Origin of the sequence: Actinoplanes sp. NPDC051475 (genome assembly GCF_040689425.1) — a bacterium.
Lineage (GTDB): Bacteria > Actinomycetota > Actinomycetes > Mycobacteriales > Micromonosporaceae > Actinoplanes.
In genome coordinates, this window is sequence record NZ_JBFAZZ010000002.1 from 513,695 (window position 1) to 629,037 (window position 115,343).

The 115,343-nt window shown below is 67.1% G+C and carries 89 protein-coding genes, 2 tRNA genes and 5 pseudogenes (2 of these 96 running past the window's edge); 40 read left to right on the plus strand and 56 right to left on the minus strand.

Features of this window, described 5'->3' with window-relative positions:
* Positions 1-1,811, plus strand: the 3' portion of a protein-coding gene (locus AB0368_RS06820) for a site-specific integrase (protein WP_366152808.1). The gene continues 649 nt to the left of window position 1, outside the view; only the last 1,811 of its 2,460 coding nucleotides appear in the window; the start codon falls outside the window, past its left edge; its stop codon occupies positions 1,809-1,811.
* 20 nt (positions 1,812-1,831) lie between these two features.
* Here the strand turns inward: AB0368_RS06820 and AB0368_RS06825 are convergent, their stop codons facing one another.
* Complete coding sequence (locus AB0368_RS06825; protein WP_366152809.1) at positions 1,832-2,122, minus strand: hypothetical protein; 291 nt, start codon at positions 2,120-2,122, stop codon at positions 1,832-1,834.
* A gap of 285 nt (positions 2,123-2,407) precedes the next feature.
* Here AB0368_RS06825 and AB0368_RS06830 point away from each other — a divergent pair, with 285 nt between their 5' ends.
* The 3 genes from AB0368_RS06830 (at position 2,408) to AB0368_RS06840 (ending at position 4,363) form a co-directional block, all read left to right on the plus strand.
* Complete coding sequence (locus AB0368_RS06830) at positions 2,408-3,064, plus strand: hypothetical protein (protein ID WP_366152810.1); 657 nt, start codon at positions 2,408-2,410, stop codon at positions 3,062-3,064.
* A complete protein-coding gene (gene dcm, locus AB0368_RS06835; RefSeq protein ID WP_366152811.1) occupies positions 3,061-3,618 on the plus strand; it encodes a DNA (cytosine-5-)-methyltransferase in 558 nt (185 codons plus the stop codon). Before AB0368_RS06830 ends, dcm begins: the two co-directional genes overlap by 4 nt.
* Positions 3,619-3,769: 151 nt before the next feature.
* The gene (locus AB0368_RS06840; RefSeq protein ID WP_366152812.1) at positions 3,770-4,363 is read left to right on the plus strand and encodes a hypothetical protein; all 594 of its coding nucleotides are present in this window, start codon (positions 3,770-3,772) and stop codon (positions 4,361-4,363) included.
* On the opposite strand, the gene AB0368_RS06845 is transcribed toward AB0368_RS06840, so the two are convergent.
* From AB0368_RS06845 to AB0368_RS06855, 3 genes are read right to left on the minus strand one after another with little or no spacing between them, the layout of a single operon-like run.
* Positions 4,328-4,519: a hypothetical protein gene (locus tag AB0368_RS06845; RefSeq protein ID WP_366152813.1), complete on the minus strand. Its 192-nt coding sequence runs from the start codon at positions 4,517-4,519 to the stop codon at positions 4,328-4,330. The two genes, AB0368_RS06840 and AB0368_RS06845, sit on opposite strands and share 36 nt — an antisense overlap.
* A gap of 52 nt (positions 4,520-4,571) precedes the next feature.
* Positions 4,572-5,069, minus strand: coding sequence for a hypothetical protein (locus tag AB0368_RS06850; protein ID WP_366152814.1), 498 nt, complete (start codon positions 5,067-5,069; stop codon positions 4,572-4,574).
* A gap of 54 nt (positions 5,070-5,123) precedes the next feature.
* Positions 5,124-6,308, minus strand: a complete 1,185-nt coding sequence (locus AB0368_RS06855; protein ID WP_366152815.1) for an IS110 family transposase — start codon at positions 6,306-6,308, stop codon at positions 5,124-5,126.
* 337 nt (positions 6,309-6,645) lie between these two features.
* On the opposite strand from AB0368_RS06855, the gene AB0368_RS06860 reads away from it, so the two are divergent.
* The 5 genes from AB0368_RS06860 (at position 6,646) to AB0368_RS06880 (ending at position 11,470) form a co-directional block, all read left to right on the plus strand.
* Positions 6,646-7,200 carry a DNA methyltransferase gene (locus tag AB0368_RS06860; protein ID WP_366152816.1) on the plus strand — a complete coding sequence of 185 codons (555 nt, stop codon included), beginning with the start codon at positions 6,646-6,648 and terminating at the stop codon, positions 7,198-7,200.
* A gap of 297 nt (positions 7,201-7,497) precedes the next feature.
* Positions 7,498-8,064 (plus strand): helix-turn-helix domain-containing protein, encoded by a 567-nt coding sequence (locus AB0368_RS06865; RefSeq protein ID WP_366152817.1) that lies wholly within the window; start codon positions 7,498-7,500, stop codon positions 8,062-8,064.
* A 128-nt stretch (positions 8,065-8,192) separates the two neighbouring features.
* On the plus strand, positions 8,193-9,431 hold the full coding sequence (locus tag AB0368_RS06870; protein WP_366152818.1) for a hypothetical protein: 1,239 nt from the start codon (positions 8,193-8,195) through the stop codon (positions 9,429-9,431).
* A gap of 199 nt (positions 9,432-9,630) precedes the next feature.
* Positions 9,631-9,909: a DNA-binding protein gene (locus AB0368_RS06875; RefSeq protein WP_366152819.1), complete on the plus strand. Its 279-nt coding sequence runs from the start codon at positions 9,631-9,633 to the stop codon at positions 9,907-9,909.
* Positions 9,910-10,003: 94 nt separating this feature from the next.
* Entirely contained in the window at positions 10,004-11,470 is a 1,467-nt protein-coding gene (locus AB0368_RS06880; protein WP_366152820.1) for a site-specific integrase, read from the plus strand.
* Between the two features lie 83 nt (positions 11,471-11,553).
* Here the strand turns inward: AB0368_RS06880 and AB0368_RS06885 are convergent.
* The 8 genes from AB0368_RS06885 to AB0368_RS06920 all read right to left on the minus strand — a co-directional run bounded on the left by AB0368_RS06885 (position 11,554) and on the right by AB0368_RS06920 (position 18,168).
* Positions 11,554-11,625, minus strand: a tRNA-Lys gene (locus tag AB0368_RS06885).
* 107 nt (positions 11,626-11,732) lie between these two features.
* Positions 11,733-13,079 (minus strand): DNA polymerase IV, encoded by a 1,347-nt coding sequence (locus AB0368_RS06890; protein WP_366152821.1) that lies wholly within the window; start codon positions 13,077-13,079, stop codon positions 11,733-11,735.
* A gap of 354 nt (positions 13,080-13,433) precedes the next feature.
* Positions 13,434-13,766: a hypothetical protein gene (locus AB0368_RS06895; RefSeq protein WP_366152822.1), complete on the minus strand. Its 333-nt coding sequence runs from the start codon at positions 13,764-13,766 to the stop codon at positions 13,434-13,436.
* Between the two features lie 28 nt (positions 13,767-13,794).
* A complete protein-coding gene (locus tag AB0368_RS06900) occupies positions 13,795-14,109 on the minus strand; it encodes a DUF6507 family protein (protein ID WP_366152823.1) in 315 nt (104 codons plus the stop codon).
* Positions 14,110-15,573, minus strand: coding sequence for an FAD-dependent monooxygenase (locus AB0368_RS06905; protein WP_366152824.1), 1,464 nt, complete (start codon positions 15,571-15,573; stop codon positions 14,110-14,112). It lies immediately after the preceding gene.
* A 16-nt stretch (positions 15,574-15,589) separates the two neighbouring features.
* Positions 15,590-16,825 (minus strand): MAB_1171c family putative transporter, encoded by a 1,236-nt coding sequence (locus AB0368_RS06910; RefSeq protein WP_366152825.1) that lies wholly within the window; start codon positions 16,823-16,825, stop codon positions 15,590-15,592.
* On the minus strand, positions 16,822-17,415 hold the full coding sequence (locus AB0368_RS06915; RefSeq protein ID WP_366152826.1) for a hypothetical protein: 594 nt from the start codon (positions 17,413-17,415) through the stop codon (positions 16,822-16,824). Before AB0368_RS06915 ends, AB0368_RS06910 begins: the two co-directional genes overlap by 4 nt.
* A complete protein-coding gene (locus AB0368_RS06920; protein WP_366152827.1) occupies positions 17,416-18,168 on the minus strand; it encodes a helix-turn-helix transcriptional regulator in 753 nt (250 codons plus the stop codon).
* Between the two features lie 718 nt (positions 18,169-18,886).
* On the opposite strand from AB0368_RS06920, the gene AB0368_RS06925 reads away from it, so the two are divergent.
* The gene (locus AB0368_RS06925; protein ID WP_366152828.1) at positions 18,887-19,510 is read left to right on the plus strand and encodes a LuxR C-terminal-related transcriptional regulator; all 624 of its coding nucleotides are present in this window, start codon (positions 18,887-18,889) and stop codon (positions 19,508-19,510) included.
* A gap of 17 nt (positions 19,511-19,527) precedes the next feature.
* On the opposite strand, the gene AB0368_RS06930 is transcribed toward AB0368_RS06925, so the two are convergent.
* A complete protein-coding gene (locus AB0368_RS06930) occupies positions 19,528-20,280 on the minus strand; it encodes a 4'-phosphopantetheinyl transferase superfamily protein (RefSeq protein WP_366152829.1) in 753 nt (250 codons plus the stop codon).
* Entirely contained in the window at positions 20,277-21,614 is a 1,338-nt protein-coding gene (locus tag AB0368_RS06935) for an MATE family efflux transporter (protein WP_366152830.1), read from the minus strand. The genes AB0368_RS06930 and AB0368_RS06935 overlap by 4 nt, the downstream gene beginning before the upstream one ends.
* Before the next feature lie 208 nt (positions 21,615-21,822).
* Here AB0368_RS06935 and AB0368_RS06940 point away from each other — a divergent pair, with 208 nt between their 5' ends.
* Together AB0368_RS06940 and AB0368_RS06945 are read left to right on the plus strand one after the other, a co-directional pair.
* Positions 21,823-23,136, plus strand: a complete 1,314-nt coding sequence (locus tag AB0368_RS06940; RefSeq protein WP_366152831.1) for a glycosyltransferase family 2 protein — start codon at positions 21,823-21,825, stop codon at positions 23,134-23,136.
* Positions 23,133-24,872, plus strand: a complete 1,740-nt coding sequence (locus tag AB0368_RS06945; protein WP_366152832.1) for a condensation domain-containing protein — start codon at positions 23,133-23,135, stop codon at positions 24,870-24,872. Before AB0368_RS06940 ends, AB0368_RS06945 begins: the two co-directional genes overlap by 4 nt.
* Before the next feature lie 125 nt (positions 24,873-24,997).
* Here the strand turns inward: AB0368_RS06945 and AB0368_RS06950 are convergent, their stop codons facing one another.
* The 11 genes from AB0368_RS06950 to AB0368_RS07000 form a co-directional block, all read right to left on the minus strand.
* Entirely contained in the window at positions 24,998-26,149 is a 1,152-nt protein-coding gene (locus AB0368_RS06950) for an acyl-CoA dehydrogenase family protein (protein WP_366152833.1), read from the minus strand.
* Positions 26,150-26,153: 4 nt separating this feature from the next.
* Positions 26,154-26,639: a hypothetical protein gene (locus tag AB0368_RS06955; RefSeq protein ID WP_366152834.1), complete on the minus strand. Its 486-nt coding sequence runs from the start codon at positions 26,637-26,639 to the stop codon at positions 26,154-26,156.
* Between the two features lie 119 nt (positions 26,640-26,758).
* A complete protein-coding gene (locus AB0368_RS06960) occupies positions 26,759-27,658 on the minus strand; it encodes a hypothetical protein (RefSeq protein WP_366152835.1) in 900 nt (299 codons plus the stop codon).
* A 3-nt stretch (positions 27,659-27,661) separates the two neighbouring features.
* Positions 27,662-27,955, minus strand: coding sequence for an acyl carrier protein (locus tag AB0368_RS06965; RefSeq protein WP_366152836.1), 294 nt, complete (start codon positions 27,953-27,955; stop codon positions 27,662-27,664).
* A gap of 50 nt (positions 27,956-28,005) precedes the next feature.
* A complete protein-coding gene (locus AB0368_RS06970; protein WP_366152837.1) occupies positions 28,006-29,277 on the minus strand; it encodes a type III PLP-dependent enzyme in 1,272 nt (423 codons plus the stop codon).
* The gene (locus AB0368_RS06975) at positions 29,274-30,647 is read right to left on the minus strand and encodes a hypothetical protein (RefSeq protein WP_366152838.1); all 1,374 of its coding nucleotides are present in this window, start codon (positions 30,645-30,647) and stop codon (positions 29,274-29,276) included. Before AB0368_RS06975 ends, AB0368_RS06970 begins: the two co-directional genes overlap by 4 nt.
* A 20-nt stretch (positions 30,648-30,667) precedes the next feature.
* The gene (locus tag AB0368_RS06980) at positions 30,668-31,600 is read right to left on the minus strand and encodes a 3-oxoacyl-[acyl-carrier-protein] synthase III C-terminal domain-containing protein (protein WP_366152839.1); all 933 of its coding nucleotides are present in this window, start codon (positions 31,598-31,600) and stop codon (positions 30,668-30,670) included.
* Positions 31,597-31,863 carry an acyl carrier protein gene (locus AB0368_RS06985; protein ID WP_366152840.1) on the minus strand — a complete coding sequence of 89 codons (267 nt, stop codon included), beginning with the start codon at positions 31,861-31,863 and terminating at the stop codon, positions 31,597-31,599. The genes AB0368_RS06980 and AB0368_RS06985 overlap by 4 nt, the downstream gene beginning before the upstream one ends.
* A gap of 40 nt (positions 31,864-31,903) precedes the next feature.
* A complete protein-coding gene (locus AB0368_RS06990) occupies positions 31,904-33,577 on the minus strand; it encodes an acyl-CoA dehydrogenase (protein ID WP_366152841.1) in 1,674 nt (557 codons plus the stop codon).
* Positions 33,574-35,352, minus strand: coding sequence for an acyl-CoA dehydrogenase family protein (locus AB0368_RS06995; protein ID WP_366152842.1), 1,779 nt, complete (start codon positions 35,350-35,352; stop codon positions 33,574-33,576). The genes AB0368_RS06990 and AB0368_RS06995 overlap by 4 nt, the downstream gene beginning before the upstream one ends.
* A complete protein-coding gene (locus tag AB0368_RS07000) occupies positions 35,349-37,190 on the minus strand; it encodes a fatty acyl-AMP ligase (RefSeq protein WP_366152843.1) in 1,842 nt (613 codons plus the stop codon). The genes AB0368_RS06995 and AB0368_RS07000 overlap by 4 nt, the downstream gene beginning before the upstream one ends.
* Positions 37,191-37,963: 773 nt before the next feature.
* Here AB0368_RS07000 and AB0368_RS07005 point away from each other — a divergent pair.
* Positions 37,964-38,362, plus strand: coding sequence for a peptidase inhibitor family I36 protein (locus tag AB0368_RS07005; protein WP_366152844.1), 399 nt, complete (start codon positions 37,964-37,966; stop codon positions 38,360-38,362).
* A 382-nt stretch (positions 38,363-38,744) separates the two neighbouring features.
* Here the strand turns inward: AB0368_RS07005 and AB0368_RS07010 are convergent, their stop codons facing one another.
* From AB0368_RS07010 to AB0368_RS07020, 3 genes are read right to left on the minus strand one after another with little or no spacing between them, the layout of a single operon-like run.
* On the minus strand, positions 38,745-39,434 hold the full coding sequence (locus tag AB0368_RS07010; protein WP_366152845.1) for a hypothetical protein: 690 nt from the start codon (positions 39,432-39,434) through the stop codon (positions 38,745-38,747).
* A complete protein-coding gene (locus AB0368_RS07015; RefSeq protein WP_366152846.1) occupies positions 39,431-40,576 on the minus strand; it encodes a hypothetical protein in 1,146 nt (381 codons plus the stop codon). Before AB0368_RS07015 ends, AB0368_RS07010 begins: the two co-directional genes overlap by 4 nt.
* Positions 40,573-41,670 carry a polysaccharide deacetylase family protein gene (locus AB0368_RS07020; protein ID WP_366152847.1) on the minus strand — a complete coding sequence of 366 codons (1,098 nt, stop codon included), beginning with the start codon at positions 41,668-41,670 and terminating at the stop codon, positions 40,573-40,575. The genes AB0368_RS07015 and AB0368_RS07020 overlap by 4 nt, the downstream gene beginning before the upstream one ends.
* A 167-nt stretch (positions 41,671-41,837) precedes the next feature.
* Here AB0368_RS07020 and AB0368_RS07025 point away from each other — a divergent pair, with 167 nt between their 5' ends.
* The 6 genes from AB0368_RS07025 to AB0368_RS07050 all read left to right on the plus strand — a co-directional run bounded on the left by AB0368_RS07025 (position 41,838) and on the right by AB0368_RS07050 (position 50,945).
* On the plus strand, positions 41,838-42,608 hold the full coding sequence (locus AB0368_RS07025) for an inositol monophosphatase (RefSeq protein ID WP_366152848.1): 771 nt from the start codon (positions 41,838-41,840) through the stop codon (positions 42,606-42,608).
* A 277-nt stretch (positions 42,609-42,885) separates the two neighbouring features.
* Positions 42,886-44,019: a radical SAM protein gene (locus tag AB0368_RS07030; protein WP_366152849.1), complete on the plus strand. Its 1,134-nt coding sequence runs from the start codon at positions 42,886-42,888 to the stop codon at positions 44,017-44,019.
* Between the two features lie 41 nt (positions 44,020-44,060).
* Complete coding sequence (locus AB0368_RS07035) at positions 44,061-45,590, plus strand: FAD-dependent oxidoreductase (RefSeq protein WP_366152850.1); 1,530 nt, start codon at positions 44,061-44,063, stop codon at positions 45,588-45,590.
* Between the two features lie 17 nt (positions 45,591-45,607).
* On the plus strand, positions 45,608-46,822 hold the full coding sequence (locus AB0368_RS07040; protein ID WP_366152851.1) for a sugar efflux transporter: 1,215 nt from the start codon (positions 45,608-45,610) through the stop codon (positions 46,820-46,822).
* On the plus strand, positions 46,819-48,423 hold the full coding sequence (locus tag AB0368_RS07045) for a PIG-L family deacetylase (RefSeq protein WP_366152852.1): 1,605 nt from the start codon (positions 46,819-46,821) through the stop codon (positions 48,421-48,423). Before AB0368_RS07040 ends, AB0368_RS07045 begins: the two co-directional genes overlap by 4 nt.
* Positions 48,420-50,945, plus strand: a complete 2,526-nt coding sequence (locus AB0368_RS07050) for a glycoside hydrolase family 3 N-terminal domain-containing protein (RefSeq protein ID WP_366152853.1) — start codon at positions 48,420-48,422, stop codon at positions 50,943-50,945. Before AB0368_RS07045 ends, AB0368_RS07050 begins: the two co-directional genes overlap by 4 nt.
* A gap of 117 nt (positions 50,946-51,062) precedes the next feature.
* Here the strand turns inward: AB0368_RS07050 and AB0368_RS07055 are convergent, their stop codons facing one another.
* Complete coding sequence (locus AB0368_RS07055; RefSeq protein WP_366152854.1) at positions 51,063-51,194, minus strand: DUF952 domain-containing protein; 132 nt, start codon at positions 51,192-51,194, stop codon at positions 51,063-51,065.
* Between the two features lie 23 nt (positions 51,195-51,217).
* Here AB0368_RS07055 and AB0368_RS07060 point away from each other — a divergent pair, with 23 nt between their 5' ends.
* Positions 51,218-51,364, plus strand: a complete 147-nt coding sequence (locus tag AB0368_RS07060) for a hypothetical protein (protein WP_366152855.1) — start codon at positions 51,218-51,220, stop codon at positions 51,362-51,364.
* 405 nt (positions 51,365-51,769) lie between these two features.
* Here the strand turns inward: AB0368_RS07060 and mycP are convergent, their stop codons facing one another.
* The 3 genes from mycP to AB0368_RS07075 are packed head-to-tail and all read right to left on the minus strand — an operon-like array spanning position 51,770 to position 54,796.
* Positions 51,770-52,909 (minus strand): type VII secretion-associated serine protease mycosin, encoded by a 1,140-nt coding sequence (gene mycP, locus AB0368_RS07065; protein WP_366152856.1) that lies wholly within the window; start codon positions 52,907-52,909, stop codon positions 51,770-51,772.
* Positions 52,906-54,357: a hypothetical protein gene (locus tag AB0368_RS07070; protein WP_366152857.1), complete on the minus strand. Its 1,452-nt coding sequence runs from the start codon at positions 54,355-54,357 to the stop codon at positions 52,906-52,908. Before AB0368_RS07070 ends, mycP begins: the two co-directional genes overlap by 4 nt.
* 28 nt (positions 54,358-54,385) lie before the next feature.
* Positions 54,386-54,796 carry a hypothetical protein gene (locus AB0368_RS07075; protein WP_366152858.1) on the minus strand — a complete coding sequence of 137 codons (411 nt, stop codon included), beginning with the start codon at positions 54,794-54,796 and terminating at the stop codon, positions 54,386-54,388.
* 645 nt (positions 54,797-55,441) lie between these two features.
* Here AB0368_RS07075 and AB0368_RS07080 point away from each other — a divergent pair.
* The 4 genes from AB0368_RS07080 (at position 55,442) to AB0368_RS07095 (ending at position 58,069) form a co-directional block, all read left to right on the plus strand.
* On the plus strand, positions 55,442-56,053 hold the full coding sequence (locus AB0368_RS07080; protein WP_366152859.1) for a hypothetical protein: 612 nt from the start codon (positions 55,442-55,444) through the stop codon (positions 56,051-56,053).
* 78 nt (positions 56,054-56,131) lie between these two features.
* A complete protein-coding gene (locus AB0368_RS07085) occupies positions 56,132-56,857 on the plus strand; it encodes a hypothetical protein (protein ID WP_366152860.1) in 726 nt (241 codons plus the stop codon).
* 25 nt (positions 56,858-56,882) lie between these two features.
* On the plus strand, positions 56,883-57,293 hold the full coding sequence (locus tag AB0368_RS07090) for a hypothetical protein (protein ID WP_366152861.1): 411 nt from the start codon (positions 56,883-56,885) through the stop codon (positions 57,291-57,293).
* The gene (locus tag AB0368_RS07095; RefSeq protein WP_366152862.1) at positions 57,290-58,069 is read left to right on the plus strand and encodes a hypothetical protein; all 780 of its coding nucleotides are present in this window, start codon (positions 57,290-57,292) and stop codon (positions 58,067-58,069) included. The genes AB0368_RS07090 and AB0368_RS07095 overlap by 4 nt, the downstream gene beginning before the upstream one ends.
* A gap of 465 nt (positions 58,070-58,534) precedes the next feature.
* Here the strand turns inward: AB0368_RS07095 and AB0368_RS07100 are convergent, their stop codons facing one another.
* The 3 genes from AB0368_RS07100 to AB0368_RS07110 form a co-directional block, all read right to left on the minus strand.
* The gene (locus AB0368_RS07100; protein WP_366152863.1) at positions 58,535-58,939 is read right to left on the minus strand and encodes a VOC family protein; all 405 of its coding nucleotides are present in this window, start codon (positions 58,937-58,939) and stop codon (positions 58,535-58,537) included.
* Positions 58,940-59,253: 314 nt separating this feature from the next.
* Complete coding sequence (locus AB0368_RS07105; RefSeq protein WP_366152864.1) at positions 59,254-60,240, minus strand: serine hydrolase; 987 nt, start codon at positions 60,238-60,240, stop codon at positions 59,254-59,256.
* A 303-nt stretch (positions 60,241-60,543) separates the two neighbouring features.
* Complete coding sequence (locus tag AB0368_RS07110) at positions 60,544-61,596, minus strand: site-specific integrase (protein ID WP_366152865.1); 1,053 nt, start codon at positions 61,594-61,596, stop codon at positions 60,544-60,546.
* Positions 61,597-61,718: 122 nt separating this feature from the next.
* On the opposite strand from AB0368_RS07110, the gene AB0368_RS07115 reads away from it, so the two are divergent.
* The gene (locus AB0368_RS07115) at positions 61,719-62,063 is read left to right on the plus strand and encodes a cupin domain-containing protein (protein WP_366152866.1); all 345 of its coding nucleotides are present in this window, start codon (positions 61,719-61,721) and stop codon (positions 62,061-62,063) included.
* Here AB0368_RS07115 and AB0368_RS07120 read toward each other — a convergent pair.
* The 11 genes and pseudogenes from AB0368_RS07120 to AB0368_RS07170 all read right to left on the minus strand — a co-directional run.
* Positions 62,038-62,421: pseudogene (locus AB0368_RS07120) on the minus strand (transposase); the annotation flags it as partial. The gene AB0368_RS07115 and the pseudogene AB0368_RS07120 overlap by 26 nt on opposite strands.
* Positions 62,422-62,442: 21 nt before the next feature.
* Positions 62,443-63,687 carry an IS110 family transposase gene (locus AB0368_RS07125; RefSeq protein WP_366152928.1) on the minus strand — a complete coding sequence of 415 codons (1,245 nt, stop codon included), beginning with the start codon at positions 63,685-63,687 and terminating at the stop codon, positions 62,443-62,445.
* Positions 63,688-64,059: 372 nt separating this feature from the next.
* Positions 64,060-64,881: pseudogene (locus tag AB0368_RS07130) on the minus strand (IS110 family transposase); the annotation flags it as partial.
* 272 nt (positions 64,882-65,153) lie between these two features.
* Entirely contained in the window at positions 65,154-65,789 is a 636-nt protein-coding gene (locus AB0368_RS07135) for a class I SAM-dependent methyltransferase family protein (protein WP_366152867.1), read from the minus strand.
* Between the two features lie 19 nt (positions 65,790-65,808).
* Positions 65,809-67,047 (minus strand): IS110 family transposase, encoded by a 1,239-nt coding sequence (locus AB0368_RS07140; RefSeq protein ID WP_366152868.1) that lies wholly within the window; start codon positions 67,045-67,047, stop codon positions 65,809-65,811.
* A gap of 1,287 nt (positions 67,048-68,334) precedes the next feature.
* Positions 68,335-68,760, minus strand: coding sequence for a hypothetical protein (locus AB0368_RS07145; RefSeq protein ID WP_366152869.1), 426 nt, complete (start codon positions 68,758-68,760; stop codon positions 68,335-68,337).
* Between the two features lie 404 nt (positions 68,761-69,164).
* On the minus strand, positions 69,165-69,596 hold the full coding sequence (locus AB0368_RS07150; protein ID WP_366152870.1) for a hypothetical protein: 432 nt from the start codon (positions 69,594-69,596) through the stop codon (positions 69,165-69,167).
* A gap of 111 nt (positions 69,597-69,707) precedes the next feature.
* A complete protein-coding gene (locus tag AB0368_RS07155) occupies positions 69,708-70,133 on the minus strand; it encodes a hypothetical protein (RefSeq protein ID WP_366152871.1) in 426 nt (141 codons plus the stop codon).
* A gap of 47 nt (positions 70,134-70,180) precedes the next feature.
* Entirely contained in the window at positions 70,181-76,951 is a 6,771-nt protein-coding gene (locus tag AB0368_RS07160; protein WP_366152872.1) for a polymorphic toxin-type HINT domain-containing protein, read from the minus strand.
* Positions 76,948-80,586, minus strand: a complete 3,639-nt coding sequence (locus AB0368_RS07165) for a LamG domain-containing protein (RefSeq protein ID WP_366152873.1) — start codon at positions 80,584-80,586, stop codon at positions 76,948-76,950. The genes AB0368_RS07160 and AB0368_RS07165 overlap by 4 nt, the downstream gene beginning before the upstream one ends.
* A gap of 1,056 nt (positions 80,587-81,642) precedes the next feature.
* Positions 81,643-82,212 (minus strand): hypothetical protein, encoded by a 570-nt coding sequence (locus AB0368_RS07170; RefSeq protein WP_366152874.1) that lies wholly within the window; start codon positions 82,210-82,212, stop codon positions 81,643-81,645.
* Positions 82,213-83,593: 1,381 nt separating this feature from the next.
* Between AB0368_RS07170 and AB0368_RS07175 the strand changes: the two genes are divergently transcribed.
* The 3 genes from AB0368_RS07175 to AB0368_RS07185 all read left to right on the plus strand — a co-directional run bounded on the left by AB0368_RS07175 (position 83,594) and on the right by AB0368_RS07185 (position 87,070).
* Positions 83,594-84,829 carry an IS110 family transposase gene (locus tag AB0368_RS07175; protein ID WP_366152875.1) on the plus strand — a complete coding sequence of 412 codons (1,236 nt, stop codon included), beginning with the start codon at positions 83,594-83,596 and terminating at the stop codon, positions 84,827-84,829.
* Between the two features lie 166 nt (positions 84,830-84,995).
* Positions 84,996-85,499, plus strand: coding sequence for an ATP-binding protein (locus AB0368_RS07180; RefSeq protein WP_366152876.1), 504 nt, complete (start codon positions 84,996-84,998; stop codon positions 85,497-85,499).
* A gap of 440 nt (positions 85,500-85,939) precedes the next feature.
* Positions 85,940-87,070 (plus strand): hypothetical protein, encoded by a 1,131-nt coding sequence (locus tag AB0368_RS07185; protein WP_366152877.1) that lies wholly within the window; start codon positions 85,940-85,942, stop codon positions 87,068-87,070.
* A 323-nt stretch (positions 87,071-87,393) separates the two neighbouring features.
* Here the strand turns inward: AB0368_RS07185 and AB0368_RS07190 are convergent, their stop codons facing one another.
* Positions 87,394-88,311 (minus strand): transposase family protein, encoded by a 918-nt coding sequence (locus AB0368_RS07190; protein WP_366152929.1) that lies wholly within the window; start codon positions 88,309-88,311, stop codon positions 87,394-87,396.
* Between the two features lie 316 nt (positions 88,312-88,627).
* On the opposite strand from AB0368_RS07190, the gene AB0368_RS07195 reads away from it, so the two are divergent.
* Together AB0368_RS07195 and AB0368_RS07200 are read left to right on the plus strand one after the other, a co-directional pair.
* Positions 88,628-89,041 (plus strand): DUF1707 domain-containing protein, encoded by a 414-nt coding sequence (locus AB0368_RS07195; RefSeq protein ID WP_366152930.1) that lies wholly within the window; start codon positions 88,628-88,630, stop codon positions 89,039-89,041.
* A gap of 131 nt (positions 89,042-89,172) precedes the next feature.
* Positions 89,173-89,523: a hypothetical protein gene (locus AB0368_RS07200; RefSeq protein ID WP_366152878.1), complete on the plus strand. Its 351-nt coding sequence runs from the start codon at positions 89,173-89,175 to the stop codon at positions 89,521-89,523.
* Positions 89,524-89,706: 183 nt separating this feature from the next.
* On the opposite strand, the gene AB0368_RS07205 is transcribed toward AB0368_RS07200, so the two are convergent.
* The 3 genes from AB0368_RS07205 to AB0368_RS07215 form a co-directional block, all read right to left on the minus strand.
* Entirely contained in the window at positions 89,707-90,282 is a 576-nt protein-coding gene (locus tag AB0368_RS07205; RefSeq protein WP_366152879.1) for a hypothetical protein, read from the minus strand.
* Between the two features lie 352 nt (positions 90,283-90,634).
* Positions 90,635-91,318, minus strand: a complete 684-nt coding sequence (locus tag AB0368_RS07210) for a hypothetical protein (protein WP_366152880.1) — start codon at positions 91,316-91,318, stop codon at positions 90,635-90,637.
* Positions 91,319-92,292: 974 nt separating this feature from the next.
* The gene (locus tag AB0368_RS07215; protein ID WP_366152881.1) at positions 92,293-93,360 is read right to left on the minus strand and encodes a hypothetical protein; all 1,068 of its coding nucleotides are present in this window, start codon (positions 93,358-93,360) and stop codon (positions 92,293-92,295) included.
* A gap of 889 nt (positions 93,361-94,249) precedes the next feature.
* Between AB0368_RS07215 and AB0368_RS07220 the strand changes: the two genes are divergently transcribed.
* The 4 genes from AB0368_RS07220 to AB0368_RS07235 all read left to right on the plus strand — a co-directional run bounded on the left by AB0368_RS07220 (position 94,250) and on the right by AB0368_RS07235 (position 96,673).
* Entirely contained in the window at positions 94,250-94,579 is a 330-nt protein-coding gene (locus AB0368_RS07220; RefSeq protein ID WP_366152882.1) for a hypothetical protein, read from the plus strand.
* A gap of 174 nt (positions 94,580-94,753) precedes the next feature.
* Positions 94,754-95,053, plus strand: a complete 300-nt coding sequence (locus AB0368_RS07225; RefSeq protein ID WP_366152883.1) for a hypothetical protein — start codon at positions 94,754-94,756, stop codon at positions 95,051-95,053.
* Positions 95,054-95,325: 272 nt separating this feature from the next.
* A complete protein-coding gene (locus tag AB0368_RS07230; protein WP_366152884.1) occupies positions 95,326-95,904 on the plus strand; it encodes a suppressor of fused domain protein in 579 nt (192 codons plus the stop codon).
* Between the two features lie 310 nt (positions 95,905-96,214).
* Positions 96,215-96,673, plus strand: a complete 459-nt coding sequence (locus tag AB0368_RS07235) for an Lsr2 family protein (RefSeq protein ID WP_366152885.1) — start codon at positions 96,215-96,217, stop codon at positions 96,671-96,673.
* Positions 96,674-96,946: 273 nt separating this feature from the next.
* Here AB0368_RS07235 and AB0368_RS07240 read toward each other — a convergent pair.
* A pseudogene (locus AB0368_RS07240) lies at positions 96,947-97,123 on the minus strand (DNA-binding protein); the annotation flags it as partial.
* A gap of 228 nt (positions 97,124-97,351) precedes the next feature.
* Between AB0368_RS07240 and AB0368_RS07245 the strand changes: the two are divergent.
* Both AB0368_RS07245 and AB0368_RS07250 read left to right on the plus strand, forming a co-directional pair.
* Positions 97,352-97,798 carry a hypothetical protein gene (locus tag AB0368_RS07245; RefSeq protein ID WP_366152886.1) on the plus strand — a complete coding sequence of 149 codons (447 nt, stop codon included), beginning with the start codon at positions 97,352-97,354 and terminating at the stop codon, positions 97,796-97,798.
* Positions 97,799-97,872: 74 nt separating this feature from the next.
* The gene (locus AB0368_RS07250) at positions 97,873-98,655 is read left to right on the plus strand and encodes a hypothetical protein (RefSeq protein ID WP_366152887.1); all 783 of its coding nucleotides are present in this window, start codon (positions 97,873-97,875) and stop codon (positions 98,653-98,655) included.
* A 76-nt stretch (positions 98,656-98,731) separates the two neighbouring features.
* Here AB0368_RS07250 and AB0368_RS07255 read toward each other — a convergent pair whose 3' ends face one another.
* A complete protein-coding gene (locus tag AB0368_RS07255) occupies positions 98,732-99,094 on the minus strand; it encodes a hypothetical protein (protein WP_366152888.1) in 363 nt (120 codons plus the stop codon).
* Positions 99,095-99,708: 614 nt separating this feature from the next.
* Positions 99,709-106,377 carry an RHS repeat-associated core domain-containing protein gene (locus tag AB0368_RS07260; RefSeq protein ID WP_366152889.1) on the minus strand — a complete coding sequence of 2,223 codons (6,669 nt, stop codon included), beginning with the start codon at positions 106,375-106,377 and terminating at the stop codon, positions 99,709-99,711.
* Positions 106,378-107,268: 891 nt separating this feature from the next.
* Between AB0368_RS07260 and AB0368_RS07265 the strand changes: the two genes are divergently transcribed.
* Together AB0368_RS07265 and AB0368_RS07270 are read left to right on the plus strand one after the other, a co-directional pair.
* Positions 107,269-111,822, plus strand: coding sequence for a hypothetical protein (locus tag AB0368_RS07265; protein WP_366152890.1), 4,554 nt, complete (start codon positions 107,269-107,271; stop codon positions 111,820-111,822).
* A 217-nt stretch (positions 111,823-112,039) separates the two neighbouring features.
* Positions 112,040-112,564 (plus strand): hypothetical protein, encoded by a 525-nt coding sequence (locus AB0368_RS07270; protein WP_366152891.1) that lies wholly within the window; start codon positions 112,040-112,042, stop codon positions 112,562-112,564.
* A 61-nt stretch (positions 112,565-112,625) separates the two neighbouring features.
* On the opposite strand, the gene AB0368_RS07275 is transcribed toward AB0368_RS07270, so the two are convergent.
* Together AB0368_RS07275 and AB0368_RS07280 are read right to left on the minus strand one after the other, a co-directional pair.
* The gene (locus AB0368_RS07275) at positions 112,626-113,099 is read right to left on the minus strand and encodes a hypothetical protein (protein WP_366152892.1); all 474 of its coding nucleotides are present in this window, start codon (positions 113,097-113,099) and stop codon (positions 112,626-112,628) included.
* A 776-nt stretch (positions 113,100-113,875) separates the two neighbouring features.
* Positions 113,876-114,355: pseudogene (locus AB0368_RS07280) on the minus strand (IS5 family transposase); the annotation flags it as partial.
* A 200-nt stretch (positions 114,356-114,555) separates the two neighbouring features.
* Here AB0368_RS07280 and AB0368_RS07285 point away from each other — a divergent pair.
* Positions 114,556-114,641, plus strand: a tRNA-Ser gene (locus tag AB0368_RS07285).
* On the opposite strand, the gene AB0368_RS07290 is transcribed toward AB0368_RS07285, so the two are convergent.
* On the minus strand, positions 114,593-115,225 hold the full coding sequence (locus AB0368_RS07290) for a tyrosine-type recombinase/integrase (RefSeq protein WP_366152931.1): 633 nt from the start codon (positions 115,223-115,225) through the stop codon (positions 114,593-114,595). The two genes, AB0368_RS07285 and AB0368_RS07290, sit on opposite strands and share 49 nt — an antisense overlap.
* 56 nt (positions 115,226-115,281) lie before the next feature.
* Between AB0368_RS07290 and AB0368_RS07295 the strand changes: the two are divergent.
* Positions 115,282-115,343: pseudogene (locus AB0368_RS07295) on the plus strand (IS30 family transposase) (its annotated part continues 89 nt past the right edge of the window); the annotation flags it as partial.

Consider the following 115,343-nt stretch of genomic DNA (forward strand, 5'->3'; position numbering starts at 1 on the left):
ACGAAACCCGCCAAGTGCTCACCGTGCTGCGCGAAGGCAAGAAGGACGCCAACCTGTTCTGGGGCATCGGCCTATGGAACGTCCTGCACGCCATGGGCCATTTCGCGACCAGCACGCCAGCCACCATGCGCGCCGCGATGTTGCGCGGGCAACTGAGCACCACTGAACTGGTCGACCGTTACCCCATCGCGCACCAGGGCGTGCGGCAACTGCTGATCGACTACATCACCCGCCGCCGCGCCGAGACCGACTACGCCACCATCAACAACCTCGCCCGGTCGCTGGCCCACCACTTCTGGGCAAAGATGGAACGACTCAACCCAGGCCAGGCCGACCTGCGCATCGATCCGCAGGTCTACGCCATCTGGCGCGAACAGCTACGCACCCGCGACGACGGCCAGCCCCGCACCAACGTCGATGACATCACCATCGCGATACGCAGCTTCTACCTCGACTTGCACACCTGGGCTGCGGAGGAACCCGAGCGGTGGGCCGTGTGGGTCGCGCCGTGCCCCATCTCGCCGACCGAGTTCCGCGGCGGCGGCAAACGCCGCCGCCGGATCGAAGAACGCTCCGCCGACCGCACCCGCCTGCGGCAACCACTACTGCCGGTACTCGTCGCTCACGTCGAGGACCAGCACCAGCACGCCAAGACCTTGCTCGAACACACGGCCGCCGTCAGCGAAGGCGAGACGTTCTCGCTCGCCGGCCGCGTCTACCGCCGGTACGTCTCGGCTGCCGATCACAAGCGAGCCCGGCACGAAGCCCGACCGATCCGGGCGATCGACGAGGCTACCGGCAAGATCGTCCACGTCAGCACCCTCGAGGAGGCGGCGTTCTGGCAGTGGGTGATCATCGAGACCCTGCGGCACTCCGGCGTTCGCATCGAGGAGCTCGTCGAGCTGTCTCACCTGAGCATCCGCCAATACCAGCGCGCCAACGGCGAGGTCATCGCCCTGCTGGTGATCGCCCCGTCAAAGACCGACCGGGAACGCGTCATCCCGATGTCAGCCGAACTGTTCCACGTCATCGCTCAGGTCGTCCGCCGACACACCCGCGACGGGCGGCCGATCGCCCGGCTAAGTCGCTTCGACGCCCACGACAAACTCTGGAGCACTCCGCTGCCGTTCCTGTTCCAGCGTCAACGCGGCACCAGCCGGCACGTCATCACTCCCGCCACGATCGGTCTCATGCTGCGGCGCCTGTGTGAAACCGTCGCCGAACACCATCCCGCTTTCCGCGGCTTGAACATCACGCCGCACGACTTCCGGCGCATCTTCGCCACCGAACTGGTCAACAGCGGACTGCCGATCCACATCGGCGCCGCCCTGCTCGGGCACCTCAACATCCAGACCACCCGCGGCTACGTCGCCGTGTTCGATGACGACGTCGTACGCCACTACCAGCACTATCTTCAGCAGCGCCGGACCCACCGGCCCGCCGACGAGTACCGCGACGCCACCGACACCGAATGGACCGAGTTCGAGGAACACTTCGACAAGCGCCGCGTTGAACTCGGCTCCTGCGCCCGCCCCTACGGCACTCCCTGTCAGCACGAACACGCCTGCATCCGATGCCCCATGCTCAACATCAACCCAAAGATGCTCGACCGGCTCGCCGAACTGGAAGAGGACCTTGAACAACGGCGAGCTCGCGCGCAAGCCGAAGGCTGGCTCGGCGAGCTCGAAGGCATCGAGCTGACTCTGCGCTTCCTGGCCGACAAACGCCAGCAAGCGACCCGCCTGCAGAAGCAAATCCCCGGAACAGTCGCTCTCGGCATGCCGGCCATCAATCCCGACGCACGCTCATGACCGCTTCTACGAGGCGTCCATCACATCTCGAACGTGTGCCGCCCGGGATGCTTCTGGGGAAGCAGGCAGTCATCCCCGGTGAGCTGATCAGCACGGTCGCAAGTTTGCAGGCAACTCAGCCGCCGGTTCATCGCGTTCCAGCGAATCCACCACCAACGGTCACCGCCATCGGACGCGACGACGAATGCGGCATGCACGTCCTCGTGGCCAGCAGCCAGCTCGCAAGCGACGGCATCCTGCGAGGCCGGCTCGACGAGACCATCCAGAGCACCAAGAACCACCAACTCAGACGCCGTAAGAACGGTCGTCACGGCGCACCTCGGCCACAGCCAAGCCGCAGACGAACCGCTCTCAGCTATCACCACCGGGCCCACCCGCTGTCCATGACCGAAAGATAACCGCACGGCCGGGCCAGCAGCTACGGAGCTGGTGCGGCCGTCAGCTTCATCGCCGTAGAGCGTCACGCAACCGAGTTCAACACGGACTCCCGCCCCACGGGCACACCACCCAATCCCGACTACTACCACAAATCTGATTCCCGAGCGCCGCGCACCTCACAAGGTGCGCGGCGCTTCTGCATCCACAGGAGCCTGCTCTTGACCGCAAGTCAGACGACACAACCGATCAAAACGACGAAAGACCACCGCTTCCCCCGTTCTCTCCAGGATCAAGTGCAGATAAGTACGAGCGAATACAAAATTCGGCCGATCAAAAAGGAGGTGCGGCGCTGGCTCGGCTACCCGAACAGGGAACGGATTCCGGCCGGGGAATTCGCGCAGATGACGATCGGGATCAGCCTCGACGAAATCGGCCGGGCCCGCGATTCTGACGTCGCCTACATGCGCAACGTTTTCCCGCTCCTCGACCTGAAATGGCGCAGAGAAGACTGTCTGCGCTTTCTCGCCGACAACGGGTGGGAATCCACTCCCCGAAGTAGTTGCGTTGGGTGCCCCTATCGCAGCGACGACGAATGGATCCGTATTCAGCGGAGTCCGCAGGTGTGGGCGGACGCGGTCGCGTTCGACGCCGCGATCCGGCACGGCTCGGCGCGGGCGAACGCGGGCGGGCACCCGTTGCGCGGGCAGTTCTTCCTGCATTGCCAGCGGGTCCCGCTGAATCAGGTGGTCCTGCGTCCTCGCACCCCGACCGCCGAACAGCGGCCGGGGTGCGGGCCGTGGACATGCCCGCACAGCGAACCTGCCGTACCCGCTTCGGCGGGTACGGCGGGCGGGCCGGACGAGGGGGTGGCGTGAGCAGTGGCCACCCCCAAGGCCCGCGGATCGGGTCGCTCTGCACCGGATACGGGGGGCTCGACCTCGCCGTCGAAGCGGTCCTCGGCGGCCGGCTCGTCTGGTACGCCGAGGTCGATCGGCACGCCCAAACGGTCCTCCGCGAGCGGTGGCCGGACGTCGTCAACCTCGGCGACATCCGCAATCTCGACTGGAAAGGGGTCGAGCCCGTCGACGTCCTCACCGCGGGCTTCCCATGCCAAGACATATCGAACGCGGGAAAGCGCGCCGGCATCCGCGGTAAGCAGTCCGGGCTGTGGAGTGCCGTCGCCGACGCCGTTCGCGCGCTATTACCGGCGCTGGTGCTCCTGGAGAACGTGGCCGCGCTCCGCGGCCGCGGCCTCGACGTCGTCCTCGCCGATCTGGCCCAGATCGGGTACGACACGCGGTGGGTTTGCCTTCGCGCATCCGACGTCGGTGCTGCCCATCGCCGCGACAGGCTGTTTCTGCTCGCGGCTCGAGCAGGCGACTTCGGAATCGGCGGGGATGCCGGTGTTGCCGACGCCGTGCGCTCGTGACGGCAAAGGTCCGGGTCTGCCGTACGGATTGCCGGACCTGATCGAGCCGGGCGGTAGCCGCAACCCGCTGCTACCGACTCCGACGGCGGTGGCGTACGGGTCGAACAAGTCGACGTCGGCGGGTGCGACCCGTCGGCCCGGATTGTCCGGCTTGGGGCAGCTGTTGCCGACGCCGACGGTGGCCGACAGCCGCAGCGCGGCCAACGCCACCGCCGGACGCAGCAACCCGACGGCGGCGCACGCCGGTCACACCCTGCCCGACGCCGCCCGGCTGCTGCCGACCCCCCGCGCCACGGACGGCAGCAAGGGCAGCCCAGGTCAACGGGGCAGTCACGGGGATCCCACTCTGCCGTCGGCGGCAGTGCGGATGCTGCCGACGCCGCGCGCCTCCGACGGGCACGGCGTCTGCCGGCACGGCGACGGCGGCCCGGACCTGGTCACCGCGGTCGCCGGGCTGGGTGAGCCCGACGAAGTCCGCTGGGGCGGCTACGCCCTGGCCGTCGCTCGGTGGGAGCTGCTGCTCGGCCGGGCGGTGCCGGAGCCGACCCAGCCGGGCAAGCACGGCCGGCCGGTGTTGGCACCGCCGTTCGTCGAGTGGCATCTCAATGACGAAGTCAAGGACGGCACCACAGACGGGGTTGGTTGGGTGAGTTCGTTCGTCAGAACGAGATGCTGGCGTGCAGGGCGTGAGATCTTCAGTCGCTGTGCGTCAGCGGCGATCCGTGAGCGCCGCCTCAAGGCGTAGGCCGATGCCGGCGAAGACGAGCATCCCAGCGAAGAGGTAGCCCTTAGCCGGGGTGCTATCGGTCGCCAGCCCCACAATGGTGATCAATAGGCCAACGAGCAGGGCAATGTTGCCGAGAATTCGGGCGGTGTCGACTCTTCGCTCCCGTGCGTCCACGAACAGCACCGTACGGATCGGAACCGACCGGAGCGACATCGGGGTCGATCGATCACGCCAAGCGCGCCGAAGCCCCGCTCGTTCCGACGATCCGTCGGGCCTCCGCGAGGATCTGGTCGTTGACGTCCTGTTCGGTCATGTCGGTGTACTCAAGCGTGTCATACACGTCGTCGAGTTCGACCAGGCGTTCGGCGAGTGCCACCCTGTCGTGGCCGATGGTGGAGTGCGCCCACGCCACCAGGTCCAGGGCAGGCATGAGCCCGGTCACGACCCGCGAAGCCATGACCCTGACCGCCGCTTCCTGCCCCGCGTGGCTGCCTCGCGGGTGGTAGCTGAGCCCCGCGTCCGTCAGCGCGGCTTCGAGCAGTTCGGGCACTTCCTCATCCGCATGCCGAACGTGAACGCCGGCGAGCATAGCCAGGTTGAGCCCGTCGAAGCCGGCGATCAGGAGGTCGCAAGCGACGTCGACGAGTTCGGCCGCGGTGACGTGGCCGACGCTCCACAACGCGGCAGCGTTGTGCATCCGGGTCAGGACTTCGTCGCGTTCCACGCGTTCATCCTGGATTACCAGGCGATGAAGCGCCCCTGGTTTATCCAGGCGAGGTCAGGCCGCACGTGCTGGCGCGGCCAGCTGGAAGCACCGACTGTCGCGCAGCAGTGCCCACAGCACGTCGACGCGTCTGCGGGCCAGGGCTATCAACGCTTGCCGCGGCTTGCGGCCTTCGGCTCTCTTGCGGTCGAAGTACTCGCGGTTCGGGCCATCGAATTTGAGGCTGGTCAGGGCCGACATGTAGAAGACCCGGCGCAGGGTGCGGCTGTAGTGCTTGGGGCGGCACATAATTCCGACTTTGCGGCCGGACTCCCGCGGCACCGGCGCCAGCCCGGCGAAGGCGGCGAGGTGATCGGCGTCGCGGAAGTTGCGGGTGTCGCCGACGGCCGCCAGGAACTCGGCACCAAGCACCGGCCCCATTCCGGGCATGCTCAAGATGATCTTCGCCTGCGGGTGTTGACCGAACAGTTCGGCGATCTCGGTGTCGAGTTCCTGGATCCGGCGGTGCAAGTCCAGCAGGTAGTCGGCCATCTGCTGGACCAACCGGGCGGTAGCTCTCTGCCCAGGCAGCTCGACGGTCTGAGCGGCGGCCGCCGCGCAAGCCTTGTCGGCCAGGACCGTGGCTCGCCGGGCGCGGCGCTCCTTGAGCCGAGCGGTGATCTCCTCGTGTCCTGCATGCCGGATCGCCTCGGGCGTCTGATACAGGCTCAGCAGGATCAGCGGGCCCCGCTTGGCGAAGTTGAACACCTTCTCCAAGGCCGGAAACGTGCCGGTCAGGTAGTCACGCAGGCGCGTGATGGTGCGCGTCCAATCGGTCGTCAGATCGGCCCGGTGCGCAGTGAGGACGGCCAGCTCGGCGATCAGTTCCGGCTTGAGCGTCAACGCGGACAGGTCCCGGCGCATCCGGGCTGTCTCGGCGATGATCCAGGCGTCCTTGGCGTCGGTCTTGCCCTCGCCGCGAAAGGCGCCCGACATGCGGTGCACCGTCCGGCCGGGCACGTACACCAGACGCTGCTCCGCAGACAGCAGCAGCGCGATGACCAGCGCAGCCGGGCTGCCCGCAAGGTCGATCGCCCAGCTCACGTCCAGGGCGGTGTCGCGTCCCTTGGCAATCAGGTTCTCGATCGCCGCCTGGTCGTTGACCACCCGCTGCGACCAGATCACCCGCCCATGATCGTCGACGGCCGTCGCGTGATGCGCAGCCTTACCGGCGTCGATCCCGATCCAGGCCCGTTCCAAATCTTCCTCCCCACAGCGACATCAAGGTTCCCCACGGAGCACCCTGCCTGCACAGCCTTAGATAGCGACGACTCGCGGCTCTCAATCAGCGACCAGGGTGTCCAGAAGGAGCCGGGCGGCCATACCACTCAGGCCACCGGACGGCGTCATGGGCCAAGCCACACCCGGCCCCTCTGGGTCGCCCGAATGATCTCACCCGGACATCGAAGATCCTAAGGTTGATGGGCTTGCCGGTCGGCTGGGTCACTGACCTGGACCTTCCGAGGACGGCGGCTTTGCGGGTCTTGGGCAACGGAGTGTTGTGGCAACAGGCCGCCGTCGCGTTGCGGCTGCTGCTGTGCCCGCACCGCTGGGGCAGCAGGTGAGCCCGGACGTGCTGGACGCGTTGCGGTACCGGGCGGTCGGGCCGGTCGAGCTGTACCTCGGCGACGCCCGCCAGGCCCTCGCCGCCATGCCAGCGGACAGCATCGACTGCGTGGCCACCTCACCGCCGTTCTGGGCGTTACGTGACTACGGCACCGGCGCATGGACCGGCGGCGACCCGGAATGCACGCACCACCACGGGCGCGGCCAGCGCTCGCCCGGTGTCGTGTGCCGGCGCTGCCCGGCGGTCTGGGTCGACCCGCAGTACGGCCCGGAGAACACGGTCGAGAAGTACGTCACCCGGCTCGTCACCGTCTTCGACGAAGTGCGCCGGGTGCTGAAACCGTCCGGGACGGTCTGGCTGAACCTCGGGGACCGCTACACCAGCGGTCCCCCCCACGCCCACCCGCTCGGCGCCGCACACGGCGACGCCATCGGAGTCGACATCAGCGCCGATTTCCACGACGAGGCGCTCACCCGACTCGGCTCGCATCTACTCGCCGCTGCCAGCGGCGGGCCAGCGAGCTGAACCTACGGACGGTGCCGGTCACCTTCGCCCAAGCCAGGGGCGCCCTCGGTGACTGGCACCGTCCCCGTCCGGACGCAGGTGCATACCTATCCCGGCTGCTCGGCTCGCGGGCCGCGACCAACCTACTCGAGGCAACACCCAGGGCGCCTGACCGCTGCCCGCCGGGGCACTGCGGTGCTCCCATGCCGGGCAACCGCGAACTGCGGCAGACCTGGACCTGCCTGCTCGCGCCACGTTCATCCGTCACGCCCGTGGCGGGGCCTTTCACATCCCTCAACCGAAAAGGAATCACCAATCATGGACACCTCCACCCCCCATACGACCGGTAGCGACACGACCGGGTCGCGCCGGTTGACGAGATACCGGATCGCCCACGCCGCCACCGCGGTGGTCCTGCTCGCCGCAGGCGTCGTCGCGGCGACCATGGTGCCAGACGAGATCTGGGTCAAGGCCGCCGTGGCCGTGATACTCCTGGACCTGCTCTACGCCGTCGCGCGCATCGCCAGGCGGCACTACACCGCCCGGGGCGGGGCGCACCGCGCGCCGTCCAGCACCGCCCACCCCGCGCCGGCCACACCCGCACCGTCCGGCGTCCCCGCAGCGGGACCGGCGCCGACCGCACCGGGCTGGACCGCTGAGCGCATTCAGGCGCTCGGCACGACCACCAGCCTCGGCACCGCCGCGGACATCTTCGGCATCTCCGCGGCCACCGCCTACGGGCTCGCCCGGCAAGGCGCCTTCCCGGTGCCGGTCATTCGCGTCGGCAACAGATACCGAGTCCCGGTCGCCCCGATCCTCGCCGTCCTCGGCCTGGATCCGTCGCCGGCAGACCGGGCCGCCACGACCACACCGCCTGCGCAGTAACCCTGCCCGAGCGCCCGACCGCGGGAGAACCCTGCGGCCGGGCTTGCCCTGTCACACCCCTTCACCACTTCACAGCCCTTCACCACTCCGCGCCCTGGAGCGCGGACGAACCCCTCATCGGAGACATCGTGTTCACGCCCAAATTCATCCGAATCGGTATCGCCCTGGCCGGCCTCAGCGCCGGGAGCGTCCTCGCCGCTCCCGCAGCCGCCGCGCCGCCCGTACCGCCGCCCGCCGTACCCGCCACCGCCGTTCCTGGCGTGCTGCCCACCGTCGTACCCGGCACGCCGGGAACGGCCACGACCCCGTCGACGGCGGCGTCCGCGGCCGGTGGCCTCACCGCCGTGACGGTGCCGACCAGTGCGGCCCGGCGCGCGTCGGGTCTGCCCTGGTCCGACGGCGGGTACTTCGCCCACGACAGCGCCCAGGCCGACGCGTTCGCCGCCTGGCGCGGACGGCCCGTCGACAACATCGTGGCGTTCACCCACCGGCAGACCTGGCCCGCCCTGCTCGAGCCTTGGTGGACGACGTCGCTGCCTGCCGGCTTCGACGCGAGCCGCGACGACTTCATCCTGTCCGTGCCGTTGTGGACCGACGACGGCGATGCGGGCAGCGACGCCCAGTGGACGCAGCTCGCCACCGCGACCACCGCGGTCGACCCCGACGCCTTCATGAGGGTCGGTTGGGAGATGAACTGCTGTTTCTCCCTGGCCACCGACCAGGACGCCTGGCGCACCCAGTTCACCCGCGCCGCCACCCTGCTCAAGGCGGCGGCACCCGAGCTGCAGATCGTGTTCAACCCCAACGAGGGCGCCTCCAGCAACAACACCGTCACCGACCCGAGCGTGCTGTTCGTCGACGGGCTCATCGACATCGTCGCGATCGACGCCTACGACTGGTACCCCGCCTACACCGACGAGGCGAGCTGGGCGCAGCACCGCGACAAGCAGTTCGGCTGGAACCACTGGTACGACTTCGCCCGCTCCAAGAACCTGCCGTTCGCAGTGGCCGAGTTCGGTGTCTCCGCCGCCTCAACCGATACCGGCGGCGACAATCCGGCCTACTTCCAGCACGCATACGGCTGGCTTATGGAGAAGGCCACCACCACGCCAGGCTCGATCGCCTTCGTGTCCATCTTCAACGAGCCGGCCGAGTACTGCCTGTGCCAGCTGTACCCGACCACCGCGAACCCCGCCGCCGGCGAGCGCTACCGCGACCTACTCGCCGAGCTGGCCGGCGCCGCACCAGCACCGCCCGAGGGCACGGTGACCGGCCCGGACGACACCACCCCGGCACCACCAGCAGAACCGGATAGCGGACTGTCCGCGGGTGACCTGCCGGCATCCGCGGGAACGCCGACCGGCTGACCCGCGCCGCAACGTCGGACTGCAGCACCACCCTGCGCAGCCGGTCGACGAAGCCGGATCCCGACAAACGACCACCCGGTTCGGCGCCGCGCCGGTCTGCAGCAAGGCACCCCCACAGAACCGTTCATCCGTTCGGCCCCGATCGCGCGTCCTCCGTGCGGTCGGGGTCGCCGCTTCCTTGCTCAGGAGCCCTTCCGCAATGACACCCCACCCTGATGACCACGACGCTGCAGACCTCTCCGAGACCCTGTGGTCGCCCGCCCGCATCCGGGCACTCGGCGCCGTCACCGACGTGCCCACCGCCGCGTCGATCTTCCGCATCGGCCGGTCCACCGCCTACGAACTCATCCAACTCGACACCTTCCCCGCACCCGTCATCCGGGCCGGCGACCGCGTTCGGATCCCCGTCGCCGGGATCCTCGCCGCCCTGCAGATCCCCCTGGAAGCCCACGCCGAAGAACCCCCGCCGCCGACTTGATCAATCCGGTCGATCGAAGCGTTGATCAACCCATGAAATCCGCAGCCACCAATGGCTGCACGCACCCGCGCACACCCCGCTCTGGAGGCACCACATGGCGGAAGGCTCCGTCACCAAGTTCTGCACCTGCCGCGACAAAGACACCGGCAAACGACTCAACGGACGCTGCCCGAAACTGCGCCGCCCCAGCGGCGCCTGGCACCCCACCCACGGCCGCTGGAGCTACCAACTGGAACTCCCGCGCGCCGTAGGTGAACCGCGACGGCAGCTACGCCGCTACCGCTTCGACAACCGCGACGAAGCCGTCGCCGAACGCGAGCACGCACTGGCCCTGCTCGCCCTGGCAGGCGGCAACAACGACCTCGCCGTAGAGATCGGCGACCTGCTGCACCAGGTCAAACCCACCGCCCCGCTACCCGAGCGCGACATGATCGCCCGCCGCGTCAAGGCCGGAGTGCCGGCAAGTACCGCCAAGCTCCTCGGCGACTACCTGCCGGAATGGCTCACCGGACGGCAGATCGAACCCGGCACCCGACGCTCCTACGACAGCCACATCCGCAACCACCTCAACCCGCACCTCGGCCACATCCCTCTCGAAAAGCTGCGCGTCGGGCACATCCAGGCCATGTTCGCCGCGATCGCCGACCGCAGCACCGCCATCGAGGTCGCCCGCAGCAGCGACGACCCCGCCGTGCGGGCCAGCGTCAAAGGCGAGCGCATCACCGGGGCGGCGACGATGCACCGCATCCGCGCTACCCTGCGCAAAGCCCTCAACGACGCGATCGGCAAACACCGGCTCATCGAGTTCAACCCCGCCATGCACGTCGAACTGCCCTCCGGCAAACGGCCCAAAGCTCGCGTGTGGACGGCTGCGGCGGTCAAGCACTGGCGGGCTACCGGCGAGCGGCCCAGCCCCGTCATGGTGTGGACCCCCGAGCAAGCCGGACAGTTCCTCGACTACGCCGAAGCCCACGACCTCGTCCTCTATCACCTCTACGCGCTGATCCTGCACCGCGGCCTACGCCGTGGTGAAGCCATCGGACTACGCGATATCGACCTCGACCTCGACGACGCCGCGATCCACCTCGTGCAGCAGATCACCACCGACGGATACACACCGGTCACCAAGAGCCTCAAGAGCGACTCCAGCGAACGCACCGTCACCCTCGACGACTCCACCGTCGCGAACTTCCGCAGCTACCTGGCCATGCGGGCGCGGTGGCAGCTCGTCTCGGGACACACCTGGGTCACCACCGGACTGATGTTCGTCCAACCCGGCGGCCAGCCCTGGCACCCCGACACCGTCACCAAACGCTTCGACGACCTCGTCGAGAAGTCCGGGCTCCCGCCGATCCGCCTGCACGACCTGCGCCACTGCGCCGCGACATACCTGAAGGCCTCCGGCGCCGACATCAAGGACATCCAGGAGACCCTCGGGCACTCCACCCACAACTTGACCGCCGACACCTACACCTCGGTGCTGCACGAACTGGAAACCGAACGCGAGAAGGCCAACGCCGCCGTAGCCCTGGTCCCGCGCAGTGGCCGTAAGGCCGCCTAGGTCGCTCCATCGCGGTCGAAACGGAGCAACCTGCATAGATAGAAGCCGATAGCCAAAACGGTGTTTTCGCAGGTCAGACTAGGTGGGCCGCCGGGGACTCGAACCCCGAACCTAAGGATTAAAAGTCCTCAGCTCTGCCATTGAGCTAGCGGCCCGCGACGGCCAGGGTACCTGGGCGAAGCACGTAATCCTAAGCGATACCCGCCTGCGTAGGGGGCCTGCGTCGCATCGACGCGCTCAAGCCATCGGACGGCCGAGGGATCTACGCCAGCGGCGTTGTCCAGTCCGGCGGGTCGGCGGGATGCAGGTGCGCGTCGTCGATGGCGAAGGTCCGTACCGGTCCGGGTGGGGTGGTAGGACCTTCGAAGCGGACGCTGACACGGCCCAGACCGCTTCCCCACACCCAGCCAGGACCGTACTGATCGTGGTGGACGTCCTGGCCGGGACGCCACGACAGCGGGGTGGTCGCTGGCGGGAGGGCTGCGGCATCTGCTGGCGCCGGAGAAAGACCGGATTCAATTGCGGCGTCGGTGGTGGTGTCGGTGAACAGGTCGTCCTGGACGAAGTCGGCGAGGGTGGCCACGCTGACGCCGAGCAGCCGGATCCCGGTCGCAGTGTCGACGTCGGCGAGCAGCTTCCGCGCGAGCTGGGCGATCAGCCGCGGGTCGTCGGTCGGCTGGGCCCGGGTGCTCGAGCGGGTGATGGTGGTGAAGTCGTAGTGCCGCACCTTCAGCGTCACCGTGCGCCCGGACAAACCGGCCGTGCGTAGCCGGCCGCCGACCCGGGCGGCCAGCAGGTCGATCTCGGTACCGAGGCGGGCCCGGTCGGTGACGTCGATGTCGAAGGTGTCCTCCGCCGATACGGACTTCGCGTCGCGTTCCGCGACGAGCATGCGGTTGTCGTCGGCGCGAGCGAGGCGGAACAGTCCGTTGCCGTGGGCTTGGCCGAACCAGTCCACCAGATCCGCAAGCGATGCCTGCGCCAGGTCCCCGATGGTGTGGATCCCGGAGCGGCGGAGCCGGTCTTGCGTGGCGGGTCCGACGCCGGGCAGCCGGCCGACGGGTAGCGGATGCAGGACCGCTTGTTCGTCGCCGGGTGCGACGATGGTGAGCCCATTGGGCTTGTTCAGGTCGGAGCCGATCTTCGCCACCAGCTTCGACGTGCCTGCCCCGATGGAGGCGGTGACTCCGCCGGTGGCAGCGGCGATGGCGTCCTTGACCTGCCCCATCAGCGCGGTCAGGGCGGCGATGGACGGGTCGTGGCCTCCGGCGGCGAGGTCGATGTAGGCCTCGTCGATGGAGACCTGCTCTACCAGCGGGGACACCGCGCCTAGGAGCGCCATGACGACGTTGCTGGTCTTGCGGTACGCCGCGCCGCGCGGCGAGAGGAACGCCGTGCCGGGTGGGCAGCACCGGCGGGCCTGCGCGACTGGCATCGCCGAGCGCGCTCCGAACACGCGGGCCTCGTATGAGGCGGTCGCTACCACGCCGCGTCCCCCGACGCCGCCGACGATGACGGGCTTGCCTCGCAGCGAGACTTTGTCGCGCTGTTCCACGGCGGCGAACATGGCATCGAGATCCACGTGGGCGATGCTCGCCTCGCGCCGCACCGATGCCTCCCGCCACCTCGAACGTCGTTGCTGCTCAGCGTAGGTGGCAGGTATGACAACGCCAGGTTGAGCAGCGCCGATCGGTAACGCGGTCGTGGTGCAGTTTGCTGTTTCGGCCGGTACCGGCGTCGTGTTCGCTTGACGATCACCAGATGTGCGCAGCTACGGGGGTTGCCGCCGTACCAGCTTGTGGGCAGCGCCCGACGCGGCAGTGGATCGCTGCAACGAAGTGAGTACTGGTCAGCCCAGCAGCATCGAGGTGTCCTACTCCACGCCGCGCGTCGCGCATGTGTCACAAGGCCTTGTGCTAGAAGGCGTTGAGTGCACCCGGTACGTCACGCAGCGTCGCCCTGACTATTTCCGCATGAACGAGCCGGCCTCACCGCGCAGCTGCGTGAGCCGGTTCGCGATCGGCCGCACGGTGGCCGCGTACTGCACCAGCGCCGCATCGACCTCCTCGATGTCACCGGCGACCGCGTCAGCGCCGGTCTTCACCTGACCGGTCATCCCGAACAACTGCGCGGCCTCGGGCGCGTCGTAGAACGCCGACAACCCCTGCCAGGTGCTGTGCACGTTCTGCCCCGCTGTACGGAACGTGCCACCGGCCGTCTTCAACGCGCCGGCGTGGGTCTCGACCGCGCCCAGATCACCGCTGAACTGCGCAATCGCCTCCGCCTTGATGACCACGTGCTTCCCCCGATTTGGTAGCGGCCCTTCAGCGGCCGCGGGAGTCGTTTCCCGACGGCGCTGCGACCGCGTTGGCCTGCGCCGTGCGAGCCATCTCCAGATCACCGTCGATGTACGCCTTCGTCGCCTTGACCGCACCGGTCAGCGCCCGGCTCGTGCGCTCCACCACCGCCTTCATCGCGGGCGCCTTGTGCTCGGCGAAACCCACGAGGGCACCCGCGACGATCTCGCTGCCGCACGCCTTGGCGGCGCCCTCCCCGACGCCGTCTACCCAGCACTCTGCACAGACGCGACTACCTACGAGCGAGCCGCTGTTTGACAGAGGAGCAATCCACAGTCCCACTCAGCGGGGTAACTGTCCGCGAGGTTCATGTCTGTCCGCCTCTGGAGATGGGTAGTCGTTGCCCTGGAAGCATCGCAGCTCGGCCGCAGTGATCGGCGGTTGGGTCGATGCATCGCGTGGGACAACACGGGGTGCCCGTGCTGCACCCAGTAGCACGCGGGGGCTCGCGAGACGAGTGGGCGGGGTACTCAAGGTGATGGCGTCGAAGAAGGCGGCAGCTATATGTTCCTTCTCCATGGCCGCACGGATGACCCGGTTGACGTAGGCCAAGCGGGCCCGATCGCCGCGGCCAGGTACGATGTTGCCAGCATGCGGATAGAAAATGTCCACGCTGGTGGCCAGGTCCCAGGCATGTTGAAGGGCGCGGCCTACCAGGCGCTGCAACCGTCGGCCACTGCCCTGATCGGCACCTCGTGACTGTAGGCCTTTGCGCAGGGCAAGGCATTGGTAAGCGGCTACCGCCATACCGTGGCCGTAGATCGGGTTATAGCTGGCTAGCGCGTCGCCGATCATCACGAGACCATCCGGCCACTGCGGCAGTCGCTCCACGTACAAGCGCCTGTTGGCGGTGCTGTGCGAAGAGTGGATCGGCGTTATCGGGCGTGCCGTGGCGATCAGGTCGGCGACGATCGGGTGAGCTACGCCGTGGCGGGCGTACTGGGCGAATCCGGTCTCATCGGTGGGCGGTTGTGCGCCCCGTGTCCCGGCGAGGGTCACCAGCCAGCGGCCGTGCTCGACCGGCACCAGCAGCGCCGCCCGAGCCGGCCCTCTGGTCGGGACGTCCGGCTGCACAGTCACCAGGGGAAAGTTTGTGGTCGCCCCAGCCGGGGCTCGGAACAGGCGGGTGGAGTACGCCAGGCCGGAGTCGATGACGTCCTCGCGGACAGTGTCGATGCCCGGCAGGCTGAGCTCGGTGAGCCAGTTTCTGCTGCGTGAGCCGCGGCCGGTGGCGTCAATGACGATGTCGGCGTCGAGGTCCTCGGTGGTGTCGCTGGCCTGGTCGTGCACTCGTATGCCAGTGATCCGTTTGGCGTCACCGCGCAGCCCGACGACTTTGGTGTGGTCCCGGATGGTGACCTGCTGGTGTTGCCTGAGCTGCTCGCGCAGGCGCCAGTCCATCAGGTCCCGGGTGCAGGTGATGGCGTACTGAGCTTCATGGGTCCGGGGAAACCAACCGTGAGCGCTCAAAAAGACGATGTCAGCGGGCAGGCCGAGGCGATGGGCGCCAGCGTCGAGCAGGCCGGCGATGGCGCCGGGCAGGAGCTGGTCGATGGCCCGTGCGCCGCCGGACCACAGCACGTGCGCATGACGTGCCTGGGGTAGACCGGTGCGGTGTGTCGGTCGTTCCGGGAGGCGGTCTTGTTCAACGATGGTGATCGCGTCCGCAACGTGGACTAGTGCTGAGGCGGCGAGGACGCCAGCCATGCCGGCGCCGAGCACTACCGCGTGGGTCAGCCGTGGCACGTCTACTCCCCTACGCTTAGCTGTTGGTAGCCGGCGTGGCCACCGACTGCGATGAAGGTCGCCGGTGGGCCAACGTCGCAGCGACGATGTTCGAGTCGAAGGCTGCTGCGATGTGCAGCCACTGCGCGAGTTCGCCGTCGACGTCGGTGCCGTCGATGACCTCGTCGTCACCGGCTCCATCCCCGCCAGGTCGGTGCCCGGGGGAATCGTTAGCCAGGGCCGCTTTGAGTTGGGCAGCTTCCGCGGTGGCGCGCAGCTGCTCGCCGGCCAGGCCGGCTTCGTGGCCGAGGCGCCGAGCCGTCTCAGCCACAGCGGGGTCGAACAGCGGGGTGAGCGTCCACCGGAAGTCGCTAAGTTCGGTGAGCTGACGGCGCACCCGGTGGTAGGGGTCGAACCGCTTGCCGGACGCCACGAAAACCAGTGCGGGATCCACACGGTGCAGGACCTGATGCATCGGCCGCAGGGTCCAGAAAGCTCGCCATCGTCGCAGCCAATGGGGCAGCTGGGACAAGCGCGGTCCCCAGATCGGCAGGACCACCGCGGACAGGACTGCCGCCATGGCCGGAGGTCCGACGAAGAGGGGGAGCATCACGTTGACGGTGTCCAACCAGTGCAGCCCGACCCAGTTGATGACGACGGCAAGGGTCTTTTCCACGAACATGAGAACGGCACCGAAGGTACCGATGCCGTACAGGCGCAGGCCGCGGCGCAGCCACGGACGGTCGGCGTAGTCACTGGAGCGAGCCCAGGACAGGCACGCGAAGGAAAGGATTCCTAGCCCGGAACCGGCTGATACATTGTAGATCATCAGCATTGCGGCGATGGTCGGCTGGCGCGCATAGTAGGTCTCGAAGTCCGTCACTCGTTCGACTGCGACGTCCGAGATGCTGAACAGCCCGATCATGAAGGCGATCGTCGCGGCGTACCCTGCAATGATCGCGAGGACCTTCGGTCGAGCAGATGCTGGTTCGTACCGCCAGAACACCGCCAATGTCAGCGTGGATGCGGCGAATGACACTCCGAGGCAATACACCAGCAGTGCAGTGAAGTTGCTGAATCCGGTTGCGTCATTGAGCAGGTGGATGTTCGTGGGAGCTGCAGCCCACCAGGAGATGGAGGCAGTGAAGATCGACGCGCACAACGCCCATATTTGAGGAGCCTGCCAGCGCTGGCGCAAGTATCGGAACTTGAATCCAACCGCGATCATCCCTCCTGCGGCGGTGAGGATGTAGACGATGTCGCGAGCTGTCATGGTGACTCCGGACGAGAGTGGTCTTCGAAGGCATCGGCTACCCGCCGCACCTGCTCGGGCAGGTTGAACGGCAGACTGGGGGCGCCCGCTCGGGAGGCGGTGTCGGTGAGATGCGCGAGGATGCTGTCGGCGAGTTCCTCGGCGTCACGTTCCTCATCGGCAGCAAGATCAGTGCGGCCGGCGATGAGGGCGATCATCGGGTCGGGTAGATGCGGCAGGAAACGGCGTAGGCCCTCACGAGTGTTCAACTCAACCGGGCGGTGCCCCAGTAACACGTGGGCGAGTTCGTGCAGCATGATGGTGAAGCGGTGGTACCACGACCGCGACTTAGCGCAATAGATGATGTAGCGGCCATCGGCGCACCGCGCTGTACCGCCGGTCAGGCCTGGGCTACGCATGGCGATGAAGCGGACGTCCACCTCAGCCTCAAGCAGCTCCGCCATAAGTGCGGCGACTCGACGGCAGGCATCGCGGTAGCCACCGTCCAGTGGCTGCTGCAACCTGCTGATGGTCCAGTCGCGCAGCTCGCGGTGTTGCGGGGTGAGGCCGCTCATCTCGTCGGTATCCTCCTGCCAGGTCGCGATTCGCACTCACTCACCTGTCGCCCAATCCGTTGGTGGTTTCGGTGCCCGGAAGACCCAGTCGGTGTCGCCGCGGACCGCGTCCGTGAATGCCCGTACTACTTGTTCACGCAGCTCGGGCCGCCACGTTGGCGCCTGGTCGGCGAGCCGAGTCACGAACTCGAGGACGCCGGCGCTGCGGAGGGCGGCGAAGTCGCCGAGCTCAGCATCGATGAGGGCGGCGAGTACGTCGTCGAGGAAGTACGCCGCCTGCGTCTGGCCCTCGCGGTTGAGACCGAAATGGTCAGCCAGAGCGAGGACGTGTTTGAGGCGGGGGTTGGGCAACGTGCCGGCTGACGGTGTCATCAGTTCACGCAAGTAGCTGGCGGAAATCGATCCGTACGTGGCTTTGGCGGTGATCGCCTTCGCAACCTCTTCCGGACTCCACGGACCGCGACCAGGGGGATAGACCATGGAGAACAGGCTGACCAGTCTCGCTGAGAAGCTGCGCCGCGGTTGCTCATCGCCCTGGCGTTCATGACGGCCCCCGACGAACGCTGCTGGGCAGACATCCAGCGCCGCGGCGAGATGTTCGAGCACCTCAAGAGTCGGGTTGTCACGGTCGCCGTTGCGCAGCAGCGAGAGGTACCCGGGCGTGATATTGCCACCCCGCTGGGCCACCAGGCGAGACAGCTCCGTGTTGCTGTACCGGTGGCCCCGCGGTGGATGCTCGCACAACTGATCAAGGTTGGCGCTGAACGACCAGTGCTGGTCTCGACCCATGGCCAACCCTCCTGCAGCCCGCGGAGCTGTTACTGGCGTGGAACAACTGTCGGGTTTTCGCTTCGCCAGTTGAATCATGTGGCTTCGGGCTCTATAGTCATCGATGAGCCTGACTTGACTGTTGTTGCGTCACCCCGACTACCGCGCTACAGCAGTATATAGATGGCAGTCGGAATCCGATAGCGGCACCGCGCGCAAGGGAGTCAAGGGCCAACAACCAACGGGGAGGTGCGGGGAGCCGATGAGAAGCCACGGGCCAGAGGGGACTTCCCTCAGCGGCCATCCAAAGTTCAATCAACCACTGGACCGAAGCAGCTCACCTCGGTGCAATCAAACCGGGACGCGCGCCAGTTCCCCGGGCGCAGAGCCTTCTGACACGACCCGAAGTGGGAACCCACACCTGCCCTTCAGACACGGACGCTCCTTCTGTCTGGGCGCACCGCCGGCCTGCATGGAAAGGTGCCCTAGCACTGAGCGCGCCACTGACGCGGCACGACGGGATCTAGCTCGCCGTGGGCCGCGCGCAACTGCGCTGGCGGCGCGCTCACGTGGGGCTTAGCGTCTGCCCTCGTGTCATGCCGGATACCGAACTGCGGTCGAAGACCCAGTGTGGGTCCATACCTTCCTCCAGACCCAGTTCTTCCCCACACTCACCCACTCGGAGGTACCTTTTATCATGTCCACACCAGATTCCGCCCGACATGATTTAGCAGGGGGAATGCAGCCCTACAGTGTTCTGGTAAATCTGGCGAACGAGATTCTGGCGCACGGCATTATGGCGGTTTTGGAGACCTTGCCTATCGTTGGACGCTTCGACCGGTCCCGGGCCGGCTCGCCACCTGCCGAAGCGAGCTTCGACGTCGTGATCACAACCGTGGAGGACATGGACTGCGTCGAGTGGCCGCCGCCTGACCAGGCCCCGACTCCGAAGATCTTACTGCTGATCGACGAGGACGCCGGGGATTGGCCGGATCAGCCAGCCGACGGATATCTGCCCCGCCGCGACTTGACTAGAGCACTGCTGAACCGGGCACTCGAGCAGTTCCGGTTCGACGAAGTGCACCCTCCCGGTCGGCTTGGCCGCAGCCTGCTCACCCCGTCGCCGGTACCGATCGCGGACCGGCAGCGACCGCCCACCGTCAGACTCACCGCTCGCGAGCAGCAGACGCTGCAGTTGCTCAGCGAGGGGTGCAGTAACAAGCAGATCGCCACCCGGCTTAACATCTCCGTGCACGGCGCCAAACGGCTGGTCGGCAACGTCCTGCTCAAGCTGGCGGTGGAAAACCGTACCGCCGCGGTGGTCTCTGCAATGCGGTGGGGTCTGTTGCCGTCGGCATCTTAACTAACAGTCGACCGCTGCTATGTTCGACCGTCGTCCTGAGTATCGTCGGCGGAACCGTTGAGCACCCGTATCTGGAAATCGTCCGTTCCGGTCAGGGCCACCGCAGCCATCCAATCGGGCTGGACCTCGACGTCGCGTACGCATCGGTCCGGGCCAGCGGACGGGCTCGGACCGGTACGGATGACCGGCGGCGATCCTGTCACCGGAAGGTGCAGCATGTCGAGCAGCCGCTCGCCGGTAACCTTGGCGCAGGCTTCCTTTCGAGTCCACAGACGAGTGGCTTCGTGCGCCGCTGCGGATAAACCGACGTGCCGCACGGCTTGTCGCTCCGCTGGCCGGAACCATCGTTCCACTACCAGTTGGTGGCGGCCGTCCTCGGTCACTCGCTCGAGGTCCACGCCGACGTCTCGGTGGCCGGTGCCCAGAACGGCTACCGCTGCCATCGACCCGCAATGGCTGACGTTGAACGTCGGCATCCCATGGCCGTCCAGGTACGGCTTGCCCCATGGACCGATCCGCCAGGGTAGGTCTGTCGGCGGCAGCTGGGTGTAGCGGGCCAGAATGACGCGCGCGCCGGTGCGCGTGGCGGTGAAATGGCGTCTCTGCTGACCGGTCATGCGTGCGGCTCGCTCGCGTTCCCCTTCGTCGACATATCTGGACTCGCTGGCCTGGAACTGCCGGTCCAGGGTGATGACCCACAGATCGACAGTGTCGGGCGCGGAATCTCGTTCCGGGACGTCACGGGCTGTGCCGCCGATGACACTCTTCACTGGCGCTCCCTCGTTCCGGCGCGAGCGAGGTGGCGTACTGCAACTACGGCGACCAGGGTGGCGAGGACACCGCCGACGTTTCCGATCGACAGCGCCCAGTAGAAGTCCGCCGGGCCGCCGTCCCCGCGCGTTACGAGGTAACCGATAACGGAGAGAGCAGCGAAGAACACGACGTTCAGGCACAGTCCCAGTAGGCCTTTGCCGATCTGCTCGAGCACTGTGAACGCTGCCAGGGTCATGCCCATGAACAGATAGCTGGGTCCGACGATCCGGAGGTACCTGGCGGCTTCGGCGGCGGCGGCGGTGTCGTTGGTCAGCAATCCGGCCATGCCGGGCGTGAGCAGCCACACCGCGGCAGACAACGGTATGTACACCCAGAGAACTACTCGGAGCCCGGCCCACAACGACGGCAGGAGCCGGCTTCGCTCACCCGCCCCTAGCCGTTGGTTGATCATGATTGCGGAGGCCGCCCCGATGGCGAGTGCGGGTTGGATCAACACGGCCTGCAGGGTGACGGCGAGCGAGAAACCGGAAACCCTGCTTTCGCCGAAAGGCCCCATGATCCACAACTGTGCGGTACTGAAGCCGAAAAGTGCGACGAAGGTACCTGCAACCGGCAGCCCCACTCGCCGCAGGTAGACGAGGGCTTCTCGGTTCACCGTGCCGCGCCGCGGCGACTTGATCAGGCCTGACCTTCTGAGTTGCCACGCCGCGATCGTCAAGGCCACCGCGGTAGCCATCGCCATACTCACCGGCACGGACCACACACCCAGGCCGGTGCCGTAGGCGAGGGCGGCTACGGCGCTCAGCTCGACCAAGGCGCCGCCCAGGGTGATGACGGCCGCCGCCCCGGAGCGACCACTGCCGCGCAGTAGCGCCGCCGGCGCGATGGGGAGCATGAGCAGCGCTGACGCTGCAGAGGTCCACCGGACGAAACCGATGAACAGCTCGCGGGCGTGTGGTGCGACATGCAAGAGGTCGGCCAGAGCGGGCGCCGTCACTACGACGACAACGGTCAGTGCCGCGCCGAAGGCGAAGCTCAGGGCGATGGACGTCCACATCAGGCCGGACAGGTCGTCTGTTCGTCGTGCACCGACAGCTCGGGCGACCGCGGTCTGCGTGCTGGCGTCGAAGGCAACGATCAGCGCGACGAACAGCTGGGAGAGCGGGATATACAGCGACCGTACGTACAGGGCGTCGGAGCTGAGCCAGCCGAGGATCGCGAATACCAGCAGTGGGAGAAGCACAGCGCCCACCATCGCGGCCCCGATGGGTGCGCCCAGCCGGAGGATCCCGGCGCTATCCGTGCGCGGTGCGGTCACCGTCGAACTCAAGGCACTCTCCCCGTCGATTCCAGTTCTTGCCAGCCGGACTTCTCACCCTATCGACGTAGAGCGATATTTACCACCGATTCGCAGTGCCCTTTCGGGTAGGGCCGGAATCAGGTGAACGATGGGCCTCCCCGAATGACTACTGCAATGGCCGTGAGCTGCGGACAGGATATGGACCATCAAGTCATCGAGCAAGAACGATGGAGAAGCCATGTTACTGTCCATCCTGATCCCGGTCTACAACCAGTCGCACTGCGTGGACTGGACCCTGGAGGCGTTGACCCGGCAGACCGTTGCGACGGACACGTTCGAGGTGGTCGTGATCGACGACGCCTCGACCGATGACACTATCGCCGCAGCCACCGTCTATGCGGATCGACTCGACCTCCGGGTCGTCCGCAATGCCCGGAACCTCGGTCGCTCGGCCACGCGCAACCGCGCGGTCGAGGAGTCCCGGAGTGAACATCTGCTTTTCCTGGACGGCGATTCCTGTGCCGCACCGACGCTGGTCGAAAGGCATCTGGGCTTCCGCAGGGAACGGCCGCACGACGTGCTGCTCGGCAAGCGGGTCGACGTCGGCTGGTGGACGTTACGCAACATCGGCAGGGGTGAGTCGCCGGCTTACCAGAGCTTCGAGGAGGACCCGCGGGATCTCTTCCGGATCGAGGACGGTGCCCTCGACATCCTCGACCGCACGCCATGGCTCTTCGCCTACACGCACAACCTGTCGATTTCTCGCGCCGTCTTCGACAAGGTCGGAGGATTCGATGAGTCATTCAAGAAGTGGGGCTTCGAGGACAACGACTTCATGTACAACATATTCAGGTCTTTCGATCGTCAATCCGGCCACTTCCACTACGACCCGAAGGCGCTGTGTTATCACATGCCGCATCTGCGCAACCGTTCAGCGGAATGGGACGGCAGCCGCGATGCGATTTCATACCTGAAGGACAAGTACCGGCACTTCGACATGGAATTGATGGTGCACCCGCCCGAGCAGCGCTATCACGCACACGTTTTGCCGTACTACGAGAGGTGTCTGAAGTACATACAGGCCGCGGCCGGCAGAGTGAAGGCGACAACCGTGGCCGACGTCTTGCCCGCCGCGGCGGGGCAGCGGCTTTGGATCGGCTTCGACGTCAGTGGGGTGAGCCGTCCGAACGGCAGCGACCACTACTTCGACCACGCCCTGCCTGCAGTCGGCGACAACCATCACCTGTTCGGCAGCTTCACGCCGTTCGCCGACGATTCCCTGACCGCGGTGGTGAACGTCGACCTTTGGAGCATGTTGGGCCCGGTCGAGCTGTCCGGGGCGTTGATGGAAGGCTTACGGGTGGCACCGGAGATCTACCTGGCCCGGTCGAAGCGGCTCGGCGACCTCCCCGGACAGCGCATCGGCCTGCTCAGCGATCCGCACTACGTGATCGATCTGATCGCCGGTGTCAGCGATGCCACTGTCCTTTTTCAGAACGACGACCTCGTCATCATCCGTTGCACCCGGCGAAACGCGACGGTGTCGGCATGACCGTGGTCATCGCCCCGCCGGTCGAGGGACTGACCAACATCGAAGGAGTGCTCGACTGCTTCGCGTTGCCCTTCGCCTTCACCGGTGAGCGGTCCCGCAGCGGACCGCTCACCTGGGGGCAGGAGCATATGTACGAAGAACTGGGATACGTCTATCCGAACAGCTCCATGATGAACCAGTGTGTGGGCGTCGAGATCAGGCCGGACGTCACTGCCGAGGCCGTGCGCAAAGCGCTGCGCGACGTGGTCGAGCGGTTCGAATCACTGCGCACCGTCTACCCCCTCAGCCCTGACGGCCCGGTGCAGCAGGTGGTCGGTGACGGTGAATACGTCATGCAGGTGGCTGATGTCGCGCCTGACCGGATCATCCCGGCCTCGCGCGCGATCCTCGAACGAATGATGGCGCGCGCCTACGAGCTGGACACCGAGCTGCCGGTGCGCGCGACCCTGGTTCGATCCGGTGGACAACCGCGATGGCTGATTCTCGTCATCTGCCACATCGCGGTGGACCACGCCGTACTGATGCAGTTGCCCGGGGAGTTCAGCGCGGTGGCGGTCGACCGCGGCCTTCCGACCGGAACCACAACCCGCCGGCAGCCGCTGGACCAGGCGGAGATCGAAAGATCGCCGGCCGGCCGCCGCACCGGCGAACGCGCCATCCGGCACGCGGAGTCACTGCTGCGCGCCATGCCACAGACGATGCTGCCGCGGGCGCTGCGCGTCTACGAGGAGCCCCGCTACCGTTATCTGGTCTTCGAGTCATACGCTCTGGTCATGGCTGTGCCGGTGCTGTCCGCTCGGCACCGGACCGGGGCGACCGCAGTGCTCTACGCGGGCCTGGCCGCCGTCTCGGCGTACGCGAACGGCCTCGACCGTGCGGTGCTCAACCTGACAGCGATGAACCGCTTCGACGAGGCGACGCGTGGGGCGGTCGGCACGTACCACCAAGAGGTGTTCGCCGTCGTCGAGCTGGGCGATGTGCCGATGGCTGAGGCGATCCGGCGATCGGGGTCGGCGGTTCTGCGTTCGCTCAGGCATGGCCGCTTCCCGGTGGCTGAGCGGGCCGCGCTACACCGCCGGATTGAGCGGGAACGCGGTATGCGGCTGGACACTTCGTGCACGGTCAATCATCGGCCGGGACACCGGATTGGTGCCGTCGTGCCTGCTGAGGTGACAGCTGGGCTTCTCGCCGAAGCCGCGGCGAAGACGCGGTGGCGTTGGATCGACGGGGACAACAGCAGCGGGGCGACGTTCTTCTTGCACGTCGACGAGACTCCAGTGTCGTTGAAGATGCGATTCGTGGTCGATACCTCGCTGATCTCGCCAGAGGAGGCGCTAGTCTGGCTGCAATCGATGGAGCGAATCCTGGTCCGTGAGGTGCACACCGAGACGACGCTCGGCGAGTTGGGCGCGCTCACGGGTCTGTGGTCTCCGGAGCGTGACCATCACTGGCTGACCGTGGACTCGTCGTGGGTGGATCTGCGCGCCGTGTCGGAGCTGGTGCGGCGGGTTGCCGCCACGGAGGACGCCGACGTGTTCGAATCCGGCGGCTCGCTGGTCGCCTACCTGCCCCGGCGGACCACCACCGTTGCACCGGAGGATTTCCGGGTGGACTGCTTGGCCGCGCTGTCCGGTCACCGGAATGCGATGGTGCCCCATCGGGTCGTCCTGACGGACGGGTTGCCTGCTTCCCGGGATCTGCTCGGCTGGCGGCAACTGGAGGTAGCCGGCGGCTGATCCGCACGCGGGCGGTCCGACTGTCCGATGCCGGCGATCCGTCTGGGCACGCGAGCCTGCTGAAGCAGCGAGACAGGCCGGGCCATCTCGACCCGGCCTGTCTCGCGATGGTGTTGCGGCAGCCTCTACGTTCCAACTGTCTCGCGGACGAGGCCCTGGAAGACGTTGAGCCGATGGATGTTGGTGGTGCCCTCCATGAACTCCACGCCACGGGCGTCGCGATCGAGTTTATCGAGCAGCGGGTGATCCCACCGGGCCCCTGGGCCGAAGAAGCTCAACGCCTGCTGCGTCACCTCCTCGGCGAGCCGCGCGGCCCGGCCCTTGGCGGCCGAGGCAAGGTAGGCGCCCTCGGGCGAGGAGTCGACCGCGATCGCAGCGCGCCATACGACTTCACGTGCAGCGGCGATACGTGCCGCGATCCGCCCGATCTGCTCCGCCTCGGCCGGGCTCAGCATCGTCCGGTTCTGCTGCACGTACTCGAGAGCCGCTCGGGCGACGCCCACAGCGAGCGCGGCGACGCCCGGACGGAAGTTGTTCAGCGCCTGGAGCGCGCCCCACATGCCACGCCGGGTACGGCTCAAACCCCGTCCCAGCACGTCATCCTCCCGGATCACGACATCGTCGAGCCGGATGTCACAGATCTGGTTCGCTCGTAGTCCGATGGTCGGGATCGGAGTGGCGGCGAAGCCCGGCTGATTCGTCTCGACGACCACTGCGGTTACGCCAAGGGGCCCCGGAGCGGTCCGTGCGAAGACCACTCCGATCTCGGCGCGCGCGGCGTTCCCTACGTATCGCTTTGCGCCGTTCAGTAGGAGCCTGCCGTCGACCCGGTCAAGCGACGTCGTCATCGCGCCCGCGTCGGACCCACGATCGGGCTCCGTAAGACCGAAGAACGTCCAGGTAGGCCGCCGGAACAGCCGCTCGTAGAAGCGTTCGCGTTGGTCGTCGTCGCCGAGGGCCAGTAGCAGACCCCCGGACAGGGACGGGCCGGGTGCGGCCAGCAGCAGGCCAGGGTCGCCGACCGCCATCTCCTCGATGAACACCACCCGCTCGAGGGTCGTCATCCCTGAGAAGTGGTGACCGTCGATGAGGATCGGCGCCGACAGGTACTTCTCCGGTACCGGACTGGTCGCGAGGTAGGCCATCGCAGCAAGGTGGAGCAGATCTTTGATCGCGTCCGGCTCACGATCGGCATGTAACGCATGGGCCCGCAGTTCGGCGGCCCAGTCGGCCGCGAGCGCTTGGCCTGCTTTCAGCCGTCCATCCAAATTGATCATGAAGTCAGCTCCTGACAGTAGGCCGGTCCAGGTAGGCGTCCGCCAACAGAGCAGAGGCATGGGCGGTGACTCCCGGACCGTCCAGGCGGAAGCCGGACGCCCCGAGCAGCCGGAGAAGTTCTCGGTCGGTTTCGGTGATCGTCTCGTGGACGTGCCGCAACGTCGCTTGCGACAGTGCGCCGGGCACGGCACCCGACAAGACGGTTTCCGCTTCGATCTGCCGGCCCAAGGCGTCGGCGAGGGACCCCTTAACCATCTGTTGGAGCAGCAACGGCGTACCGCCGACCGTCCGGGCGCTCAAGTACCGCTGTGCTTGTTCCCGCAACCGTCGGCTCGCACCGAGCCGGACGTGAGCCAATCCCAGCCGCCACGGATCGTCCGGTTCGCCGGCCGATGCGACGACGCCCCAGCACAGCGCGCCGTCGGGGGTCTCCAACCGGACGGTCCCCGTCGCCGGCGTCCCAACCCGGTCCAGGATGCCGGGCGTCACCAGGACATGACAACCCGGACCTCCTGGAAGGAGCTCAGGGCACGCTACGGCGTGCAGTTCGTCGAGGGCGGCGGGCAGCCCGCGCTGGAGCGCGACCTGGCCGACGACGTGTGCGTCTCTCATGAGTCACCCCTTCGGAGGTCGGTCACATCGAGAAGTGCGATGGACAGCAGACTCGGCCCCGGCGCGAAGTCGATCAGTGCCGCGTACGGCAGGCCAAAGCGTCGTTCGGCAAGCTGACCCCAAACGCCGGTGGACGGCATACCCGGCTCGGCAGTCACCACCTGCGCCGCCCCGGTGAACAGAGCGGGGTCGATGCCCGGCCCGACGACAACCAGGGTTTCGGACAGCGGCGTCGGCACCCTCTGCCAGAGTTGCGACGCGGCCGAGGCGACGTGATCCGGCACCACCGGCAGGACGCAGGCCGGCAGCGCCCGGTCATCCGGGTCGACCGGTTCCACGACGAACGCAGCCATTGCGTCAGTCGCCGGAACCTGTTCGGACGGGGCGTCGAAGGCGAAGCTGGTCTGGTCCGCCAGCACCACCAGCGCTCGGCGAAGTCCGGCGCTCGTCACGTAGGCGTGCGCCATGCGCAGCGCCGTGAACCCTGCCGCGGAACCTTGATCGGATACAGCCACCGGCGTCGGCGCGAGCGGTAGCCGCCAGTTCAGCCAGCAGGCGACCGACCGCCGAAAATCGGCGTCCGGCGTCTGCCGGGCGAGGACCACGAGGTCGACTTCGTCCACGTCGTGCCCGAGGTCCGGCAGCATGGCCTCGGCCATCTCGCACAACGTGTTCCGGCGGGCGGATCCGAAATCGAAATCGGAACGGAATTCGAGGCCGTAGAGGGCCCCCAGGTCCTTCTGGTGCTCCTCCAAGGGCGGATCCATCGGGTCCGGCAGGTAGGGCAAGCCCGCGCCGAACCGCCGATACGTGCCCTGCACCACGCGCCATGGCGTCATCCGCGATCCGGCGGCCCGGGCGACCGCCGAGAATGGCGGGGATACGGCGGTCAGCAACGCTCACGCTCCCCTCATCTGTGCCAGCACGTACGAGGTCAGCGAGCCGATCGTCTCGAAGTGATGCTGCTCAAGGCTGTCGGTGTCGAACTCCAGCGACAACTCCTCCTCGATCGTCATCAACAGTTCCAGCACACTGGTGGAATCGAGCCCGAGATCGTCGAAGAGCCGGGTGTCGCCGTTGGCGCTGGGCAGTTCGCGCTTCAGCACAGCGGCGAGGGCCGCGATGATGCGAGTCATGATCTTCTGGTCGTCCGCCTCGGCGCTGGGCTGGAGCGCAATGATTTCCTGGGACACGGGGGTGCTCCTCGTTGATTCGAATGCGAGAAAGGGAGTTGATCGAGCGATCAGTCCTGGAAGACGGGAAGGTGCTGCTTGTTCATGAGGTCGTCCGGTCGGTCCCGGTCACGAACCAGGTACGGCTGACCGCGATGGACGACGACCTCGGCCGGATGACCGTGGCTCAGAAACAGTACGGGCGAAGCGCTCGGGCCATAGGCGCCCGAGCGGTGGACACCGAGCAGGTCGCCTGGGCGCAGCGGCGGCAACGCGGCGCCCTTCGCCACCACGTCGTTGGGAGTGCACAGCGGGCCGGCGACGGTCCAGGGCTCGGCGACGTCGGCGCTGCTCCGGCTGATCAGGGAGATCGGGAAGTTCCGCTTCACGAACGACCCGATGCCGACGGCTGCCATGTGATGGTGCGTACCGCCGTCGGTGACCGCGAAGTGCGAACCCATCGATTCTTTGACGGTCCGGACGCGCATTACATAGGTTCCGCACATCGCCGTCAGGAATCGGCCGAGCTCCATGATCATCCGGGTGCCCGGATGCCGCTCGGCGAAGGAGGTGACGACCGGGCCGACCAGCTCACCCAGGCGGTCCAGATTCAGATCCCGCTCGTTCTCGAAGTAGGCGACACCGAGGCCTCCACCGACGTCCACCATGTCGAGGGCGAACCCGAGCCGGTCGGCCAGCCGGTCGGCCAGCTCTAGAATCCGTGCGGTGTTCTCGGCGATCACCTCTTCGTTCAGAATGCGGGTGCCCATGTAGGCATGCACACCCATGATGCGCAGCGATCCGAACCGCTTCGCCAGGTCCGGATCGGCCAGCAGCTGAGCTTCGTCGATACCGAATTGACGCGGCTTTCCGCCCATCGTCAGCCCGGAGCCCTTCACCGTGAACTCCGGATTGACCCGTAGCGCAACCGGCGCGGTCCGGCCCATGGCCGCGGCGATCTCGTCGAGCGCCTCCAGCTCGCCGTACGACTCGCAGACGACCGCGTACACGCCGATCTCGAGGCAGGCGGTGAGCTCCTCGGGCGACTTGCCGGGGCCGAGGAAGATGATGTCCTCCGGACGTACTCCGGCACGCAGGGCGGTGCGAATTTCGACGAGCGACGAAACCTCTGCCCGGGCACCGCGGGCGGCGAGTAGGGCGCAGATGGCGACATTCGGGTTGGACTTGAGCGAGAAGAAGAACTCCAGCACCTGAGGCAGCCGCTGCCGCAGGGCGTCGTACCCCTCGGTGAGGGTGTCGCCGTCATACACGAACAGCGGCGTCCCGTACCGCTCAGCGAGATCTGTGACCGGGACGCCCTGGAACATCTTCGACTGTGTCATGCCGTTACCTCTCGGGTGAGGGCGTGGAGGCGACCGTCGATGCGGCCGTCCAGCGAGTGCATGGTGTCCTCGTCGGGTGCCACAACGACGCCGTAGAGCCGGCCGTCGAAGGGTGCGTCGCCGCTTGCCGCGGCGTTGACCGTGGCGAAGCCGTTGACCAGCAGGCCCTCGCCGCCGGGTCGCCACCAGAGCTCGCCGAGGAGGTGCCGAAGCTCGCCGTAGGAGACCGGGCGGTCGAGCTTCAGCGGGTACTCCCGTGCCAGCGCGACCCTCGCACCGGCGAGCAGCCGGTCCTGCACCGACGCCAGATAGGTGGACATGTTGTTACGGGCGTTGATCTCCACCACCGGGTGGACAGCTCCCGCGGGGGTGGTCATCGCGTCCACCCCGACGATGCCGAACCATCCGTCGGCGGCCAGCGCACCGCCGATGACCTCCGCCGCCCTCGTCAGCTCGTCGTGCTGCTCCGCGTTCAGGCCGGAGGGCATCACGTGCCCCTTGTGCACACCGCCTTGGGTAAGCGCACGCTTCACAAAGTCGAAATGCACTGAGCCGTCGCGGCCGACCGTGAATTGATAGTTGAAATCGGCGTCCTTGGTGATCCACTCCTCGAGGACGATGCCCAGGTTGTCGCTGCCACGCTTGGCCGCCAGCGTCTCGATCTTGCGAACAAGCCGATCGAGGCGGCTTCGGTCCCGGATGACGGCGATGCCCTTGCCGGAGACGCCGAAGGCGTCCTTGGCCACGACCGAGCGACCGGCGTCGATCAGGGCGCCCGCGTCACCCGCCGCGGCCCGCAGTTCGGTGACGGTGGTGCAGGCCCAGCCTGTCGGCTGCCGCAAGCCGGTGCGCTCTGCGAGCCTGCGGCTGTACACCTTGCTGTTGACCGCCTTGCACACTGTGCTGTCCGGCGTGGCCAGTGCGATCCCGGCAAGCTCGGCCAGTCCCTGCTCGCGAGCCGAGGTGCCGTGTGGCAGCAGCCTGCTGCCCTGCCGACCCAGCCGGCCCAGCCGATCGAGCAGTGCCGCGTCGCGCAGCGCGTCTTCGGTGACGGTGCGCTCGGGTCGCTGGCTTCCGGGCACCAGGATCTCCGGCAGCTCGAAGCCGAGCTCGCTCAGGTGTGCCAGGTACGCCGAATCGGGTCGCGACTTCAGCACCACAGCGTCGCCGGGTCCGGCCAGCAGCAGCGCCAGTTCGTCCATCCGATTGACGATCGTGGTCGCCGAGGCGAACGGTAGCCGCGGCAAGCCGAGCTCTCCCGCCGCCCAGGCGTCTTCTACCTCGAAGTTGCCCATCAGCACGACCTGTCGCCCATCGGCGACGGTGTCCCGTACTCGTTTCATGAACGGCGGATCGTGTGGTATGCCCATGTTCTCGCTCCTCTGCATGGTCAGTGACGGAAGGCCATGGCGGAGAAGGTGGCGCCGAGGCCGACCGTCGCCATCAGGTAGTGCTCGCCCGGACGGATCAAGCCCGCATCACGGGCGGAGGCGAAGTTCACGAAGGGGTCTGCGCAGAACGAATGCCCGGTGGAAGCCACGTTGTCGAGGAAGAACCGTTCGAGCGGAAGCCGCAACTCCTTGGCGACCCGGATCCACGAAATGCGATTCACGTTGTGCGGAAGAATTACCGACACGTCGCGCAGGGAGAGCTCGGCTTGATCAGCGGCGGCGACCAGAACCTCCGCCAGCGCATCGGTATAGATGCGCTGGAATTCAGCGACAGTGGCCTTGTCCCGGGCCTGGAATTCGAAGAACTCGCCATACGTCTGGCTGGCGTACCCGCACAGAACATCGCGGTCGCCTGTCGGTGCGACCAGGATGGCCGCGGCGCACTCGCCGTTCATGCTGGCTCCGGGCACCTGAAGTGCTGCCCGGGTGAAGGCCTTCTCGCCCGTCAGCACCAGCGCCAGGCCGCCCGGATCCCGGTCCTGAGCGAGCAGCCGGCCGCATAGGTCGACCGCGAATATCCCGACGGCGCAGGCCTGCTCGGTGACGGCGAACGGCAGCGCGTGCTCGAGGCCGAGCTTGCGCCGTACCTCCTCCACCGGACTGAGGGGGTACGGCGCCACCTCCGGGATCGTGCGGGCTTGCACGATGTAGCGGATGCGGTCACGCACCCGGTCGAAGCACTCGAGTTGCCCGACCGCCGACAGCAGAAGGTCAGCAGGGAGGGCGCCGACGTCGTAGCGTACCGACGACAGACCATAGACTCGGTGGTACACCCGCAGTTCCGCGTCACCGAAACCCAGCCGCGGTTGCAGCGCACCTATGGGGATCTCATCCGGCGGTAGGTAGGCCGCCACCTCCAGCAGCGCGGTCACGGAACCGTACTCTCGAGATCGGCGAGCTTAGTCCGCAGATGGGCCCCGAGAGCTCTGACGGTAGGATGATCCCAGGCCGCTGTCGCTTCGACAGTGATGCCGAAGTGACGCTCGATGTCGCCGCAGAGAATGAACGCCGCGACCGATTCGAGACCATAGTGGCTGAAATCGGTCTCGTGCTCGACGTCGGCCGGCGGGATCTCCAGATAGCTCGCGATTTGATCGGCGAGCCAGGCTTCCAGTTCGGGATGGCTGATGGTCATCGTGTTTTCTCCTCGGTCCTAAGTGCTGCGGATCGGCCGGTCATCGGTGCAGCAGCCGCGGTGTTAGCTCGAACGACAGACCTGCCTCGTAACGGGCGACGAGTTCGTCGAAGAGGTGTCCCGTCACCGACTCCGGCAGCGCGGGCGGCGGCTGTGTCACCGTGGCCAGCGCCCGCACGGTCAAGGCGTCACGGAGGAACGGTTCGCGCAGGAACGGATCGGCGCCGTTGTGGTGCGCATGCCGCGTCACGCCCCGTGCCGCCGCACCGGCGAGACAGGCGCTGTACGCATCGGTCAGCCTGGCTGGGCGTGGACCGCCGTCCGGTCCGACGTCCCGGATGGTCAGCCGGGCAGCGCTCTCCCGAACGTCGACCATCATCGTGCTCAGGCCCGGGACATCGGCGTCCACACCGAACAACAGGCTGGCGCCCAGCTCGTCCCGGCCGTCGCCGCCGGCCTGTAGCGCTCGGAAGTCGAGTGGCGGCAGCGGTGCGGCCACGTCGAAGACACCGACGTCACCGTCGACCGGCTCTTGCCAGGCGCCTTGGGCCAGACGGGGCAGCTGCGGCAGAGCCGTGGCGAGGCACGCCCCCCGGGCGGTGTGACCAAAGCCAATCGGGGCGAGATCACGCAGGTGCTTCTGGAACAGCGCGTACTCACCCTCACGGAGGTAGAAGTGCGCGCCGAGCACCTTGGACAATCGGCTCATCGCCCGGAGCAGACATCCGGACACGAAGTGTTTGGTCAGCGCAGCGACCACCAGTCCCTGCCCTGGACGCAGATGCAGGACCCGCGCCGCGACCTCGACCATGGCCTCGCACAGCAGAAGGTCAGCGAAGCATTCGGCGAGCTGACGCCGAACGATCGGGATGTCCTTGACCGGGCGGCCGTACAGCCGGCGACGGATGACGAATCGCAACGCGAGCCACAGCCCGGTCTCCACGCTGCCCGCCCACATGCCCGGCAATCCGATCCGACTGACTTGGAAGGAACGCAAGCCGGTCTCGATTCCGGTGCCTGGCGTCCCCACAATGCTGCCGGACGGAACAGGGCAGTCGATGAAGCGAAACCCCTGCAGGGGAACCCCCTGCAAGCCTGCCGTGGTGAAACGGGGCAGGTCGATGACGCAGGACGGATCAAGGGCGCACCGCTCGACGAAGATCAGGCTGTGGCTCCGATTACCACGGGCGGGGCTGGTGCGGGCGAACAGGACGAGGGCTTCGGCCCGCGCCGCGTTCGAAATGACCTCCTTGCCGCCTGTCAACCGCAACCGTCCATCGCGACCCGGGAACGCGCACAGCGATGCGCGAGCGAAGTCGTTGCCATGCGCGAGTTCGTGATACCCGGTGGCGACGCGTCCGCCGCCAAGCAGGACTCGAGCCATCGCCGTCTGCTGCGCCTCGTCCCCGGCGACCCAAACGTTGGCTGCGGCCATCAGAGCACCGCCCGCGCTCGCCAGGCCGAGTGCGGCGTCGCGGCCGAACACCACCCGAAGCGTCCGGATGAGGCGTGGCAGGCTGGCGAACCGGCCCCCCAGCCCGGGCGGCACTAGCTCGGCACCCACGCCGTACCTGTCGAGCAGGTGTTCCGCCGCGGGCAGACGTCCCTGCTCGTCCGCGGCGAGGAGCATATTCGCACCAGCGGGGTTCCCCGGCTCCTGCAGCGATCCCAGGATTTGCGCCAGCGGGTCGGAAAGGTGGTCGGTCGTGGTCATCGCGTACCGTCCCGGCGCGCCGCAGCCGGCACCAGCAGTCCGTACAGCGATGGCCGCATTCCCGCACCTCGCAACGTACGAACGACCCGCAGCAGCTCCGTCTCCTGCTCGGCCAGAACGAGCGCAGGACAAAGCCGGGGCAGGGCGATCCGCAGGACCGCTTCCAGCCACAGTCCGTCGCGCGCCAACGCAGAATGCGCGGGATCCTCGTCATCGACGGCAAGCCACAGATGCACGGCCGCGGCTGCCGCGAACGCCCACTCGTACCGTTCCGCCAGATCGAACGCCTCCGCCGGAACGTCCCGGCCGGCGGTGCCGCGAACGGTGGCCATCTCGGAATGCAAGACTTCGAGTCCATCGCAGAAGTGCCCGACGAGCGCTCTGATCGTCGACCCGCAAGGCAGACTCGCCAGCCGGCTCAGAACGCGCGGCAGCATCGATTCGAGGGACTGCACCGGGCTGCAACCCATTTCCGAGAACAAGCACAGAGCGGTGAAGTCCAGGTCCGGCATCCGCACGGCCGGATCGACCGTCGCTGCCAGTCCGGCTGTGTCGAAACGGCGTTCCTGCCACCTGCGCGCCAGGACCGGGAAATGCTGGATGAGCGCGTTCCGGTTGACGTAGGTGTTGCCGTCGAAGATCGACACGATCCGGTGGTCGCGGTCGAGCTTCGCGAACCGCCCGTCCTCGTAGGTTTCGTCGAGGAACCCTCGGGCACCCAACACCTCTGCACAGGCTGCGATCAGATCATCGACCGCGTTCGGCACGAATGCCTTGGCGACGGCGGAAAGCACCGGCATCTCCGCGGTCAGGGACTGGGCGGCGCGGCCTACCACCCAGGTGACGGCCTCGACGGCGAACAACGTGGCGTACGACTCGGCGAGCAGCTGAGCCGGCCGGCCGAGCTCGATGACGCGGCGGCCGTACAACTTCCGCTCTTCGGCGAAACCCGTCGCGAGTTCCAAGGCATGATCGGCTGCGCCGAGCGACAGGGCGGTGCAGACGGTGCGCGTCAGGGGCAGAACTCGCAGCACCGTTTCCAGCCCGGTACCGGGGCGCCCGACGAGAGCGTCAGCCGGCACCCGGGCATCAATGCACACGATACCGCTGATATCGGCTCCGCGTATGCCGTGTGTCAGGGCCTTACGTAGGTTTTGGACGGTCCCGGGGCCGGCTTGCTCCTTGTCCAGCAGCACGAGACTGAGGGCCCGGGCACCGGGACGGCCTGCCGTCCGTGCCAGCACGACGACGAGGTCTGCGCGAGAGGCGTTGTTGATCGGCCACTTCTCCCCGCTCAACCGCAGATTGCCTTCGGCGTCGGGCACTGCCTCGAACTCGTCGGCGCCAAGGTCGCTGCCGTGGTCACGCTCGGTCAATGCCCACGCGACCGGCTCCCCGTTCACGATCCGCGCAGCCAGCTTGGCACATTGGTCATCGCTGCCTGCCGCCCACACGCAGACCGAACCGAGGAACGTCTTGGCGTGCGCCACCGCGACGGTGAGATCACGTCGCGCCACGGTCCGAAGCAGGCTCAGCAGCGTGTCCAGCCGGCGTAGCGCTCCGCCGTGTCGGGCCGGAACGTAATGGCGAGACAAGCCCCAGACATCCAACTCCGAGACCGCCGGGCCCGGGAACGCCTCTGCCCGGTCCCATACCGCGCTGGCTTTCCAGGAGAAGGCGTTGCCGACGTCGGTCGGGTCGCCGAGCCACTCGTCCAGCTCCGCGGCTAGCCGCGCCGGGTCCGCCATCGGCTCGTCCAGCTCGAGGCCGGTCATGACGCGGCTCCGGCCGGCTGCCGGTGCGCTGCCCGGACTCGAGCAGCCGCAGGGCTGACGCTTTTGTGGAGTGCTTGGAGTTGACCCATGGCGAACGCCTTGCCCACCGACGTGCGTTGGATCTTGCCGCTGGTGGTCCGGTCGATGCCGCCGGAGCGCACCAGCACGACGGTGGGTAGCGCGACGGAGAACTCAGCGCGGACAGCCTTGCGAATGGCCGCCACGACGGCTTGGAAGCCCTCCGGGCCGATCATGGCGGGACGGCATTCGAGCGCGACGGCGATCTCCTCGCCGCCGTCCTCTGTGCGGACCGCGAACGCGGCGCCCACCCCGTTCGCCAGGCATGGGTGCGACGATTTGGCTGCCGCCTCGAGGTCCTGCGGGTAGAGATTACGTCCGTTGACGATCAGCACCTCCTTCACCCGTCCGGTCACGTAGAGCTGGCCGTCCCAGGTGCACCCGAGATCTCCGGTCCGCAGGTAGCCGGACTCACCGGACGCGGTGATCGCACCGAATACCGCGTCCGTCGCGGCCGCGTTCTTCCAGTAGCCGGGCGACAACCCGGGTCCGCGGGCCCAGATCTCGCCGATCTCGCCGGCGCGGAGCCTCGCGCCGGTCACCGGATCGACGATCTGCCCGACGTCCGGCCCGAACGGTCCGCAGGCGACCAGGCTCCCGGCGTCCACGCCCGTGCTGGGCCGGAAGGCGCCGGCGGCGAGCGCATCGCGGTCGACCCGCATCACGATGGGCGCCTGAGTCCCTGACTGGGCGGTGACGCAGAGCGTTACTTCGGCAAGGCCGTACCCAGGCGACATCGTCTCGGGCCTCAGCCCAGCCCGGGCGAAGCGGTCGAGGAAGGCCTGGAGCACGGAGGCCTGCACCGGCTCGGCGCCGTTGATGGCAACCTGCCAACGGGACAGGTCGAGCGCGGCGATCTGGTCGTCGGTCACCTTGCGCACGCACAGGTCGAAGCCGAAGCTCGGGCTTCCCGACACCTGCACGTCGAACTGGTCGATCGCGGCAAGCCAGCGATCAGGGCGGCGCAGGAACAGCGACGGTGTCATGAGCACACTGGTGCCGCCCAGTCGTAGCGGCATGACGATCTGACCGACCAGTCCGAAGTCATGAAAGAGGGGCAGCCAGCCGCCGCAGCGGGCGCCGGTTGTTGCACCGGTGCGTGCGGCGAGATGATCGGCGTTCTCCACCATGTTCCGATGGGTGACGATCACACCTTTCGGCTCTCCCGTACTGCCCGAGGTGTACTGCAGGTAGGCCGGGGAGTCCGGCACAACGCTCACCGGGCCGAGTGGGAAGGTGCCGTCAGACGACAGGTCCGTCGAGGGGACCAGGCTGTCGATCCCGAGCAGATTATGGTCAGCGAGGAAGGCGGTGACCTCGGCCTCCTGATAACCCTCACACATGACTGCGACTGCGCGGCAATGCCGCACGATCCCGGCCAGGCGCTTGCTTTGCCGGCGGTTGATTCCAGGCGGCGGTGACGGGACCGCGATCATCCCGGCGATCAGGCAGGCGACGAACACCGTCGTGAATCCACGACCGGTGACGTGAGTGACCAAGATCCGCGAACCCGACGGATACGAGTCGATGAGCGACGAGGCGAGCCGCTGCGCATCGCGAATCAGTTCCCCGTAGGTCATGGTCCGGCACCTGAACGTGTCCCCGTCTGATTCGACATCGACGACAGCCACCCTGTCCGGAATTTTGTGCGCGGCCACAGACAGCGAGTCGGCAAGACTTTCGAATCTCGTATCGGTCGCCATTTCCACATTCCCCACTGCTCGTCGCAACTCGTGCGAACTGATGTTCTCCGAGCGCACGAACGATCCCGAGCCGCGTATGGGCGCACGTCCTCCCTGACCGAAAGACCAGCCCGGAAGATGCGCAAGTCTTCTGGTGTTTGGCGCGGTACTGGCATCGATCAACCGATGCGGCCCCCATCGAACGCCGGCGCCATTTCCTGTGAAACCACCGTGAGGCTCGCGGGCGCCGGCTGCCGCACGTGCCGTGCGGAAACGCGCACACGAACCAGGCAATCCGCCGACGGGAAGCACACGCTGGTGAAGCAACGGCCGAGTCGTTCAACCCGGTCCGCCCGGGCAGGCGTAACACCCGCCTCTCAGCAGGAACACCGCCAGGACCGGCTTCGAACGCCGCACACCAAGGGCGCGTCATGACGCGCCCTTGGTGTGGCGCCTTACCCGATACAGAAGATCAGGGATACTCGGCTTCTTTCATCTCCGAGCTCTCGTGTACCTACGGACCTCCACCAGACCCGCGCTCATGGCTGCGCGCAGCGGCTGCCCCTGCCCTTATTGGTAGGTACACCCACAAGGGTCCCACCATTATGCTGAGCGCGGCGTCGCCCGTCGGTTCGGCAGTACGGTTATCACTTCGCCGCCGTCGGTAGGCCTGCCGACGGCGAGCGGACGACCGAACCGACACGACGCCTCTCCCGGCTGCCGCTTGACCCGCGGATTCGCATCGACTCATCCTTGCCCGACGGGTCTCAAGAATCCGTTCGTCAATGCAGCGGGTACGTATCGCGCGATGTTCAGCCCTGTTCCGTCCAGACAAAGAAGCGAGACGAAGCATGAATGTCAGCCAAATTCGCGCACTGAGATGGCGAGCGGCGTTGCTGCTCTCGGTCGTGCTCGGGGTTGCCGCCAGTACGAGCACAGCGTCAGCGGCGGATGCAGCTGTCGGCGCGGAAGAAACGTGCGGCTTCACGCGTACCGTGTGCCTGTGGGAGAACAGCGGCTACAAGGGAGCCCGGTTCACCGTTCAAGCGTCGAACCCAGACGCAGGCACATGCGTCGATCTGACCTCACACGGGTGGGGCAGCGGCAGGCCGGAGTCAGCCCGGAACACGGGAAACCGCACGGCCACTCTCTACGCGAATTCCGATTGCACGGGTACGTCGTACCTCATTCCACCGGGCAGTTCCCACAGCTCCATCCAGTTCGGCTCCAACAGCGTCTTCGTCTATTAGGCACGCCGGCAGCGCGGCCAGCGACACGCGCGACGGCTCAACCCGGTCCCGCCGGACTTCATGAATGCCCCGGCCTAGGGGCAGGCCCGGCCCGGCGACCCCAGGATGAGGTCTCCGGTAAGCGGTTCCAGCAGACTGCATACCGGAGATCTCATCGCCATCCTTGCGGCGTGCCGCAGGTCGTATAGCGGACGGCTTGCGCTCGTGCCCTCTATCCTGTGCGCGACGCGGTCGAGTGCGGCATCAACCAGGTCGAGAAGACCGTGCCGCTGCCAGTGGGCCCGTGATCGACATAGCCGTGGGCGGCGACCTCAGGGACCCGCACCAGGCGCGCACCGGTTGAGACGCGGATTCAACGTCCGACGCCGCCGAGAGCAGTCGTCTATTGACCCTGCTGTGCCTGCCCGACCAGATTCGGGGTGACTCGTGCAAGCAGCAGCCGGCGGTACTCGGGTTCGCCGTCGCCACGCCCATGCGGCGCAACAACAAAGGCGCGCTCGTCATGGGCGCGCCCCGCGGCGGGAACGACAGGCGTGAGTCCGGCGCCGGCGATTCGGCGCATCGCCGCACGGAAGCGCGCCATGGCGGGACCGAGGTCAGCGCGAGCCTGGGGCAGCGCATCGACCCACTGCTCGGCCAGAACCGACGCGGCGGCTGCCGACCGAAAACCATCCGTGCCCGGGGCGGGGGCACCGGCACGCGCCCAGTGCACAGCGCGGGTGATGAATTGGGATGAGTCTGACGGCCCGAACTGCTCGATGGCGGTCGTCATGGCCAGAACGGATCGAGGCACCAGCCGCTCACATGCCAACACCCGCAGCACCGGCCTGTCCGGCACCGGATCGGTCGGGGCGACGATCGTCCAGTTCGAAAACGGCAACGGTTCCGCGTGCCGTCCGAACTCTGTCGGCGTCATCCCGCACGCCGGGCACATTTCCGCGCACACGCCGACCGGGGGTACAGGCGGCACGATCAACCCCGGCGTGTCCGGCAACAACGACGGGTGCAACAGGCAGCCGGTAGCCTCGCGCGCCGCCAGCGCGATCAACATCTCCTCCTCTTCGGGACTCATCGCGCACCCTCCAGGGGGAACGCCCCATTGAAGCGCGCGAGCAGGACGTCCGACATACCACGGAGGATCGCGTCGGCGCCGAGTACCGTCAGTCCCGCCAGGTCGGCTGAGGACCGGTCCCGATCGGTCAGGCCGGACCCCAGCCATGACGACATCGCGGCCTTGGCCCATCGGGCCTGTCCGTCATCGGGCGGAGGAACCTCCGCCTCCAGGAAAATGCGTCCACAGTCCACGCCGAGCAGGTAACCAGCCGCCCAGACCTCGATGCCGACGCGGCCTGCGTCGCCACCCCGTGCTTCCCACGTGGCCTCGATGTCCTCCGGCCTCACGGCGGCCGCCGGTGCCCAGTCTCGCCAATACCATCCGAAGACGTGAGCGATCGGTTCGGGTGTACCGGGACGGATGAATCGTAGATTGCATCTCGACTGCTTGAGTTCGACACCGAACTCGCTGGCCCGGCTCAGCCGTGCCCGGTCGGCCAGCACTGCTTGCACCCTGTTCGATCCGCGCCCCCACCGCGAGGCGCTGGCCGTCCAGTCGGAGATCGTCGCGTGGAACGTGCCCGGGTGATCCGACAGGGTGGGCGCATTCCGGTGGTCGAGCAGGTTCGGAATGGTCGCGTAAGTCCGCACGCCGATACTCTCGAAGTACCGCAGGACCATCTGGTCGTCGTCGGCGATCTCGTCCGGAATGGGCGCAAGTGCCGCTGCCAGATGGCGAGCGAGCGCGACCGGCACCACCAGCCCCTGGGTCGGAATCCACTCGACCGGAGACAGGGGCGCGAACGCCGCTCCGCACACGGCGGCGCGCCGCACGAGATACGAGTTCTGCGGGCTGTTCCAGTTGCAGTACAGCGTCAGTGCATCTTCCGGGCGTGCCTGGATCGCTGCTGTCACCCGGGCCGCGAAGTCTGGGGCGAGAACCACGTCGTCCTGAAGAACCAGGTGGTGTGTCGCTTCCGGAGCGATCGTGGCCCAAGCGACTTTGGCGGTGCGCAGAGCGCTCCGCAGCCCACGTGGATCCGGATCGACCGCGATCTGCGGAACGATGGGAGCGCAGGCGGCCACGAGGTCCGGCACGAATTCCATCCGAGACGGATGCAGCATAATCGTTATGCCCAGTACGATGTCTCGAGATGTCATCGCTCTCTCCCTCCTTTCTGTAGCTCCGGCCCCGCCGACGACCCCGCGACAGCGTGGTCGTGCATCAGGTCGGACAGATCGACGAATCGGAACCCGCCGCGAAGGAGACCGTCCAGAATTGCGGGCAGCGCCGCCACGGTCTGGCCCCGGTCACCGCCACCGTCGTGCAACAGAACGACCGAGCCGTCGCCTGCGGCGCTCAGCACAGACCCGACTATCGCCTCAGAACCCGGAAGGATCCAATCCGCCGCTTCGACGTCCCACAGAACGGTGGTCATCCCTTCGCCGGCGATCGTGTTCAGCACGACCGCGTCGCGCCCCCCGTACGGAGGCCGGGCCATCGCCGGGATACTGCCGGTGACGTCGAACAATGCCTGGTTCGTTCGATGCAGTTGCTGGCGCACTTCCGCCACCCTCAGTTCTGGGAGATAGGCATGCGACCAAGTGTGGTTTCCTATCCCGTATCCTCGATCGTGCATTCTCCGGATAATGTGCGGATAGGCAAGGACGTTCAGGCCCACGCAGAAGAAGGTGGCCGGAGCTTGGTAGGCCTCAAGCACGTCCATGATGGCATCGGTGTGGTCCGCAGACGGTCCGTCATCGAATGTCAACGCGATCCGAGGGTGTTCCAGGTCAAGGGCTCTGCCGCGTTGTAGAAGGCGACCCGCACGCTCCAGGTCGTCCTGAATGCCGCGAGCCGACTCGTTCGTCGCTTTGAGCTCCGCGCTGCGATCCCCCAGCGTGCCGGAGGACAGACTTGTCGGCAAGGCCCGAAGCAGCCCAAAGCTCACCAGCTTGGCAAGTACCAGGGCGTCGTGCTGCGGGTTGGGCAGGGCGTCGTACTCCACTCGCCAGGCCTCGATCCCGCGCGCCAGCAGGTGTCCGTCGATCATCCCGTTCGAACTCTCGAAGACGCAGGTCAGAGACTCGCTCCTGTCCCGTGACCACGCCTGCACACGGTCAGCGATCGCCTCCGGCCCGCTTCGGTCGAAGGTCATCCGATCGACCAGGGCGCCGTGCTCGTCGACGAGCGCGGCTTCGAAGCCGTCGTTCCGCCAGACCACGGCGGCCCAGCACCCCGTGCGCTCAGGCATCCCTGCCTCCCCATCCAATGGACTCGTCGAACTGATCGTCGGTGGCCGCCGGTGCGCGGTTAAGGGCTCATGGAGCGCGCGTGGGCGCGCCCAAACGGCCATGTCCTCGATCCAAGTGATTGGAAAGGATGTGCTGCGGCAGCAGTCGACACATGCGGGAGGGCATTGTGGATTCCGAGTTGGCCGTTGAGGTCGCCGAGGCCGCCGCAAGACGAGCCGGCGAACTCGTCCGCCGGGAGTTCCTACTTCGCCCGGTGTCGCACGCGAAGGGTGGCCGATTCGATCGGGTGACGGCGGCGGACTGCCGGGCCGAGGATTTGATCCGCTCGGAGCTGCTGGCGGCGAGTTCCTGCTCGATGGTGATCGGTGAAGAGCGCGGCATTACCGGGAACGGCCGTGTGCACTGGTACGTCGATCCGATCGACGGGACCTACAATTTCGCCCGAGGCATCCCGCTGTTCTGCGTCTCGATCGGTGTGGTGATCGACGCTGAGGTACGCGGCGGCTGCGTCTACGACGTGATCCGCGACGAGATGTTCAGCGCCGCCGAGACCGTCTTCCGGATCAACGGCCGGCCGGCCCAGCGGCATGCCGACGGGCCACCGCTATTGCTGACCGACGTTCCCGACATCCATGGGTATGTCGGCGCACCGGACAGCGTCGACGTCCGGCGCATCGGGTCATCGGCTCTCGCACTGGCGTGGGTCGCCGCCGGCCGAGCGGACCTGGCCGCCAACGTCAACGTCTACGCCTGGGACATCGCCGCCGGACAGGCGCTGGTCCGTGCGGCGGGTGGTGGGTTCGCCGGACTGCCGGACGAGGAGTTGCGGACCGATCGGCGGGGTGGCTTCGTCGCGTGGGGGCCCGGCGAGGCCGACCTCGGCAGCCGCCTGACGCGCAGCCTGCGAACTCTGCCTCGATCGAGCGCACTGGCATGACGCGGTTCCTCGATTCGGCCGTCGTCACCGGCATCGCGAAGTGCCACTCGAGGGCCGCACACGTGCGGTGTGCGGCCCTCCATATGGAACTTGATGGGGTACGTCCGCGCTACCTGATCGGAGGTATGACTACCCTGCCCGATCGAGCGCACGTCGGGGTCTGTATCGGGACGGCTGGCCCCCCGAGGATGGATTCGATCTTCCGGTCCCACAGGGGCCGCGCTCGGCGCGGCGGATGGTAACCGGCAGCCACCAAAATCTTCCAATCGGGGATGTCATGACATCGGTAGGCTCTGGCAGCATCGGCACCGGCCATGTCGACCGCAACATGGACCTGGTCAGCAAGCTCTATCAGCGTTCGCTCTACCCGTCGGTGCTGGAGGTGGCGCGCGGCAACCGGCTCGAGACACCCCTGGTGGTGGACCTCGACCCCACCACCGTCTGCGACCTCGCCTGCCCGGAGTGCATCAGCGGCGGCCTGCTCAACCAGGGCCAGATCGGCAAGGACCGGATCGTCGAGCTGGCCCAGGAACTGGCGGCGAGCAACGTACGCGCCGTGGTGCTCATCGGCGGCGGCGAGCCGCTGCTGCACCGGTCGATCGGCACCGTGATCGACACGCTGTTCGGCGCCGGCATCCATATCGGACTGACGACGAACGGCACCATGATCGACCGGTACCTCGACCAAATCGCCGAGAAGGTCGCCTGGACACGGGTGTCGATGGACGCCGCCAACGAGGTGACCTACCCGAAATTCCGCCCGGCCAAGCGGGGTCGCCGGGTCTTTCCGTCGATCATCGGCAACATGCGCTGGCTGGCCGCCCGCAAGCGCGGCCGGCTCGGCTACTCCTACCTGCTGATGCAGCGGCTCGCGCCGGACGGTTCGGTGCTCGACACCAATTACCACGAAGTCCTGGAGGCGGCGCGGCTCGCCAAGGACATCGGCTGCGACTACTTCGAGGTAAAGACCCTCGTCGACGACGACCACTACACCCTGAACCAGAGGGCCGAGGACATCGCCGTCGTCGAGCGGCAACTCGAGCAGGTCCGTGCCCTCACCGACGACGGCTTTCACCTGCTCGTCTCGAACACCTGGGACAAGGTCCGCGCCGCCGTCGACTCGGTGGAGCCCAAGAACTACCACACCTGCCCGACCACCGAGCTGCGGACGACCATCACCACCAGCGGTGTGTACGTGTGCCCGTACCACCGAGGCAATCCCGCCGGCCGGATCGGTGACATCAGCCGTTCCTCGCTGGCCGAGATCTGGCAGAAGGCGGACACCACCATCATCGACCCGGCCCGTGACTGCCGATTCATCTGCTCGCGGCATCCCACCAATCTTGAGATCCAGCGGATGCGGCCAGACGACGACGTCGAGCTGCTCGACGACTACGACCCCTTCTTCTAGAGGCTCCGCCGATACAACCTGTGCCGAAAGGATACGACCGAATGCGCATCGCGATCGTGGGAGCCGGCCCCGCCGGTCTCACTTCGGCCAAGCAGGCGCTGGCCGAGGGCCACGAGGTAACCGTCTACGAGAGCACGGACGACGTCGGCGGGATCTGGAATCCGGGTGCGGGTGGCGCGTACGAGAGCGTGCGCATGCAGAGTTCCCGGCTCAGCTTCCCGTTCAGCGACCATCCGCCGCCCTTCGACGACGACTTCCCGACGCTCCGGCAGGTGCATCAGTACCTGCGCGGCTACGCGGAGCGTTTCGGCGTCCTGCCGCTGGTCCGGTTCGGCTCCCGAGTGACCCGGATGGTCAAGGACGGCGCGGAGTGGTCCGTGACGGCGGAGACCGGCGCGGCGGCGAGCACCGGCGCGTACGACGCGGTGATGGTGGCCAGCGGGGAGCTTTGGCTGCCGCGCATGCCGGAGTTCCTGCCCGCGCCGTCGACCGGAGTCCGGGTCCTCAGTGCCAAGGATTACCGGAGCCCAGGTGCGCTCGCCGGTGCGAAGGTGCTCGTGGTCGGCGGCGGGGTCAGCGGCGCCGACATCGCCTCCGAACTGGTCGGGGTGGCGACGACGGTGAAGTGGTCGGTGCGGCACCGGCAACTCTTCCTGCCCCGCATGTGCGGCCACGTCTACAACGACGAGCTCTTCTCCTACGTCGGGCGGGTCGGGGTGGAGGACATGTCGTACGCCGCGTGGCTGGACTTTCTGGGCGAGCTCATGCCCGAATACTTCGCCGCCTACCGGGCCAGCGGGCTGCTGCCCGACGAGGGCTTCCACCACGCGGTGCACATCAACGACACCATCATCCCGGCCGTGGCCGCCGGCTCGATCGAAGTCCGGCCCGCCTTCGACCGCTTCGAGCCGGACGGCACCGTCGTCTTCACCGACGCCTCCCGGGAACGGTACGACGCGGTCGTGCTCTGCCTCGGCTACGGCCTGCCGGACTACAGCTTCCTGGCGGACTTCCGGCGGGAAGACCTCTACGAGCACCACGTTTACTGGCGGGACTCCTCGCTCGCGGTCGTCAACACGCCGGTGGACACCGAGGCGTTCGGGACGGCGTGCCCGTACTTCGAGGCGATCGCGGGGTGGGTGCTGTCCGTCTGGTCGGGCAAGACCGAGCTGCCGGCGCCCGCGGCCATGGCGTCTTGGTGCGAGCAGCACATGGGTGACCTGCAAGACCGCCGGTACTTCGACTGCTGGCTCTGGACCGTACGCCTCGGGTTGGAGAGCGCGACGCTGCCCGACCCGGCCACGGCCTTCACCGACTACTGGAACGTGGTCGCGAGCGTCACCGCGCCGGACAATCTGCGGCCTACCGGGGCGATCGCGCGACCTGCGCCGTACGACAAGATCGTCGATCTAGTCGGTCTGAAGCACCGGGTGCTGGCCTCACTCGCGCCCCGGGTCCGGGACCGGCTGTTGAACGACGGTCAGATCACCTCCGGCGAGCACAGGGCCGCAGCCGCCGTACCCCCGGATCGCGTCCTCGCGCCGAGCCTGCCCTACCGGGAGCGCCGGTGAGCGCCGGGGAACCACCTGTGACCGTCGGGGAACCCGCGGCGACCACCAACGACGTCGCGGAGCGCGGCCGGTTCCGGCCAGCTCGCGACGGGGCGCTGGCCAGCCTGGTCGGCTCCACCCTGATGATCGACACGGCCGGCGCCATGGTGGTCACGTCGATGAGCCTGTTCCTGACGGACGCCGTCCGCGCGACACCGCTGATGGTCGGCCTCTTCTTCGCCGGGCGGGCGATCTCGGAGATCGCGACCGATCTGGTGGTCGGCGTCTTCTCCGACCGCATCGCCAGCCGCCGGCGGCTGCTCGCCGTCTGCGCGCTGTTCTCCGCGGCGGGCGCGGCCAGCTTCCTGTTGATCCGTGACTACTACGTGCTGTTCGCCTGCGCGGCGGTGTGCTTCGGCATCGGCGGCGCGACCTTCTCCCAGCTGTTCGCGTACACGCGGGAATTTGCCGAGTTCCGCGGCGCGGACGTCTCGTTCTTCAACTCGGCGATCCGGGCGGTCACCTCGGCCGCCTGGATCATCGGTCCGCCGCTCGGCCTCTTCCTGGTCGGCCAAGGCGGTTTCAAACCGCTCTACGCCACGGCGGCAATCCTGTACGCGGTGCCGGCCGTCCTCTGCCTCGCGGGCCTGCCGGACGTCCGTAAGCAGCGCCCCGAGGTCACGGGGAAACGAAAGCGCCCGTTCGCCGGGCTCACCCGGCAGTCCGGCCTTCTGCTCGCCGCGATCGTCGTGATGCTGACGATCAACATGATGTACCAGATCGACATCGCTCTGTTCGTGACAAAGGAACTAGGGTTCGGTGCCGGGTTCGCGGGCATCCTGCTCGGGCTCGCCTCCGCCTTGGAGATCCCGATCATGCTGCTCGTCGGGTCCCGGTCGACGAGGTTCGGCAAGTGGCGCCTGGTCGTCGTCGCCTCGCTGGCGGCAGCTCTCTTCTTCGCCTTGTTGCCGCTGGCCACGAGCGCGTGGCAGCTCCTGGCCCTCCAGGTGCTGAACGCCGGGTTCACCGCGATCGTGCTCAGCATCCCGGTCGTGATCCTCCAGGACGCCATGCCGGACAGACCCGGCGCCGCCTCCGCCCTCTACTCCGGCGCCTTCAAGGCCGGCGCCTTCCTCGGCGGGGCGATCGTCGGCACGGCCACCACCGCACTCGGCTTCGCCAACATCTTCTGGGTCAGCGCCGGACTCGCGCTGCTCGCCACCTCACTGCTCATCCTCGGGAGACGCCCATGACCGGCAAGCTCGCCTGCAGTGTCGTCGTGCCGACCTACAATCGGTCCGAACTGCTCCGGCTCACGCTCGCCTCGCTGGTCGCGCAGTCGATCGGCACCGCCGCGTTCGAGGTCCTGGTCTGCGACGACGGCTCGTCAGACGACACCGCGGACGTAGTGGAGTCCTTCCAGGACCGCCTCGACCTACGTCACCACTACCAACCGGACGAGGGCTACCGCGCCGGCCAAGCCCGCAATCTCGGGATCGCCGACGCCCGCGGCGAGGTCTGCGTCATGGTCGACGCCGGGGTCATCCTGCACAGCGAGGCGCTACGGGCGCACCTGGACAGCCACCGCCTCTCGCCCACACCGGTGGCCGTGGTCGGCTATGTGTACTGCTTCAACGAGAACAACGAGGACGCCGCGGAGATCGTCCGGGAAGTCGACCCGGCCGATCCGGACACCGCCATCGCGGCGATGCGCCAGCAGGGCCGCTGGCTGGACATCCGCGAGGCGTACTACGCGAAGTACACCGACGACTTCGGCGACCTGCCCGCCCCGTGGGTGCTCTTCTGGGGTTGCAACATCTCGGCCCGTACCGACCGGCTGCGCGAGGTCGGCATGTTCGACGAGGCCTTCCACTCGTGGGGCGGCGAGGACGGGGAGCTGGGGTACCGCCTCTGGCGCTCCGGTGCCCGGCTGGTACTCAACCGGGAGGCCGCCGCGATTCACTGGCCACACCCCAAGGACTACGCACAGAACATGGCCGACGCAGCCGCCAACTACCGCTATTTCGCGGCCAAGGCTGGTACCCCGATCACCCAGCTCGCCACCAACCAGCACTTCCTCGAGCTCAATGACGTGGCGCGCGAGCGTGGCCTGCCCTCTGACGAGGACTTTTTGTCGGGGCGCTCGAACCACCTGGTGGTGGTCTTCTCCCCGCACCCCGACGACGAGGTGATCGCCTGCGGTGGCACGATCATCAAGAAGATCGCGGAGGGTCACCGCGTCAAGATCGTCTTCAGTACGGACGGCGCCATGTCCCACCAGGCGGTGCTCGGCCTCGACGAACCCTCCCCCGCGGAACTCGTGGAGATCCGCACCAAGGAGTCGCTGGCCGCGGCTGCCGCCATGGGCGTTGCCGCCGGTGATGTGCACTTCCTGGGGTTCCCGGACACTCACCTGGTTGATCACCAGCCGGCCTTCCGGGCCGCGGTGAGCGAGTTCCTGGCTGCCAACCAGGACGTAGTCGAGGTCTATCTGCCGCACGACGTGCTCGAACTGCACGCGGACCACCGCCTTACCGGGGAGAACGTGCTGCGGAGTCTCGTGGGCACGGGCCTGGTTCCCCTGGTACGCAAGTACGTCGTCTGGGACGAGCACGCCGAGAAGGAGTTCGACTTCACCAACCGCGAACCGTCGAACCGTTTACCCGACACGACCGAGCGGATGGTCCATTACGACATCGCCGAGCACCTGGGACGCAAGTTGGCTGCGTTGCGTGAACACCGCACCCAGGTCGAGCTCTACACCCCGGCGCAGACCCGGCCGGTGGTGCCGGAATCATTCGTCCAGCGGGTCTGCGGCCGGCCCTTCGAGTCGTTCTGGACCGTGACCGCATGACCGGCAGGCAGACCGTGCAACCGTTGCCCTATCTCCCCGACTGGCCCGCAGTCACCTCGGCAGTCCCCCGCGACGCAGGCGACGAGGAGACGATCCGCACCCTGCTCGCCCGGATGACTCTGGAGGAGAAGGTCGGCCAGCTGATCCAGCCGGAGCTGACCCAGCTTCGGCCGGAGGACGTCCGCGACTACAAGATCGGATCGGCCCTCAACGGGGCCGGATGCTGGCCGGGCGGCGACCGCCACGCCTCGGCCAGCGCGTGGCGCGACACCGTCGAGACGTTCCGGGCCGCCGCCGAGGAGGCATACCGAGACCGGCCGTTCCGGATCCCTTTCGTGTGGGCCACCGACGCGGTCCACGGGCACAACAACGTGGCCGGCGCGACCGTCTTCCCCCACAACATCGGCCTCGGCGCGGCGGGCGATCCAGGGCTGCTGCGCGGTATCGGGCGGGCCACCGCCGAGGAGGTCCGGGCGACCGGGATGGGCTGGACGTTCGCGCCGACCGTTGCCACGCCACGGGACCGCCGGTGGGGCCGCTACTACGAGGGCTACTCGGAGGACCCGGCCATCGTCGCCCGGTACGCCCGAGAGGTGGTCACCGGGCTGCAGGGCGACGCCGCCCACCTCCGGTCCGGCGCCGGCGTCATCGCCACCCTCAAGCACTGGGTGGCGGACGGCGCCACCGAGTTCGGCGCCGACCGTGGCACCGCCAAGTGCTCTGAGGACAACCTGCGCAACATTCACGCCGCCGGGTTCCTTTCCGGCATCGAGGCCGGCGCCCAAGCAGTGATGGTTTCTTTCAGCAGCTGGGCTAACCCGGCCAACTACGACCACACGCCCGGCCGGGCGACGCCCTACAACCACAAGGTGCACGGCAGCCGCTATCTGATAACCGACGTGCTCAAGGACCGCATCGGCTTTGACGGCATCACGATCAGTGACTGGGACGCGCACGTCGAGGTCGCTGGCTGCTCGGAGAGCGACGGCGGATATTCGTTCCTGGCCGGCCTCGACGTCCTGATGGTGTCGCAGCGCGACGCATGGCAGTCGCTCTACCGAACCACGATCGGGCAGGTGCGATCGGGTGTCATTCCGATGTCGCGCATCGACGACGCCGTCACCCGGGTGCTGCGGGTCAAGCTGCGCGCCGGCCTCTTCGACCGCGACCCTGGCGCCGCGCCCGCTGACCCGGTCGGGGTGCTGGGCAGCCCGGAGCACCGGCGACTCAACCGCGAGGCCGCCCGCAAGAGCCTCGTGCTGCTCAAGAACGCGGACGGCGTCCTGCCTCTCGCGCCCCACGGCCGGATGCTGGTAACCGGAAGCGGCGCGGCATCGCTGAGCAAGCTCACCGGCGGCTGGACCGTGACCTGGCAAGGCGACGACATAGAGGCGGCCGACCTGCCGGAGGCCCGGACCGTCGCCGCGGCCCTGCGCGAGCGGATCCCAGACGTCACCGTCGACCCGCTGCTGACTGAGGCCGATCCCTCGGCGCACCACGTCGCCGTCGTGGTGTTGGGGGAGGACGCGTACGCCGAGATGCGCGGCACGATCCGGCGGTGGCGGTCGGCTGCCTACGCCGACCTGAAGCTCTCCTACGCCCGGGACCTGGAGATACTACGTCGGCTCCGTGCTGCCGGCAGCACGATCGTGACCGTGATGCTGACCGGCCGGCCGCTCTATGTGACCGAGGAGATCAACCTGTCCGACGCGTTCGTCGTGGCCTGGCTGCCTGGCGGTGAGGGCGGCGTCGCCATCGCGGAGATGCTGTTCGGCGCGGAGGACTTCCAGGGGCGACTGCCGTGCCTCTGGCCGGCGCGCCGAGACTCGGTTGCGGTCAACCGGATCCCCCCGCACATCCCAGGCTATGGGGTGCCGCCCGAGGAACAGACCCACGAGCCGCTGCTGCCATTCGGGTACGGGCTGTCCCTGCTCGACGAGCAGCCGGGCGCCGACGGCAAGCCGCTGCCGCTCGACGAGCGGGCAGGCTCATCGCCGATCGTCCCGGCGGGCGCCCCGATCGAGGTCTCAGGCCCGGAGCACTCGTTCGTCATCACGGGTCACCACACCTGGTCGGGTGTGTCGGTACCCCGGGACCAGCCGGTCGACACACTGATCGTCGCGGCCACCCCGGCGACTTCGCCGAGCGGCGGCCCGGCGCTACGCCTGCGATACAAGGGCCATCCCGCCCTGGTGTACGCCCGTACTGAGACCCGCGAGGTTCGCGACCTGCGTGCGTACGCCCGGAACGGCGGGACGGTTTCGATGGGCATCCGGGTACTGGAACGTCCGGACGCCCCGTTGCTGCTCGCCTGCCACGACGACTATCCGGGTCAGCCAGGGCTCGATCTGCTTCCTCATCTGCATGGCGTCGCGGCGGGCGAGTGGACCACCCTGGAGATTGCCGGCGCCGACCTGGCCCGGGCCGGCATGGACCTGGAGCACGTCGACGTGCCGTTCATGCTCTACTGCGACGGCCGTGGCGAGGTTGAAATCTGCGACGTACGCTGGCTCATCCGGTAGGCGAGTGGACTGCGCCCCTAGCGATCTTTGATCTCCAGGTTCTTCATGATCGAGGCGGGTTCAGGCGACGCGGGGCAGACGGGCGGACCGGTTGTCCGGCAGCGGTAGAAGGCCACCTCATGGGCCCTCGTCGGCGGACCTTCGCGTGGCGGTGCCGAACACCTGCTCCCGGGTGGAGAAGTGGATGTATCCGCTGGCCTGGTCGAACGGCGAGCCGTCGAAGCGTCCGGCGGCCCGAACGGGGCCCATTCGGCCGGCAAGAGGATCTTTAGATGGGCACGACGGGATGCTGGCACACCGTGTCGCGTCGATCAACCGACGGCTACTGCGGTCAGAACAACGAGGCGTTCGCCGCCGCGGAAGAGTTCCTGGTACGCGACACCTGCGCATCAGCTGAGCCGCGACTGGGGTCGCCGTAGCCAGCAGCAGCCCCAGCGCCTGATGGCCCAGCGCCCGGTCTGCGCGCCGGGGGCGGCGCAACGGTCGCGTCGGAGCATGTCCCGTACTGCGACGCCCATGCGCTGCGGAAGGCGCCCCGGCTCGCCCGCCACGGGGGAAGCCGGCGAGACGGGGCACTGACATCGACAATAGCCGTTGCGTTATGACGTCGTCACGGCGGGTGGGTAGTTCGTGGTGCTCGACTCGGCACGCCGCATGACCCCTCGGCCTTATGGGACCAGCAGGACCGGCACAGTCTCTGGCTTCGCTGGAGCCTGACGAAGCGGCGCTCTGCCGTGGGGCGTTGCTGCGCCGCGCAGGCGGCACTGGTACTTCGCCCACGGAATCGCGTGCCGCACGGAACGCCCTATGCGCGACGTCCTTACTCAGTGTCGTCGTCGGCGCATGAGCAGCCAGATGAGGAGCACGCCTGCCAGGACGACGAGGAGCACTACGACGCCAATGGCCACGTAGAACGCTGTGGTGAAACGGAACACCGGGCCGGAGGCGTCGATCGGTGCTGCGGTCGTGGGGGCGGTCGGCGCGGGCACCAACGGCGATGCCGACGCGCTCGGGGTATCCGCCGCGGGAACGTTGACGGTCGTCAGAGCGGACACGAGGTTGAGCGCGCCGTATCCGTACTGGGTGTCGCGACCGGGTGCGCCCTTGTCGGTGGCGGTGGCGGTGATCCGGTGGATGACTTCGTCGGCGGTCGCGTCCGGGTATCGGGAGCGGATCAGGGCTGCGGCGCCGGCCACGATGGCGGTGCTGTCGCTGGTGCCGGTACCGATGCGGTAGCCGCCCGCGCGGTCGGTGGAGATGATGTCGACGCCGGGTGCGGTCAGCATGACTTCCGGGCCGGTGACGCTGACCTTGGCCAGGTTGCCGTTGCGACCGGTCGCGCCGACCGCGAGGACTCCGGGGTAGCGCGCCGGATAGCCGACGGCGATGTCGTCGGGGCGGTTGCCGACGGCGGCCACGACGACGACATCGTGGGCGACCGCGTCCGCGATCGCCTGTTTGAGGGCTGCGAACGTCCCTGTTCCCGCGGAGATCGAAATCACCTTGGCGCCGCGGTCGACGGCCAGACCGATGCCTTTGACGAAGGTGGTGGGGTTAGCGTTTTTGCCGGGCGAGTCGCGGATGGGCAGGATCTTCGCGCCCGGGGCGATGCCGAGCGCGCCGTCTGCGCCGCCCTGGCCGTGACCGTGGGCGGCGATCAGTCCGGCCATCGCGGTGCCGTGCCCGTCGGTGTCCGTCCGTCCGTCGCCTCCCTCGCCGGTGAGGTCGATGCCGGGCAGCACGGTGCCGGCCAGGTCGGGATGCTTGGCGTTGACCCCGGTATCGATCACAGCGACGGTGACGCCCTCACCGGTGCTTATCCGGTGCGCGGCGCCGACGTCGAGCGTGCTCAGGTGCCATTGCCGGTTGCGGGTGGAATCGGCGACAGCGGGTGTCGAGGCGAGTAGGACGCTCAGCGCACCCGCCGCGCAGGCAGTGACCCAGCGAGGCCGGCGTGTCCTCACCGATGGAGTCCGATGATCCCGGGCCCGGGGTCGACGGTGTCGGCCGGGTCGGGCTCGATCACGGGTGCCACGCCCTCGCTGACCGCCCACGGGTTGTCCGGATCCCAGTGCCGGCCCTGGTCGGTATCGGAGCGGCCAGTTCGGCGGCCGTGCGCCATGCCCGTCACGCCCGAGTTCGCCGATGCAGTACCGCTGGTTCCGCTCGGACCGCGCTGCGCGCCGATGACGCTGCCGGCCGGGTTCGCGCGTGGGGCGCCGATCGCACCGCCGCTTGGGTTCCCGCGCTGGGAGCCGATGACACCGCCGACCGGGTTGACGCGCTGCACGCTGGCGCGTGGGCCTCCGAGTTGGCCCGCGCGTTGCTGGGGTAGCCCGGTGACGCCCTCGATCCGGCCGCCGGGCGGCAACGCGCGGACGCCCGCACCACCTGTGCTACCGCCGATGCCGGTGCGTGCTGCGCCGGATACGGTCGTGCCCAGTGGCGTCCGCGTGCCGCTGATACTCCCGGGCAGCAGCGTAAGACCGGATACCGCGGGTATCGCGGGCAGCGGAGTCGAGCCAGGCAGCGGTGCCGGGCCGGTCACCGGGGGCGGGAGGAGAGTCGGCGGGGCAGGCGGCGGCGCTATCACGCCCGACAACTGCGGCCCTGTTGCCCTTGCTGGCGGCTGCGATGCACCGCCGCTCGGTATATCGGCATCGCTCAGAGTGGGATGCGATCCGGTACCCGTCGCCGTGCCGCCGTCTCCGCCGGCGCCGCTCTCCACGTGACCGGGCGCCGTCAGGTGGGCGCGAGTATGCGCGGGAGGATCGATGTTCGGTGGCCGCTGTGCCCCGCCACCGGTCGAACCGTCTCCCACGAGCGTGCCGTCGTCCTTCCCCGCTACCTTTGGCGAGAGGTATTCCGGCGGGGTGGTCATGTTGACGCTGGCGTCGTGGGCGGCGCCACTGAGGGTGTCCATCGCCTGACGGGCCTGCTGCTGCAACTGGTCCTGCCTACCGTCGTCCACGGGCGGTGAGGTGAACAACTCGGCGGCGCCCTTGGCGACGAATCCCGCGAGCGGTCCCTGCACGACCGACACCCCGGTGCTGACCGCGTTGACCTTGTCGTTGTAATCGGCGATCTTCGCCTCGTTGCTGACGTACTCGCTGTGCAGCGTTTCCAGCGTCGTGTGCGCCTGATCGATCGCCTCGGTGACGTGAGCGATCTGTACCGCATTGGAGATCGCCGCCTCCGCGGTCTGCGTCACGGCGTTGAGGAGCCGATCCAGCTCGAGCAGGTACGCGGCCGAGGCGGCGTTCTGGTCGGGCGGCCACTTCGCGGCGAGCTGCGCGCGGAAGCCCTGCAACGCGGTCCAGTGCCGGTCGAGCATCTGCTGTGCCCTCGTCCACGCCTGGATCTGCTCGTGGCTCTGCCCGAGTGTCTGCTTCGCACCCGCGACCATCGCCAACAGCTGCGTGATGTCGTACGACGAATACTCACTCACCGGTAACCGCCCCCGTGCTCGCCGTGTCGGTTCCGGAATCCGGCGGGGTGTAGCTGATGACCTGCTGCACATCCGTGACCCGGGTCGCGGAGAAGGCATCCGCGTCGCCGTAGTCACGGGCGATCACGTGAGCGGCGTCAGCCACCGCCTGACTGCCGAGATCCAGGTTGAACAAAGCGTCCAGCGTCGCCTGGATGTTGACGCTGTACTTGTCCTGCAAGGCGACCCAGCTGCTACCCGCGATCGGCCCGCCGATGCTCGCGCCGGGCTGCATCGCGTCGTGGATCGGTGTCACCTGGGTGCGGAAGCTCGTCTCGAGCTCCTGACGCATCGCCTCGGCCACACTCTTCAAACCGTCGATCTCGACGCTGATCTGGCGCATCAAAGCTTCGGCCGGCAACATCGCAACCCCTCCCCGCAGGTGGCAGCGCAGACATGGAGATGCGTCATGGTACCGGAGCACGAGCTGCGGTCGTCTCTCATGACGGTGTGCAGAGGCGCCCTTGCGCCACGCTATGCCGCATCAACTGATTCGGATGGTTCACGACGGCCAGATCCCGGGATGAGTAACTCATCGCTGTCCGGTGCACGGTCACCGTTGTTGAGTGGTCGGCTTGATTCGTGCGCCAGGCAGTCTCGTCCCATGGCGTGGACGTCTCCGTTCGAGGTCGACGCGGCGTCGATGAAGCGGTGCGAGGCCGATTTGCGCTGCTGCAAGGAAGAACTGCGCAAGCGGACGAGCGGCAGACTGACGGATACGCAGAGCGCGGCGAGCTGCCCGCTTTTGTCAAGAAGTGGCACAGGATCGCATCCGGCAGATCCACGCTGTCCGCGCGGCGCGACCGTCGGCGAGACTCCCGGGTGGGACAGCTCTCTCCTCTGGAGGCTGCCAGTCGAGCAGTTGGTCACCGTCCGGCGGCGACCGTACGTCGTCTCCGGCTACGTAGTGTGATCACTATCTAGACGGTCGAAGCCGTGGTCCCGAGGGGTACGCACGTTCGGTGGCGCAAGGACGCCGTGTTCGGCTGGCGTCTGCCATCATCGACGCGTGCAGCCCCCGACGTCTCGCTACGAGTTCTCGTACGGCTTCAAGAGCAGCCGTTCCACCCGCCTGATCTTCCTCACCCTCGGCGGCCTGCTCGCCGTGCTCGCCGCCGGCTGTCTGGGCGGGATTCTGGGCATGGTCATCGCGTGGCTGGTCGAGGCCGGCACCGGAAAGGGCGACAGCGACCTGATCGCGATTCCGGTCATCCTGGTGTCCCTGCTGGCGGGCGGAATGATCGTCTGGCTGGTCGTGAACATCCTGGCGGTGGCCAAGACGGGCGCGTGGCTGGAGGGGACGCGGCTGACGGTCCGGCAGCGGCGCTCCCGCACGGTCGATCTGGCCCGTGCACGGTCGGTGTCGATCCAGCCGAGCCGGTTGCGGTGGAAAGAGCGTCGGGCCGGTGAGGTCACGGCCTCCGGCGACCTTGTCCCCGAGGTGGTCGTGACCGCGGATGACGGCGTACTGCGGATGCGGCTATGCGATGGTGAGCGGGCCCCCTTGCCTCCGCAGGATCTGCACATTCTCGCCGGCGTCTTGGCTACGGTCCACGCAGCTGGGGCAGCTGAAGTGGCGCAGCATCTGCAGGTGATGGCCACGGGGCGGCCGCCCGCTTGAAATATGGCGGGCGGCCGCCGAGGGCGCTGACCTGCTAGCTTTCGCGTTTGACGTCATTCAAGGCCGAAGGTGAGGCGGATGGATCTCGAGGGTGATCTGCGCCGGTTACAGGGTGCGGCGGAGCAGGCGGCCTGGGCGACTGACACCACCGGCATCGTCGGCGTCGGGCACGACGAGTCGGGGCTGATCCGCGCCGAGGTCGACCACGCCAACGCTCTCCAGCGGCTCGAGATCGGGGCCCGTTGGTGGCAGAGCATCGGCCCGGACGCGCTCGCGGGCGCCGTGCAGCACGCGTATGACGCGGCCTGCCAGGACCGGCTGCAGGCATGGGCTGAGCGCACCGAGGCCCGCTCCGGCCCCGATAGCCCGCCTTCCCCGGCGCCGGATCCGCTGCGCGGCGCCGGCCCGGGACGCCGTCCGGCACCGGGCTGGGAGGAACAGGCCGACGAGTTGCGGCGAACCCTCGACGCCTTGCGGCAGGCCCGCGCGGAGCTGCGGCAGCTCAGGCAGACGGTGGAGGACCAGGCACGCCAGGAGACCGTCGGCCGCGATCCGCGGGAGCGGGTGACGGTAACCGTGGCCGGCGGACGGATGACCGCCTGCCAGTTCAGCCGCCGTTGGCTCAACGAGCAGCCGACCGGCCAGGCCGTGGCAGACGGCGTACGTGACGCGCTCCATCAGGCCTACAGCGCCGTCGCGCAACAGTCGGCCGCGGCCATGGCCACCATGCCGGCGCTCGCCGCCGCCCGCGCCGCCGCGGCCGATCCCGTGGCGATGTTCCGCCGCCTCGGCATCATCGACTAGGCCGCGCACCACCACGGGAGGACAAATGGCACCGCCGCCGGACAAGGACCAGGTCACCGTCGCCTACGAGGCGATCGAAAAGGACGTCTACAAATGGGTCGGTATCGCCTCGGTTATGGAGAACGCGGCCCAGCATGCGAAATCACTGGGGCTGACCGGTTTCGAGATCGGCTACATCCCGATGGAGAACGGCGTCGGTGAGAAGTACAACCAAGTACAGGAGACCATGATCTCCATGCTCACCCAGGGCGCCGCGGCCATGCACGAGATCGCCGACGCGCTCATCAAGGTACGCGAGGACTACGAACGTACCGACCAGGGCGCGTCCCACGGAGTGCACAAAGCGGGTGGCCAGGGGCTGCAGAGCGGGGCCCACAGCGGCCTAGGGAGTGGGCCGGCCGACCACGGGCTGCAGAAGGCGAAGGAGGGCAATTGAGCTCGCGCGACCAGGGCTACGTCGAGGGACTCTACGAGGACCTGATGAACGAGATCAACGAGGCGTTGGACGACCTTCAGAAGGAGGCGAACGAGTTCGCCGAGAAGATGAACGACGTCATGCGCTGGCTGCCCGGACCGGTGTGCTCCGGGATGGTCTTCGCCTGGAAGAAGTTCCTCGAGAGTTACAACAAGGTCTTCGACCAGACCCAGAAGTTCCTGGCACAGCCGGGCTCTCCACCGGCGCTCTTCCGCATCGGCGGCTACTGGGACTCCTATGTCGGCGCGCCGGTCAGCAACGTCCAGGCGGAAGCGACAGCCTTCGGCATGAAGGCCGACAACGCCTGGACCGGCACGGCGGCCAGGGCGTACGGCGACTCCGCTGAGGCGCAGGGACGCGCGCTCGCCGGCATCAAACCAATGGCGGAGGCGGTACAGGACGCGCTCAAGGATCTGGCCTGGGGCCTGATCGCGTTCTGGACGGCAGTCGTGGCCGCCATCGTCACGTTCATCGCCGGCATGATCGTCGCAGCCGGGCTCCTGGCGTCGGTCCTGGGCGCGCCCGCCGCCCCCGTGGACGCGGGCGGGACCGCACTGACTTGCCTGGGCCTGCTCACCGCGGCCGTCGCCGCCGCCCTCGGGTTCGCCGAGAAGGTCAACGGCAGCCTGGTCGGCCTACAGCAACAGCTCAGCGACAACACCGGCATGGTACGAGAAGGCGACCAGTACGTCTGGCCCCGGCTCGACAACAGCGGCACCTGGCAAATCGCCCAGTAGCCCCCACCAAGTACCGGCGTCATGGGGGCAAGGCACCGTGACTATCTCCGCGGGTTCGGGGCTCTGGCGCGAACATCCTGATTAGTCTTGCGGCGAAGATGGGTGCCGTTACCGTGGGGTGATGATCGACCTCCAAGTACGTGAAGCTGGAACAACGCCAGAACGGCACCGCCGACGGCGACCCCGCGTCACCTGACCGCACATCATCCTGCTCGTCGACGACTACGACATCTTCACCGCCGCGCAACCGCTGGCCGCGTTGCAGCCCCACCTCGCCGCCGGCGACGACCTGCGCTTCCACGCCACCGTCGCCCGCCGGGTGGCCGGATCCTCCCGCGGGCTCTGCGAGCCGTTGCTGCACTAGTTCGGTCTCCAGACCTCCTTGCAGTAGGCGATGGAGGCGGACCGGTGCGCGTCCTGTTTGCCTGGTCGACCAGGCGGTGCAGGGGTCACGGCCGCTGGCCTTCAATGCAGGCAGAACTCGTTGCCTTCTGGGTCGCGTAGCACGTACGTCAACGGTCCCCGATCGCTGTGCGTATCGATCAGCTGAGCGCCCAGACGCGCCAGTCGCTGGACCTCCGCCTCCTTGCGGTCGTCGTCGACGTGGACGTCAAGGTGAACCCGGTTCTTAGCAATCTTGCCTTCCGGAACACGCTGGAAGAAGAGCCGCGGCTCGATACCCGTCGGGTCAGTGCAAGCCGCCACGTCCCTGAACGCCGAGCGGCCATCGACCATGATCCTGTGATCCGCAGGCATGCGACCCTCAGCGACCAACTGATCAACAAGTTCGGAGTGATCCTCGACGGCAGAGCCGAGAACCGTCGCCCAGAAAGCAGCCTGGGCATGCGGGTCGGCACAGTCGAACGTCACCTGAGACCTCATAACCGACGATCGTGCCAAACCTTCCGGTCAAGGGATGACCGCAATGGAGATTCGTCAAGACCCACGACAAGCCACCGCAGCGGACCGTGCGCTCGACGCACCGACGTGCCTTGCTACTACACCTCCGCCACGGAGCCGTCCGTCGACGCGGGGGTATACGAAAACGCGTACGCCTCCACCGGCTACGAAGGCGTCGGCACGCTCCTTGAGCTTCTTCTTTAACCTGTGGGGGCGCTCAAGGCTGAGCCGTGGCGGGGGATCCTTATCAGGGGTGACGAGCGGCTGGCCAGTGAGCGCGACAGTCATGCCATAGCGGGGAAGATGACCTGCTCCAGCACCGCGAGCGGGGTTCGCCATTGGTCGGGATCGTCGTAGTTGCCGGCGGTGATGGCCACGGTCAGGTTCAAGTCGGGCAGAATGAACAGGCGTTGGCCGCCGTTTCCGTTGGCGGTCAGCACTCGATGATCACCGATGGACTCGATGTACCAGTGGTAGCCGTACTGTGCGTCCCATTTGGTCTGTAGTCGTGGTTGAGTCATCTCACGGATCCAAGCGGCCGGGACGATGCGTTGATCGTCCCAGACCCCCTCGGCCAGGACCAACTCGCCGATTCTGGCCAGGTCACGCGGTGCCATTCGTAGCCCGGAGGCGGCAGAGGCCACCCCATCTGCACCGGACATCCACTCGAAGCCACCGATGCCCAGCGGCGCGAACAGCGTCGTCTGCGCGTACTGCGACAGCGTCTGCCCGGTGCCGTCGGTAATCAGTCGACCGAGCAGCGCTGTGGCCCCGCCGCAGTAGGTCCATCGGCTGCCGGGCCGCTCAAGGATCGGCCGCTGCAGGATGTAGCGGTACCGGTCCGGAGCCAGCTCCATCGCGATCTCGGCGTTGGCCGGACTTGTGTACGGGAGATCTTCGCTCCATTCCAGGCCCAACGACATCGTCAGCGCGTGCTCGACGGTCAGCGCGGCGCGCCCGGGATCGGTCGCCAGGTCGGGGTACTGCGGGAACCGCGGCAACAGCGGCTCCGCCGGTGGTGGGACCAGCCCTTCGCCGAGCGCGATTCCGTACAGCAGTCCGGTGACGCTCTTGGTGGCGGATCGAAGGTCGTGCAACGTCTCGGGCCCGAATTCAACGACGCCCAGCGATTTGCCCCAAGCGAAGTCCTCGCCGCTCCCGTAGTACTCCAACACGGTTTGGCCATTGCGAACCGCCACGATGCCGTGCAGGCCGCCAACCTGTCCGGCGTGGACTGCTTGGTCAAGGCGGCCACGCCATTGCTTGGTCACAGACACTCCAACGTCGGGGCGGCATCGACAACACTCGTTATACCGGAACCTCCGCACACGCGGAGCACGGCAACAGAACCGTCATGTTCCGCGTGATTTCGTCGGCCAGTATCAACTCTCACTCCTGAAGCAGCCGAGGCCTGTTGCGCGTGGCGGCGAGGAACGTCGCTAGCTATAGCTAGCTTCCCGGCCGCCGGTGATGGTGACCGCTACGTGCTCGGCGACGGCGATCCCCGGTCGCTCCGTGGTCGCTCGGATGTTCCGTACCCCCACCGGACGTAGCCGGACCCACCCGGACAACTTTTAATCCATAGGTTCGGGATTCGAGTCCCCGGCGGCCCACCCCTCTGACCTGCATGTTTGCCCGTTCTGGCTGTCGATGGTAGACGGTGGGTGCCCGCTGGATGCCCCGGGATGCCGCTGCTTTCGGAGCTTCTTCCCACTTCGGCGAGTGGGTGTGACCTGCCGTTCCGTGGTGCTGGGACGCGTGGGTGGTTGCGGATTGCTCCGGGGGTGTAGCAGCGCTCCGCGGTGCCGGCCGATCATCTTCCTCCGGGCGGCGCGGGCGGCGGCGAGCACGAGGCGGGCGGTGTTGGCGGCGGCTTTGTGCTGGGTGGCGGGTAGCACGCTGGTGTAGGTGTCGGCGGTGAGCACGATGCTGGCGTGCCCGAGCTGATCTTGCACGGTCTTGAGGTCGGCGCCCGCGGTGTGGGCGAGGCTGGCCGCGCCGTGGCGCAGATCGTGCAGCCGGACCGGGGGCAGCCCAGCGGCGGCGATGAGGTGCTGCAGCCTGCGGGTGAACACGTTCGGGTGGTAGGGGTGGCCGTCGGGGTCGGTGAACACGTAACCGTCGGGCCGCCACACCCGGCCCGCGGCGGTGGCGCGGCGGCGTTGGTCCTGCTGGTAGCGGCGCAGCAGGCTGACGGTGTGCGGGTCGAGGGCGACGGTGCGGCGGCTGGCCGCGGACTTGGGTGGGCCTTCGACGACGCGGTAGCCGACGGTGGTGCGTTGGCTGACGATGACCAGGTGCCGGCGGTCGAGGTCGATGTCGTGCCAGCGCAGCCCGGCGGCTTCGCCGCGACGTAGGCCGCGCAGGGCGATGAGCCACCACAGCGGGTAGAGCGGGTCGTCGGCGGCGAACTCGAGGAACTCGGCCAGTTGGCTGGGGGTCCAGACCGCGACCGGGGGCCGCTGGCCGTCCGAGCGCCACTGCGCCACGCGGTGCTCGGTCCAGACCAGGGCGTGGGGGCGGCGGCTGGTGGGCAGTTCGACCCGGCGGGCGGGGTTGTCGGTGATCAGCCCGTCGCGGATGGCGGCGTTGAGCGCGGCGCGCAGGGTGGCTCGGATGCGGTGCACGGTGGCAGTGCTGCGGGGCTGCCCGGCGGGAGTGCTGCCGGCGAGCAGGGGGGTGTCCCTATGGGTTCCGTCAAGTCGATGGGCGCGCGGTACGCGGAGGATCTGCGATCTAGTGTTCCGGCGTGGAGATCTTGTCGTTCGATGGCCTGACTGGGCGGCCGGTGGAGGCCTTCGGCAGTGTTGGTGTAACCGCTCAGGCGCTATTTCGCAGTGAGGCCGTCGGGGTCACGGTCCTGCGTGTGACCGCCGGTGGTGAGGTCGGCCGCCATCCGGCACCAGTGGACCAGCTCCTGGTGGTCATCGAAGGTCACGGCGTCGTGCAGGCTGATGATGGCGACTGGGAAAGCGTCCGCGCAGGTCAGGCGGTGGTATGGCGGGCTGGCGAGGAGCACACCACCCGAGCGGTTGACGACCTCACGGCTGTAGTGATCGAGGTGGCGGCTACGCCGCAACGACGGCAGGAGTGACAGGCCTGGGGTGGTAGAGGGCGTTGTCGCGGAGCATGGCGAACAGGACGTCGATGCGGCGGCGGGCGAGGCAGATGAGGGCGGCGTTGTGGCGTTTGCCTTGGGCGCGTTTGCGGTCGTAGTAGGCGCGGCTGACGGGGTCGGCCAAGGACGCGAACGCGGCGAGGAAGAACGCGCGTTTGAGTTGCTTGTTGCCGCCGCGGGCGGGGTGTTCACCGCGGATGCTGCTGCCCGAGCGGCGGGTGACCGGCGCCAGGCCGGCGTAGGCGGCCAGATGCCCGGGGCTGGCGAAGGCGGTGCCGTCGCCGACTTCGAGCAGGATCCTCGCTGCGGTCCTGACGCCGATGCCGGGCATCGAGACCTCCGATCTTGGTAAGAGTCAAGCTGCGGAGGTTTCCAAGGGTTCGACGGGCGCTCCGAAGGCCTTGATCGGGTCGTAGGTCTGGCCGGTTTGCAGGCAGTGGTGGAGTTGGCCGAGCATGCGGTTGAACAGGTGACGCAGTGCGGCGGCGTGGCGGTCGCCGCGGGCGCGGCGATTGTCGTAGTGCTGCTTGCTCGGGCCCGGACGCGGGATGGCCGCGAAGGCCCAGAGGAAGCCGACGGTGTTGAGGCGATCGTTCTTGATAGTGCGCCGGGTGATGGCGATGCTGCGGCCAGAGGCTCTGGTCACCGGTGCTGACCCGGCGTATGCCTTGAGTCCGCGGGCGTCAGCGAAACGGCTGCGGTCGTCGCCGATTTCGGCCAGGAGTCGAGCACCGCTGAGGTCGCCCATGCCGGGGAAGCTGGTGATCACCTGATGGTCGGGGTGCTGGGTAAACGCGTCGATGGCAGCTTGCCCAAGCTGCTCGGCGTTGTCGCACTCGGCGTTGAGGGTGGCCAGCAGGGCGAGGGCTTGGCGGCCCATGGCGTCCTCGACCAGCGGGAGCTGCTGCATCTGCGGGATCCGCAAGCCTTCACGGATCTCCTCGGCCAGCGTCGCGACGCGGCGTTGCCGGCCGGCTCGTCGCAGGCCGGTGGCGATCCGGACCGCAGTCAGCTTGCCGCCGGCCGCGGGCGTCGGCGCAAGAGCGAGGATCTGGCGGGCTTCGGGACTCGCGAGGTTGGTGACGCCGCCCCGGCTGAACGTGGTCAGGAAGCCCGGGTAGTACTCGCGCAGCAGTGACCGCAATTCCTGCAGGGCCTTCGTGCGCCGCCAGACGGCGTCCTGGGCCGCCCGGGCGAGGACCGCAACCGCGCGGGCCAGTTCGCTGTCGGCAGGTAAGGGTCGGTGAGCGTGGGCGTCGGTGCGCAGGATGTTAGCCAGGACCATGGCGTCGGCATGGTCGGACTTGCTGCGCGAGACCGTGTGCCGTTCGCGGTAGCGGGCGACGGCCATCGGGTTGATCGCGTAAATCGCGCGTCCGGTCTCACGCAGCGCGGCGACCAGCAACCCTCGCGGTGTCTCGATCGCCACGGGGATCGGATCGTCGCGGCTGTCTCCGGCCTCGGCCAGCAGTGTCGTCAGCTGCGCGAATCCGTCTGCAGTATCGGCGATGCGGCGCTTGGCCACCAACTTGCCCTCGCCGTCGACCAGGGCGACATCGTGATGCCGCTCGGCCCAGTCGATGCCGCAGAACACCTTCACCAATTTCACGTCCTCTCCACCTGCTTCGGCTGTTCAAGTACCCTGGCGAGACCGTGCGGCGCCCTAATAACGAGGCTCTGTGGCCTTCCCTCCGATTGAGCCGTTCACGATCCCAGCGATCCAAATGGCTCCGGTCTTCATGCCAGACCAGAGCTCTCAGGCTCTCCAACAGCGAGGTGTGGGCCATGCGGACGGGCTCGAACCATGAGCAAGATTCTCGATCCACAGCAGTGGTGATGGCCCGACCGGGTGTCTGCGCCAGTCTCGATGAAGGGCTCCCCAGCCCATGGTCAGGACAAGGCGTCCCCGCCTCGGGCCACCACTGCGAACGGCGATCCGTAACTGCCGAACCTCGCCGTTCGACAGTTATTAGGTCAGGACCTCGGCAAGAGGGTGGGTATCAAGCATCCTGTCGACCTCGCCTGCGACTTGGTCGCGTTGTTGCAGGACGCCACGCAGGCTGTCGGCCAGCCTGGGCAGAATCGTCTCGGCGGCCGCACTGCCAGCAACGGTGACGGTCTGCTCGTCGAGGGCGGCCATGACCTGTTCGACGAGACGTTCACCCATGCGCGGCGCATTCTTGGACGCGATCGACAGCAGTTTGCGGCGACCGGCCTTACCCATCCCGGCCGGGCCGCCGCACCGCGACAACAACTCCAGCACCGCCTTGTGCTGCACTCGCGGGCCAAGGACGCGTTCCAGCGCGGGGTGGATCTGGGTCAGCAGCCCGCGGATGCGGTTGCTGACGCGGGTGGCCTCGCCGGCCAGGTCGTCGTCGAACCCGACGAGGACTTCCAGTTCAGCCAGGGCTTCATCCCCGACGTCGACTCGGCGCAGCGTATGCGGCAGAGTCCGAGCCGCGTCAGCGATCACATAAGCATCGCGGGCGTCGGTCTTGGCCGCACCCGGATGCAGGTCCGCGATCCGGCGCATCGCCAGGCCGGGCAGGTAGGCGACCTGATGCCCGCAGACGCGAGCGACCGCGACCGGCAGAGCGCCGATTGAGGCCGGCTGGTCGACCACCACCAAGACTTTGCCGTGCTTAGCGAGCTTGTCGAAGACCTGCCGCAGCTTGGTCTCGGTGTTGACTAGGGCAGCGTCGTGCAGCCGCTTGCCATCACGGGTCAGCGCGACCGCGTGGTGGCCCTCCTTACCAACATCAACCCCAAGGAACACCTGGGAGTCGCCGTGCACATCGCCTCCCCGCGACGTTACCTGCCGCCTCGGCCGTCAATCTGGCGTCGACTGCCGGCAGCCACATTACGAAGAGACCTACCCCAACGGTGCGGGTGGCCGTGTCCCTATCAGCGGTCCGTCGGCGCCACCCGGCCCGGCGACAAGACCCCCCGGATCATCCGTGCGACAGGGGCGGTAAGTCATACCGGACCAGGCGACCGAGCAATCCCCGGCTGGGGACGATCAAAAAGACCTCCGATCTCCGGAAGCGTCAAGTCGCAGGTCCTCCGTCAGGTGATGAACTGGAAGATCTTGCCGTTCTGCAGCGGTTGCGGGGTGCCGGTGAAGCGGTGCATGCCGACGGAGAACAGCACGTCGTCGGGTGCGGTGAAAGCTTGTTCGGAGAATCCTGCGTCGGTAAGCCACCTTCGGATAGAGGGTGTCAGGTCGGGTGCTCGTCGTGTCCTGGTCCAGATCACCGTGGCCTTGGCGGCGCAGAGCTGCGGCAGCGCGTGAATGGTGGTGTGGGCGTCAGCGTCGCTGACGTTGCCCAGGACGCCGGCCATGATGACCAGGTCCGCGGGCACCGCCTTCCGGTATGAGGCGAGGTCACCAGCGTCGGCCTGAGCGACGGTCACCGTGTCGAGGCTTTCGGCGATTGCTCGGGTCCGGGCTGCCACGACGTTGCGTGGGTCGTACTCGATGAGCGTCGCGCTGACTCTGCTGGCGTCCTGGCGCGACGCCAGCACGGTCAGGATGTCGTCACCTTGGCCGGCGCACATGCTGACCACGGACACCGGTTCGCCGGGGCGCTCATCGAGCCACGCGGCGATGTGCTGCTGGACCAGCTTCAGCCGGCGCGCCAGTGCCGAGCCAGGATCGGTGTAAGGGTTGTGCCAGGCATACCAGTCCTTGCCGTCGTTCATGGAAATGAGCCTGCCAGCGTCATCCGGCAGCTGTGAGCGCGGGCATGGCCAACTGGGGGAAAGCCTTGTCAGGGTGGTAGAGCTGGCCGGTGGCAAGGCAGTGGTGCAGGCAGCCGAGGAGCCGGTTGAACAGGTTGCGCAGAGCCGCGGGGTGCCGGTCGCCGTGGTCGCGTCGACGTTGGTAGTGCTGCTTGGCGGGTTCGGCATGGGTGGCGGCGACGAATGCCCACAGGTAACCGGCCGCGGCGAGCCGGTCGTTCTTCACCTTGCGATGGGTGATGGAGATGCTGCGCCCGGACGCGCGGGTGACCGGGGCCGCGCCCGCGTACGCCTTCAACGCGCGGGCATCGGCGAACCGGGCGCGGTCATCGCCGATCTCAGCCAGGACGCGGGCACCGGTCACGTCGGCCAGGCCGGGAAAGCTCGTCACGATCGCATGGTCGGGGTGCTGGCGAAACGCTTTACTGGCGGCCTCGGTGAGCTGGTCGACACTGGCGCACTCGACGTTCAGCGTCGCCAGCAGTGCCAGTGCCTGGGTGCCCATCGCTTCCTCCACAACGGGCGGCTGGCGCAGTTGCGGACGCCGTAGCGCCTGCTGCAGCTCAGCGGCCAGGTCCTCGACGCCACGTTGGCGGCCGCCGCGGCGCAGCGCAGCCGCGATGCGGGTCGTGGACAACTTCGCGGCAGCGGCCGGCGTAGGGGCGATGGCCAGCACAGCCCGGGCGTCGGCACTGGTCAGATTGCCCTTCCTGCCGGTGAACGCGGCAAGGAAGGTCGGGAAGTACTCCCGCAGCAGCGACCGCAGCTCGTTCGATGCTCGCGTCCGCCGCCAGGTGCCATCCTGATGAGCCCGGGCCAGCACGGCGACGGCCTGGACCAGCTCGCTGTCGCGCGGCAGCGGCCGGTGGGCGTGCGCGTCGGTGCGCAGAATGTTGGCCAGCACCACTGCGTCGGCGTGGTCGGACTTCTTGCGAGACACCGAGTACCGCTCCCGATAGCGGGCCACCGCCATCGGGTTGATGGAGTACACCCGTCGTCCGCTCGCGCGTAGCGCCGCGACCAGCAGCCCGCGGGGAGTCTCGATCGCCACCGGTATCGCGCAGTCGGTGTCGCCGGCGGCCGCCAGCATCTGCACCAGCGTGGAAAATCCGTCCAGGTCATCGCCAATACGACCCCTGGCGACCAGGTGACCGTGCTCGTCGACCACAGCGATGTCGTGGTGCTGTTCCGCCCAGTCGATGCCGCAGTACACCGTCAACTCGTACTCCTCCCCATCCGTCAGTACAGGTGCGAAACCCTGGCGGAAACGCGCGGCGCCCTAATGACGAGGCTCTGTGGCCTACCCTCCGATGAGCCGTTCGCGATCCCAGCGACCCGCACGGTCCCGGTCTTCGCAGTCAGAGCTCGTTGGCTCCCGGTATACGAGGTGTCTGCCGTGCGGGCGGGCTGCAACCACGATCAACATCTTGCCCAAGGTCATGAGGTGGTCCGGCACCGCCGAGATCCGCCGGTCTTGCACGAAACCTGACATGGTCCAGAGGTGTGCAGGCATGTCCTCAACGAGCCGGACCACCACGTGAACGGCTCGCCGAGCCCACGATGCCGATCTTTTTGGAGACCTTCAGAGGTCGGGTAACGGGCAGGCATCCCGCGAACCACGGCGGGCCGTTCGGGACTCATTAGGTAACGGGTGAACACGACGTTGAGGTGGTGGCTGTCGAGGGCGGCGAGACGCAGGTCGCCGAGGGTGGGGATGAGGTAGTCCTCGACGTGATGGGTGTAGACGCGCAGGGTGGTGGGTCGGATGCTGCGCCGGGTGGACAGCCAGTAGCGCAGCCACCGGGCGACGGTCCAGGATTGGCCCGCGCGTTGCTCGCGGGACAGGGCGAGAACCCTCATCGCGGGCGCGGCGGGCGGCGGCGTGGGAGGGGAAACCGCCGCGGCGCAGCTGTTCGGAGCGGTCCCAGAGGCTGGGGGTACGGCAGCGGAAGTGCCAACTGCCGTGGCGGCGCTCGCTCAGGCGCGGGCAGGATTCGCCGAGCCGCCTGCCGGAGGTGTCCCGGCAGCCGCATCGCTTGAAGATTCCCTGCGTCATCTGCGCACCTCCCGGGTCCGGAGGGTGTCGACGGTCCTCGGCTCTCGCGCGGTTGTCGTTCCCAATGCGGGGCGTCTTCGGTCCTGCCACCGGCTGCTGCCCTCTGCGACGGGGCGTCAGGCCGGAGGTGGGCAGCAGCAGGCGAGGTAGCCCTGTAGCTGGTGAGACGGGTGCTGATAGCAGCCGCCCTCGACGCACCACGAGCGCAGACCGTCAGCGACGACGTGTGGGACCAGCACACCATGCTCTCCGTCGACGAGGCGCAGGCCCCCGCGGATTAGGGCCACGGTTGCCCTCGCAGCCAACGCCTTCGGGCATGCGCACGCAGCTTTAGCAGCCGCGACAGCCTGGCGTTCTCGACCCGCAGCCGCTACACCTCACGGCGAGGATCGACGAACTCGTCCACCGCAGCATCCTCGCAGCGCTCTGAACCCGACCTCGTTTCATGCATCAGTCCCACTCCCGAGCATTCGCCGCTCGCATCAAAGCGAGTACGTGGTCCGGCTCCATGAGAGGCTGAAGCTGTCGGACGTATCGAGCATGTAGTTTCAGCGTGTGCTTCAGTCCGCTCAACGTGGTCGCCTTCGAAGTGACATGGTTTCGGGCACCAATGCGAGCGGCCTGCACCAGCTCTGGAAGCTTGGCGATGAGACGGCTGGCCTCTAGTTCGACCTCTGCCTGGGTAACCAGGCTCATCCCGGAGACATCGAGCTTGATCACATAGCGAATGCCCCGGCCACCGAACGCGACCGCCGGTAGCAAGACTGTCCGAAGCTCTGGACCATTCATGCCGAATTCGCTCGTCAGAAACTGAAACGCCTTGCCCGTCTCATCGAAGAAGGACTCCTGGACGGCGACAAATCCGCGCTTACTCAAGGTGACTCCGCGGGTTCCGGTACTTGGATGCTTTGCTTGCCTCATCAAAGAACGACTGCTGGACGGCTGTGAATCTCTTTCCACTCAAGGCGGCTCCGTGTGGGTCGGGACTGGCTGCGCGAGTGCAAGACGTCATCCTATGGGTTTCGCGGGATAAAGGAGATCACCGCGGGCACCCGTTTACAACGTCGCCTTTGCGACAGCCGTCGTTCCGGTGCACGCGCGGCCCGGCGTCGACTACTCCCGCACGCCATCTACGCCGCTAAGTTGCTGCGCGCGGCTGCCGTTCGGGTGGCATGGTCTCGCGCGGGCAGCAACTTAGCGGCGTACACCGGGGCGGGAGGCTCGGCGGTGAACTCCCGCCCCCTGAGATCGAACTCCGGACCTGAAGGTACATTTCGCGGTCAGCTGCCAGTCCATTCTCGAGCATCCGCCGCGCGCATGAGATCCACGACTTTTTCGGGTGTCATGTAGGGCATCAGTAGCCGCATATACTGGGCGTGCAATTCCAGCGTGTGTCGTAGGCCGCTCAGCGTGGCCGCCTTCGACGTGACATGGTTTCGTGCGCCGAGGCCAGCCGCTGCCACCAGGGCTTCAAGGGGGGCGTCAAGCGTCTCGGTCTCGAGGGCGACGTTAACGCTTGTATCGACATTCTTCTCACGGGTATCCAGCATGACTTCGTAGCGAACGCCCCCGCCGGTGTAAGTGATTGCTGGTATTACCAGATTTGATCTTTCCGGGCCGTTCAACCCGAATTCGCTGGCAAGGAAGGCGAACACGTCGGAAGCCTCGTCCCAGAACGCATCCACGACGGCGGCGAAACCCTTCTTGCCCAAAGTGACTCCAGATGAATCTTCGTCGGAAGGCCTTACGCGTCGCCCGCGGCCCTGATTTGCGCCCGCTTGGGTCGTCGTGCAGCCCTCGGAGTTAATACCGTTCGTGGCGAATTAGCTCCACTCCCGTGCTTCCGCCGCCCGCATCAGGCCAAGTATCTTGTCGGGCTGCATGAGCGGCTGAAGCTGCCGAAGGTATCGAGCGTGCAGCTCCAACGTGTTTTGTAGTGCGTTCAGCGAAGTCGCCTTCGAAGTGACATGGTTTCGGGCGCCAATGCCTGCAGCCTGCACCAAGTCCGGAAGCTCGGCGATGAGCCTCTTCTCGTTGAAGTCGATTTCAACATCTGTAATCACATTCTTCTCGCCGGTGTCCAGTCTGATCGCATAGCGAACGCCTCCGCCGGTGAATCTGACAGACGGCAACAGGACGGTCCGAAGTTCCGGGCCGTTTAGCCCGAAGTCGCTAACCAAGAACTCGAACGCTCGACTTGCTTCGTCGAAGAAGGAGCTCCGAACGGCTGCAAATCCCTTTTTGCCCAAGGCGACTCCCGTGTCGTTAGTGTGTAGCGAGCGCAGTCTTTCTGATCCTACGGGTTGCGTATCACGCGCCAATAATCGCCGTCTTGCTCCCAGCCGTATCCCTTCTTCTTTAAGTACCTCAGTTCTCGTTGGTAGACGTTCCCCCCTTCATAGAGCGCCTTATTCGGATCCGTCAGTAGGCGGATCTTCCTGCCTTGGGCCAGCGCGTCGTTGATAAAGCGTTTGTTGCGCGTCCAGTTCCAACCACCCGTGCCACTTCTCCCGTCATTCATCGTGCCCCGGGCATTCAGGCGGTCCGCTTCAAACCCTCCCAAAGGCTTTCCGTCAAGGTACCTATCGATGTCCGCCGAGCGGCCGAGTAGCGTCACGACATCGCAGTTGTGTACCAGGACGGGCGTATTGCCAGCCAGCACATAGTGCGTGTGCAGCCTATCGACGGTGAGGTTGTACATCCAGCGCGTGCCAGCGTACGAACGAGTCGCTACCAGGGCGTGCTGGGCGCCGTTGGCGGCGCGGAGCCGGCTGCTGGCCTTAAGCTCGCGGGCCTTGATCCATTTGTGGCTGGCCTGGTCCCAGAACGGGTGGTCCTGGGTGGTCCGGATCAGTGCTGACTTGCCGTTCGAGGTCCTCACGGTCAGGTCCGTGAACTTCTTATCGTGGTTCAGGTGTGTCGCTGTGACGTCGCGCGACTCGGTCCGGCCGGTCCTTGGATTTGTGGCGAGGACCTTGTCGCCGACTCGGATCTCGGCGATCTTCTTGCTGCCACCGTCGGCCATCAACACCAGCGTGTCCGCGGTGAAGCTGTTCCCGCCGTGGCAGAAGTTCGCGGCGACCCGGCTGGCCTTGGTGCCAGACGACGCCGCGTCTGCGGCTTCCCTCTCGACGGCCTTGAGCGCCCCGCTCGCAGCTCCGCTGATCGGCGTCCCGTCGCAGGGCAGATCCGCGCACATCGCGGTGTCGCGTTCTTTGCCGATCTCGATCCACCAGCTGTCATTGCATTGCTCGGTGCCAATGCCGCAGGCGACAAAGATGTCGCGCAAGGTCTCCCACCGACAGTCGTCCGAGAGGCACCCGTCCGTGTCGGTATTCCACAGATGACGGTTCTCGTCTATCTGAGGGATGAGCTTGTTGAGGTCGGGGCCGCCCTTGGGGAGGACGACGTTGTTGACCGCCTGGGTGCCGTCGGAGTAGGTGGTCACCTTGGTGCCGTGCCGGCCGTAGCGATTGCTGGAGCCGTGATAGCGGTGCGTGGTGTTGTTGTCGGACCAGCCGGTCGGCCGGCCCTTCTTTCGGGCCTTGGGCGCTACCGGGACCGCGTTGTCGCAGGTGCTGTAGCCGCCCCCGTTTCCGCAGTCCGGTCGCAGGCCGGACGGGTCGGACAGCGTGGTCGGGTTGTTGTTGCTGTACGAGTAGCCGTTCCACTGCTGCGGATCCATCAGGTCCTGGACCGGGTCGACCGAGAGGAAGCGACCCATTGCAGCGTCGTAGACCCGGGCCCCGACGTTGACCAACCCGCTCGGATCGATGTCGCCGCCGACGAAGCCCTTCAGCGTCGGCCACTGGACCGCTGCGCCGCGGTTGTCGCCGTAGGGCTGCTGGCGGCGGGTCGTGGCCTTCTGGGTGTACGCGTTGACCGTCACCGACTGGGTGCCCTGATGGTCCGTGAACAACCAGTTGAGCGACTCCGCCGCCCCGGTTCGCGACGCGACTGTCCTGCCGCCGAACGAGTAGTAACGGGTCACCGTGGCTGCTCCGGTGGCCGGCTTCCGCAGCTCCATGCTGGGCAGGTACACGGTGGTGCCGGTGGCGTCCCGGTGGACGAAGCGACCACCGTCCGGGTCGTAGACGTTCGTGGTGGTCGTCTTGCCGTTCTCCACGATCGTCGACTGCTTGCCCTCGCTGTCCCAGGTGAGGGTCTGTCCCGGACGGGTGATCGTGTTACCGGCCGCGTCGTAGGTGAACGACGTCGTCGCTGGGGTGGCCTTGCCTGGTTCCACCGTCGAGGTGCCAGTGACCGCATGCGGGCGGACGACGCCGGTGCCCGGTGTGGGCACCGTGTAGGTGGTGGTCTTGTCGCCTGATGCGGTGTGCGAGACCTGCTTGGTGCGGTTGCCGAGGTCGTCGATGGTCCAGTCGAGCCAGTACGGTGCGGGGCCGCCCAGGTTCGCCGCTGACGGGGTGGTGGCGCAGGGTACGCCGGACTTGGGCGTCCATGCCGTGGTGAGCCGCTGCAGCGGGTCGTAGCCGAAGCACTGCGTGTCGGCATCGCCCACCTGCGGGGTGTCGGCGATGGAGAGCAGGTTGCCGTTCTTCTCCCAGTCGTAGATGCGGCTGGAGACCGTACCTGTCGAGGTTTCGGGCTTGACCTTGACCTCGTGCACGCGGCGAGTGTCGTGCTCGTAGGCGACCGATTCTTCGGCGTAGACACCACCGGCGATCTTGAGGGTGCTGACGGTCGGCTCGCCGAAGGCGCTGTACTGCTGGGCGGCCACATAAGAGCCGACGTTCGCCCGGTTGGTCTCTAGGCTGGTGGGGAGGCCGGACGTGGGGTCGTACTTGGTGGTGATGGTCTCTGCGGTCACGTCTGCGGCCGCGGGGTACGTCATGGTGGTCGGTGCGCCCGTGTAAGGCGAGTAGTTGTAGCCGTACACGTACGTACCTGTGATACCGGGCTCCGACGCGGGAATCACGTACTGTTCGCCGGCGACGTCGTATCGCAGCGTGAAGCCGCGGGCCTGCCATTTGTACGCGTTGCCGTTGTCGTATCGGATGGCCTGCGTCATCTGGCCCTTGAGCGGTACGCCGGAGTAGAGGGTGTCGTACTTCCACTCCACGCGCTTGTTGGCGTCGGCCACGGCGGTGTCGTAGACCGCGGACTTGCGGCCCATGTCGTCGTACGTGTACCAGAGGACCTTGCCGCGTGCGTCCGTGGTCGTCTGCAGGTCGTCGTACGCGGTGTAGGTCAGCGTCGACTTGCCCTTGTCGGGGTCCCTGCTCTCGATCAGCCGGCCCTTGACGTCGTACTTCATGGTCCATTCGTCGCCGGCGGGGTCCTTCACCGACGTCAGCTGGTCCTTGTCGTTGTAGCCGTACGTCGTGGTGAGGTGGGCGCCGGAGGAGGCCCCGGCGGTCGTGTACTGCCAGGCCTCGGTGGTGTGCCCGAGAGCGTCGGTCACGGTGGTGGTGGAGGTGCCGCCTTTGGGCGGTACGACCGTGGTGCGGTCACCCTCGTACGTGGTGGTGGTCCGCCATTTCTCGACGATGTTGGTCTCGCCGTCGCCGGCTCGGTATGCCACGGCGGTCGCCCGGTCGGCCCGGTCGTAGTAGGTCTGATTCTGGCTGGGCACCGACCACGCCGGTTCCCACCACAGCAGGCCCGACGGGTCACCCGGCTCCGCGTGGGCGCCGAACGTCATTTCGGCGCGGCCGTGGGCGTCGTAGAGGGTGTCGGTGACCACTCGGCCGCCGCCCACCGCCGGTGTCTGAGTCTGCCGCGGGCGCAGCAGGCCGTCGAGGATCTGGAAGGTGACAATCGTGCCGCCGGCGGCGTTGAGCGCTTCGGTCTTCACGTAGGGGTACGCGGAGCGGCCCCCGCTGTAGCCGTAGGTGAACTTCGACGACGGCTGGGTCTCATGACCGTCCCGTGGCCAGCCGACGTCCCAAACCTGCGAGGTGCGGCCGAGGGCGTCGTAGTCCACCTCGGTGACGCGTCCGTTCGGGTCGGTCACCTTCTCCGGCTGCGCCCAGGACGGGTTAATCTCTGTCGTGGTCACCCAGCCGAGCTGGTTGGTCTGGGTGCGGCTGGTGGTCAGGCTCTTGGCCGGGGTGAATGCCGTGGTGACGGTGTTGCCGCGGGCGTCGGTCGAGGTCAGCTGTCGGCCGAAGTCGTCGAACGAGGCCTTGCTGGTGGTCTGCCAGGCTGTGCCGTTGGCGGCTGTCCAGTCCTTCAGCGTGTCGGCGCGCGTCAGGGCGCCGTGTACCGGCGCCGTGCTCGAGCTGGTCGCGCCGTCGTAGAAACTCACCCCGTCCGAGAGGATGTGCTTGGGCTCGGTCGGTGCGGTGGCGCAGGGCAGAGCCTTGATCGTCACCCGCTTGACCGTGGCGAGCAGGTTCTTCGCCGTGTTCCGGTTGTACGACGTGGTGGTGCACTTCTCGTCGCCGGTCTTGGCGATGTCGCCGTTGTCCTGCACCGTGGTCGGCATCCCGTAGCCGTCGAACGACGTCGTCGTGCTCGTTGTGCTCCAGCCCCGGGCGCCGTTGACGCCCAGCGCTGTGCTCGAGTACGTCGTCTTGGTGCCCACGTACCGGGCGGTCACGGTGTCGCCGTTGATCGTCCGCGACGCGGTGGGCTCCGAACGCCAAGGGACGTTCACCGTCTTGCTGACCGGCTTGTCCTCGGTGCCGTTGTAGACGACCTGCTCGCGGACCATGCCGGCGTACTGGTCCTCGTCGTAGACGGTCTCCGAGCCCACGGACGCGTCGACCGTCACCGTGCGGGGGCCGCCACCCGGCGATGACTTGTCGCCGTGCATGCCGCGCAGGTAAGTGGTCTTCGTCAGTGACTTGTCGGAATCGCCGACCTGGGTCGTCACCGTCGCGTAGCCGCGGAACTGGTCCCACGTCTTGCGCTTGGGCTTGGTCAGCCCGTCGTCATCGGCGTAGTGCCAGGCCGGCGTCTCGCCGTACGTGTAATAGGTGTTGACCGTCGGACTCTGGTGACCGTCCGCCAGCTGGGTGTCGCTCTGTGACACCTTCGTCACGACGTACTTGTGCCACCACTCGGTGATGTCCGGCCCGTCGGGGTTGGACGGGTCGGGGCCGACCACCGGGTAGCAGAGCTTGGTGTTGCTCTGCGGCGAGGACGGCAGGTCACCGGACTTGCACTCGGGCAGCGAGTACGTCACCTGGATCTGTGAACCGGTCTCGGTGTAGATGTTGCTCAGCCGCTGCCAGTTGTTGGTGGTGTTGGTCTTCGTCAGGACGCGGTTCTGCATCGCGACCGGCTCCAGCGTCACCGGCGGCAGGGTCACGGTGCCGCCGACGTGGCCGGCGTGCACGATCGAGCGCAGCCACAGGCCCCCCTTCTGCCCGTCGCCGGGTGATGGGAATGAGTGCGTGAACGTGTACGAATCGACGTTCTGCCAGCCGGGGGGCGCTTTCTTGGTGTCCCAGACGCGGGTGGTCACCTTGGCGAGGCGCTTGGTCGACCAGAAGGTCGGCGTCATGTCGTCGCATTCGGTGGCGGTGGCCTTGCACTCCTGATCCCAGGGCGTGTCCGGCCAGTGCGAGCCGTCGTGGTTGGAGCAGTCGGACAGGCAGCGGTCGGCAGGGTCGAAGACCACCTGGGCGAGCGGGTTGACCGAGCGGTCGCTGCTGCCCCGGTCCCAGGTGCCGTAGTCGATGCGGGTTAGTACGCCACCGCGAACGTATGAGACGTTCTGCGACTCCTTGGCCTCTGCCCCGTACTGGTTCGTCTCCTTGTCGTACCAGAACGAGATCGTGTTGCCGCGGGTGTCGATGGCGTAGTCGAGGTTCCACCGCCAGGCCTGGGTGACCCGTGAGTCGTGGAACGAGGTGTCGTGGCCGGGCTCCCCCGAGTGGTTGCCGTAGACCGGGACGGTCCACGCCGAGTTGGTGTCCGCGCTCTCACCGGTGAGCTTGTTGAGGCCGAAGAAGTACTGGGTACCGTCGGTAGAGGTGACCTTCCAGTGCTCGCCGTCGTTGTCGCCGTTCGTCGCGCCGGTCAACCGCTCGATCTTCGAGCCGTCCTCGGAGCGGGAGTGCCAGCCCTTGCCGTCCTCGTACACCAGCTCGGAGCTGCTGCCGCCGAGAGACATCGTGGCGTTCTGCGACCGCCAGCAGAGGTCACCGGTGTACTCGGGATTGTTGGGCGACCCTGATTTGTCCTCTGAGCACGGCACGTACCGGCGCTCGATGAAGCCCGGCGAGTACTCGAACCCCTCCCCGATCCAGGACGGCTGGTTGTTGGTGGCCGACGACCGGCCGTCCACGCTCGACGAGGAGTAGGCGAGACCGATCTCGGGCTCCGGCCCGCCCATCGCGCTGGGCACGCGCATCGGGTACGACCAGGTGAAGTCTCCCGTGGAGGCCCCTGCCGACCAGGTCGACGACGGCGACAACGAGGTCGCTCCGAAGTCGCCGGAGTCACCCGCCGGCGCCGCGGCCAAGGCTACGAACGACGCACCCGAGGAACTGCGGGTTGCGGCGCGCTCGGCGGCGGGCGAGGTGATCTCCGCGGTCACCGTCTTCTTGGCGACGTCGTTGCGCGACGGCAACGGCGTGGCCGTGCAGCCGGCCTTGTCCGGGGTGGTCAACGCGCACTCCGGCAGCGACCACAGGCGCAGACGCGACGACCAATTGCCGCCGTACGCGTACTGATACGCCGAGTAGTTCATCGTCACCGACGCAGGGCCGCCGGAGAGCCGGGCCACGACGGCCGCCCTCCACCGCTCGGGAACCGTCGCACGGTCGACCACCACAGCGGTTGCCGCTGCGGACGCGGAGGCGGCGCGCTTCGCCTTGCTCGCCGGGGCCGTAGTAGTGACGGGGGTTCCCGCCGGCGGCCAGACCGGCGCGGGCAGCTTGACGTCCGGCAGCTCCTTCGGCTTCCACGGCACCCCATGGACCTCGCCGCCGTCATGGTCCAGCGGCTCGGACTGCGCGACGAGGTGGCCGGGGTCCACCGGCTTGGCCTCGGCGGCCGGCGAGACTGACAGGGCGGAGGCCACCAGGGCACCGACCGCTCCGACGGCGACCAGAAGTCTTGCGCGATTCATCGTGTTCCCCGTCTCGCTCACGCGGTCTGCTCGTCGTAGAGGGTTTCGATCCGGGCGCCGGTCAGCATGCCCTGGTACACCCGGACGTCGTCGATGCCGCCCAGCCAGGGGTCGGTGAAGTTTCCGGCGGCATTGTCAGCTGCCCACCAGGAGCCGCCCACGAGTAGGGGCCCGTTCGCCTGCCAGGCAGAGGGCCAGGGTCCGCTGGCGGCCCAGACACCGTTGACGTACAGGCGGATCTGCTTCTGCGAAGCGTCGTAGACCATCATCAGATGCGTGAACGAGCCCTCGTCGTCGACGTCCAAGGGTCGCGGCGCGATGACGTGGCTGTACGTCTCCCCGAGGTCGGAGTCTGTACTGGCCGTCATCACCTCGAACCGCTGGGCGGTCACCCCGTCGAGGGTGGACTGGCGCGTGCCGAGATAAAAGCCCGACTGCTTGGTGCCCTTGGCCGCGATGGCCGTCATGGTCGTCGTCACCGAGTCCACATGCACCCATGCCGACACGGAGAATGACTGATCCGTGCGCAGGACAGGCGCGTCATGCCACTGTGCGGGTTGTCCCTGGGCCGCCGTGTTTCGCTGGGTGGAGCCGTACTCGCGGGTCGGAATGCCGTAGAAAGGATCGCTCGGGTCGTCGTACAGCAGCTGCCGCTTGTCCAGGCTCAGATAGGCACCGCGAGCGCCGGTCTCGACGTCCGCCCCCTGCGTGAGGCGAAGGTTGCGGCCCCATCCGGTGCCGTCCGTCGCCTCACAGGTGTCAGGCACGGACGGGTCGTAGCACGGCACGGCTGTCTGAAAGTCCCAGTCGCCCACCTGAATGGGCTCGAGAATCCCTGGCTCGTTCACTCCGCCGGATCCCGCATCGGTCGCCCGCTGGCCGCCGAAGTCGTGCTTGACCAGCACCCGGTCGAAAACCTGCACATCAGCGACGGAACCGATCAGGTTGTCGGTCCACGACGTAGCAGTCTGCTTACGGTTGCCGATCCGGAACTTACTGGTGCTGCTCCACGGCGCCGGCGCAGGTTCCTCGGCCTTCTGCACGCCATCCACCCAGACCTGCAGTTGCTTCTCGGCGGCGTCGAAGGCGCCGGCGACGTGAGTCCAGCGCCCGGCGACCGCGGTATTCACCCCGCAGACGGTCACGCTGCCGGCACTCGCCTCGTCGGCATTACGCATGAGGAAGCAGAAAGACTTGTCGGCCGTGCCGTCGCCGTTGCGATCATCGCTGCGGAACTGCAGCTGGAAGTTCGCGACGTCGGAGCCGTCCTGCGAAACGATCGTGCGGTAGCCGGTGACGTCGTCCAGCCGGACCCACGCAGCCACGGCGAAGCTCTTGGTGGTGTCGACGACGGCGTTCGTGGTTATGACACCGTTGTTGTTGAAGGTGGCGTTCTTGCCCCCGACGAGCCGCTGCTTGTCGGTCCAGGTGATGTTCAGGGGCGGCTCGAGTTGTGCGTCCGCGCGCTGGAATGACGCCGGCCGGGTCGGCAGCGTGGGCTGGGCGTCGGCCAGTTCGAAGCCGGGCTCGATGTCGGGGTACTTCTCCAGGCCCCAGCGAGCGATCGGCGGCGACGGTCGTCCGACGCTGAAGGTGAGGGAGCCGTCTCCCTCGTTCCGTGCACCGTCGACGGCCTGCAGATGCAGCACGTTCTCGCCGTACTTCGGTGCGGTCAGCTCGACCTTGATGCCCTTCCTGGAAATGCCGTTCGCGTCCGTGACGGTCCCAGCGGGCTTCTCAGTGAGCACCGCCTCGTTCCAGCCGTACCGGAACGTCGTGACGTCCGTGGCGGTGGATGTGATCAGGAAAGTGCCCGGCCGGCCCGGCCCCTCCGGCGGCGAGGTCATGGTGGCGGTCACCGGTGGATCATTGGTATCGATGCGGAAATAACACCAGTCGGACCAGTCGCTGGGGAGCGAGTAGGGCGCCGGATCGGTGCTCTTGACACGCATCGCGTACGTTTGGTTGTTGCTCGCCGTGACGGTCTGGCTGTAGTCACGGGTGTTGGCGGCAGTGCCGCTCTTCGGAGGCGAAGGCATTTGCACCCAGTTGTCGGCGACCTTGTACCACTCCCAGGTGCTCGACAAGGACTGACTGCCGTCGCCGTCCGGCATCACGGCGGAGAAGTACGGCGTCGTGGTGCCGATGGCGATCGAGGTGCTGCGGCATGCGATACCGGACACCTGCAGCGAGTAGGGCTTGCCCGGCTCGGCGTCGACATCCGCGATGAGCTTGGCGTTGCTGGGAAAGAACTTCTTCCACCGCTCCTTGGCGGTCTCGTACTCGTGATCCTCGTTGCCAGCGCTGAACCCGACGGTGACGGTCGACGAACCCTTCGAGGCCACGCCGCCGAGCAGCGACGTGACGGCCGAGCCGGTGAAGTTGACGATCATGTCGGGCTGCGGCGAGTCCGAACAACCGTCGCCCTCGTTGGCGTGCGACTCCGCCGCCGACAGGTGCTTCAGGAATGACTTCCACGCCGTGCGCGGTGTCGCAGAGATCGGGTTGGCGCTGTACATGTGCGTCCACGTGTTGTCGCACGAGTACGAGTGATCCAGCTTCATCTGCACGTACGCCCACTCGACGTGCTTACCCTTGAGCTCAGCGGTAGGGAACTCGAAGTACGAACGGTAGATCCGCCCGTCCGGATCCATTCCCACGCGGGCACGGGAGACGTCGCCGTTATTGGAGTTGTTGTTCGTCGCGTACGCCCAGCGCTTCTTGCCCTTGCTCCAAGCCGGGTCGATGTACACCGGATAGGTAACCCCGGTGCCGAGCAGCGACGGATCCGGGCGCAGCACAAGGTCCCCGTCGCCGGAGATCTCCGTGGTAACCGCCGCCACCCGGGCCGTATCGGCCGGCGCGGCCACCGAGGACGGCTCGGGTGACGCCGCCGCGGCCCGGGCCGCCGCCGAGCGGGCCGGCTTGCCCGAAGGAACACCCAAGCCGGCCGGTGGGGATGCAGAAGCCGTCGAGTCCCACATCGCAGGCGCGGGCGCCGAGGCGATCAGCCGGTTCCCGGCCACCGCCGCCAGCGATCCGTCCCGGTTACGGCGCACATCAGCGTCGCCACCGGTCTCGAACGTGATCGCGCGAAGCGCCGGGTTCGCTGCCGCCTGCACGGTCTTGACCTTGAGAACGTGGGAGAACCCGTCCTCCGTGGCGCGCACCGCGAGGTCCACCCCCGGCAGCACCTCGGGGTAGGTCGCCGTGTCACCCGCGAGCGCCGGCGCCGGGAGCGGACCACCGGGCCAGGTGAGGGTGAGCTGCTTGCCCCCCTCGGCAACGGTGGCCAGCGGCCCGGACCCCCCGGCGGAGAACCTCACGTCCGCCACCGAGACGCGGGGACGCACGACCCCGCCGGCCTCGGTCAGGCTCAGATCGACATCGGCCCAGGAGCCGTCCGCGCGACGCACCCGCTCCGGCACAACGCCCGCCTCGTACGTCAGATGCCCGGACGGCTCGGCGAAGACCTGGCTGTACTCCGAACGCTCGGCGAGCACCTCGACCCGGTCACCCGACTGCCGCGCCAGCCGCAACGCGGACGCCTGATCCAGCGCCGTGACCGACCGCGTCGCAGTAGGCGACGCCCGTACGGCCGTCTGCGCGCTCAGCGGCGCGAGCGCCACGACCAGCGCAATCGTGAGGCCGCCCACGACCTGGTGACATATGTGGACAGCATGCGGTGACGCCACTGAGCAACCCCCCGTGAACCTTGATCGCGGCGGGAAAACATTAAGGCTCTTCGAAGTCTCTTGTCGACCCGCTCACGCTCCGACCCTGCTAAAAGCCGGATTCATGACAGGCGACCACCCGCCGACACAGTCGGTGGCACAGCGGCGCGCCGACCCCGAACCGACAGGCAGCATCGGGCAGGGCAGATACACATGGCCTTCGCCGCTTCGACTCGCGGCCACCTGTCGTCATGGCTGCCACCTATCGCTTCAGGCCGGGCGGCACGGTGTTTGCGTCGACCGGCGAAGTGCCACCCTGTCCGCGGACGACATCGACGTCGCGCTCACACGCCGACCAGTCCCAGCGCGCCGCGACAGGCGAGGAAGAGCGCTGCAGCGCACCATCCATACCGGGTTGAGAGCGCTGCCCGCGCACGGCGGGCCGCCGGTCGCTTTGGGCGCTGATGACGCCTCGCGCCACCAGCGCCCGGCAAGGCTGTGACTTCAGCGCTCGCCGACCGCGATCCACAAAGCCCATGTGGGTGGGAACAGTGGCACCGCAATCACCGCTTCAATGGTCGAGGAGCAGACCGCCACCAGCCGCGAGATCAACCGCAGCGTCACCGCCGCCGCCGGCGCCCTCCCGCCCGGCTAACCCGGGTCAACGCCCCGGTGCAGGCCCACGGACACGCGAGCGGATGTGCCGACAACAGGCCGCGGTGTAATGGGGCACCTGGGTGTGCTTGGTGAGCTCTCCGACGAAGCCGCAGCCGGCGTCGGTCGGCAACCCCGCCCGGATCGCCGCGAAGGAACTCGGTCATCAAGGGATCGCGGGCGGTGGCGGGGCGTGCACTACGGCGTGCTTGCACCGGGCGGCCCGGCTGCCGCTGGGCGCAGTGCACCGTCCAGGTTTCGCCTGGACCAGCCGACGGCCGACAGATATGTGCCGCCGCGATCTGGCAAGATCCTCGTGTGCTCCCCAGCCGCACACGTGAGGCGCTCCAACGCCTCGAAAAGGGCGAACTGGCAGCGTGGAATTCAACCCACGAGACGCAACAGCGTGCGCCTTTCTGCTTCGGCCGTGCGGAGCTCGGCCTGCGCTGCGGTGACTTGATCCGTGAGCTTGGCATGGATGTCGCAGACGTGCACCAGCAGGCTGTCAATGTGGTCCCGAGCAGCGGTGATCTGGTGGTGGACCGACAAATCAATCAGGATGTTGTCGAGGCTGATGTCGGCAAAGCGAGTGATGACGTCGGCGTACAGCCGATCAGCGGTTGACGACAGCGGCATTCTGGTCAGCCTTTGTCGCAGTGCGGACACGTGTTGATTGGCCTCGGAGGCCAGGTCGAGCGCTTCGTCCAGCTCATTGTTTTTGATCATGCTGATGATGGATCCGCCGCCGAGGATGTCGGCGACGGACCAACCAGCCGTGCAGTCCAGCGCTCTGCCGGTCTGCGCGAGCGCTTGGGCGGTGGTATCAGCCAGGCTCGCGGCATCTGTCAGATCGCGTAGTTCGGCTTGCAGCCGTTCGCGAAGTTCGGCCAGTTCGTTGAGTCGCGGGCCCGGCTCTTCACTAGATGAACGCAGCTGTCGCTCCTTGCGCGTCATTGCCGCCTCGGCCAGGGCCGCGCGAAGGGGGGCTGCGCGTTTCTGACGCGACCTGCGGTGTCTCAGAGACTTCGCCAGAGGAGCTAGCTCGTCATACATCAGTGGTAGCGCCTCATAACTCCAGGTTGCGTCGACGCGGGCCCAGCCCAGCTGTGCGCCAAAGACGACTGTCAGAGTGCCGCACTCCCGCAACCCGGACATCCGCTCATTGCCGCCGACCGTGAGCCGTGTCCAGAGACCAGTGCGCCGCGCATGAATGTGCCTCGCCCTGAGCTGCCGTCTGTCGGATTGGGTCAGCCTGAACGACGAATCTTGCGCATGAGCATTGCCCATACGCCGTATCCGGAGCCGACGTTCCCGGTGATGGCCCCCGCGGCGGATCCCATGAATAGAGCGTTCGCACACTCCGGGCATACCTCCCGCCCGGTGACCGTCTTCTTGAAGGTCGTCCGCACACTGCGGTGGCAGTCAGGGCACTCGCGAGTTGACAGTCCCATCGCGCTCTCCTCAGAACGGGCTGTGCGCAAGCGTACGGATGCGAAGCAAACCTGGAGACACGGAGCTAACTATGCACCGGCAACGGCGGTGTCCTCATCTGCCGCCGTCCGTGCGCGCCGGCCCGCCGCGCGTGGTCACAGTCAGTGAACCGCATGCTGTTCTGCCCGACGGCCTCAACTGCCGAATTCAGTGCACAGCGCAAGAGACGAAACCTGTCAGAAAGAATCCGACGACCGCTCCCCACGCCAGAGCGCTGGCCAGCGGCCTCATTTGGCTCCAGAGAGCCAGCCCGCCACACCCGACCAGCGACCAAAAAAGGAATACGACGGCCGCTAAAAGCTCGAGTTGCGACCGCATCTTATCCTCGTCGCCCGACGAGTCGTGCCCTGAGAGCAGTACCCCCATCGCCAGCAAAATCTGAGGCAGCGCGCCCAGCAAGGCAACAACCCACCACCGCAAAGAAAATCCGCCTGGTCCACCTGTCGCTCCAGATCCTGCGCTTGCCGAGCGCCTACTGCTAGGCACGCTGCGCTCCTCTCGCCTGTGTCGGCCGCCGGCAGGTTTCTGCCTTCCTTGGCAAATCATGCCGCTTGGCAGCGGGAGAGAGCACAGTTCGCCTAGAAAGCGGCGCCACCGTTCTCATCTAATAGGTTTCGTCAGCCTGCTGGTGCAGGATGGCTCCGGTAGCGGCCGGCGGGTCAGCACTCCACTCATTTGACCTTTGAGGTCTTGCGGCAGACCGTGCGCTCGCTGGTCGTGAGGAGATGAGACAGCCGATGGGATGACGTGCCCCGCCCTGGGTGTGGTGAGCACTTGACTATTAGATCGCTGGCGTCTCCTCCGCGCTGCTGCCACCGACACGGTGTCGATACTGGAGGCGAGGATGATCTGGGTCGGAGATGACTGGGCCGAGGACCACCATGACGTCGAGCTTCTCGGCGACGACGGACGTCGGCTGGCCCGTGCACGACTGCCTGAGGGTCTTGAGGGCATCAGCCGGTTGCATGCGCTGATCGCGGAGCACATGCCCGCCTCGTGGGTGGACCTCGAAGCGGCTGAAGCCGCCGCTGGGGTGCAGATCGGCATCGAGACGGACCGCGGAACCTGGGTGCAAGCGCTGCTCACGGCGGGGTATCAGGTGTTCGCGATCAACCCGATGTCGGTAGCCCGATACCGGGAACGGCACTCCACCTCGGGTGCGAAATCCGACGCTGGTGACGCCCACGTTTTGGCCGAGATCGTGCGCTTGGACCATACCCATCACCGTCAGGTCGCTGGTGACAGCGCCCTTGCCGAAGCGGTGAAACTGGTGGCGCGGGCGCATCAGAGCTTGATCTGGGACCGCACCCGGCAGGTTTTGCGGCTGCGCTCGGCGCTGCGGGAGTTCTTCCCCGCCGCGCTGCACGCCTTCGACGACCTGAGCGCAGGTGAAGCCCTGGAACTGCTGGACCGCGCACCCGATCCGGACCGGGCTGCCCGGCTGCCCCGGGTCACCGTTGTCGCCGCCCTGCGCCACGCCGGCCGCAGGGACCTCGACGGGAGAGCCACCGCGATCCAGCAAACGCTGAAAGCAGATCAGTTGCGCCAGCCGCGGCCGGTGCAGAACGCCTATGCGGCGATCGTGTCCAGCCAGGTGCAACTCATCAACATCCTCAACATCGAGATTGCCGAACTCGGGCAGGTGGTGGCATCGCATTTTGGCCGGCACCGGGACGCTGAGCGCTACCTGAGCCTGCCTGGCCTCGGGCCCGTGCTCGGCGCCCGGGTTCTCGGCGAGTTCGGCGACGATCCCCACCGTTACTGCGACGCGAAAGGCCGCCGCAACTACGCGGGTACCTCTCCGATTACCCGCGCGTCCGGCACTCGCCGCATCGTCATCGCTCGCTACGCCCGCAACCGGCGCATCGCCGACGCCGTCCACCAATGGGCGTTCTGCGCCATGCGCGGCTCACCCGGAGCCCGCGCCTACTACCAAACCCTGCGTGAACGCGGCACCGGCCACCAAGCCGCCCTGCGGCAGCTCGGCAACCGCCTGGTCGGCATCCTGCACGGCTGCCTCAAAACCGGCACCACCTACAACGAAGCCACCGCTTGGGCGCATCTCCAACCCCGCACTTGACATCGAAAAACATAGGATGTCTGCCGCCGTCCGTGCGCGGGCTGGTCGAGGGCGGCCACGGACGGTGACCGTCGCGCCACGCCGCTCGGCATCCTGATGGAGTAGCCGAGTTGAGGGCGTTTGGGTCGGCCAGCCGCGTGATGACCTAACGGCGATCATGGTTCGTATGACAACCAACGGTGACCAACGCCCGCCCGCTGCACCATCCGGTGGCCTGCTCGTCGTCATCTGCGGGCTGCCGGGAAGCGGGAAGACCACCAAGGCCAAGGAAGTGGCCGCTCAACGGCGCGGTCTGCGGCTCGGACCTGATGAGTGGATGACAGCACTCGGCGTCAGCCTGTGGGACGCCGCCATGCGAGAACGAGTAGAGGTACTCCAATGGTCGCTAGCCCAGGAGCTCCTACTCCTCGGCAACACCGTGATAGTCGAGTGGGGGACTTGGGCCCGTTCTGAGCGCGACGCCCTCCGGCTCCGGGCGCGCGAGCTCGGGGCTGCGGTGCACCTGATCTACCTGGACGCACCGGATGAAGAACTCTGGCGCCGAATCCACGAGCGCGCTATGGAGGACCCTCCTATCCAACGCTTGGACATCGACGGATGGCGGCGTCACTTCGAAGCGCCCGATGAGCAAGAAATCGGCCTGTACGACGTCTTACCGCCAAGCCCGTAACGCGTGCTCATGCCGCCGTCCGCGCGCGGGCTGGTCGAGGGCGGTGACCGTCGCTCCACGCCGACCAGCATCCTGAACTGCCGAGAAGTGTGCACCCGATCGTGGTCGTGCGGGTGGCATGCATCGACCGCCGGACGTCGGACGCCCGGTGCGCGAGGTACCGGCGGCGCGTGAGAGCGCACCCCATGGCGAGGCGCGGGTTTCTAGGGCCGGGATCAGTTTCAGCCGACGGTGACGTGTAGGGCCGTCGAAAGGTCTGACCAAGACTCGCGGAGGATGGGACCAACTTTCCAACCCGAGCTCTCCTGATTGCCAAACAGCTCTGTCGCCGGCAGGCAAGCTGAGCGTATGGCTTCAGAACCAGCGGAGTACTGGCCGCTTCGACTGCCGTCTATGCGTGCGTCCGGCAAGGGCGTGAAAGCTCCTGAAGGGGCGGTTGCATGACGGCCAGAGTGCTCTTCGACGGATCCGTGTTCTTGTCGTATCACCAGGTCCAACTCTGTGACGAGGCGTATGACGAGTCGGACGACGAAAAGCAGCCGTGGCGTGGCCAGGTCAACGGGTTGTGTGGTGCGGCATCCGCCGGCCGCTTGGACCTCTTCACCGGGCTGCACACCGGCGATGTCCAGTTCCGGGTTGAGCTGCACGACACCGAACCCGTCATCGATGGACGCTGGGAGGAAGTGGTCGAGGCCTCCTTCGTTGCACGTACCGACTCATCGTTTCTCGCGGGTTTGATGAGTGACGGATGGTCCATCGACCTGCCCGCGGGTAGTTACCGCGTCCGGTACTGCGCCGACAAGATGCAGCAGGGCGACGACCAGGACAGCGGAGCGGACGAGATCATCGACTCCTACCTCCTGCAGTTCTGGCCAGCCCAACCGGCTCCGGACCGTATCGTTCGGCGAACCAGCCGGGCGGCCGCCTACTGGCATGACCACAACCCGGAGCCCGCGCTGACTGCTTCTGACCTCGCGGTGCGTACACAGAGAGAGCGAGAGGCCGCCGAGAAGGAAGACGCCGAGTACCAGCGGCTGATGGACCAGGAGGTCTGGGGCGATCGGATTCCCAGCGATCGCCTTCGCGCGGCAGCCGAGTCTGCGAACCCCCTCCAGGAACTGGATCCCGAGTTGCCCCACCTGCTGGCAGAACAGGATGGCGACGTTCTGAAAGCAGTCGCGTTGTGGGCAGCCGAACGGGCCGCCGCAGTGTCCTCGATCGACCAGCTGCCCTGGGTTGTCGCGGCCCTGGCCGCGCTTCGCAAAGGCGAACCGTTGCCACCGCCGTTTGATCACGAAGCCCCGGAGGACGATTACCCGACCGAGGTTTGGGCCCAGCTCGACGCCATCGAGATCACCACGATCCGGATGCCGAGCGTGGTGAACGGGCCAGAAGCACCCGAAATTTCGCTGCAGCATGTCGCCATGCCGGCAGTTCTCGCGAACGCGGACCGTGATCCCCTCACCGCAGCCCTCAACGCTGTTTACGCGTCCGCCTTAGCGCACGGCGAAGCCGGGTACCGCGCCTTTCTGGCCGAACTCAAGTCCACCTTCCCCCAGGTCCAGCGGTGAGCCGCTACTCCGGGCAGTGTGACCTGACCGAGTGCCGATCCTGGGGTTCGGTCGGCCGCGCTGAGTTGCGATCAGACATCCCTCATCTGCTGCCGACCGCGTGCATAGACCATCGGCCAGTCTTCACACTGTGACCGCGGTTCAGTCTCTCGGGCCCTGAACTGCCGAGAAGAGTGCGTGGCGCCTTCTAGCACTATCAGCCAGGAGCGTGAACGCGCCATGGCGTTGCTAACCGCAGAGTCTTCTTCTTCGACGATGCCAGAAATGCTTACGACCTTGTGCGCAATTGCGGATGGTCGTGAGCTGCGAGGACGTGGTACTGGCTACCAGGTGAGGCCGGAGGAGCGGTCGGAGACGAGTCCGGCGACGGCGTTGATGGTCTCGGGTAGTAGTTCCCGGCGGCCGGTGAAGCGTTGCAGCACGCGCCACCACTCGTGCTCGGCGATGGCGTGTTCGACCGGGATGCGTTGCGACGACTGTGCCTTGCGCGCGGTCTGCCACTCAATGTGACGCTCGACAGGGGCGTCAGGGCGCGGTTTCAGGGGCGGGGCGCTCACTTGGTCGGGATGGTCGCGGGCCAGGCCCTGGTAGCCGGCGTCGACGAGCAGCTGCACTGTGGGATGCAGCTGCAGCAGTCCCCCGATGCCTTCGATGCGTGCGGCGGTGGTGTCTTGCATGCGTCCGGGACGGGTGCTGCCGCACCACAGCGTCGCGCCGTGCTCGTCAGCGGCCACGCTCGTCTTGATGGTGTTCTGTTTCAGCTTGCCCGACACGAACGCTTTACGCCCGGCGCGACCGGCCCGCGGCCGGCGCACGCGGATCTCGGTGGCATCCAGCCGCACTGTCACGCCCTCGGCCGCGGCGTAGGCGAACACATCGGCCAGGGTGTGCAGCCGCACCCCGGACGGCGCCGCGCAGCCGCGGCTGGCCAACAGCGGTCGGAGCTGCCCGATCGCCCGGGTGATCGTGGACCGGTCCACCCCGAACACCACCGCGATCGCGCCGTGCGGCAGACCCAACCGCAGATGGGCCAGGGTCACGACGAGCCGGTCGGTGAACCGTAACGTCGGTGGGCGTCCGGCACCGGGCGCCCGGCGGCGGCGCCCACCCCTGCGGGTATGCAACCGACCTTCCCTGCCGGCCTGCCATACCGGGCGCAGCTCGGCTACCAACAGATGCAAGTGCCGTCGGGAGATCCCGGTGAACGCGTGATGGCTGAACACTCGACGAGCCCACCGCATCGACACCCGCAGATCATCGCGCACCCGACTCAGAAGCAACCAGCCGCCTACTGTGCACAAGGTCGTTACTCCGCCGGCTCCCCAACCCGACTGGTGATGCCCCCCAATGGCAGGGCGGGCCCACCACGGTGTGGCTCGACGCCGGACGAAATGGCGGAAGGCGAGCGGTTTCGTATGCAGTCAACTGACCGGCACGCAGCAGTGACGATGTCGCGCCATCTTGGGTACGCTGCCCCGACAGCAGCGCCGAAGGGACCGATCGATGACTCAGGATGTCCGTAGTCCCGCCCGGTGGCGTGACGCCGAGGTAGCGATACTGCGTGCTGCCGACGCTGACCGCCAGCACGTCGTTGAACAGCTGCAGTCGGCCGTCGATCAGGGCCGGCTCACACTATCGGAGTACGACGAACGCCTGCGAATCGCTTATGAGGCACGCACATATGCCGACCTGACTGTCTTGATAGAGGACCTACCCGCTACCACGCTTGCCATCGACGAGGTTCCCGCCAGGACCACCCTCGCACCCGACTCGGCGGGAGGTCTCCCTCACGCCCTGAGGGTTCTCTGGACGATTTGGGGCACTGCGGTGGCCGTCAACTTTGCGGTGTGGGCATTGGCGACCACTGCCGCGGGCGGAGGAATCCACCCGTGGCCGGTATGGGTGGCCGGGCCACCCGGTGCTGCTCTCTTGTCGGTAACCCTGGGAGTGTGGGCAATCCGGCGGCGGTAACCCAGCCCCGATTCGGGCTGATCGACGAACGTACCCCGAGGTGCACTTCTGCCGCCGAGCGTGCTCGGTGAATCCCCGCTCTGCCCGGTCAGCGCAGCCCGTAGTGGAGGTTCGCTGCCTAGAATGCGCCGGTGCGGCGGATCGAGGTAACCGGTGAGGGCATCACGGTGACGGTGGTGACCGAGGCGCTGGTTTCGGTATTCGGCAAGGAGATGCGGCCGGGTAGCACCAGCGTCTACGCGTTGCCGTGGGATGAGATCTCCGCTGTTTCGCTTTCGAGGACGGACCTTGGGTCCGACGGCGACCGCGGTGTCGACCTGACGGTGAACCTCACCTACGGCGAGTTTGTCGAGGTGCATGAGGACGCCGAAGGCTTCGCAGACGCCGTGCGTCAGCTGTGCCGGTTATCCGGGATCCCGGACCCGGACCCGGCCGCCTTGCCCAGGGACGAGGAACCGATCTGGCCAGGCCCCCGGGATTGAAAGCGCATAGTCCAGACCCGGTGGGCTGACCGGTGCAGGCGTGCACTGTTCTGCCGCGTTGGCGGCTCGGATGTGCGACCGAGGTCGTCTCGGCGAGGTCGTTCGGTCGTTGCCGTTGCCGTGGTTGTTGGCACGGGGCCCCCGCGCTGCTGCGAGGCGGGGGCCGGTGGCGGTTGTTCCGAGTTAGGACTTGCGGGAGCGGCCGATGGGATATCCCTGTTCGCGAAGAGTGCTGGCCCAGCCTTGGATGGTGCCGTAGGGCTTGCCGTAGTGCTTGGCCAGCTCGGTCAGTTTGCCGTTTACCTGCTTGTACACCCGCATGATCTCGTCGGCGGGCGGCCGGCCATGCCGTCCGGCGCCGACGACCGGGGCGGCGGTCTTGGTCTTGGCCGGGCCTCGCGCGGACTTCGCGGCTGTCTTCGCGGCCCGCCGGGCCGGCTGGTCGGCTGCCGATGCGGGACTCGGCACTCCTGGCTTCGTGGCCGCAGCCCGGTCGTGGGTCGAGGCACCGCTGTCAACAGCCGAAGCGGGTTCGCCGGTGGCGTCGGCTGCGGGCTCCTCGACCACACTGGTGGAGCCTGGCTCGGTCCTCTGCGGCGCCCTGGCATCGACCTGTCCGGCTATTGTCGACAGGGACGCGGGTTCGGCTTCGTTGAGTGCGGCCTTGACCCACTTCAGAACCCGACGCCGGGCGTGCGAGTCCAGTGGGTGCAACAACTCGAACGTCTGCTGCATGACGGTCAGCTCGGGCAACGCCATCAAAGTCTCCTGGCTCAAACAAGTGGTCAACACAGTGGGCTGCCCACAGTAGGCGAACGGCTTTCAGCCCACCGATCGAGGGCAACATGCCGCCGACGTCATGCGTCAGCGGCAGCGTGAACGACATCGCACGAACACTGGCCGACACCGCGACGTGGTCAACGCACACAAGCGAGTGCTCCTCACCGGCCACCGCAGCGTGCCGTTGCCCCGACGTCATGGAACCAAGCAGGGGGCTGGTCTGGCTATGGGTCGACGCAATGGGGTAGGGCGGTGCCAGCCCATGCAGGCATCGGTGACGCTCTGGCTGTACGCGAGGTCCCCGCCCAATCGGCGCACGCCGTGGCCCGGGTCAGCCCCGCTTCTCAATCTGTCCGCGCAGCTTGAGGAATGCGGACCTGGCCTCGGCGACCTTGCTGAAGTACCAGATCAGGAAGCCCATGCTGCCCTTGTCGGCCCATGCACAGATCGCAACGCTGTTCCCTTGCACGGTCCCGGTGCCACACTTGGCCACGCCACCCAACGTCCCGGCGTCCATCGAGGTGACGTTCTCGAGGGCAAGCCCACTGTGCGACATGCCGGCGAGGAAAGCCGTCAGATCGGTAGAGGGGCTGCGGACCGGCGCTGCGACCGCCTGGACCATCATCATGTCGCGCTTGCTGGCAGTGCCGTACAGGGCGCTGGCCTCACTGGTCCGTCCGGGCGCCTTGGCGAAAGCGGCCGGTATGTCGCTGTCCTTCGGGCGGCCGCCGAGCTGGGCAGGCTCCACGGTCTTGACGGTTGTAGCAGTCTTCGTCGTGTTGGTGGTCTTGGCGTCCTTCGCGTCTTTCGCGGTCTTGGTGGTTTTCGCAGTACTGGGTTTCTTCGCAGGTTTGGTGGTCTTGGCGGCGCTGCTGGACTTGCTCGCCACGGCGACCGCCACGTCGTCGTCCTTCCGGACGCTGTAGGCGGCGACACCGCCGGCGACGATCAGGATGACCACCGCGGCGATCGCGGCGATGAGCCTCGGTATCCTCTTCGACTTCTCCTTCGGCACTCCGAATACCGGGAGGCCGACACCCGGGGGCGGGAAATTCGCCTGCCCGAACGCAGGCTGGCCGGGTCCCGGGTGCGGAGGACCTACTTGCCCGGACGCGGGCGGTTGCTGGCCGTATCCGGGCTGGCCGTATCCGGGCTGGTCCGGCATCGATCCGCCCGGTTGCCCGTACGCGGCTCGATCCGACCCGAGCTCGGCCGGCTGCCCGTACGCGGGCTGGGCCGGCCCGGGCGGAGCGAGTGGTTGCCCGGCACCGGGCATCGGGGGTGCCGCCTCGTACCCGGACGGTCCGTACCCGTAAGCGGGTAGCCATTCCGGGGTGGCCGGCAGACCGGAGCCGGCCGCGAACCCGGGCGCCGCCTCATGACTGGCCGGCAGGCCCGAACCCGACGCGAAGCCCGGCTCCGCGACCACGCCGGCCCACTGCGGAGCAGCCGGTGCCGAGGGCATGCCGGGCGGCACGAGACTGCTCCCCGGGTGCGAACCGGCTGGCGGCAGACCGGGATCCTGGTGGTGCGGGTGGGGCCGACCGACGCCGTACGGTTCTGCGGAAGGCTGGCCGTAAGGGTGGGGCGGCTGCGACATGAGGCTCCATCGATCGGGGTACCGCTGCCGGTGTTCGCCGGCAGCGCATCCGGAAATCTGAACGCATCCTCGATCGGGTGGTTCCCTCAAGACCGGCTCAAGTCCGCCTAATAAACGCCGCAAGGGTGCATGTCGGCGGCGCACTGATCTGCCGCCGAAAACGCGCGTTCGGTCACGTGCCCGGTCTCATGGTGTAGCCAACGCGGTGGAGGGCCGGGCTCCGATTCAACGTCATGTTGTGAGGCTGAGCCCTTCGCAGCACCGACCCCGAACTTGCGCAGCTCAGGTGGCATGGAGCCGCACACGAGCGCGACAGTTCGAGGATCGCCACAACACCGGACTGCGCCGGGGACGCCGTAGACCCGTGATCCGCCGTATCCCCGCCGCGGCTACCGGCTGGCCGGGCGGATCCAGGGGTCAAGGATCAGGTGGTCGAGGCCGATCGCGGCAAGCTTGTCGTAGAGCGGCTGTGTCAGCTGGAGCATGTTGACCCGTAGCTTGCCGTGCTCCGGGGTGATCAGGTAGATGCCCAGAGCTTCGTCGTTCATCAGCGCCCCGATCGCTTTGCCGGTGGTGGCCTGCAGCTTGTTCTCGGCGGCGATGCTGTGTCCGCCGGGTGCGGTGACCACGCAGAGGTTCGCGGGGTAGATGGCGGTCAACGCCGCCCGGGCCTGGTCCACGTCGCCGCTTACCACTTCGACCACCAGGATGCGGGCGTTTCCGCTGTGCGTCGCGAACGGCTCTGCGAACTGGTCGGCATGCCTGCGCAGATAGTCGTCGACCGGTTCGTCGAGGCCCAAGGGGAGCCAGTCCTCACTTCCCGACCAGCCGCCGGCCGGCGCCGGGCACGGCGGGGTATCCGGCAGGTCGGAATCCCCGAGCACGCCGGCCGACGTGGGCGAGTACGGCATCCGCCGGATGGCGGACAGCCGACCCGGATGCCAGCGGCCGCGCAGCGTCGCGCCGTCGGTTGCCCTGACGCCCGGTACCCGGATGCCATACGGGCAGGTATCGCCGCCGACATTGGCCGTGGTTGGGGCCGGCGCGCACAACTCCGCATCCTCGACCGGGCCGCTCGCCGCGACCAGATCGCCGTCCCGGACGATCAGGCGGGCCGGCCCCGCTGGAACGATCCCCGGCACCGAAGGGGGCTCTGGGGGTGTCCGGTAAGTGGCGAACACCAGCGCTCCCGCGGCAAGGATCGTGGCCGCCGCAGCACCGACCGGCACCAGCCAGCCCCGCCGCTTCCGGGTCACCGACCGGCTCACGTCCGATTCGCGCGGCGGTGGCTGGGTCACCTGCCAGAGCTCGCTGGCCGCGGTGCGCGGGTCGTCGATCAGTTCAGGGCCGTGATCACCAGGCACGATTGTCGCTCTGCCATCTCCGAAGTCCGCGCACTGGTCAGACGGTAGGCGTTGATCGAATCCCTTGGCGTCCCCCGAGCCAGCCAACCGCACGTCCGAACGGAGGAGGGTCGTCCGCCACAGGCTGCGCAGCGGGGCCGTGGGCGCACTCAGATGCCGCTGAGCACGCGCGGTGGCCAGGCTTGGTGCGTCGTCACCCTCCGCGCTGGCGGCGTGGTGCCTTCCAGCACTCTCACCCAGGAGCGTGAACGCGCGATGGCGCTGCGAACCGCGGAGTCCTCTTCTTCGACGACGCCAGAGTACTTGCTCCGCCGCCTCCCCGGCCCGGCTGACGGACACCGTCACCGCAGGGCAGGCCGCTCCGCGGCGCCTGGTCGACGGCGGACGGGGATGGCAGCTGGAGAGGGCGGCTCGGAGGGGCCTACCGACGACGGATCAGGTCTTGGAAAGCCGCAATGGTGGCCGCTGACCGGGCTTCCGTGACCTTTTCGCTCGGGAGATCCTGCTCAAGCCGCCGATATCCCCTGGCTGCTAGCACCGAAGCCACAATCACCAGTGCAAGGCCTGCTGCACTGGGCAGCATGAACCAAGTGTTCAGGCCTGTGCAGGTCACGAGTAGAGCAGGGGCCATCATCAGGACGAGCCCACCTGCGTTGAGGCGTGCAACCCTCAGCAACGCCGGGTAGCTCGGCGCTCGACGAACTGATCGCAAGAGCTCGGCTGCCGGCCCTCCATCACTCACGGCCCGATCATCTCAAGACAGCCGCACAGCACGACGCTATCCTCGCGAACCTCCTCACACGCGGGTTTCACGAATGGGCCACATGCCGAATCGCATCGCCCATGAACCTTTAGAACGCCAGGGCAGCTGGCTAGTGCCCCGTGAAGCGTCACCGCGCGAGCCGGGAGCCAGGGGGCCGCATGTGTGGCGAAAGCTTCACTTTCCGTAATCGGGCAGGACTGCTGGGCCTAACCTCTGATCATGGACTCGGCCGATCTGGTCCTGTTCGCTGGAGGATGCACCTTGTCGTTGCTCCTCGCCGGAACAGCTCTCCTGCTGCTCATCCGGGCTCGCAAGCCCGACCGGTCCGTAGTCCTTCGCGGTACTGAGATCGCAGAGCCTCGCACGCTGGCCTACACCTACCTGCTTCTGGGCTTGTCTTTCGGGGTGATCGGGGCAAGCCACCTGCTGCCCAGTTCCCCGGCGATCGACACTATCGAGGCCGTCGCCGCCTTCGGGTCGTTGCTGGCGGCGGCAATCCTCCTGTTCGTGAGGGGCCGCCGACTACGCTCCGGCCGCTCCAGCGGCTAGTACAGCAGCAGTCACCTAAGCTGACCTTCCGGCAGTTCGAGGTGTGTTTCTGGTTCCGCTCGACAGTGTCTGGGCGCAGATTGAGTTTCCAGCGCTGAAGGTCAAGAACGTCAGCTCCATCACGGCCATAAATCCATCGGCAGGCGCTTCGTCGGTGATCTGGAGGCGATGACAATGGACAACGAACTGCTGACGCGCGCGATCGTTGTGTGGACAGGACGGGGACGTAATCCCTGGCCAGAACGCGATGACGAGGCTGTGGTCACCGCCTTCGGTGACGAGCTTGGCCTGGACCTATTGGCGCGAGTTCGCACCCTCGCGGATGACTTCTACAACTCGAAAGCCAACGTCGAGGCCCCTGACATCTCTGCGATGGGGAAACAGGCGGCAGCCGAGTTCCACGCGAAGCATCCTGAGATCGGAGAGGACGCTGTCCGAGCCCTCGCCTGGTGCTACACCTATGACTTCAAGTGACGTCCGCGGCGGTGTCGCCCCCTTGTCGGCCTCTTGACGAGACCTCCCTCGACGACGTCAGAGTTATACACGCCGCCCGGTCGCGAGGCGCCGTGAAGCCCGTTAGATCACTAGGCGTACGTGGCAGCGGACAAGCTCTACGGCGTCCCGCTCGCAGCCTTGGCGAGGATCTCGTCGGCGGCTTTGGTCCAGCGGCGGTATCCCCTGCTGCCCTGCGGCCGTCGACCCAGCATTGCAGTGACGGGGACCCCTCCATCCGGCACCATGATCCGATGGCCGATCCATCCGCTCGTCTCGCCCTGCTCGATCACCTTCGGAACCGCTTCCCCGACCGGCTGATCGACGAGCTGCCCGGGGTAGAAGGACCGATTGAGAGCCGGGTACCAGGATTCCGGGTGTTCCGGGTCCACCCAGGCTCCACCGGAGGCTGGTGGTTGTACGTGACTTCAGGCTGCTGGGCCGCGACCCAGCTGAACGGCCATGGGCTGGAGTTCCTCCTGGCAGCGCCACGTGATGACTGGCAGAACCTGGAAAGCATCACGATGAACGCCTACTACCACTGCGGTCCTGCCCGGCAACGGCTCGATGTCGGACATACGGTCCCGATCGGCCGTCCGTGGCTCGACGGCTCAAACTGTGACCACTACTTGGTGAGTCTGCCGTATCTCTTCGGTCCGGATTTCGAGATCTGCGAATGGGGCACCGGCGCTCACCTCCGGATCCTGTGGCTTTTGCCGATCACCGAAGCGGAGAGGGACTTTCGACGCACCGATGGCCTAGAGGCCTTGGAGAGCCTGCTCGAGGAACGCGCCATCGACCCGGTAGACCCCGGACGAGCATCGGTGGTTTGACCGAATCCCACGCCCTCATGACGACCGCTGCATGCGCCAAGCCGCGCCCGCTAGAGAAGCAGACCTATCGCCCGCGCCGCCGGCGACGCCGACCTCTGCTGCTGGACCCGAGACGGAGTGCACGTGGATGTCCGCCCCAGGGTGCAGCGCGGTCATGAGGGCCCGGGTCAACGGCCTCGCTGGCCACGGCCGCCGCGACTGACTCCTCGTCGGCTTGTGATCTGATTCCCGGACGGACCACGGGCAACTGACTCTTGCATCCGCTCCCCCGGTGGGCTATTCACCCGCTCCGAGACACCATTGAGGAAACATGGCTAAGCAGGTTATTGAAACCCTGATCGACGACCTCGACGGAAGCGTAGCCGCTGAAACCGTCACGTTCTCGCTCGAGGGCACCGACTACACGATCGACTTGAACGAGACCAACGCCGCTGCCCTGCGCGACGCACTGGCGCCGTACCTCGGTGCAGGGGCGAAGGTCGGCCGGGGCTTCGGCACCTGGCGGCCAGGCATGACACCCACGCGGAGTCGACAGACCGCCAAGGCCGACAACAGGGCAATCCGCGCGTGGGCGACGGCCAATGGTCACGAGGTGTCCGAGCGAGGGCGCATCTCACAGGCCGTGGTCGAGGCGTACGAGGCCGCAAAAAAGGCACCCGCCGCGCCGCCCGCCGCCCGCAAGTCGAAGGCCGCAGCGAGCACGCCAGTCAAACCCGTCAAGAAGGTGACGCGTAAGAAGCCCGCCGCTGTGCAGTTCAAGGCGAACTGACCGGCAACACCCGCCGCTCTGCGTGACGAGGCGGGCCCTTCCGGGGAGCCCCGCTCCTGGCGACGTGCCCGGCACCAATGATGCACTCGCCGTCTCGGGCTACCATCGCCGCCACCACGCCGGAGATGTTCCTCGTGGGCGGCGCCCAAGCTTGGCAGTGGTCCACGTAGTCGTTCACCAGATCAGCCGCCCCAACGCGGAGAGTCATCCGGTGACGGCTGGCATGCGCCGACAGCTGTCCCTGGGAAGCGGTCCGCCGTCGACGAGATTGGGTTCATCGAGGTCTTGGGGCCGGTGTACGGCCACCCAGGCCTCTACGTCCTCAACGCGCCAGACCTTGCCCTGATGCAGGTCCGCCACGGGTTTCGGGAAGTCTTTTCGGCTGGTGATTTGATACACCCTTTGCCGGCTGAGCAGGCCCAACCGGACACGGATCTCGTGCGCGCCCATCAAGCGAGGTACCGACCGTGCCACACAGACGACTATAGGCGTACGACAACCCATGGCTGAGGTGCGGTTCCTGGCTCGTGCAGGTTCTCATCCCGAATGGCGGCTCCTCACGATCTTGGCGAACGTATCGGCGCGTCCGCCAAGATCGTGAGAGACGACTTGTGCCGCGTCGCACATGGGATAGCGCCGTAGAGAGACCGGGTCGAGAAAACGCCGCACACCGTCACCGTGGATACGGCACGCTGCCTGCCGATGAGCTGTACTACTGACGACTGCGATCATTCCTGGCATTACCGCAGCCCACGGACGCTGGCTGGTGCACTGCAGCACGGGCTTGGCCGCGGCGCGCACCTCGCAATGTCCGACCCGTCGGCCCCGACGTTGGTGGCAGACTGCCTCCGCCGCGACTACCGCTGGGACTGGCAGGTCGACGAGCGCGACGTCTATCTGGCTCGATTGGTGCGGGATCTGCGACTGCCGGTTGAACCGATCGCCGCAAGGCTGTTCCACGCACCCGCGGAGAAGGCCGACGACGACAATGAGTTCGCCACGACCCTCGGCGTGCTGGAGGTCCTGGGCCGTGCCGGCCTCGACGGAGTCGTCGACGAAGTGCGCCGCTACATCACCCACGGAGAGCGCTGGCTCGAAGCGCTCACCACGGTGGCCATCTCCTGACCGGCCGAGTACTGGGACGACCTGCACCCCGTCGTGAACGATCGGCTGGACACCGCGGCGAGCCAGGATGTGCTGTGGCGATCACCGCCGTGCCCCGGTGGGCTGAACGCGATCCGCGCATCGCCGCCGCGATCCACGCCGCCGCCGCGCGCATTCGCCCGCTCGCTCGGCCATACGCCTCCGAATCCGACGATGACCTGCTCGCCGTGCTGGCCGAGCCGGCCCGCGCCGCCGACTGGCGACCGGTACTGCGCGAGCTGCGCCGCCGCCCACCGGACCTGCGCCTTCTCAACCTCGTCGACGCCATCCTCGCCGCCGATGGCGCCGCCGGAACGCAGATCGCGCCGCTACTGGGCCTCACCCTCGCCCGACTGGGCACCGACGCGGTGCCCGCCGCGCGGGTGTGGGCAGCCACTCCCGACCATCCTCTGCTCTGGACCGCGTTTCGATTGCTGGCAGCGCACGGCGACGACAGCGATGCTCCCGCAGTCGTCGCCGGGCTGGACTGGCTCGACAACCGACCCGAGGACCTGTGCGGCTACGACGAACTCATCGGCGCTCTGGCGCGGATCGGGGGATCGACCGCCACGGCGGCGGTGCCCCGGCTTCGCCGACTGTGGTACAGCCCGCACTCCTACGAGCGCCCGGCCTACCTGCAGGCGCTCGTCGCACTCGACCCGACCGGCGCGGAACGCTTCCTGGTGGAAGGGCTCTGGGACTGCGAGACCAAAGTCAGGTTGCTGGCCGCGCAACGCGCGCCGCTGACCGACATGACGCGCGAGCGGCTGCATTACCTGCGCGACGACCCGATCGAAAACGCGGACGTACGTGCTGCAACGAGCGCCCGACTGGGATAGAAGCGGCTGGCGGTGTCGCCGGCGGTCTTGAGTCGCTGGTTGGGAGCAGCGGGCTGCCCACCACAGGGGCAGTCATTCACACCGAGACATCGGCGAGCGTCCAAGCTACGGCTATTACCGCCAATAGAAGCGCGGTCACCGCCAACACCTTCGGCGCCAATTCCTTCCGGCTATTTTCCGGGATCCGAACTTGAGCGAGGAGTAGAGGCACGGTCGCCATAATGAGGTTGAGCTGCAGCTCCATCAGTACGTGCAGGGCTACCAGCACTGCGATGACGATGCACGTAACCTTGAACGCCTTCCGGTTACGAACAAGTAGCGGAACAACCAGAACGCCGGCGTAAATGGCGAGCGTGGTATTCAAGTAGTCGTACTCATAGTGGTTGAGCGTGTAAACGGTCCAGGTGATCGCAAGCCAAAATAACGCAAGCGAAGCCATCAGGCGCTGCTCCCATGTAACACGACGCCCGCTCTTGACTGGAGTGAAGATCTCTAGCCCCCTCTTGAACATCTGAGCAGCGAGGAATGGGCTGCGCTGGAGGCGCTGCTGCCGGCGCAGCCCGTTCGAGGTGGCCAGTGGCGCGATCCTTAGGTTGCAGTATCTGTCGGACCGTCGACATTCTTCGCCGCATCCCATAGCACCCAATGCAGCAATTGGTCACGCTGGCCCACAGAAGCATTAGACAGGTCCCGGAACCTCGCGATGGCAACATCTAGCCGGGAATACCGCAACTCCGCCCGCTCCGCACTCTCCACTTTATTCAGGTTCGCGACTGCGATTACAAAACACATCCAACACTGCTCTGGAGACGACTCCAATAGGTATGGAATAAGATAATAGTAGGTACCGGCGCGGACCTGAACCTCCTTGGCCTTCCGGCTGTATCCTGACTTTGTGGCGTCGGCAATGAGCGACGACAACTCTTGTGCGGATACCACCTTGGCGATCCGCGGGACGGGCCACCCCAGTCGTGACCTAACGAATCTGCTCCGCCAGAAGGCTTTCATTCATCAATCTCCGTTGCGCGCTCCTTGGTGCCAGCCGAATGCCCATTACTGCAGAACCAGCACCTCTGTATCAGGTGTAATGCCCTTAAAGAACGGGTCGTTCATTCTACGCAGAGCTTCGGCTATTCTGTGGTTCCCGTTGATTACGGTACGCCCATCGAGTACGACGACGCCGCCAAGCTCGTCCGGGTTGTTGATTGAGTTGATTAGTTGCTCGTCGGACATTCCCCTGACCTGCGAAACCTTCGCAGCATCCCCATAGTCCGGAAGCTGAACCCCTCTCAAATCGCTCAACTTCACGCGGGTTCGACCGGCACGCATGGCCTGGTCTGCCTGCTGAGCTTTGGAGAGTATAGATCCCGACAGCTGTCCGGCAGCAGCTTCGTCGCCGCTTGCGCCGCTCAGTATGGATGACCCGACTCCCCGCCCGACATTTCCACCCACGATCGCGCAAAGGAAGAGCGCCTCCACGCACCCTGCCGCGAGGCCGACCACACCGAGGATCACGAGTGGTGCCAGAACGACTGCAATTCCCTCCTTGGCGGTGAGCGGTCGCGGCTTTGTCCAGGGGTTGTTGTCGTTGCAGTAGCCGTCTGACTTGTTGAGTGTGTGCAGACACACCATCATGAAGCCGTCTTCACTACCGGAAGCCCATTCTGCGGCTTCCTTATAGGTGAATGCGTCGGTTCCGTTGTACCCGTGGTTCCGCAGCGCTGTCAGCGGTACGCCGTTGTGCGGAGCGGGCTTCTTGGACAGGCAGCTCCAGTTGCAGCCGGTGGCACCTGTTCCGTTGTTCTTTGCGGCGTCGTTGCTGCGCTTCCTGGCTGCGTTGGCATCGCCGGAGTAGCCGGTGTCTGAGGCCTTGCCGTCGGGGTCGATCCGCAGTCCCGTCGGGTCTGCGTGCACCGCGGGGTTGTTGCCGGCGTAGCCGTATCCGTTGAGCTGGGTGGGGTCTTCCTTCTCGAGGATGGGGTCGAGGGTGATGAAGCGGCCGATGACGGGGTCGTATTGGCGCGCACCGACGACGGTGAGCCCGGTCGCCTTGCTGAGTGGCTTGTTGAGGAAGCCACGGTTGTCGGGCGCGGTGACAGCGCTGCCCCGGGTGTCGCCGTACGGGGTGTACTGCCGCCAGGTCGGGTTGGCTGCGGAGTTGTCGAGGTAGAGGCTCGGGGTGCCGTGGGAGTCGCCGATGACGTACCTGAACGCCGTGGCGGTGGTGCCGGTGCGGATTGCCTGGCCGCCGCCGGGCAGAGTGTAGTAGCGCGTGCCGGTCACGGCGCTGGTGCTGGTGTTGAGGGTGAACTGCTGGTTGCCCAGGTAGAGCGTGACGCTGCCGGGATCTTTCTGGATCAGGAGGTCTCCGCCGGCGTCGTAGAGGAACGTGGAGTTTCCGTCGGTGGACCCCGAGACCGTGTTGACCTTGCCGAGGTCGTTGTAGGCGAGTATCTGGTTGCCTTGTCCAGCATTTCGGCTGGTCATGTTGCCGGCGGTGTCGTAGCCGTAGCCGGTTGACGTGGTGGTTGCACCGGTCGTTGCTGTTGCGGTGAGGGTGTGCGGCTGACTGCCTGCCTTGCCGTACGTGTAGGTCGTGACGGTGTCGGTGGCCGGGCCGGCGGTGAAGGCGTGCTGTGTCTGGCCTGTGCGATCGCCCAGGGTGTCAAAGGTCCAGGTGGTCCAGTAGGCGGAGGCGGGCCCGAGTCCGTCGGCGACCATGGTGGTGTTGCCGGCTGTCGGGGTGGTGCGGCAGGTGTCGTTGGCGGTCCAGGCGCCGACGAGCTGGTCGAGCCCGTCGTAGTCAAAGCACTGGGTTTCGGCGGTGGAGGCGTTGCCCTGGCGGATGCTGGCTTGCGCGAGCAGGTTGCCGGCGTCGTCATGCCGGTATGCCTGTTCGTCCAAGGTTGTGGTGACGCCGTTGGCGGTGCGGCTGGTCAGCTTGTTGGTGAGAAGGCCGCTGTTCGGGTCATAGGTATTGCCGACCGTAGTGAAGGCCGTTGTCGACGGCCCGAAGCTCGTCTGAAGTACTCGGCTGTAGGCGTCGTAGCTGGTGCTCTGGGTGTATCCAGCCAGCCCCGCGAGTCCGTCGGGCAGGTCCATGTGGCTGCGGTAGGTGTGCAGGACCTGTTCGGCCGGCAGGCCGCCCTGCGCGAGGTAGATGTCCTTGAGCAGGAGACCGGCGTTGGCCGTGTAGAGGTGCTTGACGGTGTAGGTGCCAGCAAGAGCCCCTTCGGCAGTCGGGATCGTGACGGCGGTGCCGAGCGGTTTACCGAAGATGTTGAAGCCGGTCTGCTGGGCGGTGTAGGCGTTGCCACCGGTGTAGGACGTGGTGGTGGTCAGCTGGCCGAGTGCGTTAGTGACTCCGGCGACGTTGTTGGCGTTGTCGTACACCCAGGCGGCCAGCTGGTTGCCGGTGGTGCCGGTGGAGGTGTTGGCCGGCTGTTGGGCGTCAGCCGCGGAGGCGAAGACGCCGGTCCTGCGGCCGAGCGCGTCATAGCTGTAGGAGATGGTCTTGCCGCGGGCGTCGGTCGCCTGCTTGAGGTTGCCAGCACCGTCGTACTTGATGTTGGTGGTGGTGCCGGCGTCCGGGTCCGACTTTGCGGTGACCTGCCCCAGGAGATTGAAGGTGTCGATCCAGGTGGGTCCACTGCTGCCGGGCGCACCTTGCACAGTGGTGTTCTGGTTGCCGTGGCTATCGTATCCGTACGACACGGTCTGGGCGGTCCCGCCGCTGACGGTATAGGTGCCGGTGAACGGGTCGGCGGGGCTGTTCAGGGTGGGCCGGGTCAGGTAGTCGTCCTGCCGCGTCTTGCGACCGATCGGGTCGACGACCGTGGTGGTGACGGTGGCGCCGGCCGGTGGGATGACGGTGGTGAGGTCGCCGTTGTAGACGGTGGTGGTACGGGAGACCTCGGTGCCGTTGTTCTGGTTGCGGTCGATGACGACCTGACCGAGCGAGTTGTAGGTGTAGACGTTCTGCATCGGGACCTGCCTCTGCAGGTCGACTGCGGAAATCGTCGCGGTGTTGGGCGTCGTGCTGTCGTCCCACCAGTTGGTGTACTTGGCCGACACCCACCCCCTGGTGTCGTAGAACGTGTCGCTGACGAGTCGCCCGTCGCGCGGTGTGGTCCTCTGGGTCTGCCGGGGTCGCAGCAGGCCGTCGTAGATGAGCGTCGAGGTTTTGTAGCCGAGTGAGTCGTTCAGTTCCTGGGTCGTCACGGCGGTCGGCCCGGCGTTGGACAGCACGTAGGTGAACAGGTAGTTCGCGGCCGCGGTGGTGGCGCGGCTGCTCAGCCACACCGCGCTGATCCGGCCGAGCGCGTCGTATTGGCTGGTGGTGGTGACGCCGTTGATGTCGCTGCTCTTGACGGTGATGCCCCGCTGGGTGTCCAGCGTCGCCGTCGCGGAGGTCTGGCCAAGCCCGTTGGTGACCGTCGCCCCGGTGGTCAGGCCGACGGTGTTGCTGGTGTACGCCGTGTGCGTGTTGCTGCCGTTGCCGTCGTAGGCGTCGGTCTGCCGGCCGACGCTGTCGAACTTGGCCCGCGAGGTGGTCTGCCAGACGTACGCGCCGCCGGTGTAGTCCGCGGCGGCGCGCACCATGGTGACATCACCTTTGGACGGAGCCGTGGCCTGCGGGAAGGTGACGGCGAAGGTGGTGTCGTCGTAGTAGCTGCGGGTAGCGGCGACCACCTGCGCCGGGCGGGACACCGTCGCGGGGGCGGTGAGGGTGTTGAGGCTGCCCGGTACGGAGGGCGCCGCGCCTGCGGTGTAGCCGCCGCAGGCCACGGACACCGTCTCCACCTCGGCGGCCAGCCCCACCAGGTTCTTCGCGGAGTTCGGCGCCGCGTAGGTCGTCGAGCTGCACGTGCTGTAGGCGGGGTCGATCGGCGAGGTGTGGTTGAAAACGCGAACGGGCAGGCCGAAGTTGGCGTCCGTGGGAGACGCGACGTACGAGGTGTCGGTCGCGGTGTAACGCCATGTGGTCGTGCCGGTCGAGGTGACCGCCTGCCGGGTGAACGTCTGGACCGGGGCGACCCAGGTCGACGTCAGCGCCGGCAGCCCTGTCCGGCTCCGGGTGGCCGCGGCGGCGGAGACCCAATAGGAGGTGATGGTCGAGTGGTCCACGTTGGCGCCCAGGTAGGCGCTGGATTCCAGCACCTGACCGGCGAGCTGGTCGACGTCCTCGTGCGTGCCGCCGAGGGAGTCGGTGACGTTGACGATCGTGGTGTTGTTGTTCTTGGACATGCCGCGGTAGTAGGTGGTCTGCGACTTGGCCTTCGGGTTGGTGACGCCGTCGCCGGTGTAGGTGGTGACGTCGCCGTAGCCGCGGAACTGCCCGTAGGTGCGGTACTTGGCCTTGACGAGTTCGTTGTCGTCGAAGTGCCAGGCAGCGCCGCCGTTGTAGTCGTAGCTGGTGACCTGGGCCGGTGCGCCGCCGGTGGGGTCGTCCTGGCTGACCTTGGTCACGGCGTACTTGTTGAACCAGTCGGTGATCGGGGCGGTGTAGCCGTCGGGCACCCAGGAGACGGGATAGCACGACGATGTGTTGGTGGCCGGGGTCGGCTTCGCCGACGCCGAGCACTGATTCGGCCGCCCGTAGGCGACGGTAATGCGCGAGCCGGTCTCGGTGGTGATGGTCCCCAACCGGTACTTGAAGTAGGCGGGCAGGCCGTCGCTCTGGGTGTCGAGCCGGTTCGCCATCGGCGCGGTGGCCCCGAACGTGACCGGCGGCATCGTGATGGCCTTGGTGGTACTCGTGCCGGCCCCGAGCGCGGACGCGGTGTGCACGATCTTGTCCAGCCACAGCGTGGCCGCGGTGCCGTCACCGGTCTGCGGGATCGACTGGGTCAGCGTGTAGGTGTCCAGGGCCGTGTAGGTCGATGTGGCCGTGGAGTACTGCTGCGAGGTGATGCTGGCCAGCCGGACCGTGGAGAAGAACGTCGGAGCGTACGACTTGCACGTGGCACCGGAGGCGCAGATCTGGGTGTACGGCACGTCCGGCCAGTTCGGCGCGGTGGTGGCGCTCAGCGGCGTGCAGGTCCCGGAGACGCATCGCGCGCCGGTGGTGAACACGTACTTGTTCGCGACCGTGCCGTAGGCGTTGCCGTCGGTGAAGCCGTAGTCGATGTGGTCCAGGTACTGGTCGCGGACGTACGGCTTCATGCTGGCACCGTTGTAGGCGCCGTAGTAGTTGGTGTCGAGCTTGTAGTAGTACGACATCGCGTTGGCGTGCGTGTCGACGACGTAGTCCAGGCCCCAGCGGTACGGCATCGTGCAGACCGCGGCGGAGAAGGTGGCGTTGTAGCAGGGGTCGCCGGCGTGCGATGAGTACACCGGCTGGTAGGCGACCGAGTTTGTCGCCGCCTTGCCGCTAGCCCAGCCGGGGAGGCGGTTCGTGCCGAACGAGTAGGTGGTGCCGTCGCGGTTGGTGACCTTCCACCAGTCGTTGAAGTAGGTCGCGGAGCCGTTGTTGGTGCCGGCGGTGCAGGTCGGGTCGCTGAAGGTCGTCTTGCCGGTCGGCAGGGTGCAGTAGTGCACGATCGTGGCACCTTCGGCGGTCTCCGTCTTGAACACCTTCTTGGTGGCGTCCCAGACGAGGGCGCTGGTGCTGCCGTTGAGCGACAGCGTGTAGATCGGCCCGTCGTAGCACCGGTCATAGATCTTCGTCGGCGCGGCAGTGCCTTCCGGGCTCTCCGCGCAGGACTGGAAAGACTGCTCGATGAACGAGTTGGGGGTACCCCACCCCTCACCGGCCCACGAGGCCTGGGACTGAGTTGCGGCCGTCTTGCCGTCGGTGCTCGCCGAGCTGTACGACAGGCCCATGGCCGGCACCAGGTCCGACGGGGCCGAGGCGGAGGCGAGCGGGTAAGAGTAGTTGAAGCTGCCGGAGCTACCGCCGCCCGTCCACGACCCCGAGGGATCCAGACTCGTCGCGTTGTAGGTACCGCCCGGGGCCCCGCCCTGCGGCCCCGTCGATGTCGCAGCAGCAGCAAGCACCATCGTGGAACCCGTGCTGGGCGCCTTGGCCGGAACGGACAGCGCAGCGGTACGGAAGCCCGTCGCCGACGCCGGCGCGGATACAGGTGCCGTCGGGACAGTGACGGTTGCCTCCACCGTCTGCGTGTCCATGTCGTTGACCGATGGTAGGGGCGTGGCTTTCTGACACGCGGGCACCTGCGGCGTGGTCAGGATGCAGCTCGGGTAACGCGACAGGGCCAGGCTGCCGGCGTAGTTGCCGCCATACGCCTGGGCGAAGTCGCTGTAGTCCACCGCGACCCGGGCCGCTCCAGCCTTGTCGGCCGAGACGGTCATCAAGATGCCCGGAATGCCTGCGGCAACAGCTGCGGAGTGGTCAAGGACCTTGACGCGCAGAGACTTCGGGCCGGCGTAGGCGCTTCCACGCGAAGGAGCAATCGACTGGGCCGACACCGGCGTGCCCGCCGCTCGGCTACGGGCGCCCCGGGCGGATCCGGCAGCCGGTGGGGTAAGGGCGACGGTCGCCGCAGCCGCTTGCGGGAAGGTCGTCTTGGTCGGCGTGTACGCCTTCGGCTTGGCCTGCGGGGTGGCGAACCGGGCGGGCACGGCGCTGATCTGCTTGACCGCGCGCAGTCCGGCAGCAGCCTGGGCCAGCGCGCCGGCCGGCGCCGCCGCGTTCGCCGACGGAACGGGCGTACCCAGCAGGCCGCCCATCAACGCGAACGGCAATGCGCCCGCGAGCACCCGTGACCACGGCGACGCTGCCGGCCGCCATGCCCGAGTGTTCCACCGTTGCTGTCGTCGGCCTGCCGACATACTTCACCCCGAGAATTCTGAAAACACGGAAGATCGGCACAGTATTCGCGGCGCGGACTAAGCAAAAGATCTTGACAAGCCGCTCTTGTCAGGCATTGCACGCCGGATGATGCTTCTGTGGCTGATGAGAACTCATGTGGCAATTCATTCACCCGAAGGGCCCGCACGAGGCTCACCATTCGGCTATTGGCCGGTGGTGCGGCGTACTGACGCGGGCACCCGGCCAGCTGTTCTCTCCAGTGTGGGAGGGCCCACAGTGCACAGTGTCGCTCCACGTCGCACTGACTCGCGTGGAGCGAAGTCCCGCAGGAACGCCAGTAGGACCGACGTCGATATCGCGGGCTATCGGTCGCCCACCTTCAGCTGACAATTCTTTGCCGAGTGTCGTAGGCCACGCCGTACTCACCGCCAGGTGAACAGGACACAGATTCCTCAACCGACGCAGCGAGGCACGAATCCTTGCCATGCCGCGGCAAATGGACTGGCCATGGGTGCCCTAAAGGAGGATTTGCGGAGACCTTGCGAGGCCTACGGTTTGGCCGTTGATCATATGAACGGGCGTGGATCCTCCGTGTTCGGCCGCCTTCACCGCGACAGGTGGCGCCGCGACGGGGGTGCCCGGCCGGTCGTCGCTTCGCCCTGTCTTTAGCGGGCACCGGCAGCAGGGGCGGGTTCGTATGACTCGACATACAGGAACGTTGAAGGGCGAGATGAGCCCTCAACGCCGAGCTGATTTGTCGCCGTAGACACCAGCGACCGAGCCGCCGCATCCTTGCGCGCTGCCGGTTCTGGCCGAGCATCATGAAGGGTTCGTGCCGCGTGAGGAACAACGTCCGCCAACGACCGTGGCCGGCTGCCGTCCTGGCCGCCGGAGTGGGTCTCTGCCTGACCGTCGCTGGGACCCCCGCGCTCGCCGCGCCCGTCACACCCTCCGCAGCAGCGATCCCCACACCGAAGACCACGATTGGTGAAGCCGAAGCCGCGGCCCAAGCCGCAACCAAGGGTGAACCCGTCGCTGTCACCGCCGCTACGACGGCCACCAGCACGCTGACCGCGAACCCGGACGGCTCGTTCACGCTGACGCAGGCGGTGCAGCCGGTCCGTAAACTCGTCGGCGGTGTGTGGAAGGACCTGGACGCCACCCTCAAGATCGACGACGACGGCACGATCACCCCGACGCTGGCCACCGGTGACCTGCATCTGTCGGCCGGCGGGAGCGGTCCGTTCGCGACCATGGCCGGTGGCGGCAGTTCACTGGCCCTGACCCTGCCGTTCTCGCTTCCGAAACCGACGCTGGCCGGGCCGACCGCCACCTATGCGGACGTGCTACCCGGCGTGGATCTCACCGTGACCGCTGACAGTCAGGGCGGGTTCTCGCAGGTGTTGGCCGTCGCGGACGCCAAGGCTGCGGCCAACCCTCTGCTGTCGTCGCTGGCGATGGCGACCTCGGCCCGCGGTCTGAACCTTTCAGCGGATGCGGCGGGCAACATCGTCGGTACCGACGTCAACCGCCGGACCGTGGTCACCGCGCCTGCGCCGATCATGTGGGACTCCACCGTTGCCGCGGACGCCGGGCCGACCGTCACCGACCCGAGCACCAAGAGGGTGCTGGACGCACGCACCGGCATGCCGGCCAGGTCGAGCGCGCACTCCCCCGGCCTCGGCGCCCGGACCGCGAAGCTCGGTGTGGCCGTCGCCAAGGACAAGATCACGCTGACGCCGTCCAAGGCGTTGCTGGATTCGGCGGCCTGGCCGGTCTACGTCGACCCGGCCTGGTCCTGGGGTGCGGCGCAGAACGGCTACGCCGTCATCGACAACAGCCGGCCGAGCACCAACTACTGGAAGAGCTCACCCAGCACCCTGGACGACTTGCAGTCCGGCAAGGACCCCGACGGCACCGAGGTTCGCCGCACGCTGCTCAACTTCGGCATTGACACCAGCAAGCTCACCAAGGACGTCATCATCAACAGCGCCACGCTCAACATCACCGAGACGTGGGCGTACAACTGCACCGCTAGCAACGTCGACATCTACGCCCCGAACACGACGCTGACCTCGACGAACGCGACCTGGAACGCCTGGTCCGGGGTGTCGCTGGGCACCCGCAACGACCAGGTGAGCGCCGCCTACGGCTACAACAGCAGCTGCCCCGCCCACGGCGTCGGATTCGACATCAGCACCGGCATCAAAGCCGCCGCGGGCGCAGGCCGTAAGACGCAGACGTTCGTGATCAAGGCGAACGACGAGAGCTCGCAGACCGGGTGGAAGCGGTGGAGCACCAGCACACCGAAGATCACGGTCGACTACGACCACAAGCCGAACGTGCCGACCGGCCTGAAGACCAGTCCGACCACGGCGTGCAGCGGCACGACCGTGGGTGACCACGACATCAAGCTCTACGCCACCGTGTCCGACCCCGACGGCGGCACCGTGTCGGAGAACTTCACTGTGTGGAAGTCGACCGACGGCACGGTCAAGACCAGCGGCACGCTGACCAACGTTGCCTCCGGCAGCGGCAGCACCCCGTTCACCGTCAAGGCGAGCTGGATGAAGACGATCGCGGCCGGTAAGCCGACCGCCTTCCGCTGGAACGTGACCACCAGCCAGAACGGGCTGACCAGCGCCGCGTCGACCACGTGTACGTTCACGTTCGACCCGACCCGGCCGCACGCCCCCGACGTGACTCCGCCGACGGGTGCGACCATCGGCAAGCCCGCCACGTTCGCCGTCTCCTACGTGAAGAACGTCGGCGAGACGACCGCGCCGGCGTCGTACCAGTTCCAGCTCAACGGCGGCGCCGTCGTCACGGTCACGGCTGACAGCAGCGGCAACGCCACGTTCTCCGCCGTGCCGATGCGTACGATCAACTGGATCAACGTCACCAGCGCATCGGCAGGGAGCAACTTCAGCCCGGACGCGGCCAGCGAGCCGTTCACCGCGGTACCGCCGGCACCGGCCGCGGACGCGGACCTGACCGGCGACGGCAACCCGGACCTGCTCGCGGTCGGCGGCGTGAACAACATGCCCGCCGGGGTATGGGTAGCGCCGGGCACCGGACGCGCCGACACCTCACTGAACGTCGTGGCCACCGACATCGGCGCGTTCGGAAACGGCACCAACACGACAGGGTCGCCGGCCGACTTTAACGGTGCGCAGGTGATCAGCGGGGAATTCACCGGCGACCACCTGCAGGACCTGCTGTACTACTACCCGTCCGGCAGCGGCAAGGCCGGCAGCGGCGGTGTACTGGCCGGCAACGGCGACGGCAGCCCAATCACTCCCGGCGTCGATGACGCGCAGCACAGCATCAGCAGCGGCATCCTGACCGACTACTCCGCCACCGGCAACGCCGACGAACCCATGATGCTGGCCAACGCCGGTACCTCGTCCGGGCAGTCCAGCGGCTTCCTCGACCTGATCGGTATCGCCGGCGACGACACCGACGGCTACCACCTGGTCTACTACCCCAACAGCGGCGGGCCGACCCAGTACGCGATGAGCTACCCGCTGACCACCGCCGCACCCGACGGCACCATGAACTGGAAGGCATGGAAGATCGTCACCGCCCAGACACCGGCCGGGACGACGAGCATGTTCCTGTGGAACAGCACCACCGGCGCCCTGTACCTGTGGACCGGGCTGACGTTCACCACCGACGGCAGCAACAACACCCTCACCTACACCTCCCGGGTGATCGCCGACGGCACGGCGAGCACCTTCCAGAAGGCCGCAGCGGTCACCCTGCGCTCCGGCGACATCAACCGCGACGGCACCCCGGACCTGTGGGTTAGCGGGGCGTCGGCCACCGCCACGGCGTGGATCGTCACCACCATGATCGGCACCACGGCCACGCTGGCTGCGCAGACTTCCCAGACCGTGCTGGCCGCCAGCCACGCCTGGCACCTGAACGACTCCGCCGGCGACGCCAGCGTCACCACCGCGCAGGACAGCTCCGGCGCCCTGACCGCCACGATCAGCGGCGCCCAGTGGAACACCGGCGACATGATCAGCCCGGACCTGCAGTTCACCGGCAGCACCACATCCGCCGCGACGACGACGGCCAAGGCGCTGTCCACGATCGCCGACTTCTCCGTCGGGTTCTGGGCCAAGCCGGACGCCTACGACGGCACCGTCGTCTCCCAGGACGGCACAAGCGGTCCCGGGTTCCGGGTCTGGCCCAGCGCCGACGGCGCCTGGAACTTCGCCATGCAGCGCACCGACGCCGCCCCCACCAGCGCCGTGCAGGACACCGCGAAGTCCGCGATCGGCACCGCCCGGCTCGGCCTGTGGTACCACGTCGTCGTCTCCTACCAGGCGTCGAACAAGCAGATGCGCCTGTACGTCAACGACCAGCTGGCCGCGACCGCCACCCACTCGACCCCGTGGTCAGCCGGCGGCGGATTCCAGATCGGCACCATGCGCACCAGCGCCACCGCGCACGACAACCACTTCAAGGGCCAGGTCGCGCACGTATCGACGTACAACGCCGTGATCAACCCGATGCCCGAGGCGCAGCACGCCGTCTGGGACCACGCCCGTGACCCCAACGGGTCCTGGCCCAGCAGCGGCCAGCTGCTCGACAACAACCCAGCCGTGTCCAACACGGCGGCAGCGGCCCTGCCCGACGGCACCGTCCACGCCTTCACGCTCGTGCCGGGCAGCGGCATCTGGGAACGGGTCCGGTCCGCGTCCGGCGTGTGGTCCGGCACCGCAACCAAGATCGACACCAACGGGTCCATCACCGACATCGCCGCTGTCGGTCTGCCCAACGGCACCCTGCACCTCGCCTCGCTCGTGCCCGGCAGCGGCATCTGGTACCGCAGCCGCAGCGCGGCCGGGACGTGGGCAGCCAGCAGCACGAAGATCGACGCGAACACGGCCATCACCGACGTGTCCGGCGCCGGCCTGCCCGACGGGACCCTGCACCTGCAGACGATCGTGCCTGGTTCCGGCGTCTACAACCGGATCCGTAACACCGCCGGCACCTGGGGTTCCGCATCGGTGATCGACACGAACACGGCCATCAGCGACGTGTCCGCAGCTGCTCTGCCGGACGGCACCCTGCACGTGCAGACCCTGGTACCCAGCGCCGGCGTCTACGACAAGACCCGCAGCACCACCGGCACCTGGTCAAGCTCCACAGCGGTCGAATCGACAGCCGCCGCGACCAGTGTCTCCTCCGGCGCCGACGCCGACGGAAACCTGCACGTGGTGACCAGCCTCAACGGCATCGGAGTCTTCGACCGCACCCGCGCAACCTCCGGCACCTGGGCCGTCCACGTCCAGCTCGACACCAACGGAACGGCCATCGCCTCATACACCGCCGTAGCCGTTGACAAGAAGGTGCACGTCGGCGTTCTCACCAACCCGTAACAGGTGACACCGGCTAGGTAGTCAGTCCCGAACGGCTCGCCGTAGACCACTGATGCTGCCCGTTATCCGACCTTAGCAGGTCTCGAGAAACGGCAGCAGAGGGGCTCGGCGAGCCGTCGGGCAGTGCACTGTCACTGAAGTCTGCAGAGCATGAACCCGGGATCGGCAGTTCCACCTATCTGGGACCGAAGCATGGAAACACGACGTCCGTCTTCTCATGCATCTGAACCAGTTAGAAGCACAGCGTCTGCTGGTCGCCATGCAGTGGCAACCCTCCCGCGGAGTCATTGTCGAGCAGGAACTCGATGAGGGCGAAGTGACCCGTCTACTTGCCACCACCTCGACGAGAATCGCAGTCGAAACCTGCCGAGCCAGTCCCGACAATCTGCGCGTTCCTGGTCGTGTTCATCGACGGCGACAACCACTTCGCCTTCTACGCCCGAAGGCGGAGATCTACCGCGCCGACGACTTCAGCGCCTCGGACACCGACCCCAGCAAGCCGCAGCACAGCGTGTTCGACCTGAAGAATGCGGTCGACGTCTTCAAAGTCGTGGACGAAGTATGGGCCCTGCGGGCCACCAGAACGGTGAAGACGGTGGTACAGGGCGACCGAACGACGTACACCATCGACATGGGTCGCAGGATCGGCACCAAGCCGGGCCAGAACTACCTGCGCATCACGGTCGAGTTCGGAAATGAAGTCATCACCGCATTCCCGGACGTCAGGCCACCCAACGTGTAGCCGAGACAGATCAGCGCCGCCCAGAAGTCGACAGGTCGACCTCCAGGCGGCGCTGACTCGTTCAGACGTAGCTGAAGAAGCGGTTCCACCAGTTCTCGAAGAGTCCGGGCCAGCAGCCGTCGTACCCTTCCCAGAGCGGCTCCTCAGGAATCAATGTGTAGTCGAGGTCGGCAAGGACCGATTTTATGCGGCGCGCATCCTCGGGATGGAGCAAATCGGCCGCTTCATCGTCGGCCCAGGCGAATGGCTCATCGACGGACAGGACCGCCAGATAACCGAAGTTGCTGATGGTGATGGTCAGTTGACGGCGGCTGGCCGCGCCCGCGGCAGTGATGATGAGGGAACCGTGCTGGCTCGCGTCCTCCATGCGATCGCCGAAGAAGCACTGCCCGTCGAACTCTTGGTCGAGCCGCGCCGCCAGTTCCCGGAACCCGCCGTCCACCTGCTGATGGTCGTATGAATCGGGGAACTCGGGGTCCTTCGACCGGTCGAGTGATCGCAGCAGTTGCAGCAGATCAGGGTCTTCGATAGCCACACGGGTCATTGTGCACTACACGGACGTTGGACCCGTTGCGGGACGAGCGATTGCCGCGGCCAAGGGGGTGGCGGGGACAGTCGTTGAGCTCCGGCGGTGGATTCGAACCATCACCGTACGGATTAACAGCCCACTGCCCCGCCGATCGGGCGACGTCGCATCGTTCCATTACTGCGTCTCGCCGGGTGGGGCCGAACCACGGCCCTAGTCTTATCAGGGAGACGCTCTGACCTGCAGAGTTACGGTCGATTCCGAGGAACGCCGGGCCCGGTGGGGGCGGTTCCCGTCGGCCGGCTCTTTCAGAGCGGAATGGCCCGTCTGAGGACCGGCTGGGGACCAGGGAGGGGTCCGCTTGTTGCCGTCCGGCTCCGGGTCGTGGCCGGGAATCGGCGGCCGGCAGCGGGCATTTCCAGCTGGCCACGCTCGCGCATGGCGTCGGCATCCGGCAGAGGTACTGCTCACCGGCGTGCGCCTACCGGGCCCGGCACAAGGCTGAACGAGCGAAGCAAGACTCAAGCGCTCGTGGTTCGGGCGTACGCGGCGGCGTTCGTGCCGGCCGCCACGGGGATCAGGTTCTGTCTCGGTGACGGCGGGCTTCGATGTCGCGCAGTACGTCGGGGTCCCATTGGCCGGCGTTCCAGTCGTCGCTGGTCGGAGTGGGCGACAGCGGCCACGCCGGGTCTCCTCCGGCGACCGGCGAGTAGTGTCCGGCGTCGACTCGGCTGGCGTGGGCCATCAGGCGCGCCGCCCTCATCGCCGCGCGTTAAGGGCGTGTCTCAGTTGGTGACTTTGCGGAGTCGGCGGTAGGCAAGTAGGACGCAGGCGAGGTTGGCGAAGGCTTGGAAGTGTTCGGCTTTGCGGTCGTAGCGGCGTACGAGGCGGCGGTTGCGTAGTAGCCAGGACAGGCACGCTTCGACGATCCAGCGGTGCCGGCCGAGGCGGTGAGAGGACTCGACGCCTTTACGTGCGATCCGGACGGTGATGCCTCGGCGGCGGATCTCGGCACGCAGCTGGCGCTGGTCGTAGGCCTTGTCCGCGTGCAGTTTCGCGGGTCGATGGCGCGGTCTGCCTCGCGGGCCGCGGATCGGGGCGATCGAGTCCAGCAGCGGCACCATCAGCTGCGAGTCGTGGGTGTTCGCGGCGGAGATCAAGACGGTCAGTGGTGTCCCGCGGCGGTCGCACAGGACGTGGATCTTCGATCCTGGCTTGCCGCGGTCGACGGGGTTCGGGCCGGTCAGCGGCCCCCTTTTTCCCGCCCCCGACAAGCCGCCCGACCCTCGGCGAACCCTGCCATTGCCGTGCCGGAACGCTCTGCGGTCGCTCCGCGGTCGCTCGGATGTTCCGTACCCCCACCGGACGCAGCCGGACCCGGCCGGATTTCCGCATTTAATGGCTGTTCTCATTCACTCGGACGTACCTGGACGTAGCCGGACCGTGCCGGACTGTGCGAGAATAAGGTCCGCTTTTCTGACCGCCCAGAGAATGGCTCTCACCTATGGACTTTTAATCCATAGGTTCGGGGTTCGAGTCCCCGGCGGCCCACCCTGAACTGGGATCTCCAGTGAGTAACGTTGCGACCACGCCCGTTTCACCCGGCTTTGTCGGCCACTTCGAGCAACCGGCGAGCGGTGAGGGCCTCCTGTATCACTGCTGCTAAAGGCATGTTTTCGCCTACCGGGCGCGTCGTGCGGGGCACGATGGCGGCCGGCGTCGGCTTTGGCACGTTCGGTCTCGAGTTCGTGGATGACCGAGATGTAGGTGTCTCCGGTGATGGCGATGGATGAGTGACCGAGGGCTTCTTGGATGTCTTTGAGGTCGGCGCAGGAGGCTTTGAGGTAGGTGGCGGCGCAGTGGCGTAGGTCGTGCAGCCGGATGGGCGGCAGTTCGCTGCGGCGCACCCACCGTACGGGGTGTATTGGCGCCAGCGTGGATTTCCTGCGGTGTTGTCGAGGTACAGCAGCGGGGTGTCGTGCTGATCGAGGATCGAGAAACCGAAGCTCGCCGCCGTGGTGCCGGTCCGAACGGCCTGGTTGCCGTCGGGCAGCGTGTAGTGCCGTATGGCGGGTAAGGATGAGGGATACCCGTACGTACCGTGAGCCCTTTCGCGCCTCGGCGAGAGGCGACATCGGCAATGCTCAGCCGGCGTCGGGAGCCGCTTGGCCCACTAGTTGGCCACCTTCGCAACCTGTCCCGGTGGAGTACTGAGGAGATCAACGCCGTCGCTCACGCACTCAACAGCCGGCC

Excerpts from the sequence above, each read along its gene's own strand:
- AB0368_RS06950 (WP_366152833.1), bottom strand. The coding sequence starts at position 26,149 with ATGATCAATTTGGATGGACGGCTGAAAGCAGGCCAAGCGCTCGCGGCC.
- AB0368_RS06875 (WP_366152819.1), top strand. The coding sequence starts at position 9,631 with ATGACACCCCACCCTGATGACCACGACGCTGCAGACCTCTCCGAGACC.
- AB0368_RS06990 (WP_366152841.1), bottom strand. The coding sequence starts at position 33,577 with ATGACCACGACCGACCACCTTTCCGACCCGCTGGCGCAAATCCTGGGA.
- AB0368_RS07220 (WP_366152882.1), top strand. The coding sequence starts at position 94,250 with ATGGACTCGGCCGATCTGGTCCTGTTCGCTGGAGGATGCACCTTGTCG.
- AB0368_RS06975 (WP_366152838.1), bottom strand. The coding sequence starts at position 30,647 with ATGGGCATACCACACGATCCGCCGTTCATGAAACGAGTACGGGACACC.
- AB0368_RS07045 (WP_366152852.1), top strand. The coding sequence starts at position 46,819 with ATGACCGGCAAGCTCGCCTGCAGTGTCGTCGTGCCGACCTACAATCGG.
- AB0368_RS06920 (WP_366152827.1), bottom strand. The coding sequence starts at position 18,168 with ATGGGTCGAGACCAGCACTGGTCGTTCAGCGCCAACCTTGATCAGTTG.
- AB0368_RS07030 (WP_366152849.1), top strand. The coding sequence starts at position 42,886 with ATGACATCGGTAGGCTCTGGCAGCATCGGCACCGGCCATGTCGACCGC.
- AB0368_RS06940 (WP_366152831.1), top strand. The coding sequence starts at position 21,823 with ATGTTACTGTCCATCCTGATCCCGGTCTACAACCAGTCGCACTGCGTG.
- AB0368_RS07225 (WP_366152883.1), top strand. The coding sequence starts at position 94,754 with ATGGACAACGAACTGCTGACGCGCGCGATCGTTGTGTGGACAGGACGG.
- AB0368_RS07055 (WP_366152854.1), bottom strand. The coding sequence starts at position 51,194 with ATGGGCCCCGTTCGGGCCGCCGGACGCTTCGACGGCTCGCCGTTCGAC.
- AB0368_RS07060 (WP_366152855.1), top strand. The coding sequence starts at position 51,218 with ATGGGCACGACGGGATGCTGGCACACCGTGTCGCGTCGATCAACCGAC.
- AB0368_RS07005 (WP_366152844.1), top strand. The coding sequence starts at position 37,964 with ATGAATGTCAGCCAAATTCGCGCACTGAGATGGCGAGCGGCGTTGCTG.
- AB0368_RS06925 (WP_366152828.1), top strand. The coding sequence starts at position 18,887 with ATGCAGCCCTACAGTGTTCTGGTAAATCTGGCGAACGAGATTCTGGCG.
- AB0368_RS06910 (WP_366152825.1), bottom strand. The coding sequence starts at position 16,825 with ATGACAGCTCGCGACATCGTCTACATCCTCACCGCCGCAGGAGGGATG.
- AB0368_RS07235 (WP_366152885.1), top strand. The coding sequence starts at position 96,215 with ATGGCTAAGCAGGTTATTGAAACCCTGATCGACGACCTCGACGGAAGC.
- AB0368_RS07085 (WP_366152860.1), top strand. The coding sequence starts at position 56,132 with ATGGATCTCGAGGGTGATCTGCGCCGGTTACAGGGTGCGGCGGAGCAG.
- AB0368_RS07290 (WP_366152931.1), bottom strand. The coding sequence starts at position 115,225 with ATGTCGCCTCTCGCCGAGGCGCGAAAGGGCTCACGGTACGTACGGGTA.
- AB0368_RS07205 (WP_366152879.1), bottom strand. The coding sequence starts at position 90,282 with ATGGCGTTGCCCGAGCTGACCGTCATGCAGCAGACGTTCGAGTTGTTG.
- AB0368_RS07230 (WP_366152884.1), top strand. The coding sequence starts at position 95,326 with ATGGCCGATCCATCCGCTCGTCTCGCCCTGCTCGATCACCTTCGGAAC.
- AB0368_RS07190 (WP_366152929.1), bottom strand. The coding sequence starts at position 88,311 with ATGCGGTGGGCTCGTCGAGTGTTCAGCCATCACGCGTTCACCGGGATC.
- AB0368_RS06985 (WP_366152840.1), bottom strand. The coding sequence starts at position 31,863 with ATGACCATCAGCCATCCCGAACTGGAAGCCTGGCTCGCCGATCAAATC.
- AB0368_RS07075 (WP_366152858.1), bottom strand. The coding sequence starts at position 54,796 with ATGTTGCCGGCCGAAGCTTTGATGCGCCAGATCAGCGTCGAGATCGAC.
- AB0368_RS07255 (WP_366152888.1), bottom strand. The coding sequence starts at position 99,094 with ATGGCTTCGCTTGCGTTATTTTGGCTTGCGATCACCTGGACCGTTTAC.
- AB0368_RS07090 (WP_366152861.1), top strand. The coding sequence starts at position 56,883 with ATGGCACCGCCGCCGGACAAGGACCAGGTCACCGTCGCCTACGAGGCG.
- AB0368_RS07035 (WP_366152850.1), top strand. The coding sequence starts at position 44,061 with ATGCGCATCGCGATCGTGGGAGCCGGCCCCGCCGGTCTCACTTCGGCC.
- AB0368_RS06995 (WP_366152842.1), bottom strand. The coding sequence starts at position 35,352 with ATGACCGGCCTCGAGCTGGACGAGCCGATGGCGGACCCGGCGCGGCTA.
- AB0368_RS07050 (WP_366152853.1), top strand. The coding sequence starts at position 48,420 with ATGACCGGCAGGCAGACCGTGCAACCGTTGCCCTATCTCCCCGACTGG.
- AB0368_RS07170 (WP_366152874.1), bottom strand. The coding sequence starts at position 82,212 with ATGACGCGCAAGGAGCGACAGCTGCGTTCATCTAGTGAAGAGCCGGGC.
- AB0368_RS07135 (WP_366152867.1), bottom strand. The coding sequence starts at position 65,789 with ATGAACGACGGCAAGGACTGGTATGCCTGGCACAACCCTTACACCGAT.
- AB0368_RS07010 (WP_366152845.1), bottom strand. The coding sequence starts at position 39,434 with ATGAGTCCCGAAGAGGAGGAGATGTTGATCGCGCTGGCGGCGCGCGAG.
- AB0368_RS07180 (WP_366152876.1), top strand. The coding sequence starts at position 84,996 with ATGACAACCAACGGTGACCAACGCCCGCCCGCTGCACCATCCGGTGGC.
- AB0368_RS07270 (WP_366152891.1), top strand. The coding sequence starts at position 112,040 with ATGCATCTGAACCAGTTAGAAGCACAGCGTCTGCTGGTCGCCATGCAG.
- AB0368_RS07020 (WP_366152847.1), bottom strand. The coding sequence starts at position 41,670 with ATGCCTGAGCGCACGGGGTGCTGGGCCGCCGTGGTCTGGCGGAACGAC.
- AB0368_RS07175 (WP_366152875.1), top strand. The coding sequence starts at position 83,594 with ATGATCTGGGTCGGAGATGACTGGGCCGAGGACCACCATGACGTCGAG.
- AB0368_RS06945 (WP_366152832.1), top strand. The coding sequence starts at position 23,133 with ATGACCGTGGTCATCGCCCCGCCGGTCGAGGGACTGACCAACATCGAA.
- AB0368_RS06865 (WP_366152817.1), top strand. The coding sequence starts at position 7,498 with ATGGACACCTCCACCCCCCATACGACCGGTAGCGACACGACCGGGTCG.
- AB0368_RS06880 (WP_366152820.1), top strand. The coding sequence starts at position 10,004 with ATGGCGGAAGGCTCCGTCACCAAGTTCTGCACCTGCCGCGACAAAGAC.
- AB0368_RS07015 (WP_366152846.1), bottom strand. The coding sequence starts at position 40,576 with ATGACATCTCGAGACATCGTACTGGGCATAACGATTATGCTGCATCCG.
- AB0368_RS07185 (WP_366152877.1), top strand. The coding sequence starts at position 85,940 with ATGACGGCCAGAGTGCTCTTCGACGGATCCGTGTTCTTGTCGTATCAC.
- AB0368_RS06970 (WP_366152837.1), bottom strand. The coding sequence starts at position 29,277 with ATGACACAGTCGAAGATGTTCCAGGGCGTCCCGGTCACAGATCTCGCT.